This is a genomic window from Porphyromonas uenonis DSM 23387 = JCM 13868, from assembly GCF_000482365.1.
GTDB classification, from domain to species: Bacteria; Bacteroidota; Bacteroidia; order Bacteroidales; family Porphyromonadaceae; genus Porphyromonas; species Porphyromonas uenonis.
Genome location: NZ_AXVC01000021.1, coordinates 1 through 115343 on the forward strand (window position 1 = coordinate 1; position 115343 = coordinate 115343).

The 115343-nt window shown below is 53.6% G+C and carries 88 protein-coding genes, 2 tRNA genes and 1 riboswitch (1 of these 91 running past the window's edge); of the genes, 52 read left to right on the forward strand and 38 right to left on the reverse strand.

Going from position 1 to position 115343, the window contains the following annotated elements:
- Positions 1–273: 273 nt before the first annotated feature.
- Positions 274–1596 (reverse strand): oligosaccharide flippase family protein, encoded by a 1323-nt coding sequence (locus L215_RS0100590; RefSeq protein WP_027451179.1) that lies wholly within the window; start codon positions 1594–1596, stop codon positions 274–276.
- A gap of 664 nt (positions 1597–2260) precedes the next feature.
- On the opposite strand from L215_RS0100590, the gene L215_RS0100595 reads away from it, so the two are divergent.
- The 11 genes from L215_RS0100595 to rplI all read left to right on the forward strand — a co-directional run bounded on the left by L215_RS0100595 (position 2261) and on the right by rplI (position 15155).
- Positions 2261–3175, forward strand: a complete 915-nt coding sequence (locus L215_RS0100595) for a 3-hydroxyacyl-CoA dehydrogenase family protein (RefSeq protein ID WP_025883168.1) — start codon at positions 2261–2263, stop codon at positions 3173–3175.
- 33 nt (positions 3176–3208) lie between these two features.
- Complete coding sequence (locus L215_RS0100600) at positions 3209–4120, forward strand: ribonuclease Z (protein ID WP_027451181.1); 912 nt, start codon at positions 3209–3211, stop codon at positions 4118–4120.
- 33 nt (positions 4121–4153) lie between these two features.
- Positions 4154–5701, forward strand: a complete 1548-nt coding sequence (locus tag L215_RS0100605) for a lipopolysaccharide biosynthesis protein (RefSeq protein ID WP_025883169.1) — start codon at positions 4154–4156, stop codon at positions 5699–5701.
- 453 nt (positions 5702–6154) lie between these two features.
- Positions 6155–7054: a hypothetical protein gene (locus L215_RS0100610; protein ID WP_025883171.1), complete on the forward strand. Its 900-nt coding sequence runs from the start codon at positions 6155–6157 to the stop codon at positions 7052–7054.
- Positions 7055–7080: 26 nt separating this feature from the next.
- Positions 7081–8142: a DUF4837 family protein gene (locus L215_RS0100615; protein ID WP_025883172.1), complete on the forward strand. Its 1062-nt coding sequence runs from the start codon at positions 7081–7083 to the stop codon at positions 8140–8142.
- A gap of 7 nt (positions 8143–8149) precedes the next feature.
- Positions 8150–9223 (forward strand): 4-hydroxythreonine-4-phosphate dehydrogenase PdxA, encoded by a 1074-nt coding sequence (pdxA, locus tag L215_RS0100620; RefSeq protein ID WP_025883174.1) that lies wholly within the window; start codon positions 8150–8152, stop codon positions 9221–9223.
- Positions 9224–9244: 21 nt separating this feature from the next.
- Positions 9245–10210 (forward strand): hypothetical protein, encoded by a 966-nt coding sequence (locus L215_RS0100625; protein ID WP_238296378.1) that lies wholly within the window; start codon positions 9245–9247, stop codon positions 10208–10210.
- A gap of 4 nt (positions 10211–10214) precedes the next feature.
- The gene (locus L215_RS0100630; protein ID WP_027451182.1) at positions 10215–13520 is read left to right on the forward strand and encodes a UvrD-helicase domain-containing protein; all 3306 of its coding nucleotides are present in this window, start codon (positions 10215–10217) and stop codon (positions 13518–13520) included.
- Between the two features lie 425 nt (positions 13521–13945).
- Entirely contained in the window at positions 13946–14293 is a 348-nt protein-coding gene (rpsF, locus tag L215_RS0100635; protein ID WP_007364715.1) for a 30S ribosomal protein S6, read from the forward strand.
- A gap of 3 nt (positions 14294–14296) precedes the next feature.
- Positions 14297–14563 carry a 30S ribosomal protein S18 gene (gene rpsR, locus L215_RS0100640; RefSeq protein WP_025883177.1) on the forward strand — a complete coding sequence of 89 codons (267 nt, stop codon included), beginning with the start codon at positions 14297–14299 and terminating at the stop codon, positions 14561–14563.
- Between the two features lie 25 nt (positions 14564–14588).
- Entirely contained in the window at positions 14589–15155 is a 567-nt protein-coding gene (rplI, locus tag L215_RS0100645; RefSeq protein ID WP_025883178.1) for a 50S ribosomal protein L9, read from the forward strand.
- Between the two features lie 624 nt (positions 15156–15779).
- Here the strand turns inward: rplI and L215_RS0100650 are convergent.
- The 3 genes from L215_RS0100650 to L215_RS0100660 all read right to left on the reverse strand — a co-directional run bounded on the left by L215_RS0100650 (position 15780) and on the right by L215_RS0100660 (position 19632).
- Complete coding sequence (locus tag L215_RS0100650) at positions 15780–17978, reverse strand: RelA/SpoT family protein (RefSeq protein WP_025883306.1); 2199 nt, start codon at positions 17976–17978, stop codon at positions 15780–15782.
- A gap of 152 nt (positions 17979–18130) precedes the next feature.
- Positions 18131–18511, reverse strand: a complete 381-nt coding sequence (locus tag L215_RS0100655; protein ID WP_027451183.1) for a 2-amino-4-hydroxy-6-hydroxymethyldihydropteridine diphosphokinase — start codon at positions 18509–18511, stop codon at positions 18131–18133.
- 23 nt (positions 18512–18534) lie between these two features.
- Positions 18535–19632 (reverse strand): chorismate mutase, encoded by a 1098-nt coding sequence (locus L215_RS0100660; protein ID WP_025883308.1) that lies wholly within the window; start codon positions 19630–19632, stop codon positions 18535–18537.
- A 629-nt stretch (positions 19633–20261) separates the two neighbouring features.
- Between L215_RS0100660 and L215_RS0100665 the strand changes: the two genes are divergently transcribed.
- The 31 genes from L215_RS0100665 to uvrB all read left to right on the forward strand — a co-directional run bounded on the left by L215_RS0100665 (position 20262) and on the right by uvrB (position 57507).
- Positions 20262–20981, forward strand: coding sequence for an ABC transporter ATP-binding protein (locus L215_RS0100665; protein WP_025883310.1), 720 nt, complete (start codon positions 20262–20264; stop codon positions 20979–20981).
- A gap of 15 nt (positions 20982–20996) precedes the next feature.
- Complete coding sequence (locus L215_RS0100670) at positions 20997–22277, forward strand: ABC transporter permease (protein ID WP_025883312.1); 1281 nt, start codon at positions 20997–20999, stop codon at positions 22275–22277.
- A gap of 26 nt (positions 22278–22303) precedes the next feature.
- Positions 22304–23563, forward strand: coding sequence for an ABC transporter permease (locus L215_RS0100675; protein WP_025883314.1), 1260 nt, complete (start codon positions 22304–22306; stop codon positions 23561–23563).
- A gap of 45 nt (positions 23564–23608) precedes the next feature.
- Positions 23609–24721, forward strand: coding sequence for an efflux RND transporter periplasmic adaptor subunit (locus L215_RS0100680; RefSeq protein WP_025883316.1), 1113 nt, complete (start codon positions 23609–23611; stop codon positions 24719–24721).
- A gap of 264 nt (positions 24722–24985) precedes the next feature.
- Positions 24986–26338 (forward strand): TolC family protein, encoded by a 1353-nt coding sequence (locus tag L215_RS0100685; protein WP_027451184.1) that lies wholly within the window; start codon positions 24986–24988, stop codon positions 26336–26338.
- A 225-nt stretch (positions 26339–26563) separates the two neighbouring features.
- Complete coding sequence (locus L215_RS0100690; protein WP_025883317.1) at positions 26564–27481, forward strand: ATP-binding cassette domain-containing protein; 918 nt, start codon at positions 26564–26566, stop codon at positions 27479–27481.
- The gene (locus L215_RS0100695; RefSeq protein WP_027451185.1) at positions 27478–28353 is read left to right on the forward strand and encodes a hypothetical protein; all 876 of its coding nucleotides are present in this window, start codon (positions 27478–27480) and stop codon (positions 28351–28353) included. The genes L215_RS0100690 and L215_RS0100695 overlap by 4 nt, the downstream gene beginning before the upstream one ends.
- A 19-nt stretch (positions 28354–28372) precedes the next feature.
- Entirely contained in the window at positions 28373–28762 is a 390-nt protein-coding gene (locus L215_RS0100700; protein ID WP_025883318.1) for a GntR family transcriptional regulator, read from the forward strand.
- A gap of 149 nt (positions 28763–28911) precedes the next feature.
- A complete protein-coding gene (locus L215_RS0100705; RefSeq protein WP_007364760.1) occupies positions 28912–29337 on the forward strand; it encodes a 6-pyruvoyl trahydropterin synthase family protein in 426 nt (141 codons plus the stop codon).
- A gap of 1 nt (position 29338) precedes the next feature.
- Positions 29339–29944 (forward strand): 7-carboxy-7-deazaguanine synthase QueE, encoded by a 606-nt coding sequence (locus tag L215_RS0100710; RefSeq protein ID WP_025883321.1) that lies wholly within the window; start codon positions 29339–29341, stop codon positions 29942–29944.
- 14 nt (positions 29945–29958) lie between these two features.
- Complete coding sequence (gene porE, locus L215_RS0100715) at positions 29959–31956, forward strand: PorE family type IX secretion system protein (RefSeq protein WP_025883323.1); 1998 nt, start codon at positions 29959–29961, stop codon at positions 31954–31956.
- Positions 31957–31976: 20 nt separating this feature from the next.
- Entirely contained in the window at positions 31977–32543 is a 567-nt protein-coding gene (gene rfbC / locus L215_RS0100720; RefSeq protein WP_025883324.1) for a dTDP-4-dehydrorhamnose 3,5-epimerase, read from the forward strand.
- 11 nt (positions 32544–32554) lie between these two features.
- Complete coding sequence (rfbB, locus tag L215_RS0100725) at positions 32555–33700, forward strand: dTDP-glucose 4,6-dehydratase (RefSeq protein ID WP_036871845.1); 1146 nt, start codon at positions 32555–32557, stop codon at positions 33698–33700.
- A complete protein-coding gene (locus tag L215_RS0100730; protein WP_025883328.1) occupies positions 33697–34254 on the forward strand; it encodes an FAA hydrolase family protein in 558 nt (185 codons plus the stop codon). Before rfbB ends, L215_RS0100730 begins: the two co-directional genes overlap by 4 nt.
- A gap of 36 nt (positions 34255–34290) precedes the next feature.
- Positions 34291–34938: a ribulose-phosphate 3-epimerase gene (gene rpe, locus L215_RS0100735; protein ID WP_025883330.1), complete on the forward strand. Its 648-nt coding sequence runs from the start codon at positions 34291–34293 to the stop codon at positions 34936–34938.
- 42 nt (positions 34939–34980) lie between these two features.
- On the forward strand, positions 34981–36501 hold the full coding sequence (locus L215_RS0100740; protein WP_027451186.1) for a ComEC/Rec2 family competence protein: 1521 nt from the start codon (positions 34981–34983) through the stop codon (positions 36499–36501).
- Between the two features lie 435 nt (positions 36502–36936).
- Positions 36937–39744, forward strand: coding sequence for a TonB-dependent receptor (locus tag L215_RS0100745; protein WP_025883331.1), 2808 nt, complete (start codon positions 36937–36939; stop codon positions 39742–39744).
- Between the two features lie 21 nt (positions 39745–39765).
- A complete protein-coding gene (locus L215_RS0100750; RefSeq protein ID WP_027451187.1) occupies positions 39766–41076 on the forward strand; it encodes a DUF4876 domain-containing protein in 1311 nt (436 codons plus the stop codon).
- A 289-nt stretch (positions 41077–41365) separates the two neighbouring features.
- Positions 41366–42676 carry a DUF4876 domain-containing protein gene (locus tag L215_RS10455; RefSeq protein WP_025883333.1) on the forward strand — a complete coding sequence of 437 codons (1311 nt, stop codon included), beginning with the start codon at positions 41366–41368 and terminating at the stop codon, positions 42674–42676.
- Positions 42677–42692: 16 nt separating this feature from the next.
- Positions 42693–44294, forward strand: coding sequence for a DUF6850 family outer membrane beta-barrel protein (locus tag L215_RS0100760; RefSeq protein WP_244869659.1), 1602 nt, complete (start codon positions 42693–42695; stop codon positions 44292–44294).
- Between the two features lie 40 nt (positions 44295–44334).
- The gene (locus L215_RS0100765; protein ID WP_025883335.1) at positions 44335–46776 is read left to right on the forward strand and encodes a hypothetical protein; all 2442 of its coding nucleotides are present in this window, start codon (positions 44335–44337) and stop codon (positions 46774–46776) included.
- Positions 46777–46897: 121 nt separating this feature from the next.
- On the forward strand, positions 46898–47485 hold the full coding sequence (locus L215_RS0100770) for a hypothetical protein (protein ID WP_025883336.1): 588 nt from the start codon (positions 46898–46900) through the stop codon (positions 47483–47485).
- Between the two features lie 26 nt (positions 47486–47511).
- On the forward strand, positions 47512–48093 hold the full coding sequence (locus tag L215_RS0100775) for a PepSY-associated TM helix domain-containing protein (RefSeq protein ID WP_025883338.1): 582 nt from the start codon (positions 47512–47514) through the stop codon (positions 48091–48093).
- Positions 48094–48129: 36 nt separating this feature from the next.
- Entirely contained in the window at positions 48130–49014 is an 885-nt protein-coding gene (locus L215_RS0100780; RefSeq protein WP_025883339.1) for an ABC transporter ATP-binding protein, read from the forward strand.
- Between the two features lie 10 nt (positions 49015–49024).
- Positions 49025–49696 (forward strand): hypothetical protein, encoded by a 672-nt coding sequence (locus L215_RS0100785; protein WP_027451189.1) that lies wholly within the window; start codon positions 49025–49027, stop codon positions 49694–49696.
- Between the two features lie 6 nt (positions 49697–49702).
- A complete protein-coding gene (locus L215_RS0100790) occupies positions 49703–50737 on the forward strand; it encodes a DUF4857 domain-containing protein (protein WP_025883340.1) in 1035 nt (344 codons plus the stop codon).
- A 419-nt stretch (positions 50738–51156) separates the two neighbouring features.
- A complete protein-coding gene (locus L215_RS0100795; protein WP_025883341.1) occupies positions 51157–51594 on the forward strand; it encodes a DUF5606 family protein in 438 nt (145 codons plus the stop codon).
- Positions 51595–51656: 62 nt separating this feature from the next.
- Positions 51657–52847 (forward strand): glycine C-acetyltransferase, encoded by a 1191-nt coding sequence (kbl, locus tag L215_RS0100800; protein ID WP_027451190.1) that lies wholly within the window; start codon positions 51657–51659, stop codon positions 52845–52847.
- Between the two features lie 486 nt (positions 52848–53333).
- Positions 53334–54545, forward strand: coding sequence for a 4-phosphoerythronate dehydrogenase (locus tag L215_RS0100805; protein ID WP_027451191.1), 1212 nt, complete (start codon positions 53334–53336; stop codon positions 54543–54545).
- A 163-nt stretch (positions 54546–54708) separates the two neighbouring features.
- Positions 54709–55458 carry a hypothetical protein gene (locus L215_RS0100810; RefSeq protein ID WP_025883102.1) on the forward strand — a complete coding sequence of 250 codons (750 nt, stop codon included), beginning with the start codon at positions 54709–54711 and terminating at the stop codon, positions 55456–55458.
- A gap of 15 nt (positions 55459–55473) precedes the next feature.
- The gene (uvrB, locus tag L215_RS0100815; protein WP_027451192.1) at positions 55474–57507 is read left to right on the forward strand and encodes an excinuclease ABC subunit UvrB; all 2034 of its coding nucleotides are present in this window, start codon (positions 55474–55476) and stop codon (positions 57505–57507) included.
- 4 nt (positions 57508–57511) lie between these two features.
- Here uvrB and folB read toward each other — a convergent pair whose 3' ends face one another.
- From folB to L215_RS0100850, 7 genes are all read right to left on the reverse strand, one after another.
- Entirely contained in the window at positions 57512–57886 is a 375-nt protein-coding gene (gene folB / locus L215_RS0100820) for a dihydroneopterin aldolase (protein ID WP_025883103.1), read from the reverse strand.
- A 33-nt stretch (positions 57887–57919) separates the two neighbouring features.
- Positions 57920–58849, reverse strand: coding sequence for a cation diffusion facilitator family transporter (locus L215_RS0100825; RefSeq protein ID WP_025883104.1), 930 nt, complete (start codon positions 58847–58849; stop codon positions 57920–57922).
- A gap of 13 nt (positions 58850–58862) precedes the next feature.
- Positions 58863–60098, reverse strand: coding sequence for an L-serine ammonia-lyase (locus tag L215_RS0100830; protein ID WP_025883105.1), 1236 nt, complete (start codon positions 60096–60098; stop codon positions 58863–58865).
- A 303-nt stretch (positions 60099–60401) separates the two neighbouring features.
- A complete protein-coding gene (gene rfbA / locus L215_RS0100835) occupies positions 60402–61274 on the reverse strand; it encodes a glucose-1-phosphate thymidylyltransferase RfbA (protein ID WP_025883106.1) in 873 nt (290 codons plus the stop codon).
- An 11-nt stretch (positions 61275–61285) separates the two neighbouring features.
- Positions 61286–62284, reverse strand: coding sequence for a DUF5106 domain-containing protein (locus tag L215_RS0100840; RefSeq protein WP_025883107.1), 999 nt, complete (start codon positions 62282–62284; stop codon positions 61286–61288).
- A gap of 99 nt (positions 62285–62383) precedes the next feature.
- Entirely contained in the window at positions 62384–63061 is a 678-nt protein-coding gene (locus L215_RS0100845; RefSeq protein WP_025883108.1) for a YiaD family glycine zipper/OmpA-like lipoprotein, read from the reverse strand.
- Between the two features lie 62 nt (positions 63062–63123).
- Positions 63124–64107, reverse strand: coding sequence for a dihydroorotate dehydrogenase-like protein (locus tag L215_RS0100850; RefSeq protein ID WP_027451193.1), 984 nt, complete (start codon positions 64105–64107; stop codon positions 63124–63126).
- A gap of 113 nt (positions 64108–64220) precedes the next feature.
- Here L215_RS0100850 and L215_RS0100855 point away from each other — a divergent pair.
- The 6 genes from L215_RS0100855 to L215_RS0100880 all read left to right on the forward strand — a co-directional run bounded on the left by L215_RS0100855 (position 64221) and on the right by L215_RS0100880 (position 67418).
- Positions 64221–64293 (forward strand) — tRNA-Phe (locus tag L215_RS0100855).
- Between the two features lie 210 nt (positions 64294–64503).
- Positions 64504–65571, forward strand: coding sequence for an endonuclease/exonuclease/phosphatase family protein (locus L215_RS0100860; protein ID WP_027451194.1), 1068 nt, complete (start codon positions 64504–64506; stop codon positions 65569–65571).
- A 45-nt stretch (positions 65572–65616) separates the two neighbouring features.
- Positions 65617–66165: an RNA polymerase sigma factor gene (locus tag L215_RS0100865; protein WP_025883110.1), complete on the forward strand. Its 549-nt coding sequence runs from the start codon at positions 65617–65619 to the stop codon at positions 66163–66165.
- An 86-nt stretch (positions 66166–66251) separates the two neighbouring features.
- Positions 66252–66698 (forward strand): hypothetical protein, encoded by a 447-nt coding sequence (locus L215_RS0100870; RefSeq protein ID WP_025883111.1) that lies wholly within the window; start codon positions 66252–66254, stop codon positions 66696–66698.
- Positions 66699–66724: 26 nt separating this feature from the next.
- Positions 66725–67198, forward strand: a complete 474-nt coding sequence (locus L215_RS0100875) for a hypothetical protein (protein ID WP_025883113.1) — start codon at positions 66725–66727, stop codon at positions 67196–67198.
- A gap of 145 nt (positions 67199–67343) precedes the next feature.
- Positions 67344–67418, forward strand: a tRNA-Pro gene (locus L215_RS0100880).
- A 103-nt stretch (positions 67419–67521) separates the two neighbouring features.
- Here the strand turns inward: L215_RS0100880 and L215_RS09130 are convergent.
- From L215_RS09130 to L215_RS0100920, 8 genes are all read right to left on the reverse strand, one after another.
- Complete coding sequence (locus L215_RS09130) at positions 67522–68538, reverse strand: lysylphosphatidylglycerol synthase transmembrane domain-containing protein (protein WP_025883114.1); 1017 nt, start codon at positions 68536–68538, stop codon at positions 67522–67524.
- A gap of 215 nt (positions 68539–68753) precedes the next feature.
- The gene (locus tag L215_RS0100890) at positions 68754–69029 is read right to left on the reverse strand and encodes a hypothetical protein (RefSeq protein ID WP_025883115.1); all 276 of its coding nucleotides are present in this window, start codon (positions 69027–69029) and stop codon (positions 68754–68756) included.
- Positions 69030–69214: 185 nt separating this feature from the next.
- The gene (locus L215_RS0100895) at positions 69215–69889 is read right to left on the reverse strand and encodes a YiiX/YebB-like N1pC/P60 family cysteine hydrolase (RefSeq protein WP_238296368.1); all 675 of its coding nucleotides are present in this window, start codon (positions 69887–69889) and stop codon (positions 69215–69217) included.
- 46 nt (positions 69890–69935) lie between these two features.
- Entirely contained in the window at positions 69936–70328 is a 393-nt protein-coding gene (locus L215_RS0100900) for a nuclear transport factor 2 family protein (RefSeq protein WP_025883118.1), read from the reverse strand.
- Positions 70329–70430: 102 nt separating this feature from the next.
- Positions 70431–71867, reverse strand: a complete 1437-nt coding sequence (locus tag L215_RS0100905; RefSeq protein ID WP_027451195.1) for an aspartate ammonia-lyase — start codon at positions 71865–71867, stop codon at positions 70431–70433.
- Between the two features lie 561 nt (positions 71868–72428).
- A complete protein-coding gene (locus L215_RS0100910; protein ID WP_025883120.1) occupies positions 72429–73724 on the reverse strand; it encodes a hypothetical protein in 1296 nt (431 codons plus the stop codon).
- Between the two features lie 42 nt (positions 73725–73766).
- Positions 73767–75926 carry a TonB-dependent receptor domain-containing protein gene (locus L215_RS0100915; protein WP_027451196.1) on the reverse strand — a complete coding sequence of 720 codons (2160 nt, stop codon included), beginning with the start codon at positions 75924–75926 and terminating at the stop codon, positions 73767–73769.
- Positions 75927–75930: 4 nt separating this feature from the next.
- On the reverse strand, positions 75931–76917 hold the full coding sequence (locus L215_RS0100920) for a sirohydrochlorin cobaltochelatase (protein ID WP_044111532.1): 987 nt from the start codon (positions 76915–76917) through the stop codon (positions 75931–75933).
- Positions 76918–77029: 112 nt separating this feature from the next.
- A riboswitch (cobalamin riboswitch) is annotated at positions 77030–77243 on the reverse strand.
- A 511-nt stretch (positions 77244–77754) separates the two neighbouring features.
- On the opposite strand from L215_RS0100920, the gene L215_RS10020 reads away from it, so the two are divergent.
- Positions 77755–77925, forward strand: a complete 171-nt coding sequence (locus L215_RS10020; protein ID WP_154657825.1) for a hypothetical protein — start codon at positions 77755–77757, stop codon at positions 77923–77925.
- 157 nt (positions 77926–78082) lie between these two features.
- Here L215_RS10020 and L215_RS0100925 read toward each other — a convergent pair whose 3' ends face one another.
- From L215_RS0100925 to L215_RS0100965, 8 genes are all read right to left on the reverse strand, one after another.
- A complete protein-coding gene (locus tag L215_RS0100925; RefSeq protein WP_025883122.1) occupies positions 78083–82786 on the reverse strand; it encodes a hypothetical protein in 4704 nt (1567 codons plus the stop codon).
- Positions 82787–82865: 79 nt separating this feature from the next.
- Positions 82866–84317 carry a hypothetical protein gene (locus L215_RS0100930; RefSeq protein WP_027451198.1) on the reverse strand — a complete coding sequence of 484 codons (1452 nt, stop codon included), beginning with the start codon at positions 84315–84317 and terminating at the stop codon, positions 82866–82868.
- Between the two features lie 39 nt (positions 84318–84356).
- Positions 84357–85316 (reverse strand): FimB/Mfa2 family fimbrial subunit, encoded by a 960-nt coding sequence (locus L215_RS0100935; protein WP_025883126.1) that lies wholly within the window; start codon positions 85314–85316, stop codon positions 84357–84359.
- Positions 85317–85517: 201 nt separating this feature from the next.
- The gene (locus L215_RS0100940; RefSeq protein WP_025883127.1) at positions 85518–87092 is read right to left on the reverse strand and encodes an Mfa1 family fimbria major subunit; all 1575 of its coding nucleotides are present in this window, start codon (positions 87090–87092) and stop codon (positions 85518–85520) included.
- A gap of 373 nt (positions 87093–87465) precedes the next feature.
- Complete coding sequence (locus tag L215_RS0100945) at positions 87466–89010, reverse strand: Mfa1 family fimbria major subunit (RefSeq protein ID WP_081780312.1); 1545 nt, start codon at positions 89008–89010, stop codon at positions 87466–87468.
- 329 nt (positions 89011–89339) lie between these two features.
- Positions 89340–90665, reverse strand: coding sequence for a dGTP triphosphohydrolase (gene dgt / locus L215_RS0100955; RefSeq protein WP_025883130.1), 1326 nt, complete (start codon positions 90663–90665; stop codon positions 89340–89342).
- A gap of 23 nt (positions 90666–90688) precedes the next feature.
- Entirely contained in the window at positions 90689–92113 is a 1425-nt protein-coding gene (radA, locus tag L215_RS0100960) for a DNA repair protein RadA (RefSeq protein WP_025883131.1), read from the reverse strand.
- Between the two features lie 3 nt (positions 92114–92116).
- A complete protein-coding gene (locus tag L215_RS0100965; RefSeq protein ID WP_025883132.1) occupies positions 92117–93055 on the reverse strand; it encodes a dimethylarginine dimethylaminohydrolase family protein in 939 nt (312 codons plus the stop codon).
- Between the two features lie 472 nt (positions 93056–93527).
- Here L215_RS0100965 and rsmA point away from each other — a divergent pair, with 472 nt between their 5' ends.
- Both rsmA and L215_RS0100975 read left to right on the forward strand, forming a co-directional pair.
- On the forward strand, positions 93528–94343 hold the full coding sequence (rsmA, locus tag L215_RS0100970; protein WP_025883133.1) for a 16S rRNA (adenine(1518)-N(6)/adenine(1519)-N(6))-dimethyltransferase RsmA: 816 nt from the start codon (positions 93528–93530) through the stop codon (positions 94341–94343).
- Between the two features lie 11 nt (positions 94344–94354).
- Complete coding sequence (locus tag L215_RS0100975) at positions 94355–96046, forward strand: alkaline phosphatase (RefSeq protein WP_025883135.1); 1692 nt, start codon at positions 94355–94357, stop codon at positions 96044–96046.
- Positions 96047–96078: 32 nt separating this feature from the next.
- Here the strand turns inward: L215_RS0100975 and L215_RS0100980 are convergent, their stop codons facing one another.
- The 11 genes from L215_RS0100980 to L215_RS0101030 all read right to left on the reverse strand — a co-directional run bounded on the left by L215_RS0100980 (position 96079) and on the right by L215_RS0101030 (position 113399).
- A complete protein-coding gene (locus L215_RS0100980; protein ID WP_025883137.1) occupies positions 96079–96999 on the reverse strand; it encodes a DMT family transporter in 921 nt (306 codons plus the stop codon).
- Positions 97000–97128: 129 nt separating this feature from the next.
- Positions 97129–97989, reverse strand: coding sequence for a sigma-70 family RNA polymerase sigma factor (locus tag L215_RS0100985; RefSeq protein ID WP_007366040.1), 861 nt, complete (start codon positions 97987–97989; stop codon positions 97129–97131).
- A 465-nt stretch (positions 97990–98454) separates the two neighbouring features.
- Entirely contained in the window at positions 98455–100809 is a 2355-nt protein-coding gene (locus tag L215_RS0100990; RefSeq protein ID WP_025884339.1) for a transglycosylase domain-containing protein, read from the reverse strand.
- A gap of 78 nt (positions 100810–100887) precedes the next feature.
- Positions 100888–102927 (reverse strand): fructose-bisphosphatase class III, encoded by a 2040-nt coding sequence (locus L215_RS0100995; protein ID WP_027451199.1) that lies wholly within the window; start codon positions 102925–102927, stop codon positions 100888–100890.
- Between the two features lie 180 nt (positions 102928–103107).
- On the reverse strand, positions 103108–103623 hold the full coding sequence (locus L215_RS0101000; protein ID WP_025884341.1) for a PIN domain-containing protein: 516 nt from the start codon (positions 103621–103623) through the stop codon (positions 103108–103110).
- The gene (locus tag L215_RS0101005) at positions 103620–104678 is read right to left on the reverse strand and encodes an XRE family transcriptional regulator (protein ID WP_025884342.1); all 1059 of its coding nucleotides are present in this window, start codon (positions 104676–104678) and stop codon (positions 103620–103622) included. Before L215_RS0101005 ends, L215_RS0101000 begins: the two co-directional genes overlap by 4 nt.
- 584 nt (positions 104679–105262) lie before the next feature.
- A complete protein-coding gene (gene ccsA, locus L215_RS0101010; protein ID WP_027451200.1) occupies positions 105263–107503 on the reverse strand; it encodes a cytochrome c biogenesis protein CcsA in 2241 nt (746 codons plus the stop codon).
- A gap of 26 nt (positions 107504–107529) precedes the next feature.
- On the reverse strand, positions 107530–109098 hold the full coding sequence (locus L215_RS0101015) for a di-heme oxidoredictase family protein (RefSeq protein ID WP_027451201.1): 1569 nt from the start codon (positions 109096–109098) through the stop codon (positions 107530–107532).
- A 145-nt stretch (positions 109099–109243) separates the two neighbouring features.
- Entirely contained in the window at positions 109244–110842 is a 1599-nt protein-coding gene (locus tag L215_RS0101020) for a di-heme oxidoredictase family protein (protein ID WP_027451202.1), read from the reverse strand.
- An 81-nt stretch (positions 110843–110923) separates the two neighbouring features.
- Positions 110924–112069, reverse strand: coding sequence for an imelysin family protein (locus L215_RS0101025; RefSeq protein WP_025884273.1), 1146 nt, complete (start codon positions 112067–112069; stop codon positions 110924–110926).
- 31 nt (positions 112070–112100) lie between these two features.
- A complete protein-coding gene (locus L215_RS0101030; RefSeq protein ID WP_025884272.1) occupies positions 112101–113399 on the reverse strand; it encodes a hypothetical protein in 1299 nt (432 codons plus the stop codon).
- 1320 nt (positions 113400–114719) lie between these two features.
- Here L215_RS0101030 and L215_RS09135 point away from each other — a divergent pair.
- Positions 114720–115343, forward strand: part of the annotated coding region (locus L215_RS09135) for a hypothetical protein (protein ID WP_052343465.1) (this coding region is incomplete at its 3' end). 420 nt of the annotated region lie beyond the right edge of the window; 624 of its 1044 annotated nt are in view.

Consider the following 115343-nt stretch of genomic DNA (forward strand, 5'->3'; position numbering starts at 1 on the left):
CGTCGCACCCCACACGGGGTGCGTGAATTGAAACTGCCATTGTACGGGGTGCAGCCTGTGAACTCAAAAGTCGCACCCCACACGGGGTGCGTGAATTGAAACGCGATTACATGTCAAGTAATAGTCATCGCCTTTTGTCGCACCCCACACGGGGTGCGTGAGTTGGAAGAGGAGAGCGATTGGCAGTCGGAACGAATACGAGGACAGCCTCCATGAGCGGATACGCTTGTGGGGGCTGTCTCTGTTTTTACGAGCTAAGATTGCTACGCAGCGTCAGATGAGGGCGCGGCGGCGGCCAGTGGCGTAGAGGAAGGCGATCTCGATGAGCCCCGAGAGGATGACGATGACGACGAAGGCGATCAACTTCACCTGTAGGAGCACGGCGATCAGGGCACCAAGCGCGATGACCGCAAGCGAGAGGAGTTGGTTGATGAAGACCTCGCGGTTGCGCCCATTGGCGGTAAGGACCAGTTCGATGAAGAAGCCCGAGATAAGCCATATCGGTATCAGCACCGTCATGAGCAGGAAGACAGGTAGTATGAGATCCTCTATCGGGCCATTGCCCATGATCCAGATGATCGGCTTAGCGGCGAGCATGAGCGCCCCCATGCAGACGATGCCCATGAGCAGTTCGCCACGCAGTATACGATGTATGCGCTCTGTCGTATAGCTGGTGCTGACCGAGGGAAAGAGCGCCACGTTGAGCTGCTTGGTGATGTACATGACGACGCTGACGATCTTCATCGAGAAGTCGTAGCCCGTCAGGGAGGTCATGCCAAAGAGCGAACCGATCACGAGGTTGAGACCAGCCGACTTGACCGTCATCACCAGATAAGAGAGGAAGAGTGGCGTAGCCTCTCGCAGGAGGGCTAAGCTTTTGCGCAGTGAGATGAGGCGTAGCGAGAGCTTTTCGCGCCATAATATATAGCCAAAGGCGATCCCCGCCGAGAGTATATTGCTTGCCGAAGCCAGTAAGACGTAGCGTGTCATATGCTCTGGCGTAAGCACCCAGAGGATGATGGCAACGGCTAGAAGCACCTTCGTGGCGATCTGTATGTAGAGGTAGATGCGCGTGCGCTGGATCCCGATGAAGTACCAGTTGGGCATGATGACACAGGCCACTACGGAGAGAAAGCTTGCCCAGAGGAGCGCCCGGTAGTCGGCCAAGGGTCCGACCCATAAGACGATAGGCAGGAAGAGGAGGAAGGAAAGGAGGAGCAGGTAAAGGCGACTAGAGAGTATCTGCGAAGTGATGTCGGATTTGCCCGCCAGGTCGCCCTCCTTGTCGTAGCGAGCCAGGTAGCGGGTGCCGATCATGTCCAGGCCGTAGGTCACCAGCGTGGTGAAGTATGTGATGACCGAAAAGGCGTAGACATAGGCTCCGTACGCCTCGGCGCCGACACGATGGATCAGGATCGGGTAGATGATCAGATGAAAGGAGGAGTTCAGCACGTTGATGAGTCCGAGAGAGAGGAAGTTCTCTAGGACTAGTCTATTGCCTCTGACCATAGCGCATAGTCTCTGGAGGAGGTGCTTCGGTGCTGGAAGGGGTGACTGGTTCATCTGATTATCTTGGGGTGGTCGTCTGAGGCTCATAGGGCTTCAGTACGAGGGCAAAGGTACTACCTTCTCACGAATTAGTTGTAGCTGCAAAAGCGTGTGCCAAGTGGCGGGGCTCCCGTGGCGGAAACTTTCCGACTAAATGAAATTTCTCCTGAGGAAATTCAAATCCTCCACTGGGAAAACGGCAAATTCCTCCGAAGTTTCATTTCATTCTTCCGAAGTTTCATTTCGATCTTCCGAGGAATTTTTCATTGCCTCCGTGGAGGATTTGCATTTGCTCCCTGGATCTTTCGGATTTCCTCGGGAGACGTATAACCGTTGCAGGGAAACGTGTAACGGCTGTAGGGACGCACGATCTGTGCGTCCGTTGTGTCAGAGGTTACAGCGTTGTGGTTTTAACGGGGACGGACGCTCGGGACGAGTAACCTTTGTAGGGACGCACGGTCGTGCGTCCGTTGTATCAGAGGTTACAGCACTGTGGTTTTAACGGGGACGGACGCTCGACCGAGCGTCCCTACAGCCGTTACACGTTGGATGGTTCGGGGACGGACGCACAGATCGTGCGTCCCTACAGCCGTTACACGTCGGATGGTTCAACAACGGACGCTCGACCGTGCGTCCCTACAGCCGCTACACGTCACGCTAGACGGGTGAGCGCTTTTTTGTACCTTTGATCCGCAAGAGAGACTACAATACAATGACAAAAGAGACTTCTACCCAGAGCAGTACAGCTACGACCCGCTACGACAAGAAGGTGGCCATCGTGGGCGCTGGCTCTATGGGCCGTAGCATAGCCCTCTGTCTGGCTATGCACCATATACCTACCGTCATACAGGCGCGCTCACTAGACCGTCAGAAGCGAGCTATCCCACTCCTTGAGCAGTCACTGGCCGAGTGCGGCGAACTCTTCAGCTGGAGCGATGCGGAGCGACAGGAGTTGCTCAGCCGTATCAAGGTGACCGTGGACAATGCCGACATTGTCTCGGCCAACCTAGTCATAGAGGCGTCTAGTGGCTCCCTCGAGGAGCACAAGGAGCTCTACCGAGACCTAGACGCTGTCCTGAGCGAGGGGACGATCATCGCTTCGATCACTTCGTCGATCAGCATCACGGAGCTGGGCAACGCTACGCAGCGTCCGTCGCTTGTGGCGGGGATGCACTTTTTCAATCCAGTGCCACTCATTGACCTCGTTGAGATTGTTTCGTCACAACACACCTCGCAGGAGACGCTCGAGCAGATCCAGGCGCTGTGCGATGCGATGGGCAAGGAGACGGTCTACGTCGAGGACACGCCAGGCTACATCGTCAATCGTATGCTCATACCGATGATCAACGAGGCGATCACCGAGTTGGCGCAGGGTATCGGCTCTATCGAAGACATAGACCGTGCGATGCGCATCGGGGCTAGTCACCCGATGGGTCCGCTAGAGCTGGCAGACTGGATCGGACTAGACACCTGTCTGGAGATCTTGGAGGGGCTCTTTGCAGAGTTTATGGATAGCAAGTATCGTCCGCACCCACTGCTACGTCGTAAGGTACGTGCCGGTCAACTCGGTCGCAAGGTGGGCGTGGGCTTCTACCGCTATACCCCAGAGGAGGAGGAAGAGTCATAGCCTTAGCCCCTTTTTTATAGCAACACGCTTGAGATGCAAGTCAAGATCCTCGGCTGTGGCTCTGCGCGTCCCACACGGCATCATCTACCGTCAGCGCAAGTGCTGACCGTCGCTGGGCATCACTACCTAATAGATGCTGGCGAGGGGGTGCAGCACTCGCTCATTATGGCGGGCTATAAGATGACGCAGCTGGAGGCGCTCTTTATCTCTCATGCTCACGGGGACCACTGCTTCGGACTGCCTGGTCTGCTCACCTCGATGGCACACGTAGGGCGTACGAAGCCGCTCACGATCGTGACGACTGCCGAGGTGGCCGACTTCATACGCTACATAGAGGCGCATCATATGGAGGTGAGCTCCTACGCACTCTCTGTGACGATCGCTCCGAGTGACGAGGTTAGCCCGTCCATCTACACTGACGAGTGGATCACGGTCGACACGCTGCCCCTGCGTCACCGTACGAGTGCCGTCGGCTTCCTCTGCCGTGAGCACTGTATGCCGAGGAGGATCGATCCTGTGGCTACGAACTTTTACCAAATCCCTTACAGCGCTATGCCTGCTCTGCAAATGGGGCTAGACTACGTCCCTCAAGGTGGCGGGCGCATCATCCCGAACCGTGAGCTGACGAAGCCTGGTCGCCCGTCCCGCTCCTACGCTTATCTCTCAGACACGCTCCCTGCGTGGCATCTGGTGGAGCAGATTCGTGGGGTGGACCTTCTCTACCACGAGAGCACCTACAGTGAGGAGTTTCTCGACCGTGCAGAGACCTACGGACACTCGACGGCACGGCAAGCGGCTGAGGTGGCTAAGGCTGCCGAGGTGGGTCAACTGCTCTTGGGTCACTACTCGGGGCGCTATGACGATGTGTCGGTGCTGCTCAGGGAGGCTCAAGAGGTCTTTCCCAATAGCTTTGCAGCCCAAGAGGGGGATCTGTACGAAGTGTAATGCTTTACTCGAAAAACCGTTTATAGAAATCCAATGAGTAGCCGTATCAAGAGTCTCTTTAAGGACACCGTCATCTACGGGGCAACGACTATGCTCAGTCGCTTCCTCGGCTGGGCGCTCTTCCCGCTCTATGTGTATCAGCTCCCCTCGCCAGCGGACTACGGTATCGTGACCAATCTGTATGCCTGGGTGGCGCTGCTCCTGATCATCCTAACGTATGGGATGGAGACGGGCTTCTTCCGCTTTAGCCGTGAGGGTGACGGGCGCAAGGTGTACGCTAATAGTTTGCGTACGCTAGGCACCAGTTCGCTCCTCTTCCTCATCTTGGGCTTGCTCTTTGTCAAGCCGATCGGTGCGGCTCTCGGCTATGCGGACATGCTGCGCCCTGTGGCGATGCTCATTGTGATCGTGGCGATCGATGCTTTCACCAGCATTCCCTTTGCCTATCTGCGCTACACCAATCAAGCCTTGCGCTATGGCTTGATCAAGATAGGCTACGTACTCCTGACGGTGGCGCTCAATCTCTTCTTCCTACTGGTCTGCCCTTGGCTTCAGAGGGTCGCCCCAGGGGCGATCGACTGGTGGTACGAGCCGGGGCTCGGGGTCGAGTATATCTTCCTCTCGAACATGATCGCCAATATCATCCTCCTGCTGGTCTTGATACCCTACATGAAAGAGGCGCGTGGCGGCGGACGCTTCGACTGGGGGCTCCTTCGTCGCATGCTCCACTACTCGCTGCCGATGGTCTTGCTCGGCATAGCGGGCAACTTCAACAAAATGGCGGACAAGATCATCTTCCCCTTGCTCTTTGCGGATCAAACCTTTGCCAATACGCAGCTCGGCATCTACAGCGCTGGGTACAAGATAGCGGTCGTCATCGTCATGTTTACGCAAGCCTTCCGCTTTGCTTACGAGCCATTTATCTTCCAGCGAGGCAAGGAGGGCGAGCTCTCGGCAGACGAGGAGGCAGCAGCGGAGCGCGAGCGTCGCATCACCTATGCGAAGGCTATGCACTACTACCTGCTCTCGGCGATCTTTATCTATGTAGCGGTGATGTGCTACCTCGACCTGCTCAAGGTGCTGATCAGTCCCGCCTACTATGACGGGCTGCGGGTCGTACCCTATGTGATGCTCGGGGAGGTGCTCTTCGGTATCTACTACAATCTATCGCTCTGGTACAAGTTGACCGACCGCACCTACTGGGGTGGCATCATCTCCACGCTGGGCTGTCTGCTCACGGTGGCAATCATCGTGTGGGGCGCTCCGCACTGGGGCTTTATGGCGTGTGCCTACGCCTCGGTGGTGAGCAACCTCCTGCTGGTACTCATCTCCTACTTCCTCGGGCGCAAGTACTACCCTGTACCGTACCGACTAGGGGCGACGGCAGGCTATTTCGCTGTGGGAGCCATCGCCGTGGGGCTCGTCTTGTGGATCTATGGCACAATGCCTGCGATGTGGATGCGTCTGCTACTCAGCACGGTGGTCTTGGTTGCGCTCACGGGGTATGTCGTCTGGCGCGAGCAACTGGGCAAAGCCCTTGCTCCGCTTCTGCGACGCCTGCGCCACAAAGCGGAACGATAAAAATCAGTAAGGCATAGAGAGGAAAGGCTCAATCGCTAACTAGCAGCGGTTGAGCCTTCTCTTTTTGCAGTCTAAGCCCCCTTACTACAAAGGCATCTACAGCTTATGTCGTAACCTGCGGCGGGGACTAAGAGCGTTTCGAACGGGTTGTCGCAACGCTTGTATCATACTGATCTTATGTCACATACGAGTTCCAAAAACTAGTTCCCCTTTTGGAACTTTTTAGTTCCAACGGAGGAACTTTTTAGTTCCAACGGAGGAACTTTTTAGTTCCAGCGCAGGAACTTTTCGGTTCCAAGGGAGGAATTGGAGAGAATGTGGCTCAACGTTGCCAAGGAGTCAAAGAATTCACTATCTTTGTGTATCAACACGGACGGTCTGGTATGAGAGAGAGTACGAGCCAGGCTGACTCACCCGTGGCATATAGATTACAGACTAATAGACATATCGATTATGATTAATGATTTCGCAAGTTGGCTGACACCAGGTCAGAGTATTCTTATAGTATCGAAGGATAGGACCTTCCGAGGTACCTTCCAGGCTGTTTGTGGCGACTACATCGTCCTCGAGAGTCGTCGTGGTGACCAGCATTTCATCCGTGAGGAGCTAATTGATTCTTTTACGGTGTATCACAAGAGAGATTGGTCCACTACCACGTCTAGAGAGTCTCTTGAAGAGGAGGAGCGTGACGAGAAGAGGCTATCTGATGAGGAGGCGATAGAGAGCCTGCTCTCACCGCTAGGTGGTTCTATAGACAAGGACAAAACCTACATATACAAGCCCGGCGACCGTATCCCACTACCTGACAAGAATCAGATTAAGTCACACGCCACTAAGCCACAGAAGGCGAGCTCCAACCGATACCCTCGCAACTCTGCCGACAAGCCTACCCTCAGCGAGATCCTAGACGAGATAGAGGCGAGCGAGGATAGAACCGCTATTCCCGAGGAAGATCTGCAGATAGTGCGCCCTGCGGGCACGATCAAGATGCGAGAGAATATGAAGAAGTACGGCTTTATCGAGGCCTTTGATGAGGAGAAGACAAACTACTGGTTCCCCTTTAATGCGCTGACCGATGAAGAGCTTAGCGTGACGGACGAAGTGGTCTTTTGCAAAGGGTCAAACGAGAAGGGCTTCACCGCCAGCGGCATTGCTTCGCCAGGCACCATACACCGTCTGTTACTCCTTGTGGATTATATCTTGAAGACGAAGTACTACAACTTTCCGATCGTGCTACCCCTCCTGGAGACGATGCGGGAGCAGTACCCCGACAATAAGAGTATTGAGGACAAGTATCAGGAGGTCAAGGAGCGACAAGAAAGCTACAGCAAGCGCAAGGACGGTGCTGAGTGATTTACCCGCTATAATGCTATAGACTTATGAGACCTTTATATCAGATTACATCGCTCCTCGTGGCACTGCTGGCGCTACTCACCGTGAGTAGTTGCTCAGGAGGGGGCGGGAGCACCTTTACCCAGGCTAGTGGTAAGCCAAACGAGGTGATGCTCGTCATGGATCGTGACTACCTAGCGGACTCTGTCGGCACGGCTGTTAAGTCAATGCTGCGAAGCTATGTACCCGCGATGCCTCAGATCGAGGAGCAGATGGACGTGACGACGGTGGATCCCAAAGACTTTGACACCTTCCTCCGATATGTGCGCAACATACTGATCGTAGACATCGATGCGGGACGGTATACGCAAAACAGCGTCAAGTACGCCTACGACCAGTGGGCGCATGGACAGATTGTGGTGACGATACAGAGCCCCTCGCCAGACTCGGTCTGCTACCTGATGGCGGATCGTGGACGTGCTGTGCTCAACCTATTCGTACGCCACGAGCTGGCGGTACAAGCGAGCAACTTGGTGAAGAACTTTAGCCACAAGGCTGACCAGCTAGCGGTAAAGCATCTCGGATACCACATCAACGCTCCCGAAGACATCGTCTCCTACAAGGTGGGCAAGAATTGTCTCTGGCTCTCCAACAATGCGATGCGTCGGCGCACCGACATGCTCCTTTACAAAGTGCCTTACCATGGCGAAGCATTGACGGCACCTTACCTTGTGGCTCTGCGCGACTCGGTCCTGGCGGTCAATGTGCCTGGACCTGTCGAGGGGAGTCATGCGGTCACGGCACCTCACATCTTGATGACAAGACAAGTCTCCATCGAGGGGCAGCCCTTACGCACTGAGCTGCGTGGACTCTGGGAGCTACGTGGCGGAGGATCTATGGGCGGACCATTCGTACAGCACGCATTCGTCACTCCCCAGGGTAACGAGCTGGTCGTCGCTGAGGCTTTTGTCTACCATCCCAATGAAGCTAAGCGAGATGTGATGCAACAGGTCGAGGCGGCGCTCTTCTCCGTAAGAGCTGACTCCGTCGAGCTGTGGGACGCTGAGCAAGTAGCACAGGCACGCTGGACGGCTTACACAACCTATTGAACGATTTATGACTGACAGAAGAATTGTGGTCGGGATAACCCACGGCGACATCAACGGAACGAGCTACGAGCTACTGCTCAAGCTCTTCAACCGCAATGGCGTGACCGACCTCTTTACACCTATTATATATGGATCTCCACGTATCGCCGCGTACTACAGTAAGGCACTACAGATGGAGCGTGCGTCGTGGCATCTGATCACTGACGCGGAGGAGGCGGAGCCCGACGTGGTCAACGTGATCGACGTGGTGGGCGACGAGATTGACGTGACGCCTGGCAAGGTGACGGAGCCTGCGGGTTTGGCTGCCTTGGCTGCCCTAGAGCGAGCCACGAGCGACATTAACCGTGGTGCGATAGATGTCTTGGTCACCTGCCCGATCAATAAGTCGGCTATGCCTCAAGACCGCTTCCCCTACAAAGGGCACACCGCCTACCTAGGCGTGGCTTGCGGACAGGGCAAGGAACCTCTGATGATCCTCGCAGCGCCTTCGGGTCTGCGGGTCGCACTGGTATCGACGCACGACCCCATTAGCCAAGTGCCCAAGGTCATCACCCAGAGACGAGTCCTCAAGACTTTGGAGATCCTAGACGAAGCGCTGCGACGCGACTTCTTGATCTCTTCGCCTCGCATAGCAGTCCTCGGACTCAACCCACACGCTGGGGACAACGGACTGATCGGCTCCGAGGAGCTAGAGGTCATCGCTCCGTCTATTGCCATTGCGCAGCGGGAGATGGGAATCTATGCTTTTGGACCGTTCTCGGCCGATGGCTTCTGGGGCTCGGGAGCTTATCAGCAGTACGATGCGGTCTTGGCTATGTACCACGATCAGGGCTTAGCCCCCTTCAAGCTACTACACCTACACGACGGGGTCAACGTGACGGCGGGACTACCCATCATACGCACCTCGCCTGACCACGGCACGGGCTACGATATCGTGATGCAGGGCATCGCCAATGAGCAGGCACTTATGGAGTCTATCTACATGGCTATCGACCTCTACCGCCATCGCATGGCAGACGATGAGGCGCGTAGCAATGTCCTGCCTAAGCTCTACAAGAACAAACGAGGAGATAACGAGTAAATGCAAAGAGCGACAAAGGATATGGAGCGCATCAATGGACTCCTAGCTCGCAAAGGGATAAGACCCATGACTGATCGCATAGCCCACGAAGTGCTGGTGCGTACAGACTTTGCCGAGGCTCACTACATGTCTATGATAGCGATGCTCATGGGCGTGGTCGCAGCCTTCACACTGATCGACCCGATCTCTCTGTGGAGCAGCATCGTTGGCACAGTAGTCATACTGCTAGCCCTGATACTCAACGAAACCGCCTACTCAGTAGAGCGACAGCGCGTCACGAGACAGACGATCCCAACGCCTAGCAAGCAGGTTGTCGTCTGGTACACAGCCACACCGATCGTCCTACAGCTGGCGCTCCTCGTCTCCTTGCCGATACGCATCAGCACTTACCCGCCAGAGGAGACAGGCGCTACGGGCATCTCGGGCTGGTGGTACGCTGCGCTAGCGCTTATCGTCGTACTCCTCTACTTCTATCAGCTACTCATCGAGTACTTCGTCAGGTACTACCAGCGCAGTATGTTTGCACAGCTGGAGGCTCATCACTACGCCCCACTCTTTGCCTACCGATACCAACGAGGCTATCAGGCGACCAGTCCTAAGGAGCCCGAGGGCCGATGGACCAGACGTGCACTCTACCGCTTACTCACGCTCTGGGAAGTGCTCCTCCCGTGGCACTACCGGCTACAATCACTACTCTATCGACATGCGCATCAGGAGGGCGTACCAGCGCAGTTTGTTCAGCAGATGCCGCAGTATAAGCGTAGCGTCGGTGTCACGCTAGGTCTGCTCAGCAACTACAACCGCTGGGTGCTCCTCGTCCTCACTTTGGCCTTCCGCTGGGAGCTCTGGTACCTAATCGTGACAGGCGTCGTCATCTCGCTGATCACCCTAGGCGTGCAGCTCTACCTAGAGTCTGAGTACCGCAAGCTTTACCAGGGACTCAGCGACAACATACAGCGGAAAGAGCAGCCTGAGTCTCCACAATAGTGCCATGAGTACGAGCAACCAGCGACTCCATATCTACAAAGCTTCGGCAGGAGCGGGCAAGACCCACACCATGACGAAAGCTTTCCTGCGCCACGTCCTGCAGTACCCCGAGAGTAGTTACCAGGAGGTCCAGGCGGTCACCTTTACCAACCTAGCTACCCGAGAGCTCAAGGAGCGATTCTTCAAGGAGCTCGACACATTGGCGGTAGCGCCTCAAGAGTCGCCTTTCTACGATAGCTTTAATACTCATTACAGTGACGAGCAGCTATCCACAAGAGCACGCACGGCGCTCCAGTCCATACTCTTCGACTATGACGGACTACGAGTCAAGACGATCGACTCCTTCTTCCAAGACATCATCCATGCGCTAGCCATCGAACTCAAGCAGCGCCCCACGACACGCATCGAGCTCTCCACCGATCAGATACTAGGACTAGCCGTGGAGCGACTCTTTGACGAGCCATCCCCAGAAGCCCAAGAGGCGATCAAGCGCTTTCTGACCGACCAAGCCGACAAGTCGATCTATGCTCTCAAGAACGGCCTGACCCTCTTCGCCAAGCAGCTCTACAATGAGCAGATACAGGAGCTAGCCTTCAAGAATAAACAGTTGCTCAACCCCAAGACCTATCCCCTCTTTTTGAAAGCGGTCAAGGAGCAGATCGATATTGTGCGGGAAGAGATCCGCAAGCAGGTAGACGCATTCCGAGAGCAAGTCATCCCAGGCACTAAGTTCCCTGGCGGGCAACAATCCCCACTCGCTAGACTGACAGACACGACGAAGGATCAGCCGACCATCGGTGACACAAAGTCCTATATAACCGCCACCACGTGGGATAAGTATCTGAGGCACTTCAACGTTGAGGAGGCCCTGGATGAGCGCTACACAAAGGGCTTCGAGCGCTCTCCCCTGCTTAACGCCTTCTACAAGATACTGCCTCTCCACACAAAGCTCTTTACCCTGCAGACCGCCATCAGAAAGGGGTACGACCTGCAGCTCCTCGGAGAGATACAAAGCAACGTCAGCAAGGTCTCAGAGGAGCTAAACATAACGCTCCTAGACAACGCCAAGCAACTCATTCGCACCCTCGTGGGTAGGGAGCATAGCACAGCTTTTATCTATGAGCGGATCGGTACCAAGCTCAAGCATCACATGATCGATGAGTTTCAGGACACCAGTCGCTTTCAGTACGAAAACTTCAAGCCGCTCCTCAATGAGGCTCTAGCCGCTGATGGCTCTAGCTTCATCGTAGGAGATGTCAAGCAGAGCATCTACCGCTTTCGCAATAGCGACCCGATGCTCCTGCAGAAGAGCCTGAGCAAGGACTTCTCCAACTACGAGAAGACACACAACCTAGAGTTCAACTGGCGTAGCGCTCCAGCGATTGTCTCTTTCAACAACCGCTTCTTCTCTCTCCTACCCGGCGCCTCCCAGCTCAAGCTGGATAAATCCTCCGAAAGCTACGACCTTATCGAGAACATTTACAAAGCCTCAGAGGTCCATCAAGAAGTTCCCGACAAGCACATAGACAAGGTAGGCGGAGTCTTCATCCATCAGTGGCAAGAGGCTAGCCCACAGGATCAGCTCCAGGCAAAGATCGACTACCTCCTCGAGCACGTCATCCCCTCCCTCCGAGAGCGTGGCTACAAGCTCTCCGACATCGCCATCCTGACGCCAAAGAACGACACCCTCCAGCGCATCGCTCAGTCCATCATTCTGCACAACAAAGAGCACACTGAACAAGAGCCTCTCGCCTTCGTATCTCGTGAGATGCTCTCGCTAGATGCTAACCCGCTCTACCGACTCATCGTAGAGATCATGCACAGCGTGCTAGTCAATGCAGGAGCCACTGAGGAGCTCTACAGCAAGAGCTTCGAGCACCGACTAGCCACAGCGCACTATGCCGTGCTAGCGCGTAGCATCCATGACCTACCCGCCCTAGATCTCACCCGTTGCTACAGCGAGGGACTAGGTGCCTCGCTCTACGAACTCACGCTACTGATCATCGAGGCCGTGAGCCCCCTCATCACCCCCGCCGACCAGCCCTACATAGATGCACTCCTAGACACCGTACAGGACTATAGCCAGGACAACTACGTGGACCTGCAGGGCTTCCTCGAGTGGCTAGAGACCCACACCCCCAGACTATGCCTAGAGACGCAAGATGCACTGCAGCTCCTCACCATACACTCGGCCAAGGGGCTAGGCTTCCCCGTCGTCTGCCTTCTGGAGTACCAGTGGAGGCTCCTAGACCACAACGACATCATCTGGTGCAATGACAAGGAGGTGATGGACGAGCTTCACAAGCTGCTAGGTACGGATGTTGAGATACCTCCCCTACTCCCCATCTCCTCTACCAAAGAAACGCTGAGCACCTCCTTCCGCCACAGGATCGCAGCCGAGGAGGGAGCAGCCCTCCTAGATCGTATCAATACACTCTACGTAGCGATGACACGAGCCAAGAGCGAGATGCACCTAATCCTCAGTGAGAAGAAGGAGAAGGCGGGCAAGAGTGTCAACTTCGAGAGCGTCATCTCCGAGCTAGTCGGAAAGATCCACGAAACCGCCTCCAGTGCAGACTTTTGCGAATCCAAAGAAATCCCCCTCCACTACTCCGAAAGCACAACTTCCTTGGTAAAAGTTGGAGAAGTCCTGCAGCGCACCTTTTACACTCAGACAGACCCCTCCAAAGCTCCGCAAACTCAGCCTACGGCAGAGCCCAGCACCGCCTCAGCACCCCGCAGGATCTCTGGCAGAGAGCAGACCAGCGACCTAGCCCAGCTACGCGTGCGTCGCTCCCAGAGCGTCTCCTACCAGGAGCAAGATGCCGTACGCAGAGGACTATTCCTCCACGCCTTGCTAAGTGAGATCGACTACCTAGAGCACAACGAACTACAAGATATACTCCAGGCCAAGTGCCACCAGGGGCTCCTCCCCAGGGAGCAACTAGCCGCCCTCACCAAGCAGCTCGAGGGCGCGCTCGCAGACCCTGCGATAGCCGAGTACTACCAGCCGAGTAGCCAGTGGCAGGTGGTCAACGAGCGGAGCGTCGTCCGCTTCACACAAGACACCAGCAGTGAGACACGCACAGCCCGCATAGAGCGTCCCGACCGCATCATGTATGATGAGGAGGCGCAGCAAGCCGTCATCATAGACTACAAGAGTGGCGATGAGGCGCAACAGCAGACCGCTCGTCACAAGCGCCAGCTACGCAACTATCGCGAGGCGCTCCTCGCCAGTGGCTTCACGACCGTCCGCGCCTACCTCCTCTACCTCTCCAGCGACGGGCACCTAGTCGTCGAGGTAGACTGATGCCTTTATTGCCCAGGGCTGACGCATTATAACCAGCCACTTAGGAGCTGCACATAACGATAACTAGGGATGCACGGTCCGAGTATTGCTACAGAGTGGCTACAGATCCTCTCTGATTACGCCTTCCTTCCGAAGGATGGAATTCCTACCTAGGAAATTGTCCAATTGCTACCTAGGAATTTCCCAATTCCTACCTAGGAAATAAAAAATTCTTCGGAGGAATCAAATGAAACTTCGGAGGAATCAAAAAATAAGTCCGAAGAATTTGACCATTTCCTAGGTAGGAATTGGGCAAATTCCTAGGTAGAAAATGAAATGAGCTCACATTTATCATGCGTCAGTCCTGGGATGTGAGATTGCAATGCGCTTGTTTATCCAATAAATATGTGTACCTTTGCAGGCAATAGCATTTTTACTAACTATATATGAACCACTACGAAACCGTTTTCATTTTAACTCCCGTTTTGTCTGATGCTCAGATGAAGGAAGCGGTAGATAAGTTCACATCACATCTCACCTCTGCAGGTGCTACGATTGTGAACGATGAGCACTGGGGGCTCAAGAAGCTCGCCTATCCCATCGAGAAGAAGTCTACCGGATTCTATCACTTCATAGAGTTTGACGCTGAGCCTTCAGTGATCAAGCCCTTTGAGACACTCATGAGACGTGACGAGACGGTCCTGCGCTACATCACAATCGCTCAGGACAAGTTCCATCATGCGTATGCTGAGAAGCGTCGCGCACTGAAAAGTAACCCTGTAGCAGAGAAGTAAACCATGGCAAGAACAAGAAGAGGTCGCTATAGCAGACCACTCCCCGGAGAGGTACAGCAGAAGAAGTACTGCCGCTTTAAGAAGGCTGGCATTAAGTTTGTGGACTACAAGGACCCCGAGTTCCTCAAGAAGTTCCTCAATGATCAGGGTAAGATCCTCCCTCGTCGCATCACAGGCAATAGCCTCAAGTTCCAGCGTCGCGTAGCTCAGGCTGTCAAGCGTGCTCGTCACCTAGCTCTGCTACCCTTCGTAACGGACCTTATGAAGTAATCATCACCTAGAGACCGATAAGACAATGGAAGTAATACTGAAAGAAGACATTATCAACCTAGGCTTTAAGGATGATATCGTAACTGTCAAGGATGGCTACGGACGCAACTACCTAATCCCTCAGAAGAAGGCTGTCATCGCTAGCGAAAGCGCTAAGAAGATGCTCGCTGAGGAGCTGCGCCAGAGAGCTCACAAGCTCGAGGCTATCAAGCAGGAGGCACAGGCTCTCGGTCAGAAGATCGATGGCATGCACCTGGAGATCAAAGCTAAGACATCTAAGTATGGTGTCATCTTTGGCTCTGTAACGAACATACAGCTCGCTGAGGCACTCGCTGAGAAGGGCTTCGAGATCGATCGCAAGATCATCCAGATCAAGAAGGCTGTCAAGGAGGTTGGCGACTACGATGCTCAGGTACGTCTACACCGTGAGGTGATCGTGCCTATCACCTTCACCGTCATCTCGGAGAATCACGCCGTCATCGAGTCTGAGACGCCAGCTCCCGCACCTGCACCAGCTCCTGAGGCTGTTGCCGAGGAGCAGACAGAGGCTCCCGAGGCTAAGGCTGAGGAGACAGCTGAGGCTGCTGAGTAATATATTGAGACTGTTGCAAAAGTCAACAGTCTCACAATCTTGCAAGCAAGATTATTCTGACTTTGCAGAAAGGATGAAGCGCAAGGCGCTGAGGGTAAGGCCCGAAGGGAGCATACCTCCGTATGTGACCGAAGCCGAATCCCGAAAGCAACACATCGATTCGCCTTTATGCAACAGTCTCATATTAGAGAGCTCTGATCTAGTGGCGTAGCTTACGCTAGCACCACAGTCATTCATCCAGGCTCTCCTGAGACTACCTCATAAGTCTCAATAATATCTAAGAGAGGGTCGCTACGTATCATCTACGTGGCGACCCTCTCTGCTTGAGACTGTTGCATAAAGGCGAATCGCTGTGTTGCTTTCGGGATTCGGCTTCGGTCACATACGGAGGTATGCTCCCTTCAGGCCTCACCCTCAGCGCCTTGCGCTTCATCCTTTCTACAAAGTCTAGACAATCTTGCAAGCAAGATTGTGAGACTGTTGACTTTTGCAACAGTCTCTGCTTATATGCTTGCGATGATTGACTCTTGGCATGGACGGGAATAGAGGTCTACTCGTCTAGCCGTTCTGACGATGCGCGCCCCTACACAGGGGATACACGTATGAGTTACTTAGTCTAGCGCGTTACTGCTGGAGACGCACCTGCTGCACCCCTTTGATGCTCTGTAGTTGTGCTTGCAGGGCAAAGAGCGTCTGGCGCTCTCCCTCTCTAAAGGTGAAGGTGCCGTGCCAGAGTCCTCCGTCGAGCTGTTGTTCCTCATTGATCAAGCTACACTCGTCCGCTTGATGTAGCGTAGAGACGACTCGTCCTATTGTGACCGCATCGTGAAGAGCAGTCACATAGAGCGTCGCAACCACCGCAGAGCTCTCCATGCCCCGCCAACGAGCCGGCAAGACACGATCGCCGTGACGGCCTAAGATGTCAATAGCATTCGGGCAACTACGAGTATGTATCTTCAGTCCCGACTTAGAGGGATAGGCAAAGATCTCATCGCCCATCTTAGGGTTGCAGCAATTGGCCAGCGTGTACTCTAGTCCCTTGAAGTCTGCCGTGGAGACTACAATCTCACGACCGTCGGAAGCTTCTGGCGATTTAATCGCTGTCGGTGTGGAAGCTACGCGTCTACTCTCGGCGGCACGAGCCTCCGCCTCTGCACTAAGCGCAGCATACTGATCGAGGAAGTTAGGCACATTGACCCGCTCCTCGGAGAGGTCTATGAAGAAGTCCATATTCCCCTTGTACCCCATCTTGCGCAGGAGGGAGGTGAAGATAGACTCTTGGTAGACGAGATGTCTATTCTTAAAGCGTCTCTCGAGGAGCTCCTTGCCCGCTTGCAGTCCGCTCTCTTGCTGGTCACGTATCGCTTGGCGGATCTTATTCTTCGCCTTGCGGGTGGTGACTGACTGAAGCCAGTCTATGGAGGGTCGCTGATTCTTTGCCGTGGTAATATTGACCACATCGCCATTCTTCAGCTTATCTCTCAGCTTAGCGCGCTTGCCATTGACCTGAGCGCTCTGCGCCATCAACCCCACATTGGAGTGTATGGCAAAGGCGAAGTCCAGGACAGTCGCGCCCTTCGGCAGGCGAATCATCTGCCCCGTCGGAGTAAAGACGAAGATATCTCTCGACTCAACTCGGAGAGAGAGCTGCGCATTCGCCTTCTCCTTATCACCCGCCAAGTCCTCGATCACCTGACGCATACTGGTGAGTTGCGAGTCTAGACTAGCTTCTCCCGAGACGCCCTTGTAGCGCCAGTGCGCTGCCATACCACTCTCAGCGATACGGTCCATACGCGTGGTGCGGATCTGTATCTCGACGCTCTTACCTTCGGGTCCCTGCACCGTAATCTGTAGAGACTCATAGCCGTTTGCCTTAGGTTGCGAGATCCAGTCGCGGAGACGCTTCGTATTGGGCGTGTAGAGGTCCGTCACGATCGAGTAGACGAGCCAGCACGCCTCGTACTCCTCATCGGGCGGTGCGTCAATGATGATGCGCATGGCGGAAAGGTCGTGGATCTCTTCGAAAGTGACCCCTTTGTTGCGCATCTTGTTCATGATGGAGGTAAAAGTTTTGCTCCTCGACTTGATCGTGTAGGGCCAGCGAAGGGGAAGTTCCTCGAGACGCTTCTGGATAGGAGCAACAAAAGCATCCATATAAGCTTGTCTTGCCACGATGGTCTGCCCCATCAGCTCTTTGATCTCGTAGTAATGCTTGGGATCAGTGTACTTAAAGATCAAGTCCTCCATCTGGCTCTTGATCTTGTAAAGCCCTAGGCGGTGAGCTGTCGGCACGAAGAGTACCTGCGCCACCTGAGCTAGCAGTACCCTACGACTCTCGTCCATGCGCTCCTTGGCATAGATGAGCTTATTGAGACACTCGACGAGTAGTATCAAGACGACACGTATGTCCTCGGCGATAGTCAGGAGAAACTCCTCTCCCTGATCGGCCTGACGTAGGTCGTAGCGATGGTACAACTCATGCGTCTGTGCCAGACGCTCTATGAGGGGGAGTGTGCCAGGCGGGCAAAGCGCCTCAACCTCTTGAGCTGTGATAGCTCCGCGGATGTAGGGAGGCTCCAGTAGGACCGCCGATATCGAGACGACTCCCAGCCCTATCTCGTCGCAGAGTAGCTGAGCCATCTCAGCTTGCTCCATAAAGATCTCCCGATCGTCCTCCTCTTCGTTAGCACCATACTGTCCCTCACGGATGAGTCGCTCCAGTAGCTCCCGATAAGGCGCTACGTAGCTCGCCACCCCCAACTGATCTGCAGTCCGTAGGAGGTAGCGCATGAGCTCTTGATCATCTCTGTGATGGGTTGGCATGGAGATTAGAGATTAGAAATTAGAGGTTAGAAGTTAGAGATTAGAGGTTAGAAGGGAGAGAAGTTTGTGAGACTAGGAAGACTAGAACCTCTAAGGTCTAATCTCTAATTTCTAATCTCTAACTTCTAACCTCTAATCTCTAATCTCTAATTCTACAGCTCGTCTAGCTCGTCTAGCCCGGCGACGACATAGGGGCGGACCATATCTCGTGGCTTGTAGACCTCGTCGTTCCACTCGATGATGTCTAGATCCATCGGTATGATACCTTCCTCATCGTCATCGTGATCTCGTCCGAGCTTAGCCTCGAGCTTCTTTAGCTGAGCCTCTAGAGTTTCTCTATCTAGGTCGGTCTCAAAGAGTGCGATCAGATTGAGAAAAGCCTTGGCATCCTCGGGCATATCCACAGGCTCCGTAAGCTGGGGCGTCGAAAAACGTATCGTGGGGAAGTGCTTCGTCAGAATCTCCATAACCGTCTTTACGTTGGCCGTGCGATGCTCATTACTGCCTATGCTGATGATCGCTTTGTTTTTCATTGCTTATTATAGTAGTCTAGCTTCTAAAAGTTATTGACATCGTTCGAGTCCACAGCTTCTTGTCCTCGCAGGGAGTAGTCGTGGATCAAGTTGTACAACTGCGCTGCCCAGTGCGGATCCAGTCCATACTGAGTAGCCAGCTCTATATAGTGAGCCTCTACCGCTGCGCGTTGATCAGCTTGATAAAGGCCTAGATGGTTAGCCGTCTTATAGCGTCCTATGGTCTGCGTAAGCTTGCAGCGCTCCGCCAATAGCTCCACGAGTGCAGCGTCCAGATCCCGTAGCTGATAGCGCATCGGGCGGAGCATCGCCTCGTGATCACTACTAGGATGTTGCAGCGACTTCAGTAACTGGTGCAATTGCTCGGGCGTGATCTGCTGACGCGCATCTGTCCAAGCGTGCTCGGGGTCGCAGTGGCACTCGATCATAAAGCCATCGATCGGATAGAGCATCCCCGTACGGCAGACCGCCTCTAGGAGATCAGCTCGCCCCGCTATGTGACTTGGATCAAGTAAGATGGGTAGGTGTTCCTCCGCTCCATAACGCTTATGGTAGAGCGCACGCAGCTGGGCTATCATCTCCCAGTGAGGGCTGTTGCGTAGTTGCTTGGTGTAGACAGGCGTACAGCCTCTCAGGATCGCCATCACCTGGGCAACTCCTCGGCTCTTGATACGCTCTATGGCACCCATCCATAGAGGGGCGTCGGGACTGATAGGGTTCTTCACCAAAACGGTCTGCGTAGCTCCCTCCAGTTGCTCGGCAATCGCCTCTACCATAAAGGGATTGCTCACCGTGCGAGCACCGATCCACACGAAGTCAACGCCCGCAGTGCGCACCGCTTCGACCTGCTCAGGCAGGCACACCTCGGTACCCACCTTGAGTCCCGTAGAGGTCTGTACCTCTTGGAGCCAAGCAAGCCCCTCCACTCCGACACCCTCGAAGGATCCCGGACGGGTACGTGGCTTCCACAAGGCAGCTCGGAAATGCGTGACACCTTGCGCCTTTAGTCCTTGAGCGATCTCAAGCAGTTGCTCGCGACTCTCTGCACTGCAGGGACCCGCTACCAGCATCTGACTCGCTGGAGGCTCCTCAAGGGTACTATGGGCGGACGAATCATCCATATCTAAGGTCGTATACTCGTTTACTCGCTACAAAGGTATTAAAACTATTCCGACTAGAGGCACTCGGGAGGGATAACTTCGCAAATCGAATAGCCACAGGAGACGAGTAGCCCGCCGTAGGGACGCACGATCTGTGCGTCCGTTGTAGTACAGCAAGACGACTAACCCTTTGTAGGGACGCACGGTCGTGCGTCCGTTGTGTCAAAAGATACTGTGACAGGGCTTTTAACGGGGACGGACGCTCGACCGAGCGTCCCTACAACCGTTACACGCCTACCGAGGAAATCGGAAATCTCCACGTGGAAAACGAAAATTCCCCACGGAGGGACGAAATAAAAGTTCGGAAGAATTTGTTCGTTCCTCGCTGGAGATTCAGAAATCTCTACCGAGGAAATGGCTGATTTCTTTGAGAGTGAGGTGTCGGAGTCATCGGAGTCATCGGAAAGCATCGGAGCTATCAGAGCGATCTGACCTGTCGGACGAATAGTCCAATGGAGGGCTACACGCCTCGCTTCGACGGCACTGTTTGGTTTAAGTTATACACTGATGCGTTTTTCCTATTGCAGGTTCAAATATTTGTACTACCTTTGCAGTGTACTACCTAAGACAAACGCTAAGCCAATACGCTTATGAATGCTAAACCGGTCATATCGCTACGCAATCTGCACAAGACCTACCAGGGCGCGCAGCCGCTACATGTCCTCAAGGGGATCAACCTCGACATCTTCCCAGGCGAGATGGTCGCTATCATGGGAGCTTCGGGCTCGGGCAAGAGCACGCTCCTCAACATCCTCGGGCTCCTCGACAGCTACGACGAGGGGAGTTACCATCTAGGCGAGGAGCTACTGAGCAATAGCCTCTCGGAGAACCGCGCTGCCGAGATCCGTTCTAGACAAATAGGATTCGTCTTTCAGTCGTTTAACCTCATCCCCTTCAAGAATGCGCTGGACAACATTGCCCTGCCACTCTTTTATCAGGGAGTCGGTCGCAAGGAGCGCACCAAGCGTGCCGCCGAGCTACTCTCCCGCATGGGGCTAGCCGACTGGGCGGAGCACCTGCCGAGCGAGATGTCGGGAGGACAGAAGCAGCGCATAGCAATCGCACGAGCCCTCATCACCACGCCCTCAGTCATCTTAGCCGATGAGCCGACGGGAGCTTTGGACAGCAAGACCACCATCGAGGTGATGGAGCTACTGCGAGAGATCAATCGCGAGTTGCACCTGACGATGATTATCGTGACGCACGAGCCCGGCGTAGCTGAGATGTGTGACCGCACGATACATATCAAGGATGGGCTGATCGAGGGGGACGGTCTGACGAGCAGTCTGCCCGAGGAGGTGTTTGAGTAAAGAGGATCACACATTATGCGTATAGGACACGAATACTTCTCCGAGATCATAGACAATCTCAAGCGCAACCGCCTGCGCACCTTCTTGACAGGCTTTGCCGTAGCGTGGGGAATCATCTTTTTGGTCATCCTCCTCAGCATCGGCGTGGGGCTCAACCGTGGCATCGCCAAGAGTGCTAATGCGGGCGACACGGAGCCAAACTACGGCATATACTTCGAGGTCTGGATGACCAACCTCCCTTATCAAGGTTACCCAGCGGGGCGTTTTTTGTACCTCGCCGAGTCACAGTTCGCTCAGTTGCAGGAGATGGTGCCAGCTATTGAGGACATCACCCCCAGCCTCAGGTCTTGGAATAAGATAACCTACGCATCACAGGTGACCGAGGGGGCGGTAAAGGGGATCGGCGCCAACTACTTCGGACACTTCGATACCCGTGTCAAGATGCTGGCGGGACGTGGCATCAATGGCAACGACGTATATAATAAGGAGAAGGCACTCCTCATCAGCTCTTCCGATGCGCTCAAGCTCTTTGGCACTGATCGGTATGGAGAGGCGGTCGGCAAGACCGTCTCTGTAGACAATGTCTCCTTTACCGTGGTGGGCGTCTACGAAGCTTCGCAAAACCAATCGGCATCCTATATGCCGAGCAGCACCTTTACCATGATCCATCCCAATGATCAGCGTATCGATGGGGGCTATATCTATGCACCTACGATACGAAGCAAGAAGGATTTCGAGGCTTTCAACAAGGAGCTACTCAAAGCGCTCAGCTCGATACTCTCCTTCTCGCCCGATGACGACCAGGCTCTGTGGGGCTACTCAAACTATGTCAACAACGAGCAGTATAATAAGGTAGTCAACTACTTCTACCTCTTCCTCTGGATCGTCGGGCTGAGCACGCTCCTCATCGGCATCGTCGGCGTGAGCAACATCATGCTGGTCACGGTGCGGGAGCGATACAAAGAGATCGGCATACGCAAGGCTCTGGGCGCCAAGCCCCGTGACATCTTAGCGATGATTATGGTCGAGAGCCTCCTCATCACAGCAGTGGCGGGTGCTATCGGTCTGGTTATTGCCGTGGGACTCGTCGCTCTAGGCGACTACCTCGTGACCGCTTACCACATTGGCGAGATGTCCATTATGGGCGAGACGATCCACCTCTTTGACACGCCAGTCCTCTCGCCACAGATGGCGCTGGGCATCCTCGTTGTGATGATCATTGCGGGAATTGTGGCGGGCTACACGCCAGCTCGTAGAGCGATACGTATTTCGGCTATTGAAGCGATGAGAGATTAGTAACACCCTAGCGTAAAGACTGTACTATGAGACTATTTGATCGAGACATCTGGGGTGAAGCTTTTCACTCCTTACGAACGAATCGCAAGCGTTCCATCGCAACCGCCTTCGGTATCTTCTGGGGCATCCTGATGCTGGTCATCTTGATGAGCTTGAGCCAAGGCTTCTCCAACGGCATGCGCAAGCAGCTAGGTGGTATCTCAAGCAATACCACGATGCTCTACTGCTCCACAACCAGTAAACCGTACAAAGGTTACCCCACCGATCGCTGGTGGTCGCTCTCAGTGAGCGATATAGCCAACCTCCAGAAGCGTTTCCCCGAGATAGAGACGACAGCTGCTATGCAGCAAGGCTCGTGGAACACGCCCGTCAGCTACGGCACCAAGAGTATGACAGCACCGCTCTACTCCGCCTGGGCCTCTTATGACAAGATCGTCTACTCAACCCTCTTAGCTGGACGACGGCTCAACGAGAGCGACGAGCAGCAGCACCGTCGTAACTGCACCATCGGTGAGGAGGTGAGCCAGAAGTTCTTCGCTTCGCACGAGGAGGCATTGGGCAAGGTTATCAATATCAATGGCTCTTACTATACCGTCGTGGGAGTCCTCAAGAGCAAGTCTAAAGGGATGAATATCAATGGCTCTGAAGAGCAAAAGGTACGTATCCCCTACACGATCCTTACCGCATCGCTCGGCCAGAGCAATGAGGTCTACCAACTCTTGTACTCGCTCCATGGCGATGGTAAGGATAGCAAAGCGATCAACGACCGCATCAAAGCTTACATCCGCTCTACCCACGACATAGCACCAGACGATGAGAGCGCCATAGGTGAGTTCAACATCTCAGAGATTTTCACCGCCCAAAACTCCATGCTGTGGGGTGTCAATGTCTTCGTCTGGTTCATCGGTATCGGCACACTCCTCTCGGGCATCATCGGCATTAGCAATATCATGCTCGTCTCCGTCAAGGAGCGCACCCGCGAGATTGGCATACGTCGTGCACTCGGTGCGCAGCGCAAAGACATCGTACGACTCATCCTCCTAGAGAGCGGTATGCTGAGCCTCCTCGCGGGGCTCGTAGGGCTCCTCCTCGGTGTGGGGATCATGTCTATCGTTGCACAGATCGCCACCTCAATGGAAAGCGAGATGTTGGTCAATCCGCTGATCCCCTTTGGCACAGCGATTGGCGCGCTCCTCTTCATCATCATCGGAGGCGTGGTGGGCGGTCTCCTGCCACTCAAGAAAGCACTCGAGATTCGCTCCATCGAAGCGATCCGTGAGGAGTAAACCAACATTCAACTATAGGTAAAAACAAACACAACATAAAGAACTATGAAAGCTAAGCGTATCTTCAAACTTTCCCTTTGGGTCATCTTCGGCCTGCTCGTTGTCATGACCTTCGTCTTCCTCTATAAGAAGGCACAGCCCCAGGCGACCATCTACTCGGTAGAGACGGTGACCCGCGTCCCCTCTATCCAGCGGTCTATCATCCTCACTGGCAAGATAGCTCCTCGCAACGAGGTGATGATCGTGCCACAGCTCAACGGCATCATTGCCGAGATCATGAAGAAGCCTGGCGACCTCGTCAAGGCGGGCGACATCATCGCTCGTATCAAGGTGGTTCCCGAGATGGGTTCGGTCAATCAGGCAGAGTCGCAGGTCGAGATAGCAAAGATAGCTCTCGACGAGGCACAGCAGAAGTACAAGATAGCGACCGAGCTGCACCAGCAAGGGATCGTAGCCGAGGAGGAGTATGCCACAACCAAGGCTAACTACCTACAGGCTAAGGAGCGCCTTGCGAGCGCTAAGGATGCTTACAACATCGTCCTCACCGGCATGAGCCAGCGCAACGCTCAGGGCTCTACGACACTCGTGCGCAGTACGGTAGACGGGACGATACTCGACATACCAGTCAAGGAGGGTAACTCGGTCATTCAGGCTAACTCCTTCAACGCTGGTACCACCATCGCCACCATCGCCGACATGACGGAGATGATCTTCATCGGCAAGGTGGACGAGGTCGACATCGCTCGTGTCGCTACGGGACTACCCGTCACGGTGCGCATCGGAGCGATCGAAGGTTCCGCCTTCTCGGGCGTCGTCGAGTACATCTCGCCCAAGACAATCGAGCAGCAACAAGGCACGCAGTACGAGCTCAAGGCCGCCATCACCATCGATGACTACAGCCGCATACGCTCCGATATGAGTGCCAATGCGGAGCTTATCACCGACCAAGTTTCCAATGTCCTAGCCATTCCCGAGGGCGCACTTCAGTTTGAGGGCGACAAGGTCTATGTTGAGGTGGTCACCTCCGACGCTGATCCGAAGCATCTGCAGACGGAGCGCCGTGAGATCAAGACCGGCATCAGCAACGGTAGCCTCATCGAGGTCAAGAGTGGTCTCAAGGAGGGCGAAAAGGTCAAGGGTACTCCGATAGCTGCCTAACCGAACGAAGATTATTTATAGCCCTGCGCTGTCCGATTTATACCTACCAATAGATGAAGCGGTTACGAGTTCCAAAACTTTTCCAGCCTTGGAACTAAAAAGTTCCAAGGGAGGAACTGAAAAGTTCCAGCGGAGGAACTAAAAAGTTCCAACGGAGGAACTAGAAAGCTCACCCCAGCAAGCCGACAGAACCCGACAAACTCCGACCGACTCCAATCATCAGACAGCCGTAGCGCAACCAAATCATTAAGACAAGACAATCCTATGCTTACACTTCGTCATATCTTCCCCTTAGCCCTACTGGTCGCGGGGAGCTTTACCCTAGCAGCGCAGCAGAGCTGGACGCTACAGCAGTGTATCGACTACGCCGTCGCTCACAGCATCACAGTCGAGGAGGCGCGCCTACGCTTAGCGGGTAGTGAGCAACAGCTCTCCACCACGCAGCACAGTTACCTGCCCTCGCTCTCGGCGAGTGCTAGCCAGAGCGTTAGCCTCGGACGTAGTGCCGACAAGACGGGCGTCATCGGCGATCAATCCTCGAGCAGTACCTCCTTTGGGGCAAACCTCTCGTGGGATGTTTTCTCCGGGATGGCTCGTCCTAAGGCAACGGAGATAGCGCGTCTCAATCTAGACGCTGCGACCGCTGGACTCTCCTATGCCAAGGAGCAGATCGGGCTACAAGTGGCTGAGGGGTACTACAACTTACTCTTCCGTCAAGAGCTAATCCATGTCGCCGATGAGCAACTCAAGCTAACCCGTGAGACGCTCACGAAAACGGCGGCACTGGTCCGTGCGGGCAAATGGTCTCGTGACAAGCTCGCTGAGGTGGAGGCGCAGCTCGCTAAGGACAGCGTCAACTACCTCCGCGCCTGCAGCGATACGGAGCTGGCGCGTCATCAGCTGGCACTCATCATTGAGTTGCCCGACTACACAGAGCTACAGATCACCTTGCCCGATGTCAAGAGCCTCAGCGCTACGCCCGCTCCTGAGCTGGCACTGGCTGACGATGCGCTCCTCGAGCAAGCGCGCTCGATGCGTCCCGAGATGGAGCAGGCAAGGCTACAGCTACAAATGGCGGAGCAGCAGATCGGACTGGAGCAGACGGGCTACATACCGAAGGTTTCCTTTGGTGCGGGCTACAACACGGGCTATTACTACATCCTAAATAAGGAGTTACGGCAGTTTAACCAGCCTTTTGGGGATCAGATGCGCAACAACGGACGCTACTTCGTTGGGCTTTCGCTCTCTGTGCCCATATTTGATGCGATGCGCACGGCAGACAATGTAGCGCAGGCTCGTCTCCGCTACTCCGACCAGCAGATTGCTCTGCGCAAGGTAGACAAAGAGCTCACGCAGCAGCTCTACACGGCTCAGATCAATGCCCGTGCCGCTTACAGTCAGATAGCAGCTGCCGAGCGGGCGACCGAGTCGGCCGAGACGGCGCTGCACTATGCGCAGATCAGCTACGAGGCGGGACGTGCCTCTTCGTACGAACTGGCCGAGGCGCAAAACCGTCACTTCGTTGCTCAGAGCGAAGAGCTCCGCGCTCGCTACGACTACCTCTACCGTGTGCTCGTACTGCACAGCTACATCTCTCCCGCAGAGGAGACTAAATAATGTCTTCACAACACCACGAGTAATGGTTCCCGAACAGCGAGACGAGTAACCCTTTGTAGGGACGCACGGTCGTGCGTCCGTCCCCGTTAAAACTACGATGCTGTAACCTTTGACACAACGGACGCACGACCGTGCGTCCCTACAAATCGTTACACGTCAAGTGAATTCGTCCAAATCGTTATTCGTCTTGTAGAATCTAGTCAGACCCTAAACTTCACAACAATTATGTATTCGCACTCAGATACCCACCTCACCGCAGAACCTCTCGTGCAGGCTCAGGAGGTATGCTTCTCTTATGGCCGGCACCCGCTCTTTAGGGGTGTAAGCTTTACCCTGCCCGCAGGCTCTATCACAGGGCTCCTAGGCAAAAATGGCGAGGGCAAGACGACCCTCCTCAAGCTGCTCTCAGGACTGCTCCTAGCTAAGGGCGGTTCGCTCTCCGTACTCGGACACACCTGCAGAAAGCGCTCGGTGCCACTCCTCCGAGAGCTCTACTACCTCCCCGAGGAGGTGCAGCTACCCGCCACCTCTGCCGTCCAGTACCTCGACGGCGCGGGGCAGTTTTACCCAAACTATGATGCCACACTAGCTCGTCAGCTGCTGCAGGACTTTGACGTGCCACCCACCAACAATCTGCGTCGCCTCTCGATGGGACAGAAGAAGAAGGTAGCGCTCGTGCTGGCGCTCTCTCTGCGGGTGCCGTTGCTCCTCCTCGACGAACCGACCAATGGACTGGACATCCCGTCGAAGAGCAAGTTTCGCCAGCTCCTCGTGCAGCACATCTCTGACGAGCAGACCGTACTGATCAGCACCCACCAGGTGCGTGACCTAGAGCAAATGATAGATCGTCTGGTCGTGCTACACCAAAACCAGATCATCTGCAATGAGACGATCGCTCGCCTCGAGAGCACCTTCTACTGCGGCACCGCCGCCGAGGCGCCTCACGTAGCGCCGCTCTATAGCGAGCCCTCCGTATGGGGAGAGGTCGTAATGACGCCCCGCACGCCAGAGGCTGCCGAGACGGGAGGCTTCTCGATGGAGCTCTTCTTCAACGCTCTGATGTACAACACCCAAGCGGTGCTACAGCACTTATCCCAACCCACAAACGATACACTCACCCCGCAAGCCCCTCTCTCACTATGAACCAATCTGCTAATCTTACGACCGCTGCGCCTAAGACGGGCGTCAGCTCCTTTAGCTTCAAGCGTCTCGGCCAGCTCCTGAAGCTGGACTTCGCCTTTCACCATAGACAGTGGATACAGATCCTGATCGGTGGCTTCCTCGCAGCCTCTATACCAGTGATCGTGTCGGTACTAACTACCTTACTCTTTGGGATGGGTGGCAGTGACTTCTCCGCCCGTAGTGTGTACTTTGCCTGCCAATACTGTAGCCTCCTAGCGGTCTCTCTCGGAGTGATGATCAGCTACAACCAGCGTGTCAATGCTCCGCTCTCGCCACTCTACCTACAGATACCCGCCTCAGCGACGGAGAAGTATGTTTCGCTCCTCCTCCTGACGCTGGTACTGCACATCATCACGCCGCTCCTAGGGGCGATCGCCTGGACTGTCTACATGCTTATATGGGCCCTGATGGAGGGTAGTCAGGTACTCGCCCTCTATCCACAGATCCTCACAGATCCGCTAGGCTATGATAATGAGTCGCTACAATATGCGTGGGCTGTCAGCCTGATGATAGGTATGCAGCTGGCGGGCTATGCCACTTACCTCTTCTGTATCATCTCGGCGCGCAAACCCTTACGTGCAGTTCTGCGCTTTATGGGCATCGGATTTGGGATCTTCGTCGTATCGATGCTTGGCGTTAGCATGCTGATGCATCTACTAGACATTGGTAGTATAAGCCCTGATGAGACAGAGCGTTATCTTGTCTTCTACTTGGGCAATGGCGATGAGCTCAGCATCTCGCTCCTCGCCATGACGATACCATTCTACCTCTACGCCTTTGTGATGGTCTGGCTCGGCCTGCGCTCGCTACGACGCAAGCAGGTCACGGCATAACCCTTCTAACCTAATGATCATGATCACACCACGTTTTAATCCGCAAGTAGTCATCTACGCTCAGATAGAGCAGCGCATCAAGGAGAAGATCCTCTCGGGCGAGTACCCCGCGGGGACGCAGATCCCGAGCGTGCGCCAGCTAGCTGCCGAGCTGGAAACCAATGCCAATACGATCTTCAGAGCTTATGAGAACCTGCAAAACGAGGGACTCATCTATCCGAAGAAAGGGCTCGGTCTCTATGTCTCCGAAACGGCCGAGATGCTCCTACGCGATGAGGCCTATCGTGTGCTAACCGAGGAGGAGCTCCCCGAACTCTTTGCTCAGCTCAAAGTGCTTAACATGGACATCCTAGAGGTGGTCAGACGGCACGCCGACTGGGTCAAGCAGCAGGGAGACCCTGACGCTTAGCCCACCTCCGCACTAATCCGCAATCATCACTTTTCCAAATAGCGTTAGTTGTAAGAGACTGTTGCCCCCGTGCAGCAGTCTCTTCTTCACAGACACCGTCGGTCTTACCACTAGCTCTTGCATTTTCCTTACCTTTGTGACAGTTAACTATGACGACAGTAGAGAGATATCACGATATAAGTATGGGACATCGTGTCGTGGGACACGAGTCGAAGTGCCGCCACCTACACGGACACAACTACCGAATACACTTCACCTGCTCCGCAGCACAGCTCGATGAGCTGGGACGGGTGATAGACTTTGGCGTAATCAAGGAGCTCCTCTGCATGTGGCTGGAGGAGCATTGGGATCACAAGATGATGATCTACGATGAGGACCCGCTACTCCCATCACTACGGGAGCTGGTGCCAGAGGACTTGGTCGTGGTGCCCTTTAATCCGACAGCCGAGGCGATGGCGCATTACCTCGTCGAGACGATCGCTCCCGCACAACTTGCCGGCACGGGCGTGACGCTCGTCAGCTGCCGTGTTGAGGAGACGGCACGATGCAGTGCTACCTACTCACTACCTATATAGTATGCAGTCGCTACCGGTCAACGAAATCTTCTACAGTCTCCAGGGCGAGGGAGGACAGATGGGACGCGCGATGCTCTTCGTGCGACTCTCGGGGTGCAATCTCGCCTGCGACTACTGTGACACGGACTTTGCGGGACATCGGCTCATGACGGCTTCAGAGATTTTGGCCGAGCTGGAGGGCTACCCCTGCCGAGACATCCTCTGGACTGGTGGCGAACCGACCTTAGCGCTGCGGGAGGAGCATATAGCTTTCTTTCACGAGCAGGGCTATCGTCAGTCTATCGAGACAAATGGCACACGCTCCGTGCCTCGGGGACTGGACTACGTCACTTGCTCGCCTAAGCCAGAAGCAATAAGTGGCCTGCGGGAGCGTTTTGTAGATAACTACCCTGACGGCATTGATGAGGTGCGCTGGCCACTACAACTAGGCGCTCCCCTACCGCCACCCATCGAGCAATTGGTGCGGGCACGGCGTTACTACGTCAGCCCCGTAGAGGAAACGGGCGTGGAGATGTCGGCAGTGGTGGCACGCTGTATGGACTTCGTCCTAGCCCACCCCGAGTGGCGGCTCAGCGTACAGCTACACAAGTTGCTAGGGTTTCGCTAAGTAAACGGTTTGCTATGAAGGTCTCGTCGTCACATATTCGCTGGTTGCTCGTGCTACTCCCGTGCGCTATGGCGCTCTGTAGCTTGATGGGCTGCAAGAGTGTGACGCTGAGCAAGGCAGAGCTGTACGACCATACAGGTCGCTACGCCCTCGCTGCCGATAGCTACTACACGCTCTACCGCCGCACCTCTCGCAAGAAGCCAGAGCGACGGGCTTACCTAGCCTTCAAGGCTGCGGAGAATTACCGACGACTGGGCAACACACCCCGTGCGCTCAACTGCTACAACCTAGCTCTCTCGGGGGACTATCCCGACTCGATCCTCCACCTACGCATTGCTCAGGAGCTACAACAGCTGGGGCGCTGGCGGGAGGCGGGCAAAGCTTACAAGCAGTTTCTAGAGTACTACCCACACGACTACTTCGGACGCATAGGACTGGCGAGTGTGCGTCAGGCTGACTCGCTCCTCGCCCACCCCACGGGACACACGGTCGAGACGGATCGTCTCTTGATCTCGCCCTATGCGGAGTTTGCCCCTTGCTATGCGCCCGACGGCACGATACTCTACTTCACCAGTAGCCGGGTGCCTCTCCGTGATATGCTGCAGGAGAGCGAAGTGACGGGGTTGGGGACGAACAATCTCTTTATGATCAAGCAGGACGCCTCGGGCAAGTGGTCCCGCCCCGACAGCGTGCCAGGCAGTGTCAATACGCCCGAAGATGAGGGTACGCCCTCCATCTCGTCAGACGGCAACACGCTCTACTACTCCTACGCTGAGCAAAGCTCCACCTACGACCGTACCGTGCAGATCTACAAAGCCTCCAAGTCTAGCCAAGGAGGCTGGGGCAAAGGCGAGCGCGTACCCATCTGGGAGGATTCGCTACGCATGGCGGCGCATCCCGCCATTGACGCTTCGGGACGATACCTTTACTTCGTGAGCGAGGGGGCTGGCCTAGGTGGCAAAGACCTTTACCGCATATCCCTCAGCGAGCATGGCTGGGGCAAGCCGGAGCACCTAGGCAACGAGATCAATACGCCTGGCGACGAACTCTTTCCGACGATGGTGGGCGACAGTACCCTATACTTCTCCTCCAATGGACGTGTGGGGCTGGGCGGACTGGACCTATACAAGGCGCAGATGGACTCGCTCGGCGGGTGGCAGGTGACGCATCTGGGCGCTCCGATGAACTCCTCCGCCGATGACTACGCACTTACCTTCTCACCGAAGCCGCAGTCGGGCTTAGCGGAGGAGGGTTACCTCTCCTCGACTCGTGGCGACCAGCGCGGACGACCACACCTCTACCGCTTCTCATTGCCCGCCACCATCATCCGCATCGATGGCTTCGTGATGGACCGTGAGGGGTATGGCATCCCGCAGGCGACGGTACGCATTGCCGATGAGCAAGGTTTGCTCGCTACACCCATTGTCTCGACACGTGACGACGGTTCTTTTGTCCTTGAAATTGCCGGGTCCAACCGCTACGTGCTACATGCCTCGCACCCAGACTACCTCAACCAATACATGCCACTCGTGACCGACAGCGCCACCGAGAGCACCGACTACTTGGTTGACTTTTACCTAGCTTCGCGCCTGCACTCGGAGCAGATCCACGACATCTACTACGACTTTGACCGAGCTTCGCTACGCCCCGAGGGGAAGAAGAGTCTCGACTACCTCGTCACGCTCCTAGAGCAAAACCCCGACGTGCGCCTCGAGCTGAGCAGTAACACAGATCGCAAGGGTTCGCAGGCTTACAATCAGAAGCTCTCGCAGCGTCGTGCGCAGAGTGTCGTCAACTACCTTATCGCCAAGGGCATTGCGGCCGACCGTCTAGAGGCTCGTGGCTACGGCAAGGAGCGTCCCTACGTAGTGACCAAAGGAATGGCGGTGCGCTTCGATTGGTTGCCCGAGGGGCAGGAGCTAACGGCCGAATGGGTCGGCACGCTGACCGAAGAGCAGCAAGTCGTCTGCGACCAGCTCAACCGTCGCACTGAGTTTACCGTCATACAATAATATATAGAGTGACCTAAGCAATGATACATTACCAAGCGGACCCAGACTTAGCGGGCGTCTACCTCATCGAGCCAGACTGCTACGGCGATGCGCGTGGCTACTTTGCCGAGACTTACCGCACGGCAGACTTTGCAGCGACCGTCGCGCCTAGACCATGGGTGCAGGAAAACGAATCGTCCTCCGTCCGTGGCGTCTTGCGTGGTCTGCATCTCCAGCGAGGCGAAGCGAGCCAAGCGAAGCTGGTGCGTTGCGTCGTGGGCGAGATCATGGATCTGATCGTGGACCTACGGCGAGACAGCGACACTTACGGGCAGTGGCGCAGCTATCATCTCTCGGAGCAGAACCATCGGCAGCTTTACATACCGAGAGAGTTTGCGCACGGCTTCCTCGTTCTCTCGGAGCAAGCGAAGTTTCTCTACAAAGTGGACAACGGCTACGCCCCCGAGAGCGAGCTCTGCATACGCTATGACGACCCGCAACTGGCGATCCCCTGGGAGTCGTGGGGCATCTCGCCCGAAGAGCTGATTCTTTCGGACAAAGACCTACGGGGCATCTCCCTAGCCGACTACACCGCATCACGCTTTTGACACCTTACGCTATGACTTCATACCGACATACCTACGCTGTGACTGGAGCTGCTGGCTTCATCGGCACTAACCTCGCTTACTACCTGAGCGAAGCCCTCGCCCCTGACGAGCGAATCGTACTGATCGACAAACTAACCTATGCGGGCAACTACCGCTCCATCGAACCGCTCATCGACAACGAACGGATCGTCTTCGTCCAGGCAGATATCTGCGATGCCGAGGCGATGGACGCTCTCTTCACCCACTACGCTCCGCACTACCTGATCAACCTGGCGGCCGAGAGCCACGTCGATCGAAGCATCGAGGACCCCGCCATCTTCGTACGCACCAATATCCTCGGCGTACAGACCTTGCTAGACACCATTCGCAACCATTGGTCTACCACCAGCGGGCGAGGCTCTTATCCCGTATGGCAGGAGGGACGTATGATGCTCCAGGTCTCCACGGACGAGGTGTATGGTTCGCTCGGTCGGGAAGGCTTCTTCGTGGAGAGCACGCCGCTTGACCCACGCAGTCCCTACAGTGCTGCGAAAGCTTCGGCCGATCTCCTCTGCCAAGCAGCTGTGCACACGCACCATGCGCCAGTCGTTTGGACAAGATGCTCGAACAACTACGGGCCCTACCAGTTTCCCGAGAAGCTCATCCCGCTCGTCATCCGTCAGTGTCTCCTCGGCAAGGAGATACCGATCTACGGCACGGGCGAGAATGTGCGTGACTGGCTCTATGTCACCGACCATTGTCGTGCGCTCCACCTCGTGGTGACCCAGGGGAAAGCTGGTACAGCGTACAATATCGGCGGGCACAACGAACATACCAATCTAGAGATAGTCCGGATCATCATCGACCAGCTACACGATCGTCTGAGCAAAGAGCCAGCACGTGCCGAGCGCATCTCTGAGATCTTAGGCGCTCAGGTTCAGCCCGAGCTGATCAACGAGCAGCTGATCACCTTCGTCCGTGATCGTCTCGGCCACGACGCCCGCTACGGCATCGACCCCACCTTCATTCATCAGGAGCTAGGGTGGATCCCCTCGATCCCCTTTGCTGAGGGCATCGGCTACACGATCGACTGGTACCTCGACCACTTCGACTGGGTTAAGGGGATCACTGACGAAGACTACCAGCACTACTACCAGCAGATGTACAGCGGACGATGAAGGTCTACGGCATAGACGACGAGTCTCGGCTCTTTTACAAAGGCGAAGCACTACTTCGCCCGGGCTACCCCTTCTTCGTTCCTCACCTCGAAGCGGAGTGGTGTGCTATCCCTTCGCTCGCCATCAAGATAGGACGGACGGGCAAGTGCGTGGCGCCTCCCTTTGCCGAGCGGTACATCGAGTCGTGCGCTGCTGGCTGGGACATCACCTGCCGCTCGCTACTCGCTGAGCTACGTGAGGCGGGCGCTCCGTGGGAGCGTGCTAAGGTGTACGACGGCAGTGCCGTAGCCCTCGACTGGCAACCCCTTGACACTGCGCTCGCAGAGCACTACACGCTGACCCTCTCCGAGCAGAGCTGGACGCTCTCACGTGCAGCGGTCTGCCAAGCGCTCTCGCTCCTCTCCGAGTGCCTCACCATTCACACGGGCGACGTACTCCTATTCAACGCAATCCCCATAACAGCAGCTCCCGCCATTGCCCCCGAGCAACAGCTCTCCCTGACGCTACAGGCTGGCGAAAGGCTCCGCTCCACTACCCTACTACGCATCAAGTAAAGCATCTATATCGAATCGTCTAAAAACCCCTTCACTATGGCTATTGTATCTCCCTCCCTCCTCAGTGCCGACTTCCTGCATCTCGCCGATGAGATCACGATGATCAACGAGAGTCAGTGCGACTGGCTCCACATTGACGTGATGGATGGTGTCTTCGTCCCGAACCTCTCCTTTGGCTTTCCCATCATTGAGGCGATACGCCCCATCTGTCAGAAGCCTCTCGACGTGCATCTGATGATCGTCGAGCCGTGGAAGTTCATCGATCAGTTTGCCAAGCTCGGCATCCACATTATGAATGTACACTACGAGGTGTGCCCTCACCTGCACCGCACGCTACGGGCTATCCGTGAGGCGGGCATGCGTCCAGCCGTCACGCTCAATCCGCACACCCCCGTGGAGCTCCTCACCGACATCCTCTGCGAAGCCGACATGGTGCTCCTCATGAGTGTCAACCCTGGCTATGGTGGGCAAAAGTTTATCGAGCATTCTATCCGCAAGGTAGAGCGCCTGCGCAAAATGATCCAAGAGCAGGGACTCTCCACCCTCATACAGGTCGATGGCGGGGTCAACCTCGAGACGGGTCGCCAGCTCGTTGAGGCGGGTGCCGACTCGCTCGTGGCGGGCAGTGCCGTCTTTAAGGCGCCCAGCCCTCAAGAGATGATTGCACAGCTACACGCCTTGTAAGCCACCTTGCACTACCTCGTCCGAGGGCTACACGCCACAATCATGCGCCCAGCATTGGTGACACTTCTGTCGCTAGTGCTGGGCATTTATCTAGGTAGTCTCGGGCTACTAGCGGCGCAGTGGTACTTCCTCGGCATCGCCGTGGCGACGCTCCTCCTCGTCCTCTCTAGGCTTTGGCACAAAGCGCTCCTCGCTGGCTCCGCTTGGTACTTAGTTCTCCTCTGTATGGGAGCTTGTCTGGCAACAATCCCACAGGAACGGGTTGCGCAACTCCCACAGCCCAGCGAGAAAACGACCTACCTCGTCACCATCTCTCGCCCGCCCACAGCACGCGAACAGGGCTCTCGTGCCGAGGCTATCATCGAGCAAGCGACAGACCCGAGCGGAGCAACCCTCGTTCGCTGGGGTGGTCAGCGCATCATGCTATACCTATATAATGACTCGCTGCAGCTCACACCTCGCACCAGCTACCTCGTCCGTGGACGGCTCACGCCACTAGATCAAGTCCCCTCGTCAAGCTATCAGCACTACCTCCTCTCACGAAAGGTCTCGGGCGTGCTATCCGCCTCCACAGCAGAAGCTTGCGATGCGTCAACCACTACCCATTGGTCGCTCTGGGACCAATTACGCTACTGCGCCTACACCCTCCAGCAGCGCATCGGTGGCACGCTAGACGAGATTGACCGACTCACTCCACTACAGCGAGAGACGCTCCGTGCCATCTGCCTAGGCGATCGCTCCGAGGGAACAGTCGCAGAGAGGCAGTTTCGCTCCGTAGGCGTTGCGCACCTGCTGTCGGTCAGTGGCTTTCACGTTGGGGTCGTCCTACTACTCATCTATTGGCTGATCCGCTACCCGCTCCGACTCATCCGCAACGTCCGTACCGCTTACCTCCTGCGCTGGGACCTCACCCTCGTAGCCGTATGGCTCTACGCTTTCGTCTGCGGACTCTCCATCCCGACACTCCGTGCCTCGCTCATGTTCTCCATCTTTGCCGTGGCACGGCTCTTGGGGCGCTCCACCGATCGGCTCAACGTCTGGGCGCAGGCTGCCGTCCTTCTACTCATTGTCTCACCCTACGCACTCTTTGACGTAGGCATGCAGCTCAGCTTCGGAGCGGTACTAGCCATCTTCGTCACCTGGGGCGCACTCAACCAGCGCATCACACCGAGTAGCCCCCGCATCGTCAGCTACCTCTACTACCTCATCGTCACAACCTTAGCCGTACAACTCTTCGTCTGGCCTATCCTCGCACGGAGCTTCGGCAGCACCGCCGTCTGGCTACTCCTCGCCAACCTCCTCCTGTCGCCCCTCGCCACGCTACTCATCATCACGGGGCTTGTCACCATGGGACTCCTCGCACTCGGACTACCCACGACGCTCCTACCGATGCTCCTCGTCGGCGTGAGCGACCTCACCAGCGGTGCGATGGCACTCCTCGAGCAGCACTTCACCGCTCAGCTCACCATCGCCATGCCGCTCTGGCTCTGCGTCGCCTACTACCTCCTCCTCTACGCCTGGGTTCAGTACCTCCTAGCCCGTCCCCGCCCCGTCCGCGTCTAGCGGGTCGCCCTCTCCGCTCGGTATACTCTTTCAGGAAGAGGACATCCCTTCGTATGAAACTCCAATTTCTTACCCATGAAACTTTAGTTTCACCCAAGTGGTACTGATAGTTAGCTCATTTCTATAGGATGACCTACGCGATGCACCCTCAAAAAGCTTTTATCGGACAGCAATACGTCCGAAGGTTTATTTCGTTCCTTCATGGAGAATCGTCGTTTGCTCCTGAGAAAGTCTTAGGGCAACCCGAAAAAGGAACGGGGCGCTAAGGTCTTCAAAGTGGTCGGCACGGACGGATGATAGTAATCGTCAGACTACCCAGTTTGCAGCGTCTAGTCCCTATTATGGACTAGTCAACGGTGAAGCAAATACCTATTCTTGGGTATTTACAGAGGCAAGCAGTGCTGTACCTTTGCAGAACCACTTTACAGAGACACTATGAAGAAGTCCATCATTCGCCTACTCTTGCTCTGCCTGCTGCTCCCCATACTGTCGCAGATGCTCTATGGTCAGGGCGCTCGTCATGCCCTCACGGGTGTGGTGTGCGATGCGACTTCGGGTGAGCCGATAGCCTACGCTCTGGTGGCTCTCTCGGCTGAGGGGCACAAAGATGTCGTGACTTACACGGACGATGATGGGCGCTTTGCCTTTCAGTCAGTACTAGCGGGGCGATACCGTCTACAGGTGCGCTACGCAGGTCTGCGCAAGGAGCAGACGATCACATTGCAGCGAGACCAATACTTGCGTATCCCCTTTAAGCTGGAGCAGGTACTAGGCGAGGTGGTTGTGACGGCACAGGAGGGACGGCACCTGACCAGTTCCTCGACGATTGAGCGGGCGGCCATTGATCACCTGCAGCCAAGTAGCTTCTCCGACCTGACGGCACTACTGCCTGGAGGTAAAAGTAGCATCCCTAATATGGGCGGGGTCAACAACCTCTTGCTCCGTGAGACAGGCACGATCAATGTGCAGGGCAATAAGACGAACAACCAAGACTACGCCATCAGTTCGCTGGGGACCCTCTTTATGGTAGATGGGGCTCCGCTCAATACGGATGCGGATATGCAGTACACGGCTTCCTCCTCGGGCTCGCTCCTCGGTGCTGGCAAGGTCAATGTGAATCGAGGTGTGGATATGCGTACGCTGCAGACGGACAATATAGAGCGGGTTGAGTTCATCCGTGGTATCCCCTCCGTAGAGTATGGCAATATAACCTCTGGCGTAGTACTGGTGCATCGTAAGCGACAAGCTTCGCCAGTGCAGAGTCGCTTTAAGGTAGATGGCTACAGTAAGTTGGTCTCTGTGGAGAAAGGCTTTGCCCTCACACCCTCCCAGCATCATATCCTCAATGGGGATGTGAGCTATCTAGATGCTAAGCCCGACCCGCGTGTCCCCTTTGAGACTTACAGGCGACTGACTGGTTCGCTACGCTACCACGGCACGAGTAGTAATCAGGCACATCGCTGGGAGGTGAGCGGAGACTATACGGGTAGCTTTGACAAGAACAAGATTGACCCCGATCTCTCCTACGGACGCACCGACGAGTACCTCTCAGACTACAATCGCATAGCTCTCACCTCACGATATAGCTATACCCCGACAGAGCGTACGGGAGGCTTGCAGCGAGTGGAGCTGACCCTTTCAGCGGCTCAGCAGTTTGACTACCTACACCAACGCCGACTGGTGGCTCCAGACCGTATGACGATAACTCCTACCGGTGTCGAGGCGGGAGAGCATCCAGCTACATTGATCGGACGAGAGTACGTGGCGGACTATGTGAGTGATGGCAAGCCTCTGACACTCTTTGCCAAGGGGCAGACACTATATAATATAGAGTGGGGAAAAGCTTCGCATAGGTTGAAGGGGGGCTTTAACTATGACCTATCCAAAAACTTCGGTCGCGGGCAGGTCTACGATCTCTCTTATCCACTCTTTCCCAAAGCATGGGACACTCGTCCACGTCCTTACTACCAGATTCCAGCTCTGCAACAGCTAGCACTCTATGCGGAGGACCTATACACGCAACCTCTCGGAGCTCATACGCTCCAGCTAGAGGCGGGCGTGCGTCTCTCTATGCTCCTAGGACTCGCTCCGCAGTACACGCTGAGCTATAAGCCTTACCTGGATCCTCGTGTCAACCTGCGCTGGAGCTTGCCCGCCTGGGAGCTCTGGTCACGAGACCTCAAGCTCTCACTCGATGCGGGATGGGGGTTGACGACACGTATGCCTACGCTCAACTATCTCTACCCTGACCCACGCTACGTAGACATAACTCAGCTGGCTTACTACGACATCAACGCTCCCTATGAGCGTAGCCTATACTACGTCCGCACTTACATAGAGGACGCGACAAACTACAAGCTACGCGCCACGCGCAACCAGAAGCTGGATCTACGTCTCTCTGCCGAGTGGGGGCGCAATAGGATCTCTGTGAGCTACTTCAATGAGCTGATGACTACGGGCTTTAGATACCGCTCCACGGCTCAGGTCTACAGCTACAATAAGTATGACGCCTCGGCTATTGACTATAATAAGTTGACGGAACAGCCCGACATCTCTACCATCCCCTACACTCCAGCAGCTCGTATCGAGTCGACGAGTCGCCCTGAGAATGGTAGCATGATCCGCAAAGAGGGCGTGGAGCTTCAACTTATGACGGAGCGTATCCCTGTGATCAATACCAGTCTGATCCTAGGGGGTGCATGGTTTCGCTCTACCTACTCGAATAGTGTACCGCTCTACTACGCAGTCTCTGGAGTCTATGGCAATGTAATCCTCTCAGATCAGTACCTGGGTCTCTACAACTGGCAGGATGGTTCGGAGAATCAGTCGCTCTCGACCAACCTACTCTTTGACACACAGATCCCACAGTGGGGACTTATCCTGACGACTGCCGTAGAGAGTACCTGGCTGGTCTCTCGTCGTCGCCTTCCCCAGGATGGTCGACCGATAGCTTACCTAGATGTGCACGATGGTAAGCTACACCCCTACACGGACGAGTCGGAGCGAGATACCTATCTGCAGCATCTCTTCATACGCTACAGCGATACGCTCTTTAAGCCGAGCCGCATTCCCCTAGCTCTTGGGGTTAATCTCAAGGTGTCTAAGCAGCTGGGCAAGCTCTTTACGCTATCTCTTTTTGCCAACAACGTCATAGACTACCTACCCGACTACAAGGTGGGTACCGCAACGCTCAGACGTACTGCCACACCGTACTTTGGTATGGAGCTTCGCATTAAGATATAATCAACTCAACAATAGATTTCTATGAAACGATTACTTTACATACTGCTTTTACCAGCGCTCCTAGTCGCTGTGACCTCTTGTCGCCCTGACCCTGTCACGCCAGACAACCCCAAGGAGCAAAAGTCCATCGCTTGTCTCTTCGAGCGCACACTGCCCGAGGATGTCACGGACTTGACAATACAAGAGGAGCTACTCACGCTACACAACATCACCACAGGTCAAGACGTGGAGCATAAGACGCTAGAAGGAGTCAAGCTCGCTCCTGGGCTGTACAACCTAAACTACACAGCAAACTGTCGCTATAAGCTCAAAGGGGTCTCAATGGAAGGCCGACTGGTCGCACAGATTGAGAATCTGGAGGTAACTGACCAAACGACCGATCCACTCAAGCTACGCCTAGAGCTACGCATCGTGCCTACGGTTCAGGACTTCGTCATCCAAGAGATCTTCTTTACTGGCACACAGACTACGGCAGGCAAGCCTTACAATGGGACTTCGTACGTCATCCTATACAACGGAACGGACAAGGTCCTTTATGCTGATGGGATCGCCTTTTGCGAGTCTGAGTTTAACCCCGCTATCAAGCAGGATTATAAGCCAGACCTGAGACAGACGGACTTTGTGCCACACGCCGTCTATGTAGTCCCAGGCAGTGGTAAGGAACATCCCGTGAAGCCTGGAGAGCGACTGATCCTCTGCGATATAGGTATTGATCATAAGGCAACCAATCCAAACGCTTTTGACCTCTCTAAGGCTAACTTCGAGTGGTATGACGAGTCTAGTGTACCCACACACCAAGACTTTGACAGTCCCACGGTGCCGAATCTAGACAAGTGGTACTGCTTCACGAGAACCTTCTTTATCCTCCATGACCGAGGGCTGGCTTCTTATGTGATCGCTCGTATGCCTGTCACTAAGGAGGCATGGCTCAAAGACTATGTCTACGACTATTCATACGTCTTCGTTGGTACAGGCAATGAGGCCAAGAGGTCTTCCTATCGCATCCCTCTAGACTGGGTTATCGATGGTGTGAACTGTAGCGTCGAGGCTATGCACAAGTGGACGATCCTGCCCGAGCGGATAGATGCGGGCTATACTCACTGTGGTAAGGAGGATCGCGATCCAAATCGCTTTTTCCACAGCGTACGCCGTAAGTACCTAGGCAAGGATGCTGAGGGGCGGATGATTCTGCAGGATACTAATAACTCGTCTGAGGACTTCAATCCGATGGTCACTCCCTCGCTCATTGAGGAGCAAGGCTCCGCTATCAATGCTAAGGGTACGCCCTGCACGACTAAGACCTATGATGGTGTCGTGCCTATGGAGAAGTAAAGTCTCTTCGATAGATTATGGTGCATCATCCTTCTATATGTCTTAGTAGATCTCTTGCGCTCTTACTCTGTCTCCTAGCTGTGCTCACGGGCTCGCTCTATGGAGAGCCATTAGATTTTGGAGCTAAGGGTTTTTGGGATAGTCAAGGTACTCTTCGCGCGCCTTGGCTTTTGGGTACAGTCTTCGCCATGGGTTCCAGACTACATCAGGAGGATTTGCTGCCACGCCTTACTGTGGTCTGGAGCTACACATCAAAATATACCCTTCGTCACACTCCAACTAGCTCTTTATGAATCGTCTCTTTCGACTACTCCTCATCATATCTGCCGTGATAGCGGTCAGCTCATGCCGCCCTGAGCATGGCCGAGCTCCGCTACCTACGGTCTCGTGCGCCTTCACTACGCAGCTCCCCGAGGGACTGACAGATCTCTCTGTACTGGGCGAGGAGGTGCACTTGACGAATAAAGCAACGGGAGTCGACACCCGCTACAATTCGCTAGATAGTATCGCTGTTATCGTCGGGCTGTACGATATAGCCTATACTGTGGAGTGTACCTTCACGCTCCATGGGATACAGATGCGAGGACGGCTCGTCTCTCAGCTCGCTGATGTGAGCCTTACAGAGCAAAAAGACAATAAAGCTGTGCAGCTTCTCTTGCCCCTGAGGGTCGTGCCACAGGTAGAGGACTTTGTGATACAGGAGATCTTCTTCACAGGGACACTGACTCCCGCAGGCAAGCAGTATCATGGCGACAACTATGTCGTGCTTTACAACGGCACAGATCATGTACTATATGCCGACGGGATAGCTTTCTGTGAGAGTCGCTTTGTCTCCACAATGAAGTTTGACTACAAGCCTGACATCCGCCATGAAGCGATGGCGGTGCAGGCGGTCTATGTAGTGCCTGGCAGTGGTAAAGATGTCGCTATACCTCCTGGCGGAAGGCTCATACTCTGTGATACAGGGATAGACCATAAGACAAACAATCCCAACTCCTTCGATCTCTCTAAGGCAAACTTTGAGTGGTATGATGTCTCTACCGTGCCTGCTCATCAAGACTTCGACAGCCCCTTGGTGCCTAACCTAGACAAGTGGTTTTGCTATACGAAGTCCTTCTTTGTCCTTCACAATAGAGGCTTCAGATCGTATGTCATAGCACGTGTGCCTATTGATAAGGAGAGCTACCTGAAGGACTATGTCTACAAGTTCACTTGGGTCTTGACACATGCTGGGGTCAGCTACGATATGTCTGGCTCTTGCTATAAGATCCCCAACGACTGGATCCTCGATGGTGTCAACTGTAGTGTCGAGGCAAATATCCAGTGGACGATACTACCTGAGACGATAGACGCTGGCTATACAAACTGTGGCAAGGCTGATCATCAGAAGGATCGGTACTTTCACTCTGTACGTCGCAAATTCCTCGGATTAGATGCGCTAGGTAATCCAATCCTGCAGGATACAAACAACTCAACTGAAGACTTTAACCCGATGGTCACGCCAGCTCTCGTAGAGGAGCAAGGCTCAGCTATTGACGCCAAGGGCACACCCTGCACGACCAAGACCTATGATGGTGTGACACCTATGGTCGCTAAGTAAACATTTCGAGGACTCTATGCTACTAACAACTAGACCTATGGTCATACACTTCAGTCCTCTGGCTCTAGCCTGGACACTGTTGAGTCTCTTCATTGGCAACCTATATGGGCAGCAGGTCGAGACTCAGGCTATCCCTGCAGATTCTGCAGATACATCCACTACGCTTCGCACGCTACTGGAGCAAAGACGACCAGGTTATGACTGTTCGGTATCACCAGCGGTGTCGCCACTCTACTTCTTCTCAGAGCGTGGTAGTCGTACAGACATTTCGCTGGGCGGAGCTGTGCGTCGAGATGGGGGCGAGACGATGGTTCCACAACTAGGCAAGCAGGACATAGATGGATCGGTGCATATCGAGAGCGCTTTGCGTCAGCGCAACAACTTCGCTTGGGGTGCTGCCTCCTACACTTATCGTGCTACGGAGGGGATACGTTTCAACGAGACAACCGACTACCAGCTCCTCGCACCTTACGTTATGGGTGACACGGCATACACGGCTCGTCTGCATCAAGATCTTTACACCTTTGGGGCGGGTACAGTACATCGCCTCGGCAATTGGCTCCTCTCTTTGAAAGCGGACTACCGTGCCACCTTTGCCTACCGCACGCAAGACCCTCGTCCTCGCAATCTGGCGACGCTCCTAGAGGGGCAGCTAGGCGTCGGCTATCAGTTTGCCGACTATGCCCTCGCCATAGCAGGTACGCTAGGTCGCTACAAGCAAAACAATCAGGTAGACTTCCTGAGTGAGGTCGGGGTGGCTAGTGAATATCATTTTACTGGTGTCGGGGGAGACTACTATCGCTTTAGAGGCAATAACACGTCCCTCTTTTATCAAGGGATATCGTATGGACTCTCGCTCGGCGTAACCCCTACGGGTCAAGCGCGTCAAGGCTTCTATGCTCTGGCAGCGTGGCATCTGCTGACGACCGACCGAATCATACGCGAGCTCAACAACCTGCCCCTCTCGACACTTCATCTGCACACGCTAGATCTGCAGGCTGGATACACCGCCCGCTCAGCACGACTGGGACGTTGGGGCGTTGCGCTTTACACCCAAGGCGACATACGTAGAGGGGCCGTCCACCTCTTCGGAGATCCTAAGGGGAATCTTTACCCACGCATAGCCACCGAGCGGTCATACTATGGGCAGACCTTAGAGTTTGGAGCTAAAGGCTTTTGGGATAGTCAGGACACTCCTCGCACGCCTTGGTCGTGGGGCATATCCACCTCGCTCGGCTATCGACTACATGAGGAGGACCTGCTGCCCCAAGCAGAGCGACTCTTCTACCATCTAGGCGGGACATTGGCTCCGTATGTTAGCTTTCATCGCGGGCAGTACTTTGTCTCTCTGACACCTACCTATAGTATCTGGGCACAGACGGGACACCCTTCGCTACAGTTAGCACCTCAGCATCAGCCTATACCTACTTATGCTGAGACACTGGAGCGAGCCTATCAGATAGCTAGCTCCACGCAGATGACCTACGGGCTCTCTATGACTCACGGCTATCAGCTTAGCAGTCGCTATGCGCTGTGGCTCTCACTAGACTACCTCCATACGCAGACCAAGCTGTGTGGTAGCGACTACGGAGCTATACGTTGTGGCATCTCATTCTAATTGTAAAACCAAATAACCAAACAAACTAAATATCATCAGTATGCGAAAACAACTACCAGTATTACTTATGCTCCTCACGCTCTTCTGTACAGCGAGTGTGACGATAGCACAGACTCCAACTGAGGGAGTAGCAAAGAACTTCCTCTGGTACCGTCTTGTCGCCAATAGTGTAGAGCGTATCCAAGTACCTCAGCAAGTGGTCGCCTCAATGGACGGCAATCTCTTTGCGAGCAATATGTTCTACAGTAAGGAGCGCGCTGACTCTAGCTCAGTCTTCAACTATGATGCACCCAACGTTGCAGACAAGGCGGTCTCCTTCGGTGATGATGGAGAGGCTGCCAATGGCAATGTCGCTATCTCCATCTACAAGATGACTCCAGAGGGCAAGCTTCTCTGGCACATCTACAACAGCCGAGGAGATGTTCACTCCAATGTCCACTGTATCACAGCAACTCCAGACGGGGGCTTTGTGACCATCTTGATGGTTCGCGATGCTAAGTCCAAGTCCAAGACCGATGTCGACATCTTGCGCCTTGTTCAGGCTGACGGCAAGCCCTACAACATAGAGATGAAGTCTCGATTTGTCGGAGCGAATGAAGATGCCTCTGCAGGGGCTACACACCGCAAGGTCATGCCTATCCTTGTCAAGGTTAGTGCTACGGGACAGATTGAGTATCACAAGGCTTTTGAAGTAGATCATAAACCAATGCCTGATGCGACGTACTATAGTTATGGCACACCTACAGGTTGTGACTTCAAGGGCACAACTATAGACCCCGAGGGCAATGTCTATGTCTGTGGCTTCGTCCGCACGGCCATAACCATCGGCGAGACTACTATCAAGGCAAAGAACAATGTCGGATGGAATGGAGATTCACAAAAAGATATGGGAGACTTCTTCATCCTCAAGTTTGACAACAAGGGCAATCTCGTCAAGACGCTTACCGAGCAGGGAGCCCCCATCGGACGCTCTATGCTCTGTGTCATCAAGTATCAAGATGGTAAGCTCTATGCTACGGGTCGCTTTACAGGAACTAAGGAAAAGACCCCAATCACCATCGATGGCAAGCAACTCATCCCCAGCGATAAGGAGAGCCTCGTCACACTCTGCCTAGACACAGATCTAAAGGTCTCGTGGATCTCTCAGATTGACGTCAAGGCTGTACCCGAGCACCCCTGGACGAAGGTCTTTGTCGATGGTGTGGCTGTCGGCAAGGACAAGGTCTACATAGCAGGACGCTGTGCTGGAGCTCTCGTTGATGCCGAGGGGAATGTAATCCTCGAGCAAAAGCTCAAGCAGCACAGAGGCTATGCTCTAGCGCTAGACAAAGCTACGGGAAAGCCCAATGCGGAGTGGCATACGCTACTTCCAGAGAAGGGAATCTCCAACTGTACGGCTATCTCCACGCAAGGAGATCGTGTCATCCTGCATGCCTACGCTCTATTCGGACAGACTTATTACCGAGTGCTGGACCTCAACCTCTCTGAGGGCTCTATACAAGACTATCCTACGGTAAGCAAGGCTGCCGTCTCATTCGGTGGCGATGTAGTCGCCAATAGCTATGTAGCTACATCACGTTGCCGCAATAGTGCTAAGCTCCTTACGACCGAGGGCTATAAGGAGATGACATACAAGGGCTGGTTTAGCCTCTTTATTGCTCACAAGCTTCCCTTCCCCTCAGTATCAGCTAGCTGCAAGGCTCTCCACCTATCAGAGGGCAAGGGTGCTCTACAAGTCTTAGCGTCAGATCTGACAGATCCGATCCAGGTGACATGCTCTGGCGAAGGCTTTACGGCACAGCTCAAGGAGCTACCTGCTACGGGTGGAGCTCTCGAGATACAGTTCAAGACAGCAGTCACCAAGACGCCCGAAGAGCGTATCGGCAAGCTTACCCTCACCTCTGGCGGTGCTAGCTATGAGGTCTACCTCTATGCAATGACTGAGACAGAGCAGTACATCAAGGCATCTCAGAGCGAGATCAATTTCTCGATGATACCTGTCGGTGAGCATAAGTCTGTTGATCTGACGGTCACACAGAAGAACCTCACGAACGCTATCACCTGTACGATCGAGGGTGAGGGTGCTAAGTACTACTCAGTGGACAAGAGCGAGATCGCCATCTCCAATGAGCCAGCTACCCTCAAGGTAACCTACACACCTGACAAGACCATCGCAGCTAATGCCAAGGCGACAGCTCAGCTCGTCCTAACCTCTGGCGATGTCAAGACGATTGTCACACTATCTGGTCAGAGCAATACAGCTATTGAAGAGGTCGCAGCAACCAAGCTCTCTATTGCTACTGCTGCTGGTACGCTCTACGTACATAGCGATGTGGCTCGTCCAGTAGCTATCTACACGTCAGCTGGTGAGATGGTTGCACAGCGAATACTCTCTGGAGATATGGAGATCTCACTACCTGCTGGTATCTACTTCATCCAGACGGATCGTGAGACCTATCGTGTCTACATCCCCGCTATCTAATCTGTTTCGTCCCTCTTCTCCCTATGTGGAGGAGAGGGACTATCCTCTTTTATAAGCAAATCTGTGAAGCTCGCACTTCACACGCTACTATCTCAAAGCATAGTTTTCACACCCAAGCAGTATGAACAACAAACTATCTCTTGTGCTCCTCGCAGCACTACTCTCCATCGCCCTCATCGGGTGCAATAAGCAAAAGCAAGATCAGACCACAACCACAGAGACGGAGGCTCCGACCTATATGGAGGTGGACGCACTCCTCGCCTCTGCCGATAGTCTCGTTGGTCAGACGGTTACCGTGCAGGGCATCTGCACCCACCTCTGCAAGCATGGAGCTAAGAAAGCCTTCCTCATGGGTAGCGACGACACCAAGGTGATCCGCGCTGAGGCTAGTGAGGAGATGGGCGCCTTTGCTCAGGAGTGTATCAACAGCATAGTCACCGTCACAGGACAGCTTGTCGAGGATCGTATCGACGAGGCTTATCTGCAAAACTGGGAGGAGCAGCTCAAAGCTCAAGCCGCCAAAGAGCATGGCGAGGGTAAGGCAGGCTGCGCCAATGAGAAGAAGGCTCGTGGCGAAACGGCTGACACGCCTGAGGCCCGTATCGCAGACTTTCGCAAGCAGATCGCTGAGCGCGAAGCTCAGGAGGGCAAGGCATACCTTTCCTTTTACCACATCAATGCTACAAGCTATAAGATAGAGCAGCAGTAACCCACATCTGGAACTGACAAGACTCTATGAAAGTAAACTTCAAGAAAGTAGGCAGGAGCGTGCGTCGCTGGAGTAGATTACTACACCGTGACCTCTCCTACCTACTTGCTACGCTTATATTCATCTATGCCCTATCGGGTCTCTACATGAACCACCGAGACTCGATCAATCCACACTACATCATCACCCAGCGGGAGTATCAGATCCCGCTAGAAGAGCTACAAGCTGCTGGACGCCTGGATGCACCAGCCGTCCGTAAGATCCTAGACGAGATAGACCTGTCGGGCAGCTATACCAAGCACTACTACCCAGACGATCATACGCTCAAAGTATTCCTCAAGGGACGTGCCACCCTACTCCTCGACACCTCAACGGGGGTAGCCGTCTACGAGTCGATCGAGCGACGCCCGCTCATCAGCTCTATGACACGCCTACACTACAATCCAGGGCGCTGGTGGACGATCGTCGCTGATGTGCTAGCCATCGGACTCATACTCATCACCCTCACGGGACTACTCATCGTGCCTGGGCGGCGTGGGCTCATAGGTCGTGGTGGCATCCTCCTACTGATCGGGCTGGCGGTACCACTGCTCTTCCTCTTCCTATAAATGTAGTCGGCCCATCCCTTATATCACTTAACTAACATGGACAACTTAATCGAGTGTCACAACCTGACCCACTACTACGGCAAGCGACTGATCTACCGTGATCTATCCTTTGCCGTGCCTCGTGGTCGCATCCTCGGTCTGCTTGGCAAGAACGGTACCGGCAAGACCACCACAATCAATATCCTCAGTGGCTTTCTCCGCCCTAAGTCGGGTGTCTGTCGTATCCTAGGCGAAGATATCACCCGCATGCCTGACCGACTGAGACAAGACATCGGGCTGCTCATCGAGGGGCACGTCCAGTATAGCTTTATGACTATACGGCAGATAGAGCGCTTCTACGCACCTTTCTATCCGAAGTGGCGTAGGGAGGCTTACTACGAGTTGATGGAGCTACTCAAGGTCACCGAGAGGCAGCACCTCAGTCGCATGTCTTGTGGCCAGCGCTCGCAGGTCGCTCTCGGACTGCTCCTAGCGCAAAACCCCAAGCTACTCATCCTCGATGACTTCTCAATGGGACTAGACCCAGGCTATCGAAGGCTTTTTGTAGACTACCTGCATCACTATGCCAAGGAGCAGGGCACCACAATCTTCCTCACCTCCCACATTATCCAGGATATGGAGCGCCTGATCGATGACTGCATCATCATGGACTACGGCTCTATACTCCTGCAGCGCCCAGTCGCTGAGATCCTAAACGAGGGGCGCCTCTACAGATGCACCCTCACGGACGATCGTCCTCTCCCTGAGATCGACGGACTGTACCACTTCGAGGCGCACCACAGACGTGGGGAGTGCTACTCATTCCTTCCACTGCCAGAGGTCGCTGAGCGACTCACTCAGGCTGGTGTATCCTACCAAGATCTCACAGCACACGAGACAACGCTCGAAGATGCCTTCATAGGACTTACCGGTAAGTATTAACGCTATCTATATGTTTGCCTCTATAATATATAAGGAGTGGCTCAAGCTCCGACTATACGCACTGCTATCGACACTCGTCGCACTAGCCGTACCGCTCTACGGTGTCATACGCATACATCGAGCCATCGCACTACAAGGCGCTGACCATATCTGGCTCGTGATGATACAGAAGGGAGTAGTCTTCGTAGAGAGTATGCGCTACGTACCCCTCATCCTAGGCTTGCTCTGTGCCATCGCTCAGTTTGCGCCAGAGCTCTCTCGTCGTAGCCTCAAGCTCACCCTGCACCTACCCCAGTCACCACTCCGCTCGACCTACCAGATGCTCGCCTGCGGGGTGACACTACTGCTATGGCACACCCTATTATATTTGGGTGTCCTCTTCTTCGGACTGCAAGGAGTCTTAGCTTACGAACTCCTCGCCTATGTCCTCTCCGCTACATTGCCCTGGATCTTGGCGGGCTTCCTCGGCTACCTCCTGATGAGCTGGATACTCCTAGAGCCCACTTGGCGTAGACGCATCCTCTACACCCTAGTCGCTGTACTCTTGATACGCATCAACTTCATCACCCCCACAGCAGGAGCTTACGCACCCTTCCTGCCTACGCTACTTATCTACACCATCCTCTCCTCGACACTGGTATGGCTCTCTGTGAGTCGCTTCAAAGAGGGGAGACAAGACTAGACTACTATGAAGCGCATAGCCACAATACTCCTATACATCACCGTAGCACTACTCATCATCTGGCAGATCCCCTGGTGGTACAACTACCTCCGAGCCGATGCGAGCCGTGAGCCATTCACCATCTACAGTCAGCTCCTAGGCGACTTCATCATCACAGATCACGACGAGGGTACGATGACCTACCGTAGTGGTCAGGGTGGACAGTATAGTCGTGAGGAGGTCGATAGCCTGCTCCCCACCTTCTACTACCGTCAGCTCCTGACCGATGGTCGCCTACCCGACACGCTCTATGGAGAGGCGGTGACCCCGCAGCTTATACAGCGGGGTGCTGTCACCTTCCGCTGTTCGCCACGCACCCTCGCTGCGCCTGCCGTGGCGCTCTACCCACTCCTAGAGAGTGCCTCACGAAGAGTCAAGCTAGAGATGCCCGAAGATCTCTTTCGCATCACAGGGCAAGCGATCGAGTTCGTCGATATGAAGAGCAATCAGACCGACAAGGCGAAAAGTGCTCTCTATACGAAGCTCTTTCAGGAGAAAGGCTTCGCCTTCCCCGCCCAGCGCGTAGCAGGCAATGCCACTGCGCAAAAGGAATATGACAACGGCTACCTCCTCATTGATCAGCGTGGTAAGCTCTTTCACCTCAAGCAAATGGCTGGCAAGCCCTACCTGCGAGCTATTGACCTGCCCGAGGGCGTGGAGGCTGCCGAGGCCTTCGTCTGGGAGCTGCCGAGTCGCCGACATATCGGTCTCATCTCTACCCGAGATCATCAGCTCTATCTGATCGAGCGTGAGGGCTATCGCCCCTGTCGCCTAGGGATCCCCTCATGGGATCCGCACCGTGAGGATCTCACCATCATCGGCAACGACCTAGACAGCTACACCCTCAAGGTCTCCACTGCCGATGCCACAAGCTACTATGCGCTAGATGCGACGGACTACACGCTCCTGAACACACTACAAGTAGATCACCCTGAGCGGACCATCCCAGGGCTGCACTTCACCTCACGCCTAGACAGCTGGGTGAAGCCTCGACTAGACTAAGCACTGCTATTGGTACGCTGAGATACTGTAAGGGAGTGACTACCGATCCTCTCTGATTACACCTTCCTCCGGAGGAATTGAATTCCTACCTAGGAATTTCCCAAATAGCTACCTAGGAATTTACCCAATTCCTACCTAGGAAATCAAAAATTCTTCGGAGGAATCAAATGAAACTTCGGAAGAATCAAAAAATAAGTCCGAAGAATTGGCCATTTCCTAGGTAGCAAATCAAAAATATCTACGGAGGAATTTTGGAAATTCCTAGGTAGGAAATCGGAGCTGTCGGCTAGAGTCAGTAGTGCTCCTAGGGACTACGCTCCAATCTCTAACTTCTAACCTCTATCCTCTAATCTCTAATTTCGTATCTTTGCAGATGATATAATGAGAGCCTTGGGGGCTTTCGCCACATAGTATAGTTTATGCTCAAAGAAATCTTATCCATCTCAGGCAAGCCAGGACTCTTTAAGCTCCTGACCCACACCAAGAATAGTATCATCGTCGAGGATCTAGAGACGAAGCGTCGTATCCCCGCTTATGCCTCCGATCGTGTCGTATCGCTAGGCGATATATCGATCTACACGACGACCGAGGAGACGCCACTGCGCGTGATCCTACAGACGCTCCTCGACAAGTACGAGGGCAAGCCGGTAGACCTCAAGAGCCTTAGTGGCAAGGAGGCTTACTTCGACCTCTTTGCAGAGGTACTCCCTGAGTACGACCGCCAGCGCGTCCACGACAACGATATCAAGAAGATCTTCCGCTGGTACAATATCCTCGTAGAGACGGGGCTGACCGACTTCTCGGAGCCTGCGCCTGAGGAGACTAGCGAGGCTAGCGAGACGCCCGCTGAGGAGTAAGATACCTATCGAGCCACGCTTGGCTCACCCACTCTTGTCTAATAACTTTACCACACAATATCATGTACAAAGAACTGAAGAACTTCCTCACCAAGGAGATCCAGGACACTAAGGATGCGGGTCTCTACAAGGAGGAGCGCATTATCATCACCCCTCAGACGGCTGCCATCAAGGTACAGGGGGGCAAGGATGTCTTGAACTTCTGCGCTAACAACTATCTAGGTCTATCTGACAATCCTCGCCTTATCAAGGCCGCTAAGGATATGATGGACTCGCACGGATACGGCATGAGTAGCGTACGCTTCATCTGCGGTACGCAAGATATCCACAAGCAGCTCGAGCAGGCTATCGCTCACTACTTCCACACGGAGGATGCGATCCTCTACGCTGCTTGCTTTGATGCCAATGGCGGTGTCTTCGAGCCTCTCTTTGGCCCAGAGGATGCGATCATTAGCGACTCGCTGAACCACGCTTCGATCATCGATGGCGTACGCCTCTGCAAGGCTAAGCGCTATCGCTACGCTAATGCTAATATGGAGGAGCTCGAGAAGTGCCTCCAGGAGGCTCAGGAGCAGCGCTTCCGCATCATCGTCACGGACGGTGTCTTCAGTATGGACGGCAACGTAGCTCCTATGGACAAGATCTGCGACCTCGCTGACAAGTACGATGCGCTCGTCATGGTCGATGAGTGCCACTCGGCTGGTGTCGTCGGCAAGACGGGTCGTGGTGTCGCTGAGGCGTTTGACTGCTTCGACCGTATCGACATCCACACGGGTACGCTAGGCAAGGCATTCGGTGGTGCTATCGGTGGCTTTACGGCTGGTCCTAAGGAGATCGTCGAGATACTACGTCAGCGCTCTAGACCTTACCTCTTCTCCAACTCACTGCCCCCCGCAGTAGTCGGTGCTGGTCTTGAGGTCTTCAAGATGCTTGAGGAAGATGACTCGCTACATGCCAAGCTGATGGAGAATGTCAAGTACTTCCGTGATAAGATGCTCGCTGCGGGCTTTGATATCAAGCCTACACAGAGCGCTATCTGCGCGGTGATGCTCTACGACGCTCCCCTATCTCAGCGCTACGCTGCTCGTCTTCTCGAGGAGGGTATCTATGTGACTGGCTTCTACTATCCAGTCGTACCGAAGGGCGAGGCTCGTATCCGTGTACAGCTCTCAGCAGCTCACGAGCGTGAGCACCTCGACAAGGCGATCGCTGCCTTTATCAAGATTGGCAAAGAGCTCGGCGTGATCAAGTAGAGACTGTTGCAAAAGTCAACAGTCTCACAATCTTGCCTGCAAGATTGTCTAGACTTTGCAGAAAGGATGAAGCGCAAGGCGCTGAGGGTGAGGTCTGAAGGGAGCATACCTCCGTATGTGACCGAAGCCGAAGCCCGAAAGCAACACAGCGATTCGCCTTTATGCAACAGTCTCAGGTAATCGTAGCTCTCAGCAACGCATAACGAACAGCGAAGGTGACTAGACTTCCCCCACGATGGGGAGCGTAGATCTAGTCACCTTCCTCTGTACTCAGTTTCGCAAATCGACTAGCCAGATGAGACGAGTAACGATTTGTAGGGACGCACGGCTAGTATCTAGCGAGAGGGCGTCCGTCCCCGTTAATACCACTTCCCTGTAACCTTTGACACAACGGACGCCCTCCCGCTAGACACTTCCGTGCGTCCCTCTACAAAGGGCTACTCGTTAGATGTGCGGAGTCTAAGTCTTTATATTAAGTAGCTATATATGTCCCTGCGAATAGTCGTAGATAGTTCTATCCCCTACATGGCCGACGGCATGCCCCTCGGAGTCGAGGCGCACTACTTGCCGAGCGGTGAGATAACGGCCGATGCGGTTGCCGAGGCCGATGCGCTAATGATCCGTAGCGTGACGCGCTGTGACCGAGCACTACTGGAGGGTAGTGCTGTACGTCTGATCACCTCAGCGACAGCGGGCTTTGACCATATAGACACCGACTACTGCCGTGAGGCAGGCATTCGTTGGTACAATGCTCCTGGGTGCAACGCTGCTTCCGTGGCGCAATATGTCCTGACGGCGATCGCTCGTATCGCCTTAGAGCAAGGTTTGGCCCCTGAGGATATAACGCTCGGCATCATTGGTACGGGACATACAGGCGGACGGATCTATCAGCGTGCCAAAGCGCTCGGCATGCGAACGCTCCTCTATGACCCGCCTCTCGTGGCAGCTTACGATGAGCACCCCGACTGGCAGAGCTATCTGGAGGAGCTGGACAGCAAAGGGCTCCCACGTCCCTACCTTGCGGAGGCTATGCCGGCTCTACGAGGTAGCTACGTAGAGCTAGAGACGCTCCTCTCATCGGCTACGATCATTACCTGCCATGTGCCTCTGACTAAGGGGGGCGCATACCCCACCTATCACTTGGTCGATGACGCTTTCTTGCGAAGTGCTCAGCAACGACCTTGGTTGATCAACGCTTGTCGTGGAGCTGTCGTGGATACCGCTACACTGGTACGTGCGATAGACGACAAGGCGGTCTCAGGAGCCGTGATCGACTGCTGGGAAGGCGAGCCACACATAGCGCAGGCACTACTAGACCGTGTCTTCATCGGCACACCACACATTGCGGGCTTCTCGGTACATGGTAAGGCGCAAGGCGCTGTGCAGAGTTTGCGTCACCTGTGCGACTTCTTTGGTCTCAGTGAGGAGCGCATAGCGCTGGCACACCCTCGTCCCTTGGCGGAACCATACCTAGACCTCTCGGGATGCGAGCCGTGGCAGATGCCTTGGCGTGCGATGCTTCACACGCTCGACTTGCCAGCTATCATGCGCCGACTGGTTGCCACGCCCGACACCTTCGAGCAGCAACGCGTCCACTACCAGCACCCCTACGAGCCACGCGACTACACCGTACGAGGCGTCCCCGCCTCCGTCCGTCCTGCGCTCGCCGCTCTCGGCTTTGTCGTAGAGAACGACTAAGGCTAGCCCCTCACTGCGAAGGCTAGCGACCCGAGGGCTTTGTCGCTTCGCATGAGGTTTTGTATCTTTGGGGATGTAAGGGCTCGGGAAGAGACTGATACCGTTGGCAGGTGGCAGTCATAGCACGGGTCGTTTCGTTAATCCTTAGACAGATAATAATCGTATGAGACAAAGACAGATATTGGGACTTTTGCTCTTCGTGCTCCTCTTGGGAGCTGGGAGTAGCTGGGCACAGACGGCAGACCAAAAGCAGGTCTACGAGGCTTATGTGAAGCGTGACGTCAACAGCTGGAAGCGAGTCATAGACCGTATGCACGCTGAGCCAAACAAGAGCTACGCTCGCATTGCCGAGCTGGTCGAGTATGAGTATGGCTACATCGCTGAGTGCATCCTACGCGACAAAAACAGCGAGGCAGAGCAATACCTCAAGCGCTACAAGGCTCATGTGGACTATCTCATCGAGTGTGACTACAAGACCGCTGAGATGACCGCCTATCTATCGGCTTACTACACTTATCGTATCGGCATATCGTGGCTCCGAGCAGCACTCGTGGGCAATAAGAGCATCAGTCTGATGAATCGTTCGATCAAGATGAACCGGCAGAATGTCATCGGCCTGATCCAGCGAGGCAATGCGCAGTACTTTGCACCAGCTTTCTTCAAGGGGGATGCGAAGCGTGGCGCTATTGACTACTTTCTTCGTGCTGAGCGTGCGATGGTTTCGCAGGGCAAGAGCAAGGGGTCGTGGCTTTACCTGAATCTCCTGGTCCAGATTGCGGAGTGCTACGTAGGCGTCGGCGAGCAGACGCAGGCAGAGGCGTGGTATCGCAAGGTTATATCCCTAGAGCCTAGGCTGACTTGGGCTCTCGACAGTAAGTACCTAGAGACCAAGCAGAAGCACGGACAGCGGTAGAACCAAGTAGGTGTCATGTCCTTCCAATTAACCTCAAAGTATAAGCCGACGGGCGACCAGCCGGAGGCTATTGCTCAGCTTTCGCAGGGAGTGCGTGATGGGTTGCCTCATCAGACACTCCTCGGTGTGACGGGCTCGGGCAAGACCTTTACCATCGCCAATGTGATCCAGCAGGTGGACCGCCCGACGCTGGTCATTAGCCACAACAAGACGTTGGCAGCGCAGTTGTACAGCGAGTTCAAGGCGTTCTTTCCCAACAATGCGGTGGAGTACTTCGTCTCCTACTACGACTACTACCAGCCGGAGGCTTATCTGATCAATACGGACACCTATATAGAGAAGGACATGGCGATCAATGCGGAGCTGGACAAGCTGCGACTGCGTGCGACCGCTTCGCTTCTCTCGGGTCGTCGCGACGTGATTGTGGTCGCCTCGGTCTCCTGCATCTACGGTATGGCCAATCCGAATGACTTTGAGAATAAGATCATCAAGCTGGAGGTGGGTATGCAGATCGAGCGGGATGCGCTGATGCGACGCCTGGCGGAGTCTTACTATGTCAACAATAAGGCGGACTTCGTGAGTGGCTCCTTTCGGGTGAAGGGAGATACGATCGACATCTTTCCCGCCATTGAGTCTTTCGAAGGAGTGGCTTACCGCATCGAGCTGTGGGACGACGAGATCGATCGGATCACCATCATTGACCCAGTCTCGGCGGAGAGCCAGGGAACACTGGACAACCTACGCATCTACCCCGCCAACCTCTTTGTAACGACGGAGGAGCAGACGCAACGTGCCATCGTGGAGATCAAAAAGGATCTGGGCGACCGCACGGCCGAGCTGGAGCGCGAGGGACATCTCTTTGAGGCGAAGCGACTCTACGAGCGAGTCTCCTATGACTTGGAAATGATCAAGGCGGTGGGCTACTGCTCGGGAATTGAGAACTACTCGCGCTATTTCGATGGTCGCAAGCCGGGCGAGCGTCCCTTCTGCTTGATGGACTACTTCCCCGATGACTACCTACTGGTCATCGATGAGAGCCACGTGTCGATACCGCAGATACGAGCGATGTATGGCGGAGATAAAGCGCGCAAGACCACCTTGGTCGAGTATGGCTTTCGTCTGCCAGCGGCTTTGGACAATAGACCGTTGGAGTTTAGCGAGTTTGTCAATCTGACGAACCAAGTGATCTACGTCAGCGCCACGCCGGCCGACTACGAGCTCAACATGAGCGAGGGCGTGGTGGTCGAGCAGGTGATACGTCCCACGGGACTACTGGACCCGCCCATCGAGATACGCCCCACGGAGCATCAGGTAGACGATCTGATGGAGGAGATCGTCATACGCACGGAGCGCAACGAGCGGACGCTGGTCACGACCCTGACGAAGCGTATGGCGGAGGAGCTGAGCGACTACCTCATACGGGCGGGCATCAAGTGCGCCTACATACACAGCGATGTGGACACGCTGGAGCGTATCCAGATTATGGACAGTCTGCGTGAGGGTGCTTACGATGTCTTGGTCGGAGTCAACCTCTTACGTGAGGGACTGGACTTTCCCGAGGTCTCGCTCGTCGCTATACTGGATGCGGACAAGGAGGGCTTCCTCCGCTCGCACCGCTCGCTCACCCAGACGGCAGGACGTGCCGCCCGCAACGTACACGGGCTGGTCATCTTCTACGCAGACAGCATCACCGACAGCATGCAGGCGACTATCGACGAGACCAACCGCCGCCGTACTAAGCAGATTGCCTACAATGAGGAGCATCACATTACTCCGACACAGGTGGTGAGCAAGCGAACGAATGCGCTCTCGCAGGAGGGCTATGTAACAACAAAATCCTCGGCACAAGCCGAAGCTTATGTCGAGGAAGAGATAGCTGTCGCCTCGCCTGTTGCTGAGTACCTCACGCAGGACAAGCTTCCAGAGCTGATCGAGCAGGTGCGCAAGCAAATGTATGCCGCCGCCAAAGAGCTCAACTTCGTCGAGGCAGCACAACTGCGTGACGAGATGTACGCACTGCAGAGTCGCCTAGAGGGTCAAAAGAAGTAACCCGTTACTTGTCGTCTTCGCGACTAGCTGCGAGCGTGACGCTGGCAGCTTCGATGATTCCTTCGATAGGCGGGATCGCTTTCTGGATGGTTATCTCGCATCTGTCCACCAGCTTGTAGTTAGTTAGTATCTCCTTTAGTATCTGTCCAGCGACATACTCAAGGAGATTATCCCGAGAGTGGCCTATCTTGTCCGCTACCACATTGTAGAGGTCTGCGTAGCTCACCGCATCGGCCACATCGTCGCTCTGGACCGCCTGGGTCGCATCGTAAGTAGCCGTGAGGTTGACGATGTATCTATTGCCCAGCACCTGCTCCTCGGGGAGCGCTCCTATATAGGAGTAGAAGTGTGCATTGACTATCCGGATGGTTGCTTTCATGGGAAGGTTGTTTGACTTAGTTCTAGCCTTTGGCTATTCGTGATCTGTATTCATAATCGCCATCGGCTCCACATGCACTACCACATGAGTGTGCTCGCCATAGTGCTCCTTGAGCTTGTTCTCTATGTGGGTAGCCCGCTCGTGAGCGAGGATGACAGGCGTCTCGTCAGGCAGGTAAATGTCCACCTCGATGGCAACGGCAGAGCCTAAGCTACGGGTATTGAGATTGTGCGGATGATGCCCTGGGTACTCGGCCTCGATGATATCTAGGATCGTCTGCTGCTCCTCCTCGGAGAGACTATGCTCAGTCAGCTCACGCCAAGGAGTCGAGATGAGCTGGGCACCCGCCCAGACGATAAAGAAACTGACACCCGCACAAGCCACTTGGTCGAGGATAGCCCACTTATTGCCCAGCAAGGCTGCCCCCAGGACACCCACGAGGACAGCGATAGAGGAGTAAGCGTCCGTGCGATGATGCCACGCATTCGCCAGCACCGTATTACTATGCACCCGCTCAGCGACCCCTTTGGTATAGCGAAAGAGCCACTCCTTCGATAGAATTGAGACAAAAGCGATGATAGCCGCCCAGAGCGAAGGCTTCTTCGGAACAACCCCAGAGGCAAAGAAGAGATAGATCGCCTCCCCACTCTTGAGCAGCATAGAGATGCCGATACCCATCAGCACGGTCGCTATGATGAGCGTAGCTATCGACTCATACTTACCATATCCATAGCGATACTTAGTATCTCTAGGCTTGCCCGCAATGCCCACAAAGAGCGTCACGATAACATCCGTGCAGAAGTCTGAGAGCGAATGTACAGCATCAGCGATCAAAGCAACACTATGCCCGACGAAGCCCACGACGAGCTTGAGGAGCGTGAGCGTTACGTTGATCAAAGCGCCCACCAGTGTCACCCGATAGATGGTACGGGTGCGCTGATCCGTATGTCGCTGTTGATTCATCAGGTGAGCTGGCTTAGTCCTCGATGAGGATCTTGCCACCGTACTTCTCGTGAAGGAGAGCAAGTCCACCCTCAGCCGTCTCTTTGTAGAGGCTCGGCAGGTCCTTACCCGTCTGGTGCATGGCTGCGACCACCTGATCAAAGCTCACACGGTGACGGCCATCGGTAAAGTTGGCATAGGTATTCGCATCCAGCGCACGGCTAGCCGCAAAAGCATTGCGCTCGATACAGGGGATCTGCACCAGTCCGCAGACAGGATCACAAGTAAGCCCCAGGTGGTGCTCCAAGCCCATCTCGGCCGCATACTCGATCTGATGGAGCGTCCCGCCGAAGAGCTGACTAGCCGCCGCAGCAGCCATAGCGCAGGCGACACCCACCTCGCCCTGACAGCCTACCTCAGCGCCACTGATCGAAGCGTTCGTACGCACCACATTGGCAAAGAGTCCCGCCGTAGCCAAGGCACGCAGGATACGTTCATCACGGAAGCCGCGCGTCTCCTGTAGATACAGAAGTACCGCTGGCATGACACCACACGAACCGCAGGTAGGCGCTGTGACGACCCGTCCGCCAGCAGCGTTTTGCTCACTCACCGCCAAGGCGTAGGAGTAGACCATACCACGAGTCCGGACGCTATCCTTGTAGCTCAGAGACTTGACCAGCGTGTCGGCCGCTTTGCGACGCAGACGCAGGCCTCCCGGCAGGACACCTTCGGCAGCCAGTCCCTCTTGCACACTCTGCTTCATCACTTCCCATACCTCAGCGAGGTAGTCCCATATATCGGGTCCCTCGCAGCGCTCGACGTACTCCCAGTAAGAGAGGCCTCGCTGGTCCAGATAATCCATAATGTCAGCCATCGTCGAGAGTTCGTAGACCGGCGTCGTGACCTGCTCGTTGAAGTTCTCATTGGCGAGCGTACCGCCACCGATGCTATAGACCTTGAACTCCTTGAGCTCCTTGCCCTCCTTGTCAAAGGCGACAAACCTCATCCCGTTCGGGTGAAAGGTGAGCTCCACACGAGGCTCCCAGAGGATCGTCGTCGGGTGGACTGGGTTGAGCACAGAGAGTATCGCTTGGTCCGTCATGTGCCCCTTGCCGGTAGCAGCAAGGCTCCCATAAAGGGTCACTTCGATACGCTCCACGGGTAGCTCCTTGATTTGCGTCAGAAACATCTTCGAGGCTCGCATAGGAGCTATCGTATGGCTACTGCTCGGTCCGTGACCGATCTTATATATTTGCTTGATAGAGTCCATCATAGTTGTTAGGCGTGTAGTCTAGTTGACGGGTCAAAGGTACGAAAAAGAGATTAGAGGGTAGAAGCTAGAAACTAGAAGTCAGATATTAGAGGTGAGAAGGCAGAGATTTAGGGCGGAGTTTTCAGATAGTTCCTCCCTTGGAACTAAAAAGTTCCTCCGCTGGAACTCGAAAGTTCCTCCCTTGGAACTAAAAAGTTCCAAAGGTGGAACTACTTTTGGAACTCGTATATATAACGAAATCAGCACGCTACGAAGCTTCGCGCGTGCTGACAGTTTGCATTCCTATGACAGTCTATTCGGCTACCCCTTGATGCTGGCGAGGTACTGGCCGTAGGTACTACCTCGCTGCTGATCAGCAGCGGATTGCAGCTGAGCGAGCGTGATCCAGCCCTGATGAAAGGCGATCTCCTCCAGACAGGCGATCACCAGTCCCTGACGCTTCTGTATGACACTGACATAGTTGGTCGCCTCCATGAGCGCCTCATGGGTACCCGTATCGAGCCATGCGAAGCCACGTCCGAGGGATATGACGGAGAGCTGCTGTTGCTGCAGGTAGTAGTCATTGACCGCTGTGATCTCTAGCTCCCCACGCTCCGAGGGGGTGATGCTTTGCGCCACTTGAACCACATCATTTGGATAGAAGTAAAGACCCACGACGGCTAGATTACTCTTGGGATGCTGAGGCTTCTCCTCTATATCTGTAGGCTTGCCACTGGCATCTAGAGCAACGACACCATAGCGTGTCGGATCAGAGACGGGATAGCCGAAGATGGTGGCGAGGCGATGCTGGATGACGTTGTCCCGAGCTGCAGCTAGTTGTGTGGCAAAGCTGGCTCCGTGAAAGAGATTGTCGCCAAGGACCATACAGACGTCGTCCGTGCCGATGAACTCCCGTCCTATGATGAAAGCTTGCGCCAAGCCTTCAGGACGAGGCTGCTCGGCATACGTTAGCTCGATACCATAAGCGGTGCCATCGCCTAGGAGGCGCTCGAAGCTCGGCAGATCCTGTGGCGTGCTGATGATCAGGATATCGCGAATGCCCGCTAGCATCAGCGTAGAGAGCGGATAGTAAATCATCGGCTTGTCGTAGACCGGCAGGAGCTGCTTACTGACAGACTTGGTCAGTGGATAGAGTCTGCTACCCGTACCGCCTGCTAGTATGATACCCTTCATAGAGTCATAGATTAAAGTGTAGAAACGTAGTGTCTGACCTCTGCAAGCGAAGCCTCCCGCTGTAGCACGATACCATCGGAGGAGACAACATATATGACAGGCGTGGTAGCTAGGTCATAGAGTGACTCCTCGAGGAGCCGCAGATCCCCATTGAAGGCGGGTGTACCAAAGGGTGGTAGCGCCGAGAGGCCCTGCTCCCACTCGCTACGCTCGTAGACAAGCGAGACGTAGAGTATCTCCACCTTGCCAGCTTGATTAGCTCGTTGTAATATCTGGTCGTGAGTCACCTCCTCCAGTAGATGCGTACAGCGATCACATCCGGGGGTGTAGAAGATGACCACCTTGGGCTTGCTACGTAGTGCGTAGAGCGTTGTGTCGGCAAAGGTGTAGCCCTCTGCTGCTGGCTGTGCTAGGATCATAGTAAAGTCTGAGGCAGGTGTACCGACTTGGTTTTGCGACACGATAGAGAGCATGTCTTTGTAGACCACTTGGTCTACATACTCTACCTGTGGTGCTGTGGTGGCCCACTGCAGGGCTTGGATATAGAGTTTGTGATTCTTCAGAGGCGATCTGCTCTCATAAAGGTACTTGGTGTAGAGCCGGAGAGCCTCGCTCAGAGCTTTGCCACGCATCAGTTTGAGCGGGCGGAGTAAGTCCTCCTGGGTGACACTTCCTGCAGGCATATTGCTATATACATATAGGTAGTCCACAAATCCCTGCTCCATGGCAGCGGAGTCGATCACCTGCTCCATGGCAGCCTCTGGCCAACGGTCGAAGAAGTGCTCCAGGGCATAGTGCGCCCGCTCTAGTGGCTCCCGTACATTCTCGGGAATCTCAACCATCGGATAGGGCTGTACTGTCACTTCGTTGACCCGCGTCGTGTCCACGACCTCAAAGGAGGCCTCCAGCGGCACAGGTGTCTGAGTATGTTGCTTGCCGGTAGCACTGCAGGAGAAGAGAGCTAGGGTGAGCAGGATAGTCGTAGAGATCAGTTGTAGGAAGTGAGGCATATAGCTCTGTCTATGAATGGTGGTGAGTGAATGGGTAAAAAAGAGACGCACCACGCCCTGTGAAAGTTCAAGAGCGTGATGCGTTTTGGGAAAGAGAGACTACTTCAGCGTACCGGCCTTAGCCTCTTCGATCATCTTCTGGCTAGGTAGGATGAAGACCTCTACACGACGGTTCTTGCGCTTACCCTCAGCGGTTGCGTTCGTGTCTACAGGCTCATGGCTACCACGTCCCTCGTACTTCATACGTGTAGAGGAGACACCCTGACCCTCGAGGAAGTCGCGGACGCTCTTAGCGCGATCACGTGAGAGCGGATCGTTGATACGATCGTTGCCCGAGCTGTCGGTGTGACCGATGATCTCTAGGACGGTGTCATGGTTCTTATTGAGGTTGTCCGCAAACTTACGCAGATCATTGCGTGAAGAGGAGCTTAGCGTGCTCGAGCTGGTGTTGAAGAGTAGACCGCTGTCGAAGACGACCTTGATAGCCTGTCCCTCGTTGACGGACTCAACCTGCGTACCCTCGGGTAGCTGCTGCTCGAGCTCCTTCTTCTGCTTGTCCATGCGATTGCCGATGAGTGCACCAGCAGCACCGCCTACGACGGCACCGATAGCTGCACCAGCGCCCGTATTGCCGGCGACCTTACCGATACCAGCACCTAGACCAGCACCTACGGCTGTACCAGCGCCAGCACCGAGGAGAGTCCCGTTGATTGCTCCACAACTAGATAGGGAGAGAGCCACGGCTACAATGCCCGCTGTGATAGATAGTTTGTTCATAATTGCTGTGATATTTGAGTTAGTAAATATGTCGTTAATATGTATGTGTCTAAGCTTTGACCTTATGCCTTATTACTGAAGTAACGCATAAACTGTGAGCGCATGTAGAGCTCTTGGTCTGACTGCTTAGAGGCGTTGAGGTTACCTCTAAACTCATCGATAGATCTGTATCCATGCTGAGTCATCCACTGTGTGAGCTCCTCGAGCATCTTCGTCAGATGGGGTACCCCGTGCTGATATAGAGCCGAGGCAACCTGTACAGAGCTAGCCCCGACGAGGAGACTCTTGACGATGCCGGCGTAGTCCATGACACCTCCTGAGGCTGAGACAGCGAGCTGAGGGAGCTTGCCAGTGAGGAGCCCCGTATACTTCAGCGTGTTATACAGCTCGTGACCCGTCGAGATGACAGGGCCCTGGACGATCTCTAGGGTATCTATATTGATATCGGTCTGCCAGCTCTTGTTAAAGCAGGTCAAGCCCTTGACGCCACTCTTGACCAGCTCCTGTGCCAGGTAAAGAATATTGGTAAAGCGATCTGAGATCTTGAAGACGACAGGTATCTGTACGGTACGGGTGATCGAGATAGCTAGATCTACGAGCTCCTTCTCCAGATCACTACCACGCTGTGCAGGATCCGTCTCGATGCGCATCACGTTGAGCTCGAGCGCATCTGCACCTGCCTCCTCTATGCTACGGGCAAAAGAGAGCCACTCGCCACCACGATAACAGTTGATACTGGCGATGACGGGGATGTCAATAGCCTGCTTAGCCTCACGGATTAGGTCTAGATACTTCTCTACCTCATGCTGACGCGTGTAGTGTAGCATGTAGTCCAGCCCCTCTGGATAAGAGGTGGCCATCTCGGCCTCAGCTTGCAAAGCCGTCGCTTCTATCTGCTCCTCAAAGAGCGACTTAAGTATTACTGCGCCTGCGCCAGCCTGTGCTAACGCCTTAACCTGCTGGAGTGAGGATGTGAGACCCGAGCTGCCAGCTATGATTGGATTGCGAAGGACGATACCTCCGTAGTGTGATGTCAAGTCCACCATGCTATTTGTGCTATGTTACTACTCGCAAAGATACAAAATAAGCTTGATTGCGCCATCGTTTGGTCAATTCAAAAAGTTGTCGTACCTTTGCATCACCAAAACGCAGAAAAGACGGTGCCATAGCTCAGTTGGTAGAGCAAAGGACTGAAAATCCTTGTGTCCCCGGTTCGATTCCTGGTGGCACCACTCTGATACGATTTTGAGACCTCGCAATGATTGCGGGGTCTTTTTTTTTGTGCTTATCGGCCGACTGATCTACCACCTGACGTGACCTCGCTAGTGAGATCGCACCTTCTGTCGTGCCCTTAACTGAAGCTTTATAGATGAGGCCTTGGGTAATCCGACATTTATCAGTACTTTTGTGAAAGCGTATCCTAATACTTCAACGATTAACTTATGACACATAGCACACAATATAGATGGGGCTGGCTGATCGCCCTACTCGCTCTCTCCTTTGGGATCATATCTGCACAGCAGAGCACCACGTCTCAGCGGGTGACGGTCGCATTCTATAACTTGGAGAACCTCTTTGACACCATCGATCAGGAGAACAATGACGAGGAGTTTCTTCCCGAGGGAGCCAATCGCTGGACGCCCGAGCGCTACCAGCACAAGCTCCGCAACATGTCTCACGTGATCTCACTCATCGGTGGCAATGGCCCTGCAATCATCGGGGTGGCCGAGATAGAGAATAGAGGCGTCCTCGAGGATCTGATCGCCGAGGAGTCACTACGGGATAAGCACTACAATATCGTACACTACGACTCGCCTGATCGTCGTGGCATAGACTGCGCTATACTCTACCAGCCTGATGTTTATAAGGTCTTTGCATCAGGTGCCAGAGCCGTAGAGATACCTAATGAGCCGTGGATCAAGACACGAGATGTGGTCTACGCCTCGGGACTCCTCGATGGTGAGATCGTACATGTCCTCGTGGGTCACTGGCCCTCACGTAGCGGTGGTGAGGCGGTCTCTCTGCATCGTCGTATGGCTGCTGCTAAGACGATGCGTAGCGTGGCGGACTCACTCTATACACTCTTCCCAGGCAGCAAAGTGATCATGATGGGAGACTTCAACGATGACCCCATCAGCCCCAGTGTACGCGAAGGCCTCGGTGTGCAGAATCATCCAGAGCAGACGAAGCCGGCTGACTACTACACCCCTATGCTACAACTATATAATAAGGGTATGGGGACACTCGCTTATCGTGACGTGTGGAATCTCTTTGATATCATCGTCGTCAATGGCGAGCTCATCGGTAGCAACCCCACGACCTGGCAACTATACCGTGATCCCGAGACGACCGACATGGGCTTTATCTTCAAGCAGCCTTTCATGATTCAGCAGAGCGGCCAGTACAAGGGATATACGCTCCGCACCTTCGTCGGCGGGCAGTGGAAAGGGGGTTACTCAGACCACTTCCCCGTGTATGTCTACCTAGTCAAGGGTGTAGCAACAAAGTAGCTCCGCATCGTTGTCGCAATAGACTTTATGTAGTTGCCTCGTAGCATGACCGAAGATGAACTGCAAGAGCAGATTATGAAGCCTGAGACACGTGCCGTCGCCTTTACGGAGGCGGTACAGATGTATCAGGAGAAGCTCTACTGGTTGATCCGTCGCATCGTCAGACAGCATGACGATGCGGACGACGTGCTACAGGAGACCTTTCTGAAGGCGTGGCAAAATCTTGGTTCCTTCAGAGGAGAGGCAAAGTTTTACACCTGGATCTATCGCATCGCTCTCTTTGAGGCGATCAACTACAACAAAAAGAAGAAGCGCATCACGGACAACGAATACGCTGTCAGTGAAGATACTAGCTACCTCCTAGAGAGTGCCGTCGCAAACCCATACTTCGATGGAGACAAGGGCGAACTAATCTTACAGCAAGCCCTCGAGACGCTTCCTCCGAAGCAACGACAGGTCTTCGAGATGCGCTACTTTGATGAGATGCCTTACCGAGAGATGGCTGCCATTACAGACACCTCTGAAGGAGCCCTCAAAGCGTCGTACCACCATGCTGTCAAGAAGATTCAGCAGTACGTCTCCAATCTGGATTAAACTTACCAGGCTCACCTATATCCAATAAGGTGTAAGAGGAGACGTCCCCCCGCGAGGTCGCTCTAGACTAGACATAATCACATCTCATGCCTACACCTTCAGAAGATAACATCCGTCAGATACCCCCGCTCTCGGAGCGGCTAGCGCATTACCATGTGCCTGAGGGATACTTTGATGACCTATCCACTCGTATCCTATCGCAGATACCGCTTGATGAGCCAGTGCCTGCGTCAGACACCGTAGTGGCGCCTAGCTCTCATCGTAGAGCTAAGCTATGGGTGAAGCTACGCCCATGGACTGCTGTCGCGGCAGTCGTAATCGCCGTGGTAGCTCTATGGGGCGTATGGCGCGGAGATGTCCAGGAGCCGCTTCGCTCGAGCGATGAGGTGGCTAATTCTGTCTACGATCTCAGTGTGACCCCTCTCACAGACGCCGAGTACGCAGACTATCTATACGAGACCTGTGTAGATATTCTCCTAGATGACTACGCTATAGGAGAGACACTGGGAGCACTCTCTGAGGATGAGCTATAAAACGATGACAAACGCCTAGACACGATATGACACGACGCACGCTTTACCACCTACTATGGATACTCCTTCCTATACTACTCCTGCCCGACCTCGTCGTAGCGCAGCAGTCTCGTAGTGAGACAGACAGTCGTAGACGAGAGGAGCTGGTCAAGCAGCGCAAAGAGTTTTTCGCACAGGAGCTAGGCCTGACAGCTGACGAAGCTACTTACCTGGACCGTACCCTACGAGAAGCAGACAAAAAGCGGATACCGCTATGGCGTGAGCTCCGAGAGCAGTACGAACTGACAAAGAGCGAGACTCTATCAGAGGCGCAAGCGACTAAGTGCCTCCAGCGTGAGCAACAGATCAAACTGCAACTCGCAGAGATAGACGAGCAGACTATGACAAAGCTACGCAAGCAGATACCTGCTCGTAAGTTGGTCAACTATCAGCAGGTACAGCGAGAGTTCGCTAGAAAGTATATCAAGCGCAGTCAGTCCTACCGCTCAGACCGAAGGTAGTTCAGCAATTACAAACGCCGTCAATGGATCAACGTGTGTATTTGCTCGCACAGGCGCTTGTTTATTCAATTAAATGTCGTATCTTTGCACCACGATCGGCACGAGAAGGGAGCTTTCTCTCCCGTATCACGCCAATCAGAAGCTTCGGGGTGTAGCGCAGTCCGGTTAGCGCACCTGCTTTGGGAGCAGGGGGTCCCAGGTTCGAATCCTGGTACCCCGACAAAGAAGCTAAGATGAAAATAGAGTGGCACACTGGTGTCACTCTATTTTTGTTTCTATTGCCAATTCATCCGCTGCTATCGCCTTTTCGCAGGTTTCTATTTTCACTCCTCCCGCTTGTATTTTCGATTGATGATAGGCAGGAGCATGATAGCTATGCCCCCCACGGAGATAGTCCACAGCGTCTGTACAGCATGCACGATCAGGGCGAACTGCCCCGCCTCAGCCTCGCTCACACCGAAGGCGGTAAGCGATATAATCACCGCATAGTGCCACGGACCTACCCCTGCAGGCGTAGGCACGGCAATCATCAAGGTGGAGAGCACAAAAGTGGCAAAAGCAATACGATGCCCCAGCTCAGCAGTGAAAGCAAAAGCGCCAAATGTGACGTAGAAGAAGTAGTAGTAAGCGACCCACAAGAGGATCGTAAGCACGAGAAACTGGCTCCAAGCGCGCCATCCTCTCAATGTTGAGGCAGCCTGCAGGACAGAGCGTAGCTTGCTTCTGACACGCTGCATAAAGTGACTCTTCCTAAATCGATAGAGGACCAGCACGATGACGAGTAGTACCCCGCTCGCGATGATCCATGCAGTGGTGTAGTCTGATGAAAAGAGGCGCCCCAACCCACCTCCGAGCGACAGTCCCCGTGTGGCTAAGATCTGTGATATAGCACCCGCCTGAAACAGCATCATAGCGACTAGGAGCGCTAAGACGATGAGTGCATCTGACAGACGGTCCACTAGGAGCGTGCCGACCGTTGCCGAGAGCGCATAGTCCTCCCGCTGCTTCATCTCCGTGCAGCGCCACACCTCGCCAGCACGTGGTATGACAAAGTTGACCGCATAGCTCCCGACTGTGATTAAGATGGGATTGATAGGTCGTGCCGGTGGGTTGTAGAGCGGTCGCATCAGCAGATGCCAGCGATAGCCTCGCACCACATTGCCCAGGAGTCCCAGAGGCAGAGACAAGAGCAGATACTCGTAGCGCACACCATGCTGTAGCAAGCGTAGCGTGTCAGCGAGCTCTAGATGGCGATAGAGGTAAAACAATATCGCTAGGCCTATGAGGAGTGGCAAGAAGTTCTTCAGCCACCACTGCCAAGAGTGTCGTACTGTCTTCACGCTCCAAAAGTACGAAAAAGAAGTTAGAGGCTAGAGATTAGAGGTTAGAGATTAGTTCTCTAGTGGCACTAGTAGCTCTAGCCAACAGCCAACAGCCAACAGCCTGTTTACAACAGCAAAGGTCACCTAACCCTCACTAAGAGGACTAGGTGACCTTCAACATGTTTTGTTGCTTAGGTTATCTCAGATTCTGAGTGATCTAGAGAAGTTGGTGTTTACTTCTTGATCTGATCAGCAGCCTCCTGAGCCTTGTCAGCAGCAGCGTTAGCTGCGTCTGCAGCAGCGTCTGCAGTAGCGTTAGCCTCATCAGCAACTACCTGAGCTGCATCCTGAGTTGCCTGCTGTAGATCCTGAGCAGCTGCGTCAAGATTCTCCTGAGCGTTCTCAACATTCTGCTCAGCATTCTGAGCGTCCTGAGTTTTGTTCTCCTTGTTGCAAGAAACAAGGCTTAGAGCTGCAACAGCAGCTACGAGTACAAATACCTTCTTCATATTAGCTTTAGTATAAGTGATTAGTAACTGGTGCAAAGGTACACATTATTTTCGAATGTGCAAGGGGTTAGGATACCTAGGATTAGTTCTTTGATCTTTCAAACCGTCTAAACAGTCGGGTCAAATGCTTTGTGGAAGCGGTCTAATGGCACAAAAGCATCAATTCATTGATTGACTTCTGATCTTTAATGAGATTGAGAAAATCTACCACCCGATGAGAGCGGCACGGGGTGGAGCCCCTTTATCAAGTCATCAAGTGTATAATAAGCGTAGGAAACGCCCGGCAGATGACCCGTAGGCGTGATCTGATAGTCAGGGATGCCTGTGCTATTGTAAGCGAGTGCGACAAACTCGGTGCAGTAGAGCGTGGTCGTATCTCTGAGGTCAAAGCGCGAGTCAAACCTCTTGGGATACCTCCCCCCAGGGCGATGTAGCGCTATGTAGGCTCTCATCTTCTGCAAGCCTAAGCTGTCTAGCGCTAAGGCGGGATAGATAGCGACCGCCTCAGACTCCATCAGGAAGCTGTCTAGTGGCTGGCGGAAGATGCCGTCAGCACCGAGCGAGCTGTCCTGATAGGCATGCCATACGACCCAGCGATGGCTAGTAGAGTCATAGTCGATGATACCGCAGTGGCTGTAGCTCTGCCCCTCGGAGGCCACCTTGCTAAAGAATGCCGAGAGCATCCCCTCGCCACGACGCAGTATGAGACTGCCAGGTCGCAGTGTCGTCGTATCAATGGCGATCATCTCTCGCTCGTGATGAGACGAGCAGGCGACAGTACCAGATAGAGCAAGCCCCAAGAGCAGTAGGAGGAGAGACCTCACTAGCTCTTGGGGCTTGTGATAGATAGACTTCATCATAAGATTAAGTCTAGAAGAGTGCGTGTCGGAGTGACAGTCGCCTCGGTTACTTCATAGGGACCTCAACGATCTTCCACTCGTTGTTCACCTGGGTGAGGACCACCTTCTGCTTGAGTGTGTCTGGATCGTCTGAGGAGTCGATCGTCTCGACATAGCAAGTAATCGTATCTTGCCCCTCCGTGCGAGCGATACGGCTCATAGTTTTAGCTCTAGCGGCCTTTTCCTCTTCAGACTCTTCGGAGGCAAAGTAGGACACAACATTTACATACGCCTCAGCCTGCTCAGAAGCTGTGTAGGTACGAGCCTTGTCGTAGTCGCCAGCATTGAGCGCCTTGAAGAAGTCCATCGCGACCCGCTCCGCCTTTTTCTGGGGAGTAGAACAAGCTACAAACGCCAGCATGCTGACGAATGCGAAACTGATTAAAGCTAATCTCTTCATAATATATAAGGTCTTAAAGGTTAGTAGTTCCTATTTCCTCTGTAGTCTAGGGGGATGTATTGACGGGGTGGCTTGTGTCTCCCCCACCCCATCAATATCCGCTTATAGTTGCTTCTTAGGCTTGATGTGGTCGAGCTTAGAGGGCTGGGTCATGTGCTTGGGATCCATCACCTCGTCGAGATCCTTCTTGTCTAGGATGCCGTGCTCCAGGACTAGCTCGTAGATACCCTTGCCCGTCTCAAGAGCCTCCTTGGCAATCTTGGTTGAGTTCTTATAACCGATGATTGGGTTGAGCGCCGTGACGATCGTGATCGAAGCCTCGATCTGCTGACGGCAACGCTCCTCGTTGGGCGTGATACCTGTGATACAACGCTCGATGAGGGTCGTGATACCACGCATCATCAGGTCAGAGCTCTCGAAGCAGCACTGAGCCATGACAGGCTCCATAGCGTTGAGCTCCATCTGAGCAGCATCGCCAGCCATCAGGACGGTCGTATCGTTGCCCATCACCTTGTAGCATACCTGACTCATCACCTCAGGGATGACGGGGTTCACCTTACCTGGCATGATGGAGGAGCCTGGTTGCATCGCGGGTACGTTAAACTCGCCAATACCAGCTCTAGGACCAGAGGAGAGGAGACGGATGTCGTTGCAGATCTTATTGATCTTGACAGCGATACGACGTAGTGCGGATGAGTAGCCGATCATGACGGAGGTGTCGCTCGTAGCACCGACGAGGTCAGCGCTCAGCTTGACTGGCCAGCCCGTGATCTCAGCCAATGCCTTGACACAAGCCTCTGCATAGCCTGGCTCTGAGGCGATACCAGTACCGATAGCGGTAGCACCCATATTAACCGTTAGGAACTCCTCGCTGGCACTCTTGAGCCTAGGTAGCTCCTCCTCTAGGATAGATGCAAAGCCGTGGAAGGTCTGTCCCAGCGTCATAGGTACAGCATCTTGTAGCTGCGTACGACCTATCTTGAGGACATGCTTCATCTCCTCAGCCTTAGCACGGAGCGCTGCAACAAGCTGCTCGACATGCTTGTACACCTCTAGTCCCTTGGGGTATAGCCCTAGGTGAATGGCTGTGGGGTAAGCATCATTGGTTGACTGTGAAGCGTTGACTCCATCATTGGGAGCGAGGAACTTGTACTCGCCAGGCTTGTGACCCATCTTCTGGAGGGCAATATTGCAGATCACCTCGTTGGCAGCCATATTGGTCGTCGTACCAGCGCCACCCTGTATCATATCCACTGCAAAAGCATCGTGATGCTTGCCAGCGATCAGTTCCTTGCAGGCGAAGACGATAGCCTCGTACTGCTCATCGGTCAGGATGCCCTCGCTGTGGTTGGCAACAGCCGCACCCCACTTAGTGTAGGCTAGACCCTTGATGAAGTAAGGGTACTGGCTCAGCTTGAAGTTGCTAATCTGAAAGTTCTCCATACCGCGTAGCGTCTGCACCCCATAGAGTGCGTCTGCGGGTAGTTGGCGATCGCCTAGCAGGTCGCCTTCCGTTCTCATTTGCTTATTAGCCGTCATGTCTATATAGTTGTATTATCTGTATTTTGCTTTGCAAGAGAGTTCTAGAGACGCTTTCTTACCCGTGAGACTCTGTATCGAGTGTGGGTGTGCGAGCGTGACTGTACAATCCGTTTGGCAAAGATACCTCTTTATTTTCTTACAGCGAAATGAAGGGGCCAAGCGGGACGTGTAACGGCTGTAGGGACGCACGGTCGTGCGTCCGTCCCCGTTAAAACCACTGATGCCGTAACTTTTGACACAACAAATGCACAGGTTACACGTATCGTTTTGATACAACGGACGCCCTCCGGCTAAACACTCCCGTGCGTCCCTACAACCGTTACACGTCTTGCTTTGACACAACGGACGCACAGATCGTGCGTCCCTACAAAGGGTTACACGTATCGCTTTGATACAACGGACGCCCTCCGGCTAAACACTCCCGTGCGTCCCTACAACCGTTACACGTCTTGCTTTGACACAACGGACGCACAGATCGTGCGTCCCTACAAAGGGCTACTCGTTCTGTGCGTCCCGACGACTACGAGACTGGCTGTAGTCGCGCTGTGCTAGGGGATGTTACTCCTTGGCGATCGGTATAATGCGATCTATCTCGAAGCCGTCAGCCAGCGTAGCGCCCTTGGTCACCTTACGGGTGTTGAGGTTGTACTGATAGATGGTCGTAGGAGCGCCCTCTACATTAGCACCGATGCTGACCAAGTCGCCATTTCGTACGACCAACTGACCGAAGTTGCCATTGCTAAAGGGAATGTCCTTGATATGCTCCACCTGCTGCGTCTTGATGTTGCAGCGTAGCCAGTAGTAGACGTAGCGGTTCGTCTTGCTGCTCCAGTCGGTATTGCCCTTCTCCTTGAAGTCAGGATCCTGCATATAGAGGAGCACCTCGTCATCATTGAGCGGGAAGACCGTGATGATCTTACCACGAGGCTGAGCATAGCCGTCGAAACTCTTGTCCGTCTCCATAGAGCCTGCGTTGACACGGAAGAGGAAGCTGCGCTGCTTCGTACCGCTCTTCTTCTTAGCATTCTCGGGGATATTGCAGGAAGCTGCAGCAAAGTAGAAGTTGCCCTTAGAGTCGAAGAAAGTCTTCTGGCTACGCGTCTCACCAAAAGAGGTCGAGCTTAGATGCTCACAGCGTGTGTCCTTGTCGATCTTCTTCACCGCCATCGTAGTCGCATCAATGAAAGCGATGTAGATCTCACTACGCTTGGGAGGCTGTGCCATAGAGCCCTTCTTAGGCTTCTCCATATAGACGTGTGGGAAGATGAGCGTGTTGTCAGCCTTGCGGTAGCCTAGCAGACCGCTAGAGTTGAAGAGCTCGTCCTCAGCAGGCTTAGGTAGGTCAAGCTTGCCCTCAGCCACGATGGCCATCTTGTTGACATCGACCTTGACCCAAGACATCTCCTGCTTGTCACCTACAGAGCTGACCATGACGAGTGTGTTGTCGTCTAGCCAAGCGTGCGAGAAGCGACGATCCTGGATCTGTGGCATAGGGATCTCCTTGATTGTCTCGATGCCAGTGTTGGACACGCGGAACTTGCCGAAGCGACCCTCACGAGAGACGTTGTAGTAGTAACCCTTGTGATATACCACATTCGGTGTCAAAGATTCAGGAGTCTCCACTCCCTCTCCCTTGATACTTAGGACACCATTGGTCAGGTCAGCAACACGTGCGATGATGTGTGCATCCTTGTTAGCGGTTGACTGACCAGTGGCTCCACCCAAAGGAACCCATAGGTCATAGCCCACGGTTATCTCCTTCTCAGTATTGGGCTTGTCTGTGCCACACGACGTGAATGAGAGTGTGACGAGAGCGACCACGAGGGCCGCCAGTAAGCGATAAGCTTTTGTCATAGTAATCTGTTTTGATGATTGATATAAGTGTTCGTGTCTCTTCTAGTTGAGGAATATGCGGAGCTTGCAGTAGAAGGCGCGTCCAGGCTTCTGTAACATATAGTTGTCGTAGAGCGGACGGTCTAGTAGATTGCTGCTCTGTAGAGATATGGAGTAGCGGTCGTGGGCGAAGCTCCAGGTGACCCCAGCCGAGAGGTCGTAGCTGGTCGGGATGACTGCCTTGGTGTTTTTGCGACCGAAGGCTGCCCAGGTGAGGTAAAACCAGTGGATATAGCCCAGTCCAGCGTTGAAGTGTATGGCACTCGCCTGGATGCCAAACGGTTTGCGCCAGTTAGCCCCTAGGAGTAGATTGCCATAGAGGAAGGGGTCGTTCGGGATTCGATAGCCATAGGTCGGGTTCGGCTGACCGTAGATGTTGATGCGCGTGCGGTCCCGCTCGTCGGTGTAGGTGCCGTTGAGCGTGAGGTCGAGGAGGTTGGCATAGTTATACTTGACCTCCATCTCGCCACCGAGGACGAGCGACGAGCCGACATTGTCGTACTGGCTCTCGACGTCACCCAGCACCACACGATGGATGTAGTTGGACACGTTGCGATAGAAGGCGGTCGCCTCGTAGTTGAGGAAGTGCAGACCACCCCACTGTGCCTGTCCGTAGAGCGTTAGGTTGAGGTTGTAAGCTTGCTCCGGCTGGAGCTTGAAGTTGGGGTAGATATTGGCTCCATTACCCATCAGCTCACGAGCTGTCGGCAGGCGGGTGGCACGCTCGAAGGAGGCTTTGACAGCTAGCTCGTCAGCGACCGTGTAGCGTAGGCCTAGCCCGTAGCCCAGATTGTTTTTAGTCTGTTGCGTAGGCACATCTTTGACACCCGTCAGCCAGTACATATCAGCCTGCTCGATGGCGACGTGGTAGAGGTAGTCCTTGGCAAAGATCATTCCACGCAAGCGCCCGTGAAGGAGTGTCGTCCCGTACGAGAGCCCGAAGATGTGCTGCGCCATGCGGTCTCGTGACGACTCAAAGTTGGGATCGTAAGTGTCGTACCGCTCATTGGCTATGGAGCTCATCTGATAGTTGAAGTTGAGATGCCCGCCCTGAGGGATACTGTAGGCGAGGTTAGCACGAGCCGTCCAGCTGGGGCGCACCGTGTGGCGGATCATACGTGTGCGGCGCATCAGCTCGCTGTAGTGTGTCTCTACGAAGGTGCCGTCCCAGCTATACTTGCGATAGGCGGTATCTGTGATTATGATACGATTGCGAGCGAAGGAAGCGTCTATCGTGGCGGAGAGCCCTGGGGTGAAGAGATTGCGCTTGGCATAGTGTGCCGAGAAGCTCAAATCGTCGCGATCACGCATTGCCTCACCGATGACCAGCGTCTGACGAAAGCCGGTCTGTATCTCGCTGGCGCTCTTTGTATAGCCTACCCCGAGCAGGGCTGCATCAGCCCATGGCTTCTTGGTCACGCCCAGCTGCAGACGTCCTAAGAGCGACTGGTAGCCATCGTGAAAGCGTCGGAAGTCGCGTCGCTCGTACTCTTGCGTCTCGCCGTTCCACACCTCCATGCCGCGCATGATGTAGTCATTCTTAGAGTACTGATAGCGTAGCGTGGGGCGCACCGTAAAGCCACTCCGCTGCTCTCTATACTGCCCCGCTAGATCTAGGGCAAAGGTGTGAAAGGAGCCACCCCGCAGCGAACAGTCCAGATAGCTCTCCCCACGGCTGTTGGTCACGATATTGACCGCTCCACCGAGGGCGTCCATACCGAGTTCAGGCGGTACGACCCCTTTGTAGATCTCAACACGGTCAATGAGGTTCACCGGCAGTGTAGCGAGCGAAGCCCCCTCGCCCATCGAGGAGAGCGGCACACCATTGATAAAGTAGCGAACGGCATGACCCGACAGACCATTGATCGATAGCTCATTGCTTGAGCCTACCCCACCAGACTCTCTGAGACGTACACCCGAGCTCTGAGCGATCAGTTCGTTGAGACTCCCCATCGAGGCGATGAGGGGCTTGACATCTAGACTGATCGCCGAGAGCGTCTGCTGCTGCATGATACGTCTATGAGTAGGCGCCACGACGATCACCTCGCCGAGGTTCTTATAGTCTATCGTATCGTGAGGCTGTGTGCGGGTCTTCCGCTGCGCTGTAAGCGGGAGCACACAGCTAGCTAGGAGCAGAAATAGATAAAGGTAGCTACGTCTCATAGGCTTACTGAGCTATAGAGTCGGACTGGTGTAGCTTCTCGCCAGTCTCCTCGTAGATCGCTTTCTTGTCCATAATGGAGAGACGACGGTGTGTCATGAAGAAGTCCACTTTCCTCAGGATCATCTCCTGTATCTCTGGCAGTTCGCCGAGACCACGCACTACGCTCTCAACTTGATAGCCGAGCGCCTCTAGACGGGGCTGCCACTCTTGGAGCATATCCTCCTGGGCATGCTCGCCCGCCACGATCATAAGCGGCTGTAGGCAGACTCGCTTGAGACCCGTAGCACGCAGACGCTCGAGCACCTCCTCATAGTACGGGTAACCCTCCACACAGCCCACGATCACCTGACCATAGCCGTGGCGCTGCAGATAGTGATCCAGCATCGCATACTGAGCCGTGGCACTATCGTAGGTGCCGTGACCCACCCAGAGGTAAGCCACATCGGGCTCTAGATGAGCGGTCATGATGGCGGTCAAATCCCTATAATCACTCTCGTAGAAGAGGAGTGGCGTCACCAGTCTGATCTTCTTAAAGTGGCTCTGCTGATGCGCCACCTCATAGGATAGCGACTCCATCTCTACCCCATCGACGATGGTCGTAGAGACAACCAGCAGATGGGTAAAGCCTTCACGGGCGAGCTCTTTGAGTGCTTCGCCTGGCGTGGGGATCTCTATACCCCGTGCTGCTAGACGCTTGCGCACGATACGCGAACTGTAAGCTTGACGAACCTCTAGGTTGGGATAGGCGGAGGCTATGCGCTCGTTGATCGCATCGAGGGTGACCCGACGGGTGTCGTCATGGGTCGTGCCAAAGTGAACCACGAGAATAGCGCCTTTGTCACCAGGTGCCATAGCGGCAAAGAGCGAGTCGGTCTCAAAGATCTTATTGCCCGCCTGTAGCGAGAGCCCACCTAGGAGTAGTGTCATATATAATAGGAGTCGTTGCATCATACGGTTGTTGCTTTGATCTGCTAGGTCAAGTCTAAGCATAGCACAGAGGTAGCACCACGCTCGCAAGCGTAGCACCTCTTGAGAGAGATATGCCTTTGATTGATTGACATAGCATTGAGGTACGCTTGCCACCGAGCGTACACAGTTATATACTAAGTTACGAGCGGTGGCAGGTCTCCTGACTTACCCCAGCCTATCACCGCCTTCCCACCTGACCTCGGTCAGACAGTGGCTCATACGACTCTTGTGATAGGCTTTGTGGAATGGGGGGATCACAGTAGCGGGCACTGTACCAGATTCGCACTGGACTTCCCTCTTGCATCGCTCGGCAGACGAGCTGATGCACCACCACTCAAAGATGTTGCGCCGCAAAGGTACAAAAAAGAGGCTAGAAACTAGAGGATTAGAGATTAGAGGTCAGAGGTTAGAGGTTAGAAGTCAGAGAGGGGATCGGAACTATCGGAGCCATCGGAGCCATCGGGAAGAGGGCGAGAAGGGATGGACGAGTAACGGTTGTAGGACGCACGAGAGTGTCTAGCGGGATGGCGTCCGTTGTCGAACAGCGAGACGAGTAGCCCTGTGTAGGGACGCTCGGTCGAGCGTCCGTCCCCGTTAAAGCGGGACGACGCTGTAACCTTTGACACAACGGACGCCCTCCCGCTAAACACTCCCGTGCGTCCCTACATGTCGCTACGCATCTCATCGTTCGACAACGGACGCTGTCACCTTTGACACAACGGACGCCCTCCCGCTAAACACTCTCCGTGCGTCCCTACATTTCGCTACACGTCTCATCGTTTGACAACGGACGCTGTAACCTTTGACACAACGTACGCACAGATCGTGCGTCCCTACAGCCGTTATACGTCTCATCGTTTGACAACGGACACAGTAACCTTTGATACAACGGACGCCTTCCCGCTAAACACTCCCGTGCGTCCCTACATTTCGCTACACGTCTCATCGTTTGACAACGGACGCACGATCGTGCGTCCCTACATTTCGCTACACGTCTCATCGTTCGACAACGGACGCTGTAACCTTTGACGCAACGGACGCCTTCCCGCTAAACACTTCCGTGCGTCCCTACAGCGGGTTACACGTCATGTCGTTACTCGGCTTGCTTTGTTAGCAGAACAAAGCCACCGTAGAAACGCATATCGGCGTCCTTACGGTGGCTTTGATTTATTTAGGCGATACTTCCTTATCGCTGGAGCTTCTTGATCCAGCGGAGGCCGTCGGCGGACTGTACGTCGAGCAATACGACGTCCGTCTCGGGCATCTCGATATCTACCTGTGTCTGACCATCGGTCGTAGCACGCTCTAGTAGATAGCCGTGGACACTGTATAGCTGGTAGCCTACGATACCCTGATCGTAGGATATGCGATAGCCCGTAGCGGTGCGCTCGATAGCTAGATCTGGCTGGTGATCCTGCTGCTCCTCGTAGCGGATGTTGCCGTACGACATACGTAGCTCGAAGCGACGTCCGTCACGCTCGCTATAGCCGTAGCTGAAGGTCGGGTTGACCAGCAGATCCTGCTCAGTGCCGCGCAGACGGTCGTAGAGAGACAGCTTGTCAAAGGGCTTCTCGGCCAACGTCGTGAAGTCTAGCGTGAGCATCCCATCGGTAGGCGCGAAGACACCTAGCTCGACCACGGCACTAGGCACATTGGTCTGTACGAAGTTGCAGCTGCTATCGGTCGGGCTAATGAAGTAGACAAGCGGAGCTGTCTGCATACCCTCCGGCGCAATCAGTGCTGGCGTCGGTTCTTCCGTATTTTCGGGTAGCAGTACCGCAGAGGTATAGCCTCCCTCGGCATCAGTCACCTTCACAGCGACATACCGCTCGGTGATCTCATCCGACTCCTCGTCCGTGCTGCGTAGCTCAGTCTCCTTTCTATACATACCATTAGGATTTTCAAGCGCTTTCGTAGGAAAGTAGAACTCAGAGGTATCCTCTTTCCCTTTCTTTAGCTTGACGACAAAAGATTGAAGTGGCGCAATGACTCTCAAGGTTTTGAGTTGACTACCAAAGCCAACACCACCTCCTACGTAACGCCACGCTCCTTCCGTAAAGATATAAAGAGTTAGCTTCTCTAAATTTTCCCTATTAGCTCCGAGTAAGTTTACGGATCGGATGGGCGACATAAATGGATTACCTATCATAACATAAGAACCGTTAGGAGACTTAGAGCTGGAGGTAATCTTCATAGTATAGCCCTCGACATCAAGCCATTGTCCACTTTGCCTGTCATAGGACTTTGTAGTCCCGATCTTTCCCGTCTTGTCATCCTCAAAGAGGAAGCGGTAGTCCAGCGCGGGGTCTCTCTTGACCGAATCCACCTTAGTAACTGGCTTTAACGTGTTTATGTCAAAGTAGGCGAAGTAGGATCTTCGCTCAACTATTGTGTCTGTTACCTTAGATACATTCGTTATACTATCAGTCTTATACCAATACCACTTCTCGTAATAACGATGTAGTGGATAGCAGGACGCACGATCCTTGTTCTCATAGTAGGGCAAGCGGATGATACCCTGCAGCCCGTTGAGGTTCTTATGGTCGTCAGCACCAGTCTTACCAGAGTGGTAACCCTCAACTTTGAATGCTAAAGCGTGATTGTAAGCTACCGTAGAACGTCCCAGCTTGTTCATTGGAATGTCAAAGGCAGCCTCTTTAGGCATAGGGTTATCTCCATAAAACTTTACCTTGATGTAGCGCTGATAGGTGAGTGGATAGCCAGCTAGAGAGAAGTCTCCTGTGTAGACATTCTTGAGTGGCGTAGCAATCATATACCAACGGTCTCGCTCTAGGAGACGATCGTAAGCACCTGGATGCTTGGGATCCTTGTGCGCTTGAATAGACCCGTCAGTCTGTACGACACCAAAGTTGTAGTCGATAAAGGCGCGGGAGTACTCAGTCAGTAGCTGAGGCTGACCGAGCGCAGAGCCGAAGTGGAAGTAGATATCGTTGCACACGGGCTCTCCTAGGGGCTCCCAATTCGTTCCGTTCGCCTTCTTTGGATCTATATTTGGCTTGTTTGGAGCTAGATTGGGATAGAATTTGTCGACCACTGCTGGGAGGTGTACATCGGTACACCTAGCAGGGACTGCCTTAATAGAGTCGCCATTACTGTCGGCCCAGTTATCAAACGAGTTCCAGTCAGCAGACTTGGCATCCTTACGCCACCATAGCTCGGTCGGAGCGACAGATACGATGAAGGGCACCTCCTGCGGTGCTGGTGTGCCATCGCACGGCACCGCTGTAACCTCGAGCTGCCACTTTCCAGAGTGCGGCAAGGTTGCGGCACCAACGGTGACCTTACGACCATGATGCTTCGTTCCATCAGGCTGTGTCCAAGTGTACTCCGACTCAGGCGTGATGGGCGGGCACTCTAGCTTAATAGTATCCCCCACACAATACTTGGTATCATTAGCACCAATGATGAAAGAGGAGCCTCGCAGATCGTTCATCTTGATGATCTCGCCACCATTGTCTAGGGGACAGTCTGAGTCGTCAGACCCTGTCTTAATATAGAGCATATACTCAGGCTGGACTTGCTCCCCAGTGAGGTTAAAGACGACTGGCTTACCCTGATCCTTCCCGGCGAGCGTCTGGCTAGCGTAAGAAGGCTTATTAGCATCCTTTGCGTCACGTAGCTCTACGAGCGTCTTACCAGCCGTACGAATGGGCAGTACCGACACATAGGCAGTCTGACCACTCGGACAGATATAGGTATAGAGCTGATCCCGATCATAAGTAGGACCTGTTGTCTCTACAGTGAGCTTGCGTCCTAGATCAAAACAGGGAATAATCTTGGTGAACTGATCTATAGGCTCATAGTTATATTGTATCTCTATAGTATCTATAGTAGAGTTGCGCCAAGAGAACTCGATGTATTGATCTTCGGGCTTCTGAGTAGCATCCGCAGGGTCAAAGGAGGTAGTCCCTGAGCCAACATACTTCGTATAACCATATTCGTTAGTAGTAGTCCGGACAGCCCTCGCATATACTGGAACAGGCTCACCATTGCGCAAGAGAATGTTACGAGACTTCGCCCCACGGAAAGGATAGACACGTAAACTGTCACAGCCGACCTTTTCGTACTGTGGCTTTAAGTCCTTGCCCTCATTCTCCAGCTCATACTTTACAGCATTGTAATGAATGGAAGTCCAGAGTGGACCTTGCACCTCTGTTGTTGGAGTGGGGAGCGTCTGCGGCTCTCCACAGAGGTCAGTGAACTCAATCCTCCAATAGTAGTCTCCTTCTGGAACCTTGACATCATAGCATGGATTCATATAGGGGTTGTCCGCTGGAGCATCATTACTAGCGAATGGGAAAAACCAGTCGCTCTGATGCTTCTCTGGCAGGACAAGGGGTACATTGAGCTCAGGGAAATACTTGTACTGCTGTCGGTACTCTTCATAGCCATCAGGAGCCTTGACCAGTGTAAACTTAGCACCAGCAAGGTTACTCTTGTAAGCTCGTCCCCAGCGACGCTCTTGTACGGCTATAGCTAAAACCTTATCTACCGTACCCTCACAATAGTCCCATCCGACCTTACCAGACTTCAAGTCTGGATACCAACCTGAGAACTCATTCCACATACGGGTCGTGTCTGTATCTCTATAATAATTATTCTCAGGCGCGTATCCAGGTATAATAGGCTCTCCACTCGTGTCATTAGGCTTGAGTCCTAGAGAAGAGTCTTTGAACGGGACTGAGCTATCCCTCATATAAATTCGATTCCAGACTCCTGGCGACATATGCCCCCCCGGAAACTCTTGAGGGATCATATAGTTCTCCTTGGTAAAGGTTATATAGAGCATCTCTGGCCTAGTCCACGCTCGGCCGTTCATATTCCTAACACTGAGCGTCACAGGGAATGTCAACTTATCTTTCCACTCCTCCTTGATCCTAAGGGTGGGCTTATACACATCACAAGGAGAGGGAGCTCCGCCTATCACCTCCAGCCAGTTGTTAGGATCGAATGACTGTGCTCCTTCAAAACCTCCATAGAAATGGCTTGCGAAGCTGCTGTATTTAGGATCTGTCGATCCCTTGACACGTATAGCTATTGAGAGCATTTCGTCTATGGCTCCAGGAGCATAAGCACACTTAGTATACATCTCACTAGGAGAGGGACCACCGTCAGGCACCTTTATGAAGAGACAAGGCTTCTCAACAATTGTCGTGTCTCCAAAAGAGTCTCTCACTGGTACCTTAACGCGCCACACGCCAAAGTTCCCCTGGAAGGTGGGCTCCTGACCAGTATCTGTCAGCGACATCCAGTTGAGTGTGCCCTGTTTGGTCTCATACATCTGATACTCCGCTTGAGTACAGATAGCATACTCAAAGTAATGGTTCAAAGAGTCTATGTTGTCCTTGTAGTTGTTCCGTCCTCCTACATTAAGGACTGAACCGACCCAGCGAAGATGATCTGGAGAAGTGAACTTCTGAGTAAACGGCTCTGGAAGGTACTGCAGTGCAGTCGTCTCCTTGACCAGGCCATTGGTCTTCTTTGTATAACCAGTAGCATCTGAGACATTCAAGACATAGTCTCCAGCAGGAAGGCCGTAGATGATACTAGAGATAGAGTCGCTTGTGAGTACCTTCGGTCCAGTATAGTCGACTGGATGCTTAAGTATCTCAAACTTGTAGGGCGGAGTCCCTTGGCTTAATGGCTGAAAGGTTATGTTTAGCGTTCCCGTAGGTTTTGGAGCTCCTTTGAGAGCGTCACGTCCTCTCAGAGTACCCCATCCGCCTGTCGGATAAACGATTTCAAAACCACCACTGCCTTGTGGTGTGGTCTGCGCCTCTGCCGTGGTGGGTAGCAGGCAGAGCGCTGAGAGAGCGAGGAGGAGACTCCATATAGTGCGCACTAGTGTCGTGCTGTTGTATTGCTTCATAGCCTATATCTGTTTATAGGGGAGATTTACTTAGTAAAATGTGTGTCTGCGTAGATAAGAAGATGTTCCGTATACACCTTTACTCAAAGGCTTTGCCATTGCCTGCGGGGGGCTCTACCTCCTGTGGGGTTAGCGTTATCTTGTAGAGGCGATTACGGAAGACACTCTTGTTCGATGGATCAAACGAGCCTGTACGCTTTACGTAGTCTTCGGCCTTGTCATTATCATTTAGAAGATCAAAATAGCATCTTGTTTCGGCACGTAACTGATGGGAGCCCGCAGCTATATCTAACCATGGACGGAAATCGCCATAATGATACCATATAAACCATAGGTAAAGAGGCTTCACAGTTTCATCAGAGCCCTCGGGTACGAGCTTCTCGGGGATATAGAAGTACATCTTATAGTCCAGCAGATAGCCACCACCAATGGGTACACCCTCTTTCCGAACCTTGCTAGCTATTTCGCTATAGCCAACAACAAAGCGTTCTTGTGGACGTACATATTCATCAGACTCTCTACCGAGGAAGCCAACTACAGTATCCTGAGCACTAGAGTACTCCTGTATAGGAAAGAGACTGACATCCTTAGGCATCTGATAGATATGAGGTCCATAGGGATGTATAAATCTCCACGGGCCTATCCATCTCAGTTGCTCTTTCCCGTTCTCATCCCAAGAGAGCCACACACACTTCTTGTAGAGCAGCTCGACCTTGGCAAAGGTGCGCAAGAGTTCAACGCCTTTCGTATCACCATGAGGATTGTCGAGCTGGATCACGCGCGGATTGTCCTTCGTACCACCTCCGGTGAAGTCAACATGCTCATACTCGGCAGTCATCGGACAGACGACCTTTATATATGCATTGCGCTGATTATAGCGTAATCCTTCATGCGTATCAGAGAACCGTCTCGTGACGGGGATACGAATCTCCTTGAGGTCTTTTAGCGTCTGCGCCTCTCTAAGCGCTTTCCTAAGCGCGGCGTCAGCCTTCGCCTCTCTTTGATATTCATTATCCCAATAGGTCTTCTCTTCGGGGGGGAGAGGGGGATAGAGATCTTGGTTATACGACTGAGGATTCATATAAGCGCCCTCATTGGCGACGACGACGAGGTCGTAGTAGCCTAGCTCCCTCTCTGTGAGACGGAAGGTGATCTTTGCCTGGCCATTTTGATAGTTATAGCTGATACCTTCATCTTCTGATCCCTCGCTGCTGCCGGTAGATGCAGGGTTCGGAACCAGATCGGTAAAGAAGACGTTCTTCTTGATCACTCCGTTTTGGATTAGGAAGATGCGCAGATCGTTCACGTAGTCCTCATAATTGTCCTTGTCGGAGTTGATACTGTAGTCGGGGCCCTGCCTGCGTAGCTCATCGTTGCCACTGGGAGCTAGGGAAAGCGTCAGCGTAAGGTACTTGTTGCCGTCATCCTCTCCCTCAAGAGTGTTGTAGTCCCGCACACAACTGGTGCTGGTGAGGAGCGCCCCCAAGATGAAGAGGAACGTATATATATGGGTATGTCGTAGTCTATTCATAATGATGTGACAACGTTAGTGTGGTCTATAAGAATGGGCTTAGAGGATGATCTCATAAGAGTGTACCATCCAGCCATCGACGAGGATTTCAACGGCATAGTGCGTGTTGTCGGGAAGCGTCTTGAGGCGCAACTCAACGTCGTACTCAAACTGGCACTCGGGGCGGTAGTCTGGCTTCTTGGCGAGCAACTTCTTGAGATCGTAAGTAAAGATCTTAGCACCCGTATCGGAACGCACAAGGCTCAGCTGGGGAGCTGTCTTCGGATCATCCAGTCGTAACGTGCTCAGACGGACGCTGCGCGTCGTACCTTCGTTGGGTAGTGGCGCCTGATAGATGACATGCTTGGTAGGATTGGTCAGCTGACCCATGAAGTCGTAAGCAGCGTTGTTATCCTCAATCTCCATATGGAGCGGATAGATAATCTTGCTGGGTAGCTCGGTAAGGCTTATGTCAAAGTCGTTGCTGTAGCGCGTGAGGTTTGGCGCGACGGGCACTCTAGTGCTTACACCCCCTCGAGGCATAGGGCACTCGACCGTATCTGTGGCGAAGTAGAGTGGCTCGGGCAGTAGACCCTCGTGTCTGTCTTGCTCGTTGAGCCGGAGTGCCAGTCGGCAGTCGGGGAGCTTATTGCCCGAGGCTGGTGCTAGGTCACTCATAGTATAGTGCTGGGGGGTAGCTCCTACCCAGATAGTGTATCGATAGGTCTCGCCGCACTCGTTTGGTACGGGGATCTCTATCCTAGAGGCTGCAGTCAGGTCAGCTGACTCTAGATGCTTGTATGCGATGATCTCTCCTGACGAAGGGACACTGATGACGATGTCCATGTAGCCCGCCTTGCCTATGTAAGCTGAGTCAGACATACAGGGCGTCTGCGTATAGGGCGTGAAGACCAGTATCGTGGGGCACTCGCCTCGATCATATACGAGCTTATCACAGCTGACGAGTGATAAGAGGAGGAGAGGTAGCAAGAGTATACTATATATAATGTGTCGCTTCATAAAATGCAACTATGATTGAGAGATCAGATGTGTCGGTTTAGAGGAAGGGTAGATCGTAAGGCTAACGATAATAAGGGGAAGGGGAAAAAGATAGGGACGCACGGTCAGACGCACGTCCATCAGTGCGTCCCTATCGGTGAGTTGCTAAAGTTTCTAGTAGCACTAGTGGCCACTAGAAACTCTAGTCAGATAGTCAGTCGATTAGATCGATAGATCAATAGCGTAGGTGTGTACGTTCCAGGGGATAACCGTAACATCTACAGCCATGTAAGTCTCCTTTGGTGTGTTCGTCTCACCTGGTGTGATAGGAGGTGGCAGGACTTCACCATCTGGTCTAGGATCTGGGTTGTTAGATTTCCCGGGTGTTCCGCCCCCGATCTTTCCAGGATCATCAGGATCCTCTGGATAAATCGGGTTCCAGTTAGTACCGATCGTCAGGAAGCCCTTGACGCTGATGTGGTAGATGTTGTTACGATAAGCTGGTGCGTTGACCGTCTTCTCGATCTTGTCAGGATTAACGAATGCGTAGTAAAGAGCCTTGCCATTGACATAGGTGTAGAACTTCTGATCCTTGACACCACCCTTTTCTTCGTTTATGACATTAGCCTTGTCTAGGTAGAAACGACCGTTCTCACCTCTGTAGAAGGTAGTACCCTCTTTATAGGTAGTGGCATCTCCATCTGCAAACTCTGCTGGAACGAATGTTGTACGAACGAGTACGTAAGGTGTGTTAGCACGACGGAAGCCCGTGTTATCAACATCGCCAAACTTGTGAGAAGCCTCAAACATGAAGGCACTCTGCGTCAGAGACTGAGCACCAATCTTCATAGCGTCATCGAGACCGTTAGCTACGAGAGCCTTACGAGGCGTAGTAACAGTAGACTTTAGGTCGCTGTAGTCGTAGTACTTATACATACCTTCATAGCTAGCAACTTCTAGTTTTTTGCCACTAGCCACTGGTAGGAAGTCGTATGCAGGAGTCTTGATGATGTTGTTAGCGTCACGCATCTGCATGAGGTAGAAAGACTTCTCGCCCTGAGCTACGGCGTAGGTGATGTTCTTGATGGTACCCATCTTCTCACCATTCTTGAAGTTAACCGTATACTCCTCAGCGGTCGTGGTCAGTAGGACACGAGCTACGGCACGCTTAACCTCGACAGAGGCGCGGTTCTTAGGACTCTGTGCAGCCTCAGCCTCATCCTTGGTGACACCCTCAGCAACTGTGACCGTGCACTCCTTAGCGTTGGTCATCATGATGACATCCTCACCAGAAGCATTAGCCTTTGCAGCCTCCTGAGCAGAGATTACATCGACAGCAGCTGCGTAAGCCTTCTTGAAGGCAAAGGGAGTTTCAGCTGCATCAAGATATTTCTTAATCTTGGCATCTGCGTTGATCAGCACGTAGACAGACTTCTCACCAGGAGTCGTCAGGATAGCCTCCTTAGGTGTGATGGAGATGTTGGCAGTACCATCTGCTGCTGCAGCGGTGATGTTGAACTTGCTCGGATCATTGTAGTCACCTGAAGAGATGGTTGCATTGTCTACAATGTAGACAGCGATGCTCTCGATAGCATCCTTACCATTCCACGTACCTTTGTAGTTGTGTTCCTTCTCATCATCGCCACCGGCACGCATGTCGGACTGGACGCTGATGGAGACGTTGGCATAGGTCGTGCCTTCGTTCTTCTTGGGCTCTTGATTGTCCTTTTTACAGGAGGTCAGAGCGACTAGGCCAATCGTGAGTAGGCCTAGCAGAATTCTTACTGTTCTGTTCATTCTGTTTGTTATTTGATTGATATAAAGTTTCTTCGATAGTCTCACCGAGATTAGTCATAGGAAATGTCTACGCAAAGGTAAGCATAATATAGTTGATGTTGACTAAAGAGACTTGACATATTCGGTATTTCTTTTGACATGGTCGGTATTTCCTGGCGGAAATAGAGGTTAGAGACGGGTAGCGACATGTAGGGACGCACGGCTAGTATTTAGTAAGAGGGCGTCCGTCCCCGTTAAAACCACGACGCTTTCACGCTTTGACACAACGGACGCCCTCTTACTAAATACTATCCGTGCGTCTCTACAAAGGGTTACTCGTCTGTCTAGCACGGACACACGTAGTGCGTCCATGCTAGCAAACAAAGTCAGTCAATTAGACCGGAAGATCGATATTGTGTTCGTGTATCTTCCAGGGGATAACCGTAACATCTACAACCATGTAAGCCTCCTTTAGCGAATTCGTATCACCTGGTTTGATAGGAGGTGGCAGGACTTCACCCTCTGGTCTAGGATCTGGGTTGTTGCTAGGTTTCGTACCTGGCACCTCTGGGAAGAGAGGATTCCAATTCATACCGATTGTCTTGAAGCCCGTTATGCGGATGTAGTAGATGTTGTTACGATAAGCTGGTGCGTTGATCGTCTTACCACGCTTGTCTGGATTAAGAAATGCGTAGTAGATCACTTTAGCATTTTCATAGGTGTAGTACCTCTGATCCTTGATACCACCCTTTGTCTCGTCTACAACGTTCTCCTTCTTTATATAGAAGCGACCGTTCTCACCCATGTAGAAGGTGCTACCCTCAGTGTACTTGTTATCGGCAGCATCATCCTCAAACTTATCGGGGGTAAACTTCGCACGAACGAGTACGTAAGGTGTATTAGCACGACGGAAGTCCGTGTTATCAAGGTCGCCGTACTTGTGAGAAGCCTCAAACATGAAGACACTCTGCTTCAGTGCCTGAGCGCCGACACTCAAAACGTTTTGTTCTAGATTTATAGCCACAGTAGCCACACGATCCTTCGTCTGCAGGTCGCTGTAGTCGTAGTACTTATCCATCATAGCGTAGCTAGTAGCTGTGAGTTGGTCAGGATGTGCAGGATCTTTCTCTGGGACAAAGTCGTATGCAGGAGTCTTGATGATGTTATTGTTATCACGCATCTGCATGAGGTAGAAAGACTTCTCGCCCTGAGCTACAGCATAGGTAATATCCTTGATGACACCTATCCTCTTACGATTCTTGTCGTTAACCCAATAGGTATCAGAGGTCGTGGTCAGTAGGACACGAGCTACGGCACGCCTTACCTGGACAGGGGCACGGTTCTTAGGATTCTGTGTAGCCAGAGCTTCAGCCTCGGTAACACCCTCAGCAACTGTGAGTGTGCACTCCTTAGCGTTGGTCATCATGATGACGTCCTCAGGATCAGTTCCATTAAGCTCGGTCTTTGCAGCCTCCTGAGCTGTGATTACATTGACAGCAGCTGCGTAAGCCTTCTTGAAGGCAAAGGGAGTAACAGCTTTGTTTAGGTAATCCTTAATCTTCTGAGGTGCGTTGATGAGTACATAGACAGACTTCTCACCAGGAGTCGTGAGGATAGCCTTAGCAGGTGTAATGGAGATGTTGGTCTTATCAGTAGCCTTGGTGATGGTGAACTTACTCTCATCGTAGTCACCTGAAGAGATGGTGGCATTGTCTACGATGTAGACAGAGATGGTCTTGATAGCATCCTTACCGTTCCACTTTATAGAACGGCCAAAATCATGATCGCCACCCGCACGCATGTCGGTCTGGATGCTGATGGAGACGTTGGCATAGGTCGTACCTTCGTTCTGAGGCTTCTCTGGTTCCTTTTTACAGGAGGTCAGAGCGACTAGGCCAATCGTTAGCAACCCTAGCAGAGTTCTTACTATTCTGTTCATTCTGTGCTTGTTATTTGATTGATATAAAGCTGCTTCGATATCTCACCGAAATGAAAATGTCATAGGGACTATGCAAAGGTAAGCATAATATAGTCGGTGCTGACTAAAGGGACTTGACATATTCGGTATTTCTTTTGACATATTCGGTATTTCCTGGCGGAGATAGAGGTTAGAGATTAGAGATCGGAGGGGTCAGAGCTATCGGAACTATCAGAGCTATCAGAGCTATCAGAGCTATCAGAGCCATCAGAGCTATCAGAGCCATCGGAGCTCTAACTTCTAATCTCTAACTTCTAACCTCTAATCTCTAACCTCTAACCTCTCATCTCTCAGATCGCCGGCAGGCTCATGCCAGTGATGCGTCGGTATAGGTCTAGCGCGTAGGGGTCGGTCATGCCGGAGATGTAGTCGAGCGTGCACTGGAGCTTGCCGTAGATAGACTCTTCGTGCAGGTTGTACTGACTGCTCACCAGCGAGAGGAGCGTACGACTATAAGCGTCGTCCGGATGTAGGAGCGAGTGCATCACTTTGTCGATCAACTCTGAGAAGATCCGATGCCCCGCCAGCTCTACGTCGATCACTGCCCGCGCCGTGTAGATCTCACTCTGTGCCACCGCGCTATTGGCTCGGTAAGCTGCATAGAGTCTCTCGGGCATTTGGCTAACCAGTGTCCCAGTGAAAGCGCCACGCAGTATCTCCTCCTCGTGCTCGATGAAGACCTCGGCACAAGCCTCCACGAGCATATTGATCGCCTTAGCTCTCAGGTAAGCTATCCGCTCATTGCGATCTCCGATAGTCTCCAGCGTTGCCAGCGCATGATCGCGACCATCTGCAGGGAAGTAGCGCAGGAGCAGATCCACCGTACGTTCGTAGCTCAGGATGCGTAGCTTGTAAGCATCCTCCACGTCCATCACCTGATAACATATATCGTCGGCCGCCTCCACGAGGTAGACCAGCGGATGGCGCACGTAGTGCCCCGTGGCGGGGTCTACGGGCAGGATGCCCAGATAGTTCGCCACATCGAGGTAGGTAGCCCGCTCTGACTGGAAGTAGCCAAACTTCCCGCTCTCAGGCGCCCTAGCCGATGACCAGGGGTACTTGACAATAGCTGCCAGCGTGGTATAGGTCAAAGCGAAGCCCCCAGGCCTGCGCCCCTCAAACTGATGCGTCAGCAGGCGAAAGCCGTTGGCATTGCCCTCGAAGTAAGCGAAGTCCTCCCACGGGTGCCCCTCCCCTACTACGGCGTCATACCATTGGCGACCATTGCCCTCAGTAAAGTAAGCCCGTATCGCCCGCTCGCCACTATGCCCGAAAGGGGGATTGCCCATATCGTGTGCCAGACAAGCCGCCGAGACGACCGTGGCGATGCTCCCCCGATGAGGCGTATCCCGATTGTCCGTCAGGCGGCACGCTATGTAGTTGCCCAGGCTACGCCCCACACAGCTCACCTCCAGACTATGCGTCAGGCGGTTGTGCACGAAAATGCTCTTAGGCAGGGGAAAGATCTGCGCTTTGTTTTGTAGCCTGCGAAATGGAGCCGAGAAGATCAGACGATCGTAGTCTCTGTCAAACTCCGTGCGCATCTCCATGCCCCCAGAGAGTTGCGGAGCAGCCGCCCCAAAGCGTCGGTTAGAGATCAGCTGATCCCAGTTCATCCTACTCATATTATATATAGTGTCTATTGTCTTTGTGAGAAGAGTGTCCTAAAGGCGTGATCCACCCGATCACACGGCACGATCTCTATGTCGTAGTTCCGTTGCTGTAGGCTCTTGGCATTTGCCTTTGGGATCAGAATCCGCGTGAAGCCCAGTCGGTGCGCCTCCGCTATGCGGCGCTCTATACGGCTCACTGCACGTATCTCGCCCGCCAGCCCCACCTCGCCCGTCATGCAGGTCTTTGAGGGGACGGCTATGTCCAGATTGGAGGATAGGACGGCACAGAGCACCGCTAGATCCACGGCGGTATCGTTGATCTTGATGCCACCCGTGATATTGAGGAAAACGTCCTTCTGAATGAGCTTGAAGCCGGCCCGCTTCTCCAAAACGGCCAACAGCATGTTGAGTCGCCTCAGATCAAAGCCCGTAGTGGACCTCTGCGGGTTATTGTAAATGGCCGAGCTGACCAAAGCTTGCGTCTCGATCATGATGGGGCGGATACCCTCCACGGCACAGGCGACGACGACGCCACTGAGGCCCTCCGTATTGCCCGAGATAAGATGCTCCGAGGGATTGCTCACGGCGACCAGTCCCGAGCTATTCATCTCGTAGATGCCGAGATCGTCGGTAGAGCCAAAGCGGTTCTTGTGGCTTCGCAGGATGCGGTAGAGATGCTGCTTGTCACCCTCAAACTGCAAGACCGTGTCTACCGTATGCTCCAAGATCTTCGGACCCGCTATGGAGCCCTCTTTGTTGATATGCCCAATGACAATCACGGGGATGCCGCTGCTCTTGGCAAAGTGCAGGAGCAGGTTGGCACACTCCTTAATCTGACTGATGGAGCCAGGCGAAGAGTCAGAGCGTGCGGTCGTAACCGTCTGAATACTGTCGATGACCAGCAGGTCGGGAGCTATCTGCAGTGCCTTCAGGAGTATGTTGTCTAGGTCGGTGTCGCAGTAGATGAGGCACTGCTCCGAGTGTATGCCGATGCGGTCGGCACGTAGCTTGAGTTGCTGGGCACTCTCCTCGCCCGACACGTAGAGTGTCTTGAGCTCTGGGCAGCGCAGGACAGTCTGAAAGACCAGTGTCGACTTACCAATACCTGGCTCGCCACCGAGCAAGGTGAAGGAGCCCTGCACCAGTCCGCCACCGAGGAGGCGGTTTAGCTCCTCGTCGTGCAGATTTACTCGACTCTCCTCGCTTCCCTCGATCAGTTGTATGGGACGCACCTCCTCAGATTGAAGGCCGTCCCACGTAGCACCCTCATGGATCTGCTTGAGCTTGCGCTGTATCTCCTGCGCTGGTGTTGAGCGCCCCGAGGTCGTCTCTGGCTGAGCCAGTTGCTCCTCGATCGTATTCCATTCCTGACACTCGTTGCACTGTCCTTGCCAGCGACTGTAGGTAGCACCACAAGCACTACACTTATATATAGTCTTAACCTTTGCCATCTGTCATGCACGCTCTAGAGGACATGTGGAGCAGCGCAGCAAGCCACCCTGCTTAGAGATCTCACTGTAGGGTACCTCCTCGACAGTCATACCAGCCACCTCGCGGAGGTAACGTTGCAGACGCTCGGCACCCGCCTCGACACAGACCACTTCGGGAGAGAGTGCGAAGAAGTTCGTATGCATCTCGACAGCCTCCTCAGCCGTAATAGTCAGCAGCTTGTCCTGGCCAAAGACCTCGCCAATGATCCCGCGCGCCTCTCTGGAAGCGACTCCCTCTGGATAAAAGACGGCGAAGCCACGCCCCACGGGCTGGAAGGCGCAGTCTAGGTGTAGCACGCCACGTAGAGGATCCTGGTCATGCTTGTATAGTGGCACAGGGACGACACGCTTGTGCGGGAAGAACTCACGGAAGAAGTCCACCGCACGATCATTGGTCCTCGTAGTCTTGAACTGTCCAAAGGCTCCCGGCTCGCAGCACCCCACGAAGAGGATATCATCATAAAGGATCACGTCGCCCCCCTCGACACGCACCTCGGCGGGCAGATGCAGCACACTACTCGGCTCGAAGAGGTCGTAGATCGATGCAAACGCATCTACCTCCCGTCTCCTATCGGGGATCATGTGTGCTACAAAGAGGTGCTCGTCGATCACGAAAGAGACATCTCGCGCGAAGATCTGATTACACCCCTCTATCGGCTCAGGACGATACACCTCCACACCGTGGCGCTGCAGGATAGCGAGGAAGCCCTCCATCTCACGTACCACCGCCTGCTCCGTGGGGTAGTCTCCCCGCAGGACCGCCTGGTAGCTCTTAGCGTCGTAAGTCTCCTCGAGGGTCGGCTGCGTACCGAGCGCGTGAGGCAGACCAAGCACGACCTTGCGGAGCTGGTTCGTTTCGTTGGTCACGTGAGGTATGAGTCGTTTGCCTTGTTTGTCCATCATATCGTTTGTTTAGAGGCTCCCTGCACAGCTCTGTGCGGGGAGCTTTATTCTATCTCTGACAAATATAGGGAAAAGTGAGGAGGTAGAGATTAGAAGTTAGAAATTAGAGGTTAGAGGTTAGAAGTTAGAGATTGGAGTTCCGATCCCTCCGATCCCTCCGACAGCTCCGATCCCTCTGATCTCTCTGATCTCTCCGACCTCTAACCTCTACCCTCTAATCTCTACCCTCTAATGGAATTCCTACCTAGGAATTTGCCCAATAGCTACCTAGGAATTGCCCCAATTCCTACCTAGGAAATAAAAAATACTTCGGAGGAATCAAATGAAACTTCGGAGGAATCAAAAAATAAGTCCGAAGAATTTGGCCATTCCTAGGTAGCAAATCAGAAATATCTACGGAGGAATTTGGGCAATTCCTAGGGAGCTATTCGATAAAAGTTGTACTTTTGACCCTGCAACGAGCGAATGAACTATGGAATCTGTACGAGCTAAGAAATATCTGGGGCAGCACTTTCTCACCGATCTCGGTGCAGCGCAGCGCATTGCCGACTCGGTGGCGGACTACCTCGGCACGCCGATCCTAGAGGTGGGACCTGGTATGGGAGTCCTGACACAGCCACTCCTAGAGGCGGGGCACGACCTGCAGGTCATCGACATAGATCATGAGAGTATCGAGTATCTGCACCAGCACTTTCCACAGCTGAGCCAAGAGGGGCGGATTATCGAGGGAGACTTCCTCAAGCTACCCGCTGAGGAGCTGATTCCTGGGCGGCCGGACACGCCTTTTGTAGTGATCGGCAACTATCCGTACAACATCTCTTCGCAGATTTTCTTCCGTATCCTAGAGCTACGCGAGCGCATCCCAGCCGTGGCGGGTATGCTACAGCATGAGGTGGCGCAGCGACTCTGTGCTACACCAGGCGGTCGTGACTACGGCATCCTGAGCGTCTTGCTCCAGTGCTGGTACGACTGCGACTACCTCTTTAAGGTGTCGAAGCGGGACTTCAACCCACCGCCCAAGGTGGACGGGGGCGTGATGATCGCTCGTCGCAACGAGCGTACGTCGCTACCCTGCGATGAGGCCAACTTCAAGCGGGTGGTCAAAACCGCCTTCGGACAGCGACGGAAGATGCTGCGCAATGCTTTGCAATCGCTCTTTGGCAAAGAGTTCCCCTATGCTGACCACGACATCTTCACGCTCCGTGCGGAGCGCCTCTCGGTGGAGGAATTCATCGGGCTCACCTTGATGTACGAAGCATTACCAACAGACAACCTAACAACACCTTAAATACAACCTTTATGAAAAGCATCTTACGTATCTTACTGCTACTCCTCCCCACACTCTCACTGGTGGCGCAGCAGAAGGAGTACCCACTACCCGAGCGCCCCGCCAAGAATGTGATCCTCCTCATTTCGGACGGCACCTCGCTACCAGCAGTCTCACTGGCTCGTTGGTATCAGAGAGCACTCAATCCTCAGGCGCAGCACCTGTCGCTCGACCCTTATCTCTCGGGGAGCGTCATCACCTACTGCTCCAATGCGCCGATCGGGGACTCGGCACCGACGACCTCTTGCTATATGACGGGCGTCCCCTCGATCGATGGCTTCATCGCGACCTATCCGTACAGTGAGCCCCACAATGACCTCGTACCACTGGACTCATCGTGGGCTTATCGTCCCGTGGTGACCCTTATGGAGGCTGCCAAGCAAACGCAAGGCAAGCGTATCGGTCTGGTCTGTACGTGCGAGTTTCCCCACGCTACGCCAGCTGATTGTACCGCTCATACCCCTTCGCGCAAGCTCTACAAGAGCATCGTCCCGCAGATGGTGGACAACGGGATAGACATCCTACTGGGCGGTGGTACCTCGCTGATGACGAACGAACTAAAGGAGCGTCTGAACCGTCAGGGTATAGCACTCTACCTCGATGATCTTGCAGCTATGCGGACGCATCGTGGGGGTGGCATGTGGGCGCTCTTTGACAAGATGGATATGCCGTACGACTTGGACCGTCGCTCGCTCGGGGATACGCTGCGCTACCCTTCGCTGGCTGAGATGACGGAGACGGCAATCCGTAATCTGGAGAACGCGAACGGCTTTGTCCTAATGGTCGAGGGAAGCAAGGTGGACTGGGCAGCTCACGCCAACGACCCCGTGGCGATGGCTACGGAGTTCCTAGCTTTTGACAAGGCGGTTGCCGTAGCTCTGGACTATGCGCAGCGGGACGGGAATACGATCGTCCTCGTGACGGCTGACCATGGCAATAGTGGTATGAGCATCGGCCGTGTGGACAAGGGCTATGCGCGTCTGACTCTGGACGAACTGATCATGCCACTGACACGCTTTCGCTATAGTTCGGTGGAGCTGGGCCGTAAGACGAGTCAGACAGCGCTCTCACACCTAGCCGACAGTCTCTACCTATGGACCAGTATACGTCCCTCGGACGAGGAACTGGCAGAGATCAATGCGGTCGAGGACTACGCCTACTCGACGCTATCAGCTGAGCAGCGCAAAGCTAAGTATGCGGAGTATGGATGGAGTCAGAAGTATCGTCTGAAGGAGTACTTCGTGGACTGGATGAAGCGTCATCTGCTCATTGGCTTTACGACGCATGGGCATACGGGCGAAGAGGTCCTTCTCGCGAGCTATACGCCTCAACGGTTGACACCGATCAGAGGTTGCGTGACAAACATTGACCTGCACAACTATATGCGTACACAGCTGGGGCTGAAGCAGACGATGCTGGAGCTGTCTGAGGAGTACTATGCGCCACACGATGTGCTCTTTCCCCAGGCTCAGTACGAGATAACAGGCGACCAACCCGAGAAGAAGCGGATCATGATCCACTACCAGGGACACCAAATCGAGCTACGCGCTTACCAGCGCAGGGCATGGGTGGACGGAGAGGAGAGAGAGCTTCCGACGCCTGTGGTGTATGTCTCGGAGACGAATAGGTTCTATCTGTCTCGTGCCTTGGCGCAGCAACTTTGAGACTGTTGCATAAGTCAACAGTCTCACTTTAGCTAGACCTGCTTGAGTCGGCGCATCAAGAGGGGCGACATGACGAGCAGCAGGACGGCCATTAGGACGACACCGATGCCGAGCCCTTGACCTAGGGAGAGTTCCTCACCTAGAGCTAGTGCACCCACGATGACAGCGGTGAGTGGCTCTAGTGCTCCCATGATGGCGGTCGGCGTAGAGCCTATCCGCTGCACTGCCCAGACGAGCGTGATATTAGCGCAGACGGTCGGGATGAGTGCCAGCAGAGCGGTGTAGATCCATTGCGTCTCATTGTCCAGAAGGAGGCTGGCTCCTGTGGCTTTGCAAAAGAGCGCAAAGAGTATGGTCGAGAGTCCCATCACATAGGTGGTCAGCTTAAAGCTACTCATCGGCTCTAGACGAGCGTGCCGGAGGATCACGATGTAGGTGGCGTAGCAAAAGCCCGAGAAGAGCACCGTGAGCAACGGTCTGAGCGGGATGGCGGTCACGTCTGACTCAAAGAAGCCTGAGATGAGCGACACGCCACTTAAAGCTAAAAGGACGGCTAGCCCTTGCAGTAGGTTTATCCGCTGACGAAAGACGAGAAACATGAGTAGCACAACAAACGTTGGATAGCTGAAGTGTAGCACGGTGGCGACACCCGATGGCATGTGCTGATACCCCTCAATCAGCAGAAAGGAGGAGAAGAAGTACAAGACCGACAAAGCGAGGAGGATCAAGAAGCTTCGCCACGATACGCGTAGCGACTCTCTACGAGCTACGACAATGCTACCGACAATGAGCGCTGCGATGAGAAAGCGGTACATGAGCACCGTCCCCTCCGAGACCCCCTGCGATAGCACGGGTATGCTCAGCAGTGGTATCAGTCCAAAGGTGGCGGAGGAGATGAGCCCCATCAGGTAGCCCAGCCAGTCAGTTGCGGGGGAGCTTGTCTTGTCAGTCATGTAGTATAATCAGATTATTGGGTCGTATAGAAAAGGAGCCTCATTGCTCTAGCTACAGTCGTACACTAGACCAATGTGGCTCTTTATAATATGATAGCTGATGTGCGCCTCTACTATCGAGCGAGACGACTATCCCAGATAGGCCTTTAGGTACTCGCAGCGATCAGACTGCTTGAGACGGCGGATCGCTTTCTCCTTGATCTGACGGACACGCTCACGAGAGAGTTTGGTGCGCTCGCCGATCTCCTCAAGGGTCATCTCAGGACAACCGATACCGAAGAAGCAGCGTAGCACCTCCGCCTCACGATCTCCCAGCTGCTCGAGGATACGATCTATCTCGGCAGAGAGCGACTCGTTGATCAGACTGCTATCGGTCGAGGGGGTATCCTCATTGACCAGGACATCTAGCATGTTATTATCCTCGCCCTCTACAAATGGAGCGTCGAGCGACTGATGCTTGCCCTGTACCTTGAGCGCCTCACGGATCTTGTCCTCGGGGAGCTCTAGCTCGTCAGCGATCTCCTGCGGGCTAGGACGACGACCATTGAGCTGCTCGAACTTGACGATCGCTTTATTCATCTTCTGCTGCAGCCCCACCTGGTTGAGCGGCAGACGCACGATGCGTGACTGCTCAGCGAGTGCCTGCAGGATAGACTGACGGATCCACCATACAGCGTAAGAGATGAACTTAAATCCACGTGTCTCGTCAAACTTCTCAGCCGCCTTGATCATTCCAATGTTTCCCTCATTGATCAGGTCAGGCAGGCTCAGGCCTTGGTTCTGATATTGCTTTGCCACAGAGACGACAAACCGGAGGTTGGCCTCGACCAGTTTGTTCAATGCACGCCGATTACCTCGATGTATCTCACGCGCTAGCTCGACCTCCTCCTCAGGAGATATGAGGCTCGTCCGCCCGATCTCTTGGAGGTAACGATCCAGCGATGCACTCTCACGGTTGGTGATCGACTGATTGATTTTTAATTGTCTCATTGCCATGGCTATACTCGATTTAAAGGGTTAACTCTACAATGCGCTCACGCACTCTAATTATCCACAGATGAGCGCTCTACGCAAATGGAGACTGTTGCATAAAGGCGAATCGCTGTGTTGCTTTCGGGATTCGGCTTCGGTCGCATACGGAGGTATGCTCCCTTCAGACCTCACCCTCAGCGCCTTGCGCTTCATCCTTTCTGCAAAGTCAGGACAATCTTGCGAGCAAGATTGTGAGACTGTTGACTGTTGCAACAGTCTCAAAGGGGTACAAATACGCAGTGTACTCAAACCAGATGCAAAGGTAGCAAAAACAAATGACATGCCCGGATCCCGCAATTACGGAGTCTAGGAAATAGATGAACCTTTTAGAGTCTGAGCAGCACTCTTATTTAGTCTCAGGAGAGGATCAGTAGCTTCATCTCCCTCGTAGTTAGAGAAACTGACGTCCAAAAGTTTATTTCGTCACTCTAGGACATCCTCCATAACGTCATCGACAGCCTCATCGACGGCATCGCTCAGAGGCTCGTGTAGATCGACCGTCTCCTGAGTGCCACACGGGGAGAAGCCCGCAGGTACTTTGAACGGCGTCTGCACCGAGTAACCCAGCGAGGGATCAGCATAGACAGCCTTCATAAAGTAACCAAAGACAGGCAACGCTGCCGAGGCACCCTGACCATAAGCCATCGAGCGGAAGTGTATCGAGCGCTCCTCGCCACCGACCCAGCAACCAGCCACGATCTCTGGGGAGAAGCCGACGAACCAACCATCGCTATTGCGCTGTGTCGTACCAGTCTTACCGCCTAGAGGCATCGTCAGATTGTGTCGGAAGCGTAGTCTACCACCCGTACCACCGTCGACGACGGCACGCATCATATCTAGCATCTGCAGTGCTGCACGTGCGGGGAGGACCTCCGTAAGAGTGGCCGTAAAGGTCGCTACCACATTGCCGTAGCGGTCCTCAATACGAGTCACAGGAATCGGGTCGACACGGATACCTTGATTGACGAAAGCACTATAGGCAGCCACCATCTCGCTGACTGTCACATCGGGCGTACCAAGAGCCACCGAGACGACGGGGTCTATATAGCCCTTGATGCCGAAGGAGTGAAGCAGACGAACAAACGTATAAGGCGATGTGCGTCCCATCAGGTATGCCGTGACCCAGTTAGAGGAGTTTTGCAATCCCCACTTGATGGAGACCATCTCCCCTACCCGCTTAGCACCAGTATTGCGCGGTGTCCACGCCTTGCCATTAGCATCATAGAGCGTAATCGGCTGGTGCATCACCTGCTCACACGGAGAGATGCCCTGTATCATACTGAGGGAGTAGAGAAAAGGCTTGATCGTCGATCCCACCTGTCTACGTCCCTGAGAGACCATGTCATACTTAAAGGTGCGGAAGTCTACATCTCCGACATAAGCCAGGATATTACCATTGTGCGGATTCATAGCCATGAAGCCCGTGTGGAGGAAGTGCTTATAGTATAGTACTGAGTCCCGAGGAGTCATCTCCTTGTCGACCCAGCCGTTGTAGCTCCAGACGCGCATTTTACGCTTCTGATCAAACGTCTTGCGAATCTCCTCGGGAGACATGCCAAGCTTTGAGAGTGAGCGCCAGCGGTCTGTATTACGCAGAGCTCGCTCGATAGCTTCCTTGCGTTGCTGTGCCGTCAGGTCGCTACTGTAAGGAGCCAGCTTATAGCCCCGCATCTCACGATCGAAGTTAGGCTGTACAAACTCGCTCATGTGCTTCTGCACCGCCTCCTCGGCGTACTGCTGCATGCGACTATCGATCGTGCCGTAGATCTTGAGTCCATCGGCATAGAGATCGTAATACGAGCCGTCCGACTTCTTGTTTTTCTGACACCAGCCATAGATTGGCTGCGTCTCCCAGAGGATCGAGTCGATGGAGTACTGCTCTTGATTCCACTTTGAGTAGTCACTTCGCTTAGGCTTCTTAGCAGTCAAGAGGAGACGCACATACTCTCTATAGTAAGGAGCCAAACCATCGGATTGCTTGTTGCGAGTGAAGTGTATCTGGATCGGCTCAGCAATAGCAGCCTTGTAGGTGTCGTCCGATATATATCCCGCCTTCTCCATCTGTAGGAGTACCGTGTTGCGACGCTTCAGTGGGGCATCGCTATCGGCGTGTAGGACTGGGTTGTAGAGAGACGGATTCTTGCACATACCTATCAGCATAGCCGACTCGGTGAGCGTCAGCTCTGAGGGCTTCTTGCCAAAGTAGGTCTGAGCAGCCGAGCGGATACCGACAGCGTTGTAGAGGAAGTCAAACTGATTGAGATACATCGCTATGATCTCCTCCTTGGTGTAGTTGCGCTCCAGCTTGATCGCTATAACCCACTCGATCGGCTTCTGCAGGAGACGTTGCAACGTTGATTTAGCGTGAGGCGAGTAGAGCTGCTTAGCCAGCTGCTGCGTGATGGTACTACCTCCACCACTAGCCGTATTGCGGAGCATACCACGCTTGACGATGGCACGCCCTACGCCTCGCACGTCAACGCCCGAGTGCTTGTAAAAGCGCACATCCTCCGTAGCTATCAGAGCCTGCACTAGCGGCTCTGCCAACTCGTCATAGCCCACGTAGATACGATTTGTCGAGCCATGAGCATAGGATCCTATCTGCACACCATCATCGGAGATGAGGACAGAGGCGTACTTGTCGATAGGGTTTTGTAGCTGCTCCACATCAGGCATGTAGCCTATGATGCCAAACCAAATCAGCACAAACGTAATTAAGACAAAAGCCCAAAAGGCTCCAAAGAGCCACCACAGCACCTTGATTATCTTTCCTTTCATACGAAAGAGTTTTTGCTACTATAATATATAAGAGTGAGAAGCCGACCTATGCACGTCAGAGAGATAGTCTCCGAAGCACTACTTCGTAACAATCTGAGGGAGTGACTTGCGCTCCTTGATGAGTCCTGCGTTGAAGGCCTTGAGGAGCTTTTCCAGATCATTCACCTGCTGCTGTAGTTCAGCACCCACGTCGGTGTCGGCCACAAGCATGCGGTGTGTCGTACGCTCCGAGATGACCGTCACACTCTTGATATCCTCCATCAGCTCGACAGCACGGCGCATCGTCGTAAAGGGTTCGTGCTGTACCAGCTGCATACCTTGCGAGTTGTAGATCAAAGTGTAGCCCGCAATGCCCGTACTGCTCTGATAAGCTCGGCTGAAGCCTCCGTCGATGATCATCAGCTTACCACCCGCAGCGATAGGCTTCTCGCCCTTGGCAACCTTGACGGGGACATGCCCGTTGATCACGTGGCAGTCTTCGCCCTCTAGACCAAACTCACGAAGGATCATCTCGATGGTCTCTAGATCCTGGCGATACTTAAAGTAGTAGCCCTTGGTCTCCGTGTGGGTCTTCTTGTCAGCAACGAAGTAGCGCTCGAAGGTAGTCATGGCGGACTTGTCAAAGAGTGGCGAGTCGGGGCCGCACCAGAGATAGAAGATATAGTCCACCGCAGCCTCGTGCTTCGGATGACTATGCCTAGAGGGATGTGCTAGACGCACCACTCGGTCTATCTCATCTAGCAGAGCGCGTCCACGTAGTGGCTGCGAGTCCAGGACACGCACCGCCTTGAGCTGACCCGAAGCGTCTAGAGGCATCGAGGCGTGGTAGAGCAGATTACCATTGCATACGAGGTACATACTGCCTAGTCGATAGAAAGCATTTATATGCGTGTGAAGTCGCTCACTTGTGGCGAAGGAGCGACGCAACCGATCCATCACCTCCTCCTCTTGAGGCGTGAGACGATAGGGATCCTTCGGATCGATCGTCGGGAAGTTCATATCCAGCATCTCATGCACCCCGTAGTCCTCGTTGGGATTGGTGTGCGAGAGGTCGACCGTGCCCGCCTCAAAGTCTATCTTGTGCAGTAGGTCACGCTCCTGCATCTGCCACTCAGGATGGCGAGCGATCAACTGATGCTCCAGCTTGAACTGAATAATGCTGATCGCCTTGTGCATCTGGCTAATCAGGTAAATGCCTTTATCGTCATACGCAACATCTGAGTCGCCCAGCTTAGGCTTGAAGTAGGTACATGGATCTCCAGCGTAGACTTCACTCGCTAAGCGGGAGAGTGGCATGAGGTTGATCCCGTAACCATCCTCGATGGTGTCTAGATTGGCATAGCGCAGAGCAATACGTATGACACAGGCGATGCAGGCGTCATTGCCCGCAGCAGCTCCCATCCAGAGCATATCATGATTGCCCCACTGTATGTCTACGTTATGGTAGTCCAGGAGCGTGTCCATGATGTACTGAGCGCCAGGACCGCGGTCGTAGATGTCACCGACGATGTGGAGGCGGTCTATGACGAGACGCTTGATCGTCGATGAGATAGCGCAGATGAAGTCCTCCGCCTTGCCCGTGGAGATGATTGTGGAGATGATGCTAGAGATGTAAGCCGACTTGTTCGGATTGACTCCGTCCTCGTGCAGTAGCTCCTGAATGATGTAACTGTACTGTGGCGGTAGCGCCTTGCGCACCTTCGAGCGGGTGTACTTCTCCCCCACCTTACGGCACACCTTGACAAGGCGATTGAGTGTCACCTTGTACCACTCCTCATCAATTTCGCCCGCCTCGTGGAGCTGCTCCAGCTTAGCCTGGGGATAGTAGATCAGCGTAGCGAGCTCACGCATCTGCAGCTCCATCATCTGCCCAGCGAAGACTTCACGTATCTTACGCATCACGCTACCAGAGGCATTCTTCAGCACATGGTCAAAGGCCTCATGCTCACCGTGCACGTCTGCGAGAAAGTGCTCCGTACCCTTCGGAAGGCTCAGGATCGCCTGCAGATTGATAATCTCTGTAGAGACCTCGGCCGAGTTGCGAAACTGGTTGGAGAGGAGCTGGAGGTATCTCAAGTCGTCCTTTGCAGCCTGTAGGTCAATCTTGTCTTGCATCATGTCTATCTATAGGTCTAGGTATATACCACGCCCCAAAGTTACTAAATAAAAGAAGACCGCGCGCCAAGTCGTGAGGTGCTAGTCTCGCATATCGGACTGTCCGATGTCAGGATACACTGCCGGCACTTCCGTTTCCTCCTCGTATCAGAGGTCTAGACGTTACGATGCTTTGGAGTAGTCTCAAGAGTTGCTCCATAGGGTTAGACGCTTGTCTATTTCATCTTTTGGCAAGCGGGTATTTCTGCTGAAGAGCTGTTGTAGCTTTTGGCAGGCAATACTACGAGAGAGTATGTCTTGCTCGACTAGCTGGTCGAAAATATATAGTATGCCTCGGACGTTGATGTCCATCTCTTTAGCGCTGCGCATCATCTTCTTGTCTCCAGTGAGTACGGTGGCGCTTAGCGTGATGCCTTGGTAGAGTACAGTGCAGTCTGTGAAAGAGAGTCCCTTGCGTTGTCTCTCGTCAAAGAATTGATACACTTGAGTCATAAAGCCGGGAGCGTCGAACTGCTCAATGATTAGTCCGCCTATGTTGTCAAGGTAGGCTCTCTGCCGTTTGTTTCTCAGCTCGTGAAGTACAAATACATTGGTGTGTACCTGATATCCTAACTGCAGAAAGTCTTTGTAGAGGTCTAAGTCGATTAAGTCTATAAATATGTTTGTGTCGCTAACGACAACGAGCTGTGTCTGACTCATATATTGGCGTTTAGCAGATTGACGACTTGATCGGCTGGTATGCCTGCCTCTTGGAGATAGCTTTGGGCTTTAGCTTGGGTTATTAAGTCTAGGTCTAACGCTTTGATGACGAGTCTTGAGAAGCGATTGCTCTGAGGCTCTACGTATCGACTCTTCTCTAAGATCTCTCGTAGCTCTTCGGACTTATTCTTCTTGATAAAATACCCTCTGCAATTACTCTGAGATATGAGCTGCATCTCACCTAAACGATATACGATAGCATCAATAGAAATGCCGTAGGTACTTTGTAGCTCTATCAGCTCGGGGATGGAAAATCTCTTCCTACGACCTCCAAAGAACTCTCTGATGATCTCGTCTGGGAGTAACAGATGACTGGCAAATGCGGTGCAGAGCTTCTCGCCGTCTTTTTCAGGGATAGCTTCTAGGAAATTTTTGAGAAGGAGGTGAGCGAGTTCATGCAGTAAGGTCAGTCGCTTTCGTTCGATACTCCCTATATTACTATTGTAAGCTATGACGGGTATAACTTCGTTGGCAAAGAAACTGACACCATCAAATCCTTTTTTGCCTGCTACTCCAATGACTTTGATACCCATGGTCTCAAGTAGGCTTGAGACGTTTGATATAGGGGATAGTCCTAAATGGCAAAGTTGTCGGACTTCCTTCGCCACCTCTTCAATATCTGTGGGAGTGTCTCTAATTATTGCGTCTCTATCGAAGAAGGTCTTGATATCCATGATCTCCTCTAGCTCTAGGTAATTCTCTAGCTGTCTCTCGATTTTTTGCCAGATCTTTTTATCCTCTTTGCTAGAAAAGGCTTTTAGCTTTCTAAAGCTTACAGCCTCTACCGCTGGAGTGTCTTGACAGACAAAGTAGTCTATGGGTAGGTCAAGAGCTTCTGACAGTGCTATGAGTGTAGCACCTGTGATCTCTTTACCTCCCCGCTCTAAGTTGCTGATATGAGTGTGAGATACTCCGACTTTGTCTGCAAGCTCTCTTAAGGTCATACCCCTCAAGGCTCGCCCTTTTCTGATTCGTTCTCCAGTTGACCGCTCCATACGTTTTAGTTCTTTTGTTTCCGCCTTTATGGCTTAGTGGAAACGCTTCCGTTTACAAAGGTAGCAATAAAATCCGAGTCTGTAAACGATGAGAAGGGCGATAACTAGACTTTAGAAGTTATAGGGAAGGGGGAAAGGACAATTCCTATTTTGAGGTGCTGGGGGAAGTCTAGACTAGCGTATCTCAGTTAAATGAGACTATAAAAGCAGAATAGCCACGTGGAGATTTGACGTTTCCCTCGTGGAGAATAAAAATCCCCCACGTGGGAAAGGAAGAAAACTTCGGAGGAGTCAAATGGGACTTCGGAGAAAATGATTCACATCTACGTGAAGAGTGAAAAACATCCACGGAGGAATTGGCTTTTCCTCCGTGGAGTGGATTTATCGCTTCGTAAGAGGAGACTGTTGCAAAAGTCAACAGTCTCACAATCTTGCTTGCAAGATTGTCCTGACTTTGCAGAAAGGATGAAGCGCAAGGCGCTGAGGGTAAGGTCTGAAGGGAGCATACCTCCGTATGTGACCGAAGCCGAATCCCGAAAGCAACACAGCGATTCGCCTTTATGCAACAGTCTCAATAGGGAGCATCAAGCGTAGCTGTGCATCCCGCCGAGGAAGAAGTTGACCCCGAAGTAGGTGACCAGCACCGACACGAAGGCGATCAAGAGGTAGACGTGCAGGAACCTCTGCGAGCGGAAGCAACGCAGCGACTCGCAGTGTAGTGGCAAGGCGTAGATAATGAGCGTGATGAGTGCCCACACCTCTTTGGGGTCCCAGCTCCAGTAGCGCCCCCACGAGACATTGGCCCAGACGGCTCCGATGAAGATACCGATAGCCAGCAGTGCGACCGCTGGATAGAGAAGCAGTCTGCTGAGCGCCTCTAGGTGCGTCCCGATGGCAAGGCGACGTGACAGGATTAGCGCCATACAGCTATTGAGCATCATAAAGGCCAAGAGACTATACGCTATCATGATGACCAGCACATGAATGCTCAGTAGTGGCGAGTGAAGCACTGGCATCAGTGGGGTGATCTGAGGATTGCTTCCCCCGAAGGAGGCTACCAAGAGCGACAACCCACCCATGAGTAGGCCAAAGGGGATCAGCACACGATGCTTTCGTCCCGTGAGTATGGTCAGCAGGAGCACGATCCAGGCTAAGGCTTGCATCGTCTCAAAGCCATTGCTCAAGGGCACATATCCCGAGACGATCCAGCGCAGGATCACCATCAGAGTGAGGTAGAGCATACTAGCGTAGAGGATACCCCAGAAGCACCACTTGACCAGCGGAGGGTCTTGGAGCCGCCCCACGGAGAGCTGATAAGCGGTCCAGATGAAGAGCAAGATACCGACGGTGGCGAGTATCTTGGCGAGGAGTCCTATATAGGGCGATAGCTGATTATAGTAGATCTCAGAGCGAAAGCGTAGTGCCGAGGGGCAACTCTCAGCGCCCTCCTTGAGCTGATACTGACGGAGCTTGACGAGAAACTCTTGCGCCTCGTCCCATTGCTGCATGATGACCAGTTCGCTGAGGTAGTTAAAGCCCTTGCGCACGAATGTCCACTGATCTAGCGGCATCTCTGCGGGTAGATCGGTAGAGGCTGGATGGTACCACGCGATACTCCCATGGCTCTGTACGGGGAAGATCGCAAGCGACTCCCCTAGCCCTAAGCTCTGTATCACCTGACACTTCTCATGCGCCTCAAAGAGCGCCTTGCGCCCAGGCTGGTCGGGATGCTGTATGTAGTTATCCAGCAGAGACTCTAGACGGTAATTGCCCTGGATATCAAAGAACTGACGATAGCTCACCCGCTGACCCTCGTAGCACTCGAGTAGCTTGCGGATGCTCCGATCTTTGATCCGTATCATCGGCTCATCGACCCAATTGTCGTAGTAAAAGATCCAACCCGCCAAGACTTGCTCAGCCGAAAGTCCTCGGTAGCTACTGCGTCCATAGAGTTTCTCGGTAAACTCCTGAGCGTAGGTTCCTAGCGGACAAACGCGATTATTGTATAGGATATGTAGTTCGCCCAAGCTTTTCGCCACATTGGCTGGGACCGTCTTGGGGAGAGGTGTCGCAGGTGCTTTTGCCTCTGCCGAGAGCGTACCACCAGCAAGGAGTATCAGGAGCATAGCCACGGGAGAGACGAGTGCCTGCTTGAGGAGCTGTCTCACCCGATGACGACGCGCGTACATGCCCCCTACGAGGCTGATCGCTAGGAGCGCATAGCCTAGGTAAGAGATCGCTATACCCCACGGATCGTAAGCGACGGAGAGTATCGAGGAGGTCGTCTCTGGATCGTAGCCTGACTGGTAGAAGCGATAGAAGCGGTAACGGAAGATGCGATTCATCGAGACCGCACCACGGAGGCTCTGTGACCGCTCCCCGTCCTGAATGATGAGATTGCTCTGGTAGTCTAGCGGGAATTGGGTCCCTGTGTAGTAAGTCAGGTCAAATCGCTCCAAAGCGACCGCAAAGGGGAGGGTCAGTGTCTCTCCCTGATCGCTCTGATAGCGAGCCGTGGGGGTGGCACCCTCCTGGAGCTTGATCCGTCCATGTATAGCGGTCCAACTAGTCAGTCCAGCGCCCAGCAAGATGACCAGCAGTGAGACGTGGATCATCCAGATCCAGAAGCGTCGGTAGAGCTTAACCCGTAAGATGTAAAGTAGTCCAGCACAGGAGAGTAGCACCCACAAGATGGTAAAGAGCGGGGAACCATACCAATGCTCCTGCACGAAGGGCGTACCGTAAAGCTTTTCAACCACAGTGGCTGTCGCAAGGACAGCCACCGTGATAAGTAGTAGTATGAAGGGGAGCTTGCGCCACACCATATTTATATAGTATCTAGTGTGTGAAGCTATACAGCGTTGATAAACTTGACAACCGCCTCACGATCCTTGCGGTCGAGCTTGCGAAACTTCTCTACGCTAAAGCGAGCATCACTATCCTTAGCACCGTGCCACATGATCGCCTCGATCACATTGCGCGCACGGCAGTCGTGCAGACGATCCTGATGTCCAGAAGCCTTCTGGCTCAGACCACGTCCCCAGAGCGGAGTGGTACGGCACCAACCTGTGCGGATATCGTTTTGCATGTGGAGCTTATGCTGGATCATATCGGTATAGGGCCAGATCTTTTGCTTGGGATAGCGAGGCATAGCCTTCTTGCCACCCTCGGTCAGACCATACACATCCACAACGACATCGTCGCCCGTAGTCCAAGAGGGACGATGGCAAGTGGCACAGCCTATCTCGGTGAAGAGTTGCTTACCACGCTGTACATCGGGAGCATCTATATCTCTCGCAGCTGGCACCGCTAGACCACGTATCCACACCATCAGATCGTAGCAAGCCTGTGCATCCATCTCGACGGGGAGGTCTGTAGCTGTAAAGAAGTCGTAGATATCCTTTTCTACATTGCCAGTCTTCTTGCGATCTGGATAGTATTTGTAGAACTGTGCCTGCACCTCTGGATCTTTGCTAGCCGTTCGTGCGTAAGCCTCAGGTATGTAGAACTTACGAAACATCGGCGTGATGATATTGGTCACCTCCCATAGGCTCACATTGGCAGAGAGCTTGGTGAAGTCACAAGCATAGTCAAAGCGCATCGGGTGACCTGCAGCGTCTACCCCCGTGGGAGCGAAGTCGTTGCCTGCCCAGATGGCGGGATTGAGCGGCGTGTGCGGAGCCTCCTTGATATACTGCTGACGTATATCCTCATCGCTGATCGCATCAAGCAGACCCGTACCATAGATACCGATAGTAGACTCAAGCGTGACAACCGCCTGATCAAGCGGGAAGGGCTTGCCTTTCACCTCTAGTGGTGAGTAGAGAGCCTCCGCAGGTAGGTGTACCTCAGGATAAATGAGGTCGTAGGTCTCGCCATCGTCAAACTTATTGCCCCACTCATCCGTATAGCTACGCCAGTCGATAGTCATCTTGTCAGCATCGATCATAGGCTTGAAGGGAGGCAGTGCGACAGTCATAGGCACTAAGCCGAGCGAGGTAGCCATATTCCCCTCTTTGTCAGTCACGATGATGAGACACCCATTGCCCATCTCCTCGCTATTGTAGCGTGTGATGCGCTTACCATGACCATAGCCAGGGTGACAAGCCTCACACGATGTGCGATTATACAGCGGGCCCAGTCCCGTAAAGGTGAGACCAGGCACATCGCCAGCAGCGTGTGCTGTCTCAAAGCGACGCTCGCCCTGCTTGAAGTTGGCATCTAGTCCAGCTAGTGCGATAGCCTCCGTGGGCTGCTCGAAGCAGGAGGAGGTGTTGTTGAAGGTAGTGCCGAGCTTACCGCCACTGTAGTACTCCTCGCTAAGCGTCTGAGGAGTGTCCGTTCCACAATCCTGCTGACAGGCTGTCAGACTGGTGAGGATGAGAGCTAGTAGAGCTAGCTGTGTAGTTAAGTGCTTCATAAGGATAAGGTGATTTTTGGGGAATGTGTCTCCCCTCCCCCGACAGCTTATATCTATCATCATAATCTATTGCTCTGGCAAATACTTGCTCAGGGGAGGGGGAGAATTAAATAGAGTCTAGAGATTAGACTTTAGAAGTTAGAGATTAGATAGACTCAATGAAGGTAACGACAGCTTTGCGCTCCTCCTTGCTGAGCTTGCGAAACTTCTCAATCGGCTGTCTCGCATCGCTGTTCTTAGCGCCGTGCCACATGATCGCCTCGATCACGGTACGTGCACGGCAGTCGTGTAGTCGGTCGCCAGCTCCTGTAGCCTTCATGCTCAGACCACGCCCCCACAGCGGAGTGGTACGACACCAACCTGTGCGGATATTGTTCTTCATCTGTAGCTGGTGCTGGATCATATCGGTGTAAGGCCAGATCTTCTGATGCGGGTAGCGTGGGAGGAGATTGGCACGAGCACCCACGAAGAAGTTGTTCGGGTCACGGATCTGATCCTCGCCCGTAGTCCAGGTAGGACGGTGGCAGGTAGCGCACCCCATCTCCTCGAAGAGCTTCTTACCTTGTTGAAACTCTTTGCTATCAGCATCTCGTGCCGATGGGACGGCTAGTCCGCGGTGCCATACCATAAAGTCAATGTACTCCTCGTCGGTCATATCGGCAGGGAGCTCGCTAGAGGTTAGGTAGTCGTAGATGTCCTTCTTGACATCTCCGCTCTTCCTCCACTCTGGATAATAGGAGTAAAACTTTGCCTGTACCTCGGGGTCTTCGGAAGCAACCTTAGCATAGGCAGTAGTCATATAGTGGTAGCGACGATCGCTACGAGTCACGTTGGTGATGTTCCAGATAGCATTGGCTCCAGGACCATCCTGTATGCTACCACGTGTCAAGCCATAGGTGTAGCGGGGAAGGTACTTAGTGCCGTCGCCCTGTTTCTTATTGACGTAGTACCTAACGAAGTCGCCATTCTTCCACACGGTGGGGTTGAGGTTGGCGCCATGCTTCTCCTCCGTCTGATACTGAGCACGGAGGTCTTCGTCACTGATAGCATCGAGCAGACCCGTACCGTAGATACCGATGGTGCTCTCGAGACGGACGCGTAGATCGGAGTATGGGATGTCCTTGCCCTTGGCCTGCAGGGGTACGTAGAAGGCATCCTCAGGAATGGTCACCTCTGGGTAAATAAGGTCGTAGGTCTCGCCATCGTCAAACTTATTGCCCCACTCATCTGTGTAGGGGAGCCAGTCTATCTTGATCTTACGCTCATCAAGTGGTGCCTTAAAGGGAGGCGCAGCTTGCGTCTGAGGCATACCGGTGAGGGAGGATAGGTAGTTATCGTTTTGGTCCGTGAGGACGAGTAGATAGCCGTTACCTATGGTGTTCGAATTGTACTCGGTCTGTCTAGCTCCATGACCGTATCCCGGGTGGCAAGCGATACAACTAGCACGTAGCCACAAGGGGCCTAAGCCACGTAGCGGGAAGTTTGGATCAGTAGATGTGTCAAAGGGATTCTCGAAGAAGCGCTCTCCCCTCTTAAACCTAGCGACCAAACCAGCCTCCTCGACTGCAGGGGTAAACTGCTCGTAACAGGTGGCCGTGTTATTGAACGCGGTGCCTAGCTTTCCCCCGCTATAGTACTGCTCTTCGTATGGATTCGTTTCGCTTGAATCTGGACAGTCTGAGCTACATGCGCTCAGGAGTGCCAGACAGCCTATCAGGCTACATATGCTTAATACCTTGTTCATAACAACTTCCTCTAAAAAACTATCATACATCTGCAGGGCTCCTCTAGGGATCCTGCAGATGGTATGACGGTTGGTTATTGATTACTTCTGTACAGCCTCAATAGCTGCATCGATCTTCTCCAGGAGCGCATTGCACGCCTCAATGGCGGGCTTAGTAGCCTCCTTCGTTAGGTTATTGCGGAAGGGCGCTGGCATAGCAGCTACCGTCTTGATCGCATTGTCTATGGCAGAGCGGATCTCCTTGTCTAGTTCGGGATGCTGCTTAGCCATGTAAGTAGCGAGAGAGTGATTGTGGACAGTGCCGTCGAGAGAGCCGTAGTAAGCATTGCGGACGCTACGGAGGTTGTCAGTGAAGTCCTCAATAGAGTTCCAGCTGTACCAAGACTCCACGTCTAGGACGTTGCCTGAGTTGACGGGGTCGGTAATCTTTGTGTTGCCCACCTCGTCAGAGATGTCACTTGCACCCTGTAGGATCTGTACGAGAGCATCTTTCTGGCTCTTGTAGGAGCTGTTACCCTGCTCACCAGCCGCAATCATAAGCTGACCGTAGTCCATTGTGGGGAGGAGCTCGGCATCCTCAAGTGTCTTCTTCTTGTCAGCCGTCACCTTGTCAATGCCAGCCCAGCTAGCCTCTAGGCGGATTGCCTGACGAGCTAGGTCCTCAGCGACAGCTGCATTGTAGATGCGCTCAGGCTCTGTGATCTCAGCAGCCTTGCGAGGCTTACCATCTCTAAAGATCATGTACTCCACAGCGTGGAAGCCGAGTAGACCGTACCCTAGAGAGGCAAAGCCCTTGGCATCTGGACCCTCCTCCTTGAGCTCATTAAGGAGATCTTTGTTCTGAAGGATGTTGTCTAGCTGATTCTTTTGCAGAGGCCAAGAGTCGATGTGCGGATCAATGTTGTAGTCACCAGCAGCTCCATAGAGAAAAGCCTCGCTAAGCTCCCAGTAAGCTCGCGCTGAGACCCACTTTTTGCAAGCCTTGTTGACTAGCTCTTGAGAGGGGTTCTTCACTAGCTCCTCGCAAAGCCCAGACAGCTCGATAGCATCGTCTGCTAGAGACTTGTAGGTGGGTACTACGACACCCTCGACAAACTGCTTGACGAGTGCCGTCTGCTCAGGGTCTAGTTGCTTTGCCTTGGGCTCGTCGCTCTCTTGACAAGAGACGAGGAGGATGCCCACGACTGAGAGAAGGAGCATCTTAAAGATGTAGGTATACTTATTCATAGTCGATTGTATTGTGTTGAGTTAAAAGAGTCTAGAAGTGAAACATACCAAAGTATGCGATGCCGAGGCTGACGGTCGGCTCATCGTTGAACTGCTTGTGCAGCATACGGTGACTATACTCAGCCTTGATGACGATCTCAGGGATCGGGTAGTAGTTGAGTCCGACAGTAAACTTCTGTCGCTCCCACTCCGGCTCGTCGGTCATACTGGGTACTACTTGAAACATGGAGTCGTAGTAGTCATACCGTCCGAAGAGATAGAGGCGCTGCTTGAGCTGACGAAGCTTGGCCGAAGCTGAGAAGAGGTCATATCCGCCCTCCAGGCCTGCAGCTAGAGCCGCCTTGGCGACACTGTTCTTTGGCGAGGGTGAGTCCTTGCGGGTCGTGCGGTTGGCCTTTGTGATCTCCATCGAGTCGCCTAGGTGTCCGTAGTCCACATTGCCTCGCAAGATGAGCTGCGGATTAGCATACTGAAAGTCAAAAGCTCCGATGCAGACGAGACCCTTGATATGGTCATACTTGTTTGTCGCATTGAGCGTGTTGCGACCGCTCGTCCCGACGTAGCCACTCAGGCTGAGGCGCAGGTTGCGTACCGAGTAGTTGTCCACACGCATAGCGCAGGCATAGTTCGTCGCCATCTTAAACTCGTAGGGACTACCAGCTCCGCCATGGATCCAGTCCTTATTGTTAAAGCGGTCAGCATCTAGCCCCGCGATACCCATCACCTCATACCGCCAGTTAGGTAGTTTACCCCACAGGCCTATACCTGTCTCATGCCAGGTGCAGGGCAGGATCGTGTTCTCCCCCTCGGGGCGGTAGACCGTAAAGAACTCTGTCGGCATGTGAGATGCGTTGGTTGCTCCGACTGGTACGACCATATGTCCTATGCGCAGGTTGAGCGCTGGTGAGAAGCTCTTCTGTAGCCAAAACTGCTCGAGAGCCACCTCGCCACCACGCTCTATCTCAGACTCGTACTCGCCTGTCTCCTCCTCTTCGATCTCGACAGCACTCTCCGTGCCACCATGCTCAAACTCGATCTCAGAGCCTAGAGACCAACCATGACCGAAGTCATAACCAACGAAGAAAACAACGTGTGGCAAGTCTACCTGACCGAAGCTACGAGCATCTTTGTAGAGCTCCGCATCGGTGTAGCGCTTGAAGTTATTACTGTAAAACATCCTCGATGCGACAGCCTCTCCATACCCACCGACGGTGAGCCGGCGAGGAACTGGTGCGGAGGTCTGCGACAAAGTGTCCACAGTCTGCGCCTCTGATAGCTGTACGGTACACAGTACGAGCCCACAGAGGAGATACGATATGAATCGTTTCATATATTATTATAGAGTGTTTGACATCCTAGTGAATCAACCTAAGGGGAGCCTCATCAGCCACCCTTACATTGTTTTGTGTATGTATGAATGGGCGGTGGCAGGGCGGGGAAACAAAGATATTAAGGGGAACGAAACCTCCTGCTACAGGGCATCCAATGGAGCTTGCCGACTACCCGACAAATTCCTACCACAAAGGTACGGTAGGAGCGTACAATGGCTCACCGCAAGAGATAGCATATTGTAGGTATATCGAAGGTGAGTAACAATCGTTCAATACTATCTGTTAGGTAATCCGCTGAAATAATCGAGCAATGACAAAACCCGTTTTTTTGTAGCTATACACTCATCCAGAGGCTCTTGCTGCCGATTTGCACTGAGATGTGGCAGCATTTAGACCTATCTCTAGGAGAAGAGGACATTTCCAACGCTGGAAAGATAAATTTCCTAGGTAGGAAAAGAAAAGTTCCTACGCTGGAACTGAAAAGTTCCTCCCTTGGAACTAAAAAGTTCCAAGAGGGGAACTATTTTTGGAACTCGTATACAGCAGATAATCAGCTCAGTAAAAGAGCCTCAGTCGTCCCAGAGTTCATGTCGTGAGCTCCTTGGGAGGAGACACTCTGCTGGCACCTCATAGAGGAACCCTCTCGTGACTCGATACGCTTTTGCCTCAAAAGAAACCACACCCCTCGTGGCAATTCTCAAATCTCTACAGGGGAAAGTGACTGGTTGTTGGCGACAAGCTAGAATTATCGGAACTGTCGGAGGAAATCGGAACTATAAGAATAATCGGATATCCAAGCTCTAACCTCTAATTTCTACCTCTAATCTCCCCCCCCCCTAGGAAATGGCCAAATTCCTCCGTAGATATTTCTGAATTTGCTACCTAGGAAATGACCAAATTCTTCGGACTTATTTTTTGATTCCTCCGAAGTTTCATTTGATTCCTCCGAAGAATTTTTTATTTCCTAGGTAGGAATTGGGCAAATTCCTAGGTAGCTATTTGGCAAATTCCTAGGTAGGAATTTCCAATCACCCAAGAAGCCCGAGTCATCACACCGCCCCCCAAAAAACTCAAAACAGCTTTTTCGGGGGCTTATCACTCCTTTTTTAACTTGTCATCTATAAACACCTAGTTCATAGAGAGTTGCCACCCTCTAATATCCAATTTTGATAAGTCACCACACTGAAAGATGTCCGATTTTGACAAGTTTCTGTCCGCATTTGATAAGAGATTTAGCACTTGTTATGCCTACTTTTGTAGCAAACAATGAGGGCAACGATTGCCCCCAATATACATTCACTTCAAAAACTATTACAGTAATGAAACAGAAACTACTACATCAATCACTCATCGTGACACTCGTCACGATGCTCTTAGCGCTCGCCGGCTCGTCAGCCTCAGCACAGACGAAGTACAACTTCTCTATAGCAGGTGTGGAGGTCACTTCCGCCAACTGCTCTGATCTCTCTAACATTCCTGGCGTCACAGGCGAGGTGACCTACGACCCCGACACCAAGACGCTTACGCTCAATAATGCAACTATCAACGGCGGTGACAAGGATGGCATTAGCTCATCCGCATACATAAATTGTGTTGTGAAGGGCGATGTAAACGTCACTAGCGATAAAGGTGATGCCCTCTTCTTCTACAACGAGGCAACTATCTTTGGAGGGGGAAAGCTCACAGCTAGCTCTAATGACGGGGCGGGTATTGGTGTGATGGGAGAACTAACCATTGAAGACTGCTCTGTCGTTGCTAGTGGTAAACAGGGATTCTGCGCTCGTGATGCCTACCTGAACGAGTCGCTCATAATCAATAATGCCTTCGTCACGGCAAAGGGGGCCGAAGGTTCTATCTATGGCTTCACAAACTTCACCCTCGAGGGGTGCAAGATCACGAAACCCGCAGGGGCTGTCTGGAATGACAGCGAGCACGCCGTTTGC

Bases quoted from the DNA above. Each gene is read 5' to 3' on its own strand.
- L215_RS0100590 (WP_027451179.1), bottom strand. From the start codon at position 1,596: ATGAGCCTCAGACGACCACCCCAAGATAATCAGATGAACCAGTCACCC.
- L215_RS0100595 (WP_025883168.1), top strand. From the start codon at position 2,261: ATGACAAAAGAGACTTCTACCCAGAGCAGTACAGCTACGACCCGCTAC.
- L215_RS0100600 (WP_027451181.1), top strand. From the start codon at position 3,209: ATGCAAGTCAAGATCCTCGGCTGTGGCTCTGCGCGTCCCACACGGCAT.
- L215_RS0100605 (WP_025883169.1), top strand. From the start codon at position 4,154: ATGAGTAGCCGTATCAAGAGTCTCTTTAAGGACACCGTCATCTACGGG.
- L215_RS0100610 (WP_025883171.1), top strand. From the start codon at position 6,155: ATGATTAATGATTTCGCAAGTTGGCTGACACCAGGTCAGAGTATTCTT.
- L215_RS0100615 (WP_025883172.1), top strand. From the start codon at position 7,081: ATGAGACCTTTATATCAGATTACATCGCTCCTCGTGGCACTGCTGGCG.
- pdxA (WP_025883174.1), top strand. From the start codon at position 8,150: ATGACTGACAGAAGAATTGTGGTCGGGATAACCCACGGCGACATCAAC.
- L215_RS0100625 (WP_238296378.1), top strand. From the start codon at position 9,245: ATGGAGCGCATCAATGGACTCCTAGCTCGCAAAGGGATAAGACCCATG.
- L215_RS0100630 (WP_027451182.1), top strand. From the start codon at position 10,215: ATGAGTACGAGCAACCAGCGACTCCATATCTACAAAGCTTCGGCAGGA.
- rpsF (WP_007364715.1), top strand. From the start codon at position 13,946: ATGAACCACTACGAAACCGTTTTCATTTTAACTCCCGTTTTGTCTGAT.
- rpsR (WP_025883177.1), top strand. From the start codon at position 14,297: ATGGCAAGAACAAGAAGAGGTCGCTATAGCAGACCACTCCCCGGAGAG.
- rplI (WP_025883178.1), top strand. From the start codon at position 14,589: ATGGAAGTAATACTGAAAGAAGACATTATCAACCTAGGCTTTAAGGAT.
- L215_RS0100650 (WP_025883306.1), bottom strand. From the start codon at position 17,978: ATGCCAACCCATCACAGAGATGATCAAGAGCTCATGCGCTACCTCCTA.
- L215_RS0100655 (WP_027451183.1), bottom strand. From the start codon at position 18,511: ATGAAAAACAAAGCGATCATCAGCATAGGCAGTAATGAGCATCGCACG.
- L215_RS0100660 (WP_025883308.1), bottom strand. From the start codon at position 19,632: ATGGATGATTCGTCCGCCCATAGTACCCTTGAGGAGCCTCCAGCGAGT.
- L215_RS0100665 (WP_025883310.1), top strand. From the start codon at position 20,262: ATGAATGCTAAACCGGTCATATCGCTACGCAATCTGCACAAGACCTAC.
- L215_RS0100670 (WP_025883312.1), top strand. From the start codon at position 20,997: ATGCGTATAGGACACGAATACTTCTCCGAGATCATAGACAATCTCAAG.
- L215_RS0100675 (WP_025883314.1), top strand. From the start codon at position 22,304: ATGAGACTATTTGATCGAGACATCTGGGGTGAAGCTTTTCACTCCTTA.
- L215_RS0100680 (WP_025883316.1), top strand. From the start codon at position 23,609: ATGAAAGCTAAGCGTATCTTCAAACTTTCCCTTTGGGTCATCTTCGGC.
- L215_RS0100685 (WP_027451184.1), top strand. From the start codon at position 24,986: ATGCTTACACTTCGTCATATCTTCCCCTTAGCCCTACTGGTCGCGGGG.
- L215_RS0100690 (WP_025883317.1), top strand. From the start codon at position 26,564: ATGTATTCGCACTCAGATACCCACCTCACCGCAGAACCTCTCGTGCAG.
- L215_RS0100695 (WP_027451185.1), top strand. From the start codon at position 27,478: ATGAACCAATCTGCTAATCTTACGACCGCTGCGCCTAAGACGGGCGTC.
- L215_RS0100700 (WP_025883318.1), top strand. From the start codon at position 28,373: ATGATCACACCACGTTTTAATCCGCAAGTAGTCATCTACGCTCAGATA.
- L215_RS0100705 (WP_007364760.1), top strand. From the start codon at position 28,912: ATGACGACAGTAGAGAGATATCACGATATAAGTATGGGACATCGTGTC.
- L215_RS0100710 (WP_025883321.1), top strand. From the start codon at position 29,339: ATGCAGTCGCTACCGGTCAACGAAATCTTCTACAGTCTCCAGGGCGAG.
- porE (WP_025883323.1), top strand. From the start codon at position 29,959: ATGAAGGTCTCGTCGTCACATATTCGCTGGTTGCTCGTGCTACTCCCG.
- rfbC (WP_025883324.1), top strand. From the start codon at position 31,977: ATGATACATTACCAAGCGGACCCAGACTTAGCGGGCGTCTACCTCATC.
- rfbB (WP_036871845.1), top strand. From the start codon at position 32,555: ATGACTTCATACCGACATACCTACGCTGTGACTGGAGCTGCTGGCTTC.
- L215_RS0100730 (WP_025883328.1), top strand. From the start codon at position 33,697: ATGAAGGTCTACGGCATAGACGACGAGTCTCGGCTCTTTTACAAAGGC.
- rpe (WP_025883330.1), top strand. From the start codon at position 34,291: ATGGCTATTGTATCTCCCTCCCTCCTCAGTGCCGACTTCCTGCATCTC.
- L215_RS0100740 (WP_027451186.1), top strand. From the start codon at position 34,981: ATGCGCCCAGCATTGGTGACACTTCTGTCGCTAGTGCTGGGCATTTAT.
- L215_RS0100745 (WP_025883331.1), top strand. From the start codon at position 36,937: ATGAAGAAGTCCATCATTCGCCTACTCTTGCTCTGCCTGCTGCTCCCC.
- L215_RS0100750 (WP_027451187.1), top strand. From the start codon at position 39,766: ATGAAACGATTACTTTACATACTGCTTTTACCAGCGCTCCTAGTCGCT.
- L215_RS10455 (WP_025883333.1), top strand. From the start codon at position 41,366: ATGAATCGTCTCTTTCGACTACTCCTCATCATATCTGCCGTGATAGCG.
- L215_RS0100760 (WP_244869659.1), top strand. From the start codon at position 42,693: ATGCTACTAACAACTAGACCTATGGTCATACACTTCAGTCCTCTGGCT.
- L215_RS0100765 (WP_025883335.1), top strand. From the start codon at position 44,335: ATGCGAAAACAACTACCAGTATTACTTATGCTCCTCACGCTCTTCTGT.
- L215_RS0100770 (WP_025883336.1), top strand. From the start codon at position 46,898: ATGAACAACAAACTATCTCTTGTGCTCCTCGCAGCACTACTCTCCATC.
- L215_RS0100775 (WP_025883338.1), top strand. From the start codon at position 47,512: ATGAAAGTAAACTTCAAGAAAGTAGGCAGGAGCGTGCGTCGCTGGAGT.
- L215_RS0100780 (WP_025883339.1), top strand. From the start codon at position 48,130: ATGGACAACTTAATCGAGTGTCACAACCTGACCCACTACTACGGCAAG.
- L215_RS0100785 (WP_027451189.1), top strand. From the start codon at position 49,025: ATGTTTGCCTCTATAATATATAAGGAGTGGCTCAAGCTCCGACTATAC.
- L215_RS0100790 (WP_025883340.1), top strand. From the start codon at position 49,703: ATGAAGCGCATAGCCACAATACTCCTATACATCACCGTAGCACTACTC.
- L215_RS0100795 (WP_025883341.1), top strand. From the start codon at position 51,157: ATGCTCAAAGAAATCTTATCCATCTCAGGCAAGCCAGGACTCTTTAAG.
- kbl (WP_027451190.1), top strand. From the start codon at position 51,657: ATGTACAAAGAACTGAAGAACTTCCTCACCAAGGAGATCCAGGACACT.
- L215_RS0100805 (WP_027451191.1), top strand. From the start codon at position 53,334: ATGTCCCTGCGAATAGTCGTAGATAGTTCTATCCCCTACATGGCCGAC.
- L215_RS0100810 (WP_025883102.1), top strand. From the start codon at position 54,709: ATGAGACAAAGACAGATATTGGGACTTTTGCTCTTCGTGCTCCTCTTG.
- uvrB (WP_027451192.1), top strand. From the start codon at position 55,474: ATGTCCTTCCAATTAACCTCAAAGTATAAGCCGACGGGCGACCAGCCG.
- folB (WP_025883103.1), bottom strand. From the start codon at position 57,886: ATGAAAGCAACCATCCGGATAGTCAATGCACACTTCTACTCCTATATA.
- L215_RS0100825 (WP_025883104.1), bottom strand. From the start codon at position 58,849: ATGAATCAACAGCGACATACGGATCAGCGCACCCGTACCATCTATCGG.
- L215_RS0100830 (WP_025883105.1), bottom strand. From the start codon at position 60,098: ATGGACTCTATCAAGCAAATATATAAGATCGGTCACGGACCGAGCAGT.
- rfbA (WP_025883106.1), bottom strand. From the start codon at position 61,274: ATGAAGGGTATCATACTAGCAGGCGGTACGGGTAGCAGACTCTATCCA.
- L215_RS0100840 (WP_025883107.1), bottom strand. From the start codon at position 62,284: ATGCCTCACTTCCTACAACTGATCTCTACGACTATCCTGCTCACCCTA.
- L215_RS0100845 (WP_025883108.1), bottom strand. From the start codon at position 63,061: ATGAACAAACTATCTATCACAGCGGGCATTGTAGCCGTGGCTCTCTCC.
- L215_RS0100850 (WP_027451193.1), bottom strand. From the start codon at position 64,107: ATGGTGGACTTGACATCACACTACGGAGGTATCGTCCTTCGCAATCCA.
- L215_RS0100860 (WP_027451194.1), top strand. From the start codon at position 64,504: ATGACACATAGCACACAATATAGATGGGGCTGGCTGATCGCCCTACTC.
- L215_RS0100865 (WP_025883110.1), top strand. From the start codon at position 65,617: ATGACCGAAGATGAACTGCAAGAGCAGATTATGAAGCCTGAGACACGT.
- L215_RS0100870 (WP_025883111.1), top strand. From the start codon at position 66,252: ATGCCTACACCTTCAGAAGATAACATCCGTCAGATACCCCCGCTCTCG.
- L215_RS0100875 (WP_025883113.1), top strand. From the start codon at position 66,725: ATGACACGACGCACGCTTTACCACCTACTATGGATACTCCTTCCTATA.
- L215_RS0100890 (WP_025883115.1), bottom strand. From the start codon at position 69,029: ATGAAGAAGGTATTTGTACTCGTAGCTGCTGTTGCAGCTCTAAGCCTT.
- L215_RS0100895 (WP_238296368.1), bottom strand. From the start codon at position 69,889: ATGATGAAGTCTATCTATCACAAGCCCCAAGAGCTAGTGAGGTCTCTC.
- L215_RS0100900 (WP_025883118.1), bottom strand. From the start codon at position 70,328: ATGAAGAGATTAGCTTTAATCAGTTTCGCATTCGTCAGCATGCTGGCG.
- L215_RS0100905 (WP_027451195.1), bottom strand. From the start codon at position 71,867: ATGACGGCTAATAAGCAAATGAGAACGGAAGGCGACCTGCTAGGCGAT.
- L215_RS0100910 (WP_025883120.1), bottom strand. From the start codon at position 73,724: ATGACAAAAGCTTATCGCTTACTGGCGGCCCTCGTGGTCGCTCTCGTC.
- L215_RS0100915 (WP_027451196.1), bottom strand. From the start codon at position 75,926: ATGAGACGTAGCTACCTTTATCTATTTCTGCTCCTAGCTAGCTGTGTG.
- L215_RS0100920 (WP_044111532.1), bottom strand. From the start codon at position 76,917: ATGCTTAGACTTGACCTAGCAGATCAAAGCAACAACCGTATGATGCAA.
- L215_RS0100925 (WP_025883122.1), bottom strand. From the start codon at position 82,786: ATGAAGCAATACAACAGCACGACACTAGTGCGCACTATATGGAGTCTC.
- L215_RS0100930 (WP_027451198.1), bottom strand. From the start codon at position 84,317: ATGAATAGACTACGACATACCCATATATATACGTTCCTCTTCATCTTG.
- L215_RS0100935 (WP_025883126.1), bottom strand. From the start codon at position 85,316: ATGAAGCGACACATTATATATAGTATACTCTTGCTACCTCTCCTCCTC.
- L215_RS0100940 (WP_025883127.1), bottom strand. From the start codon at position 87,092: ATGAACAGAACAGTAAGAATTCTGCTAGGCCTACTCACGATTGGCCTA.
- L215_RS0100945 (WP_081780312.1), bottom strand. From the start codon at position 89,010: ATGAACAGAATAGTAAGAACTCTGCTAGGGTTGCTAACGATTGGCCTA.
- dgt (WP_025883130.1), bottom strand. From the start codon at position 90,665: ATGAACTGGGATCAGCTGATCTCTAACCGACGCTTTGGGGCGGCTGCT.
- radA (WP_025883131.1), bottom strand. From the start codon at position 92,113: ATGGCAAAGGTTAAGACTATATATAAGTGTAGTGCTTGTGGTGCTACC.
- L215_RS0100965 (WP_025883132.1), bottom strand. From the start codon at position 93,055: ATGATGGACAAACAAGGCAAACGACTCATACCTCACGTGACCAACGAA.
- rsmA (WP_025883133.1), top strand. From the start codon at position 93,528: ATGGAATCTGTACGAGCTAAGAAATATCTGGGGCAGCACTTTCTCACC.
- L215_RS0100975 (WP_025883135.1), top strand. From the start codon at position 94,355: ATGAAAAGCATCTTACGTATCTTACTGCTACTCCTCCCCACACTCTCA.
- L215_RS0100980 (WP_025883137.1), bottom strand. From the start codon at position 96,999: ATGACTGACAAGACAAGCTCCCCCGCAACTGACTGGCTGGGCTACCTG.
- L215_RS0100985 (WP_007366040.1), bottom strand. From the start codon at position 97,989: ATGAGACAATTAAAAATCAATCAGTCGATCACCAACCGTGAGAGTGCA.
- L215_RS0100990 (WP_025884339.1), bottom strand. From the start codon at position 100,809: ATGAAAGGAAAGATAATCAAGGTGCTGTGGTGGCTCTTTGGAGCCTTT.
- L215_RS0100995 (WP_027451199.1), bottom strand. From the start codon at position 102,927: ATGATGCAAGACAAGATTGACCTACAGGCTGCAAAGGACGACTTGAGA.
- L215_RS0101000 (WP_025884341.1), bottom strand. From the start codon at position 103,623: ATGAGTCAGACACAGCTCGTTGTCGTTAGCGACACAAACATATTTATA.
- L215_RS0101005 (WP_025884342.1), bottom strand. From the start codon at position 104,678: ATGGAGCGGTCAACTGGAGAACGAATCAGAAAAGGGCGAGCCTTGAGG.
- ccsA (WP_027451200.1), bottom strand. From the start codon at position 107,503: ATGGTGTGGCGCAAGCTCCCCTTCATACTACTACTTATCACGGTGGCT.
- L215_RS0101015 (WP_027451201.1), bottom strand. From the start codon at position 109,098: ATGAAGCACTTAACTACACAGCTAGCTCTACTAGCTCTCATCCTCACC.
- L215_RS0101020 (WP_027451202.1), bottom strand. From the start codon at position 110,842: ATGAACAAGGTATTAAGCATATGTAGCCTGATAGGCTGTCTGGCACTC.
- L215_RS0101025 (WP_025884273.1), bottom strand. From the start codon at position 112,069: ATGAATAAGTATACCTACATCTTTAAGATGCTCCTTCTCTCAGTCGTG.
- L215_RS0101030 (WP_025884272.1), bottom strand. From the start codon at position 113,399: ATGAAACGATTCATATCGTATCTCCTCTGTGGGCTCGTACTGTGTACC.